Here is a 109,809-nt window from a genome sequence, read left to right as displayed (position 1 = left end):
CATGCCGTGGTTGTGGTAAGCGAGGGTGGTCTTCAGCACCGTGCAGATGCAGATGGGACTGCCGGCCGCCGCGCCCATCCAGACCACGTCGTGGTTGCCCCACTGGATGTCCACATCGTGGTGGCGCATCAGCAGGTCAAGGATGACGTCGGGGCGGGGGCCGCGGTCGAACAGGTCGCCCACGATGTGGAGCTTGTCCACGGCCAGCCGCTTGATGAGCTCACAGAGACGGACGATGAACTTATCGGCGCGGCCATTCTCGATGATGCTGCCGACGATCTGGCCGTAGTAGAGGTCTTTGTCGTGGTCCTCGAAGTGGGCGTGGAGCAGCTCATCCAGAATGTACCCGCAGCTGGACGGCAGGCAGGCCCGGACATGCTCCCGGGTGTGCTTGGAAGAGACGAGGCGGCAGATGTCGATGAGCCGCAGCAGCGTCTCACTGTACCACTGTTCCAGCGCTTCCTCGTCGGCGCAGCGCTCCTTGAGCTGGGGCAGCTTCTCGTTCGGATAATAGATCAGAGTCGCCAGCTCGGCCCGCGTCCCCTCCGGCACGGTATCCCCCAGCACAATGTCCACCTTTTCGCGGATGACGCCGGAAGCGGAGTTCAGGATATGTACGAACGCCTCGTTCTCGCCGTGCAGGTCGCTCATGAAGTGCTCGGTGCCTTTGGGCAGCTTGAGCAGTGCCTGTGTGCTGATGATCTCGCTGGCGGCCGCTGCCTGCGAGGGATAGTCCCGGGCCAGAAGGCTCAGATATTTCAGGTTGTCCCGGATCTCTTCGGTCTCTGTACGCATGGTGTCCTCCAGATCATGTAGTATTCTTGCATGACATGCAATATTCAATCTTAGTATACCACTTCCGGGGGCAAAAATGATATAATAGCCTCGGATAATTTAATATGATTCTTTCTCATAGGAGTTGGACAATATGTCTCAAAACATTTCCACAACGCCGCCTGTCTCCTGTACCCTCTGCCCCCGCCGCTGCGGCGCAGACCGTGCCGCCGGGCAGACAGGCTTCTGCGGGGCGGGCGGCACCCTGAAAGCCGCCCGCGCGGCCCTGCACTTCTGGGAAGAGCCCTGTATCAGCGGCACCCGGGGCAGCGGCACCGTGTTTTTCTCAGGCTGCACCCTCAAGTGTTGTTTCTGCCAGAATTACCCCATCAGCGCCGAGGGTCTTGGCAAAGAGATCACGATAGAGCATCTGGCCGAAATTTTCCTCGACTTACAGGAGCAGGGCGCCCACAATATCAACCTCGTCACCCCCGGCCAGTGGCGGCCCTGGATCATCGCGGCGCTGGACATCGCCCGGGCCGAGGGACTGCGTCTGCCCATTGTTTGCAACACCGGCGGCTACGAGACGGTGGAGAGCGTGGAGGCGTGGCGCGGCTCTATCGACATCTGGCTGGCCGATTTGAAGTACGTCTCCTCTTCCCTCTCCGCCGAGCTTTCCTCTGCGCCGGACTACTTCGCCCAGGCCAGGCCCGCCATCGAGGCCATGATGGCGCAGGCGGGCCATCCGGTGTTCGACAGCGAGGGCATCTTACAGAAGGGCGTCATCCTGCGGCATCTGGCCCTGCCCGGCCACATCGACGACAGTTTTGCCGTCCTCGACCGGATGGCCGCATGGAACGAGGCCGACCCCGGCTGCTTCATCCCCAGTGTCATGAGCCAGTACACCCCCTTTTTCAAGGCCGCAGAGCACGGCATCGGGCGGCGCATCACCACCTACGAGTACCGCCGGGTGGTCAATTATGCCATGGATCTGGGGCTGACCGCCGGCTATATGCAGCAGAAGAGCAGCGCCCGGGAGGAGTATACACCCAGCTTTGATTTGACGGGCATTTGACCAGCCGGTAAACCTATCAGAGGCAGGTGGAGGGGAGTTTCCCAAGCAAATGTCCAGAGAAGTGGGGCCCCGGCGCGAAGCGTTGGGGCGAAACCGTGGGTTTCGGGTCCCATTTGCGGGGAAACTACCGGACGGCCTGCCGATACGCTTTCCGTCACAATCCACAAAAATCCCACCAAATTTTCTCTCGCAGTGTTTTTCTTTTCCTTGCAAATCCTCTCCGAAAGCACTATAATGGATACAACGATGTGCGTCATGTGGGGTCTGGCTGCCCTGCTGAGCACCAAACGCCCCGTCTCAAGAATGGTATAGGAGAGGCGGCGGCTCAAATGCCCGAGAAGAGCAACAGGAGGACCGTTATGGAACATTTCAACCCCATTCTGGGCTACGAGACCACCGGACCGAAATTCATCACCTGCGGCGAGATCATGCTGCGCCTGCCCCCGCCGAACTACGAAAAACTCCGCATGGCCACCAACTTTGAGGCCAGCTACGGCGGCAGCGAGGCCAACATCGCCCTCGCGCTGGCAAACCTCGGCGTGGACAGCACCTTCTTCAGCGTCGTGCCGAACAACAGCCTCGGCAAAAGCGCCGTGCGCTGGCTGCGCTCCAACGACGTCCACTGCACCCCCATGATCCTCACCGAGCCGGATGAGACGCCCTCCAACCGTCTGGGTACATACTACCTCGAGACCGGCTACGGCATCCGCCCCTCCAAGGTCATCTATGACCGCAAGCACAGCGCCATCACCGAGTACGATTTCTCTCAGGTCGATCTGGACGAGCTGCTGGAGGGCTTCGACTGGCTGCACCTGAGCGGCATTACCCCGGCTCTGGCCCCCAACTGCCGCGGCCTCATCATCGATATGCTCAAGGAGGCCAAGAAGAAGGGTCTGACCGTCAGCTTCGACGGCAACTTCCGCTCCACCCTCTGGACCTGGGACGAGGCCCGCGACTTCTGCACCGAGTGCCTGCCCTATGTGGACGTGCTGCTGGGCATCGAGCCCTACCACCTGTGGAAGGACGAGAACGACCACTCCAAGGGCGACTGGAAGGACGGCGTGCCTCTGCAGCCCAGCTATGAAGAGCAGGACGAAATTTTCCAGCACTTCATCGAGCGCTACCCCAGCCTGAAGTGCATCGCCCGCCACGTCCGCTATGCCCACAGCGGCAGCGAGAACAGCCTGAAAGCCTTTATGTGGTATGACGGCCACACCTTCGAGAGCAAGCTGTTCACCTTCAACATCCTCGACCGCGTGGGCGGCGGCGACGCTTTCGCCAGCGGCCTCATCTACGCCATGCTCCACAACTACAAGGCCATGGACATGATAAACTTTGCGGTGGCAAGCAGCGCCATCAAGCACACCATCCACGGCGATGCCAACATCACCGACGATGTCAGCTCCATCCGCAACCTCATGAACATGAACTACGACATCAAGCGCTAAAAGCAAGCCAAAACGGCCCCGGTACGTCCAGACTGCGTACCGGGGCCGTTCTTTTTATGTTATGCCGCGCCGGCACTTCCTGCCGGATGACGATAAGTATGACTCCCGAAAGATTTTTTGAGCTTTTTCCTGTCAAATCATTGACAAATCGCTTTTTGCGTGATAAAATCACACACGATTTTGAGAGACGAAGCGTGTCGAAGTCTTTTGAAAGCAATTTAACTAGGACCGCCCATCGGGGCTAAGGCCATACGGACAGCCGGGTCCACTGCCGACCGGCGGCGCAAGCTGCCATTATTGATTGAGCGTTAGCGATCCAACTTTTTATTCGTTGGCAACAGCGTTGGATCGCATGCCGCAAAGACTGCTGTTTTTGATTGAAAGCAGCTTTTGACCTTGCGGCTGAGCTCTAAATTTTATAAGTTGGTTCCTTTACAACCATGAAATTGCGCAGAGCGTGCGCAGACTTGTGAAACGGTCAATAAGAGTAGTAAAAGTGTAATTGCTATATAGACTCTCGTCATCCCGTCCTTTTGAATCCTGATGAATCATGCTGCGATACGGCTCTGGCGTCTTTGCCCCGGAGGCTTTGTCCGCGCATTCAAACGGTTTTTTCAAAGCGCAAGCCTGCATTTCTGTGCAGGGCTTGTGCTTTTTTGTTTGCCCGCATGGTTTGCAGCAGGAGTCAGGGACGGAGGAAAAAACATGAGTGAGAACCGTACACGGTTCCGGCTGGACCAGCGCCGCGCACCGATCTACGAGGCTCTGGAGCAGTTCCGACAGATGCGGGTGGTCCCCTTCGATGTGCCGGGCCACAAGCGCGGCCGGGGCAACCCGGAGTTGACGGCCTTTCTGGGCCAGCAGTGCGTGGGCGTGGACGTCAACAGCATGAAACCGCTGGACAATCTCTGCCACCCGGTATCGGTCATCCGGGAGGCCGAGGAGCTGGCCGCCGACGCTTTCGGCGCGGCACACGCTTTTCTGATGGTGGGCGGCACCACCAGCTCGGTGCAGAGCATGGTGCTGACCGTCTGCAAGCGGGGCGACGAGATCATTCTCCCCCGCAACGTCCACCGCAGCGTGCTGAACGCACTGGTGCTCTGCGGCGCAGTGCCGGTCTATGTCAATCCCGAAGTGGACAAGCGCCTCGGCATCTCGCTGGGCATGAAGCGGGAACAGGTGGCAAAAGCCATCAAGGAGCACCCCAACGCCGTGGCCGTGCTGGTGAACAACCCCACCTACTATGGCATCTGCTCTGATCTGCGTGCCATCGTCAAGATGGCCCACGACGCCGGGATGCTCTGCCTCGCCGACGAGGCCCACGGCACCCACTTCTACTTCGGCGGCGGCAGTCTGCCCGTTTCCGCCATGGCGGCAGGCGCGGACATGGCGTCCGTCTCCATGCATAAGAGCGGCGGCAGCTTAACGCAGTCGAGCCTGCTGCTCATCGGCCCCAACGTCCACCCCGGCTATGTGCGCCAGATCATCAACCTGACCCAGACGACCTCCGGCAGCTACCTGCTCATGTCCAGCCTCGACATCTCCCGGCGGAATCTCGCGCTGCGGGGCCGGCAGGTGTTCCATCAGGTGGCTGACATGGCCGAGTATGCCCGCGAAGAGATCAACGCCGTGGGCGGCTACTACGCCTTCGGCAAGGAGCTGTGCAACGGCAACTCGGTCTTCGACTTCGACACCACAAAGCTCAGCGTCCACACGCTGGACATCGGCCTCGCCGGCATCGAGGTCTACGACATCCTGCGGGATGAGTATGACATCCAGATCGAGTTCGGCGACATCGGCAACATCCTCGCCTACCTCTCCATCGGCGACCGCCCGCAGGAGATCGAGCGTCTGGTGAGCGCACTGGCCGAGATCAAGCGCCGCTACCACACCGACGGCGCCGGCCTGCTGAGCCAGGAATACATCGACCCCGTCGTTGCCGCCAGCCCGCAGGAGGCGTTCTACGCCCCCAAAAAGAGCCTGCCCCTCCGGGAGACCGAGGGCATGGTGTGCAGCGAGTTCGTCATGTGCTACCCGCCGGGCATCCCCATCCTGGCCCCCGGCGAGCGCATCACCAAAGAGATACTGAACTATATCGAGTACGCCAAGGCCAAAGGCTGCAGCATGACCGGCCCGGAAGACCCGGACATCCTGCACCTGAATGTTCTGGCATAAGGAGAAGCAGATGGAATTTTGGTTTTCGGAATTTCACACCCCGGACGTCAAGCACAGCATCCGGGTGAACAAGCAGCTCTACTCCAAGCAGAGCGACTATCAGCGCATCGACATTTTTGAGACGCCTGAGTTTGGCCGGGTTCTGACGCTGGACGGCAACGTGATGCTCACCGAGCGGGACGAGTTCATCTACGACGAGATGATCGTCCATGTCCCCATGGCCGTCCACAAGGAGGCAAAAGACATCCTTGTCATCGGTGCCGGCGACGGCGGCGTGGTGCGGGAGCTGACCCGCTACGACCGGGTCGAGCGCATCGACCTCGTGGAGATGGACCCCCAGGTCGTGGAGGCCTGCCGCGCCTATCTGCCCGGCAACGCCTGCCGGATGGACGACCGCCGGGTCCACATCTACTTCGAGAACGCTCTGAAATACATCCGCCGCTGCGAGGAGGAATATGACCTCATCATCGTGGACTCTTCCGACCCCTTCGGCCCCTCCGAGGGCCTGTTCACCCGGGAGTTCTACGGCAGCTGCTTCAACGCCCTGAAAGAGGACGGCATCATGGTCAACCAGCAGGGCAGCCCCTTCTACACCGAGGACGCCAGCGCCATGCAGCGCAGCCACAAGCGCATCGCGTCCACCTTCCCCGTCAGCCGGGTCTATCAGGCACACATCCCGACTTTCGCCGCCGGCTACTGGCTCTTCGGCTTTGCCAGCAAGAAGTACCACCCCATCGACGACCTGGACGCCGACGCATGGAAGGCGCTCAATCTGCGCACCCGCTACTATACCACCCGGCTCCACGTCGGAGCTTTCTATCTGCCGGCATTCCTCGAGGAGATGCTGCGCGAAGTGGAGGAACCCAAATGATCTCACCCAATGTTGAAACCTTTATCGGCTGCGACAGCAGCTACCGCGCCGCCGACATCGTGCTTTACGGCGCACCGTTCGACTCCACCACCAGCTACCGCCCCGGCGCACGGTTCGGCCCGTCGGCCATCCGGCACGAGAGCTTTGGCCTCGAGACTTACAGCCCCTACCAGAACGCCGATCTGACCGACTTCGACATCTTCGACAGCGGCGACCTCGAGCTCTGCTTCGGCTCCAGCGAGGCCGCCCTTGCCGACATCGAGGCCCGGGCGGCAGAGATCCTGCACGACGGCAAGCTTCCGCTCCTGCTGGGTGGTGAGCATCTGGTGACGCTGGGTGCGGTGCGGGCCGTGGCGGAGAAATACCCCGGCCTCCACATCATCCACTTCGACGCCCACGCCGACCTGCGGGACGACTACCTCGGTGCGAAGCTGAGCCACGCCTGTGTGCTGCGCCGCTGCCACGAAATCGTGGGCGACGGCCGCATCCACCAGTTCTGCATCCGCAGCGGCGAGCGGGCCGAGTTCGAGTTTGCGGCCCAGCATACCGAGATGCACAAGTTCGACTTCACCGGCCTTGCCGAGCTCACCGAACAGCTCTGCGCCACCAAAGAGCCGGTCTACCTCACCATCGACCTCGACTGCCTCGACCCCTCCTGCTTCCCCGGCACCGGTACCCCCGAGGCCGGCGGCGTGAGCTTTTTGCAGCTGCTGGACGCCATCCGCACCGTGTCCAAAGCCAACATCGTGGGCGCCGACCTCAATGAGCTGGCCCCCATGCTGGACATCTCCGGCGTCTCCACGGCCACGGCCTGCAAGGTGCTGCGGGAGCTGCTGATTGCCCTCGACAAGGGCTGGCCCGGGTTTCAGGTCTAACAAAAAATAATTTGATATAAAGGAGAAACCATCATGAGCAAAGTTCTGATCATCGGCTGCGGCGGCGTGGCCTCCGTCGCCATCCACAAGTGCTGCCAGGTCCCCGAAGTGTTCACCGACATCTGCATCGCCAGCCGCACCAAGTCCAAGTGCGACAAGCTGGCCGCAGAGCTTGCCCCCAAGACCACCACCAACATCACCACCGCACAGGTGGATGCCGACCATGTGGACGAGGTCATCGCCCTCATCAAGAGCTATCAGCCCGACCTCGTGATGAACATTGCCCTGCCCTATCAGGACCTGACCATCATGGACGCCTGCCTCGCCTGCGGCGTCAACTACATGGACACCGCCAACTACGAGCCGGAGAACACCGACGACCCCGCGTGGCGTGCCATCTATGAAAAGCGCTGCAAGGAGGCAGGCTTCTCCGCCTACTTCGACTACAGCTGGCAGTGGGCCTACGCCAAAAAGTTTGAGGAAGCCGGCCTCACCGCCCTGCTGGGCAGCGGCTTCGACCCGGGCGTGACCCAGGCTTACTGCGCCTACGCCAAGAAGCACGAGTTCGACACCATCGACACCATCGACATCCTCGACTGCAACGGCGGCGACCACGGCTATGCTTTCGCCACCAACTTCAACCCCGAGATCAACCTCCGCGAAGTCTCCGCCCCCGGCAGCTACTGGGAGAACGGCCATTGGGTCGAGATCCCGGCCATGAGCATCAAGCGGGAGTACGATTTCGACAAGGTGGGCCAGAAGGATATGTACCTGCTCCACCACGAGGAGATCGAGTCTCTGGCAAAGAACATCCCGGAGGCAAAGCGCATCCGCTTCTTCATGACCTTCGGCCAGAGCTATCTCGACCACATGCGCTGCCTCGAGGACGTGGGGATGCTCTCCACCACCCCCATCAACTTCAACGGTCAGGAGATCGTCCCCATCCAGTTCCTGAAAGCCCTCCTGCCTGATCCCGCCAGCCTCGGCCCCCGCACCAAGGGCAAGACCAACATCGGCTGCATCTTCACCGGCAAGAAGGACGGCAAGGAAAAGGCCTACTACATTTACAATGTCTGCGACCACCAGGAGTGCTACAAGGAAGTCGGCTCTCAGGCCATCAGCTACACCACCGGTGTTCCGGCCATGTGCGGCGCACTGATGCTGCTGACCGGCAAGTGGACCACCAAGGGCGTCCACACCGTGGAAGAGTTCGACCCGGACCCCTATCTGGACGCACTGGACAAGTACGGCCTGCCCCGCTCTGAGAGCCACAGCCCGGCTCTGGTGGACTGATGCGGCTGGTCGATACGCGCCCGCCCTTCGCGGGGCTGGCGAACCTTTCGGAAAAGGCCCTTGCTTCCCTGCCCACCCCCTGCTATCTGCTGGACGAAGCCCAGCTGCGCCGCAACGGCGAGATTCTGCTGGGGGTCCAGCAGCGGACGGGCTGCAAGATTTTATTAGCGCAGAAAGCTTTCTCCAACTTCGACCTCTACCCGCTTCTCGCACCCTGCCTCGCAGGCACTGAGGCCAGCGGCCTCTACGAGAGCCGTCTGGGCAAGGAAGAGCTGCCCGAGAAGGAGAACCACGTCTTCTGCGCCGCCTACCGGGTGGACGAGTTCAACGAGCTTCTGGATTACGCCGACCACATCGTGTTCAACTCCCCGGCCCAGCTGGCAAAGTTCGGCCCTGCGGCCAAGGCGGCGGGCAAGAGCGTCGGTCTGCGCATCAATCCGGAGCGCTCCACGCAGGAGGGCCATGCCATCTATGACCCCTGCGCCCCGGGCAGCCGTCTCGGCACCACCCGCGCCCAGTGGGACGCGGCTCTGGCAAAACAGCCGGGCCTCGCCGCCCTGCTGGACGGCCTGCACTTCCACACCCTCTGTGAGCAGGACGCCGACGCGCTGGCCGTGACGCTGGACGCCGTGGAAGAGAAGTTCGGCGACCTGCTGCCGGGGCTGAAATGGCTCAATTTCGGCGGCGGACACCATATCACCCGCCCGGGCTATGACCTTGCCACGCTGGAAGCCTGCATCGCCCGGATGCAGGAGAAGTACGGCGTACAGGTCTATCTGGAGCCGGGCGAGGCGTGGGCGCTGAACGCGGGCTATCTCGTCACCACAGTGCTGGACACCCTGCAGAACGGTGACACCGGCCTCGCCGTCCTCGATATGTCGGCCGCCTGCCATACCCCGGACGTCATTGAGATGCCCTACCGCCCTCCCCTGCTGGACGCGGGCGAGCCGGGCGAAAAGCCCTGCACCGTCCGCCTCGGCGGGCCGACCTGCCTCGCGGGCGATGTCGTGGGAGACTACAGCTTCGACGCCCCGCTTGCCGAGGGCGACCGGCTCATCTTCGGCGACATGGCCATCTACACCACCTGCAAGAACAACACCTTCAACGGAATGCCCCTGCCGCCCATCTGGGCGCTGGCTGAGGACGGCACCTGCCGGGAGCTGGTCCGCTTCGGCTACAACGACTTCAAAATGCGGCTGGGTCACCGCGCATAAAACGAAAGCCATCGGCTGTCTGGGCCGATGGCTTTTTGTTTACTTGAGTTTCTTTTTGGCTTCGTACTCCCGCAGGGCGGTCAGCGCCTCGCCCGACAGCGGGTAGAGGGCCAGCATATTGAATATGGTCATCAGGCCGATGCCCACGTCGCCGAGGTCCCACACCACGGTGTAGGCCTGCATACCGCCGACGACCAGCATCACCAGCGCCAGCACCTTGTAGGCCGTCTGCCAGAACCAGCTGTCGCCGAAGAGATAGGCCACGTTGCAGCGGGCGTAGTAGAGGATGCCGATAAAAGTAGAGAAGCTGAACAGCGCCAGCGTCACTGCGATGAAGACGACGCCGAAGCTGCCCAGATGGTACTGCATCGCCGCCTGCAGAAGGTCCATGCCCTGCAGGCCGCTCGTCACGCTCCCGGGAGCCAGCAGCATCACGAAGGCCGTGCAGCTGCAGATGACGATGGTGTCGATGAGGACGCCCAGCGCCTGCACGAGGCCCATCTTCACGGGGTCGTCGCACTCGGCGGCAGCAGCAGCGCAGGGGGCCGAACCGGAACCGGCCTCGTTGGAGAAAAGGCCCCGCTTGATGCCGTTCATCACCACAGCGCCGAAGCCGCCGCCCACGGCCTGACGCAGGCCCAGCGCCTCCGAGAAAATGCGGGCGAAGACACCGGGCAGCTGGGGCAGATGGGTGAGGATGATCCAGAGGGTCATGACGAAGTAGCAGCCCGCCATGATGGGGACCATGACGTCGAGGCTCTTGACGGTGGCTTCCTTCCGCAGGACGATGACCGCCGCAAGCGCCGTCAGCACCAGCGTCGTGACCAGCGGCGGGATAGAGAACGCATTCTGGAATGCCTCGCTCACCGAGTTGCTGACCACCTGACTGATGCCGCACCAGCAGATGAGGCCCGACACGGCGAACAGGCAGGCCGCCACCGAGCGGCGGAGCTTCCTGCCCCGTTTGCGCTCCGCGAGGGTGTGGAGATAGTAGGCCGGGCCGCCCCGCCAGCCGCCGTAAAGGTGGTCTGGCTGCTTGTATTTCTGGGCCAGCGTGGACTCCACAAAGGAGGTGGAGGCACCCAGCAGAGCCGTCACCCACATCCAGAACACCGCGCCTGCACCGCCCACAGACAGCGCCGCCACGACGCCCACCAGATTGCCCATGCCCACCCGGGTGGCCGTGGACACCACCAGCGTCTGGAAGGACGAGAGGCCGCTGCCCTTGTCGTTCTTCTCGCAGACCGCCGCCAGCATATCCCGGAACAGCCGCACCGGCAGAAGCCTCGTGCGCAGGGTGAAGAACACCCCCGCCGTCAGCAGCAGGATGACCATAAACGAAAGACTGAGGGTCACATTTCCCAGATGCAGGGTGAGCAGGTCGCCCCACAACAGGCGGTAGACGCCCTCGATGAGTTGAATGAGCACAGCATTTCCTCCCAGTGCTTGGATTTGGCCGTTTTTGCACAAAAACAGGCCGGCGTCTTTTATTATAGACGATTCGGCCTGTTTTGTAAATCAGGAAAGTGAAGTTCAGGAGAAAAAAGCAACGGCTCTGACTCAGGCGGCTTGCCCTCTCAGTCTCGCTCCGCTCGCCAAGGCCGGGTTGCGGCACCCAGCGTCTGCTGCGCTGTCGCTTGCATCCTGCTGGCCGCTGCCCCAACAGCTCCTCCCTGTTTCCGCCGCTGGCGGCGGTCGTCGCCGTTGCTCCCAAAGGGAGAGCCCTTGGCAGGCCGGTTCACTTCCTACTGGACACCTGAGGCCCGATAAGGCGCAAAAGGGCGGGCCTTGCTACAGAGGGCAGGCCCGGCTTTGTACAACCTCTCCGTCACGCCTGCGGCGTGCCACCTCTCCTTGTAGGAGAGGCTTTGGCAGGCCGTAAAGCTTCACCTCTTCGCCAGAGGCTCCCCTACTAGGGGAGCTGTCGAACGGAGTGAGACTGAGAGGTTGTACTAAGACAGAGCCTTTCCACACCGTCAGGCAGCAAAAAGCTCCCCCTTTCGGAGGAGCTTGAGGTGCGGTTTATCAGGACAGGATCATTCTGTCATTCGCAAACTCACCGCCGCTGGCGATCTGGAACTTTGCCAGCAGGTCGGAGACCTGCAGGTTCTTCTTCTCCTCGCCGGAGACGTCGTAGATGATGTGACCCTCGTGCATCATAATGAGGCGGTTGCCGTACTTGATGGCGTCCTTCATGTTGTGGGTGATCATCATGGTGGTCAGGTGGTTCTCCTCGACGATCTTCGCCGAGAGGGTCAGCACCTTGAGGGCGGTCTTGGGGTCGAGGGCGGCGGTGTGCTCGTCCAGCAGCAGGAGCTTGGGCTTGTTCATGGTGGCCATCAGGAGGGTCAGCGCCTGACGCTGGCCGCCGGACAGCAGGCCCACACGGGCGGTCAGACGATTCTCGAGGCCCAGATCAAGGCTCTTGAGCAGTTCACGGTACTGCTCCCGCTCCGCCCTGGTGATGCCGATGCGGAGAGTTCGGGGCTTGCCGCGGCGGGCGGCAAGGGCGAGGTTCTCTTCGATCTGCATGGTGGCGGCAGTGCCGGTCATGGGGTCCTGAAAGACGCGGCCAATGTAGGCGGCGCGCTGATGCTCGCCCAGACGGGTGACGTCCACGCCGTCGATGATGATCTTGCCGCAGTCCACGGGCCAGACGCCGGCGACGGCGTTCAGCATAGTGGACTTGCCTGCGCCGTTGCCGCCGATGACGGTGACGAAGTCGCCCTCATTCAGGTTCAGGTTCAGGCCGTTCAGGGCCGTCTTCTCGTTGACGGTGCCTGCGTTGAAGGTCTTGGAAACATTTTGTATCTCAAGCATTGTTTGCGCCCTCCTTGTTTGCCTTTTTGGCCGCAGGCTTTGCGAAGTATCTGCCCTTCCAGTACGGCACGGCGAGGAAGACAGCCACAACGGATGCGCTCAGCAGCTTTAACAGGTTTGCGTCAAAGCCGAGGGTCAGCACCAGCTGGATGACGATGTAGTAGATGATGGCACCCAGAGAGACAGACACCATCTTGAGGGCGAAGTTGTGGAAGATGCGGCCAAACACAGCCTCACCGATGATGACAGCGGCCAGACCGATGACGATGGCGCCGCGGCCCATGCCGACATCCGCAAAGCCCTGATACTGGCTCAGCAGAGCGCCGGACAGCGCCACCAGAGCGTTGGAGACGGCCAGACCCAGCACGATGTTGAAGTTGGTGTTGATGCCCTGTGCGCGGGACATGGCGGGGTTGGAGCCGGTGGCGCGGATGGCGCAGCCCAGCTCGGTGCCGAAGAACCAGTACAGCACGGCGATGACCACAGTCGACACCAGAATGACCATGATGATGGGGTTGTGGAGCGCGAACTCCTTGACCCAGCGCAGGGAGATGAGCAGGTCATACTTGTCCACGTTGATGGACTGGTTGGCCTTGCCCATGATCTTCAGGTTGATGGAGTAGAGGGCCAGCTGAGTCAGGATGCCGGACAGGATGGCCGGGATGCCCATAAAGGTGTGGAGCAGGCCGGTGACGAAGCCGGTGGCGAGGCCCGCCAGCACGGCAGCCAGCAGGGACACCCAGACGTTCTGGCCCGAGAGCAGGCACATGACGCAGACTGCGCCGCCGGTGCCGAAGGAGCCGTCCACGGTCAGGTCCGCCACATCAAGGATGCGGTAGGTGAGGTAAACGCCGATGGCCATGATGCCCCAGATGAGGCCCTGTGCGCACGCACCCGGCAGAGCACCGGGCAGGTTCGCCAGTCTTGCAAGCATTTCCAAAATGATTCCTCCTAAATTACACTTTTTTATAGCCCCGTTTGATACGGGAAAGCGGAGAAGGGCGGGAAAACCGCTCTTCTCCGCTGTTTTTTTAGTGGTTAAACCTCTCCGTCACGGCTCCGCCGTGCCACCTCCCCTATCGAGGGGAGGCCTTGGCATTCCGTAAAGCTTTTCCTCTTCGCCAGAGGCTCCCCTCGGTAGGGGAGCTGTCTGCCGAAGGCAGACTGAGAGGTTATCCCTTATCAGCCCTCGATGGCCTCGTAGCCTTCGGGAGCGGTCAGGCCCAGGTCGTCGCAGATGGTCTTGTTGTACTTCTTGGTCACATCGGTGTACTCGATGGGCATGTCAGAGACATTGGACTCGCCCTTCAGGATCTTGACGGCCATCTCACCGGTGGTGTGGCCCAGGTCGTAGTAGCTGATGGACAGGGTGGCCACGCCGCAGCCGGAGCAGATGCCCTCCTCACCGGCGAAGACGGGCTTCTTGGCCGGGCGGCAGATGCCGTCCACGATGCCGGTGTTGGCAGCGACGGTGTTGTCGGTGGGGACATACAGAGCGTCGTTCTCGTCAGCGGCCTTCTGGCAGACGGAAGACAGGTCGTTGGAGTCGGAGAAAGCGTACTGGGTCGCGGTGACGCCCTTGGCCTCCAGATACTTCTGGACCTCGTCCACCTGATACTGGCTGTTGGCCTCAGCGGAGCAGTACAGCAGGCCGACCTTCTTGGCGTCGGGCATCCACTCCACGATCATATCAGCCTGCTGGTCCAGCGGAGCCAGGTCAGAGGTGCCGGAGATGTTGCCGCCGACGGTGCCGGAGAAGTCGGTCAGGCCCAGAGCCACGCCGTACTCGGTGACGGAGGTACCCAGAACGGGGATCTCGTTGGTGGCAGACTGTGCAGCCTGCAGAGCGGGGGTGGCGTTTGCCATGATGAGGTCAACGCCGGAGGAAACGAAGCCGTTGGCGATGGTGGCGCAGGTAGCGGAGTCACCCTGTGCGTTCTGGAAGTCGAACTTCACGTTGTCGCCGAACTCTGCAGTCAGAGCGTCCTCAAAACCCTGCGTTGCAGCGTCCAGAGCGGCGTGCTGCACCAGCTGGCAGATGCCGATGGTGTAGGTGTCGCCGGAAGCGGCAGCGGAGCCGGCTGCGGCAGAAGATGCCACAGAAGAAGCAGCCGTGGAGGATGCAGAAGAGCCGCCGCAGGCGGTCAGGGCAGCAGCAGCGCCGCAGACAGCGGCAGCAGCCAGAAACGAACGACGAGTGATTTTACGCATAATGATTACTCCCTCATTTTTCCATATACGCGGCAACAGGACGCCGCGCCGAAAAGCATTTGAATGTCCAGCAGAGAGCCTCTGCTTTACACTCGTGAAGTATATCACGATTTCCCTCCGATGGCAACGCCGTTTCGGTTCTAATTATCTATTAAAATGAATATATCTATCACTTTTTTCGATAGGTGTTTCTTCTCTGCTGATAGTCCGTCAGTTTTTGCAGCTCTGCGCCCAGCCAGACGAGGTTTTCTTCCAGCTGAGGGAGATACTCTTTCTCATAGTCAAACTTAAAATAGAGTGCCTGCCAGAGCTTCGCCTGCATCCGGCGGCGCAGGGGCGGCTCGAGGGCGGCGTCCAGCGGCTCCACCACGTCTTCCAGGTCCATGCAGGTCTGCGCCCAGCGGACGTCGGTCTTTTCCCGGGCAGGGACGTCGTAGCGGGCCAGATAGTCCTCCACTTTGGCTTCGATGACACGCCCTCCGCAGCCGGTGGGCTGCAAAAAGTAGCTCACCTCCCCTTCCCTGCTGATCTCCTGCGCCAGCGGGTAGAGGGCGCAGACCAGCGGTTCGGCGTCGTGGATGGCGCAGTGGTTCTCGGTGAGGAAAGGGCAGTTGTTCCGCTCCTCCTTCACGGGGGCCAGCCGCAGCACCGGCAGATGGCTCACCTGCCCGATGGACGCACGGCAGAAGGCCCGGGCCACGGTCTGGGGCGGCAGGCGCAGCCGACCCGCGATTCGCCAGAGGTCGAAGCCCGACAGCACGATGTCCTCCCGCCCCCGGCAGCAGCCGCCGCAGCCTGCGCAGGCAAACGAGAACGCCTCGTCCCGCGCCAGCAGCGGTGTCGTGCGGGCAAAATCCACCCGTCCGCAGAGGTCGAGCTGTGAATCCTTGAGCATGTAAGTTTCTCCTGTATACTGTAGTAGATCATGTGGCGAAGTGACAAATAAACAATATAGCTATGTTATATTTTCACACTTCGCCAACTTGGCGAAGTGGCCTCTTTTGGCGAAGTGAGGTCAGTTCGCCAGCCGCCCTCATTCCGCCACCTTGGCGAAGTGGCTTTTCAAGCGATGATACGTTCTTAATTTCCCACTTCGCCAGATAATATGCGGGTCTCAGAGAGGGGAAGGAAAACCTCTCCCTCACTCAAACCTCTTCGCCGGTATCACGATCGCCCCGAACAGCGAGGCGATATACACCACCAGCACCGCGCCACACACCTGCCAGCCGGTGGCGCGTTCAAGCAGGACGGCCCCCGCCGTGCAGGGCGGCACCAGCACCAGCGACGCCATCGACCAGACCCGGAACGCCCGCACGATATGCTTCCAGTTGCGGTTGTTGTAATAGATGCCCGGGATGTGGATGTGGAACGCACCCTGTGCAAAGTTGCAGATGCGGTTCTCGTCGTAGTAGCGGGGCAGGGTCTCGGCCATCCAGAACATGGCATAGGCCCCGTAGACGACGCCGAAAACCACATCGACGATGAGCAGAGCCAGCACTCCCTCGATGTCGGCCAGTCCCGCCGCCCAGACGGCCAGCGCTCCGGCGACGCCCAGCACACAGCAGATGACATACACCGGCAGATACTTCTTCGTCCGCGCCTGACGGCGCTCCGGCGGCTCTGCCGAAAAGGTCAGCGCCTTGCGGATGAGTTCTTCGGTCTCCTCGCGGGTGAAGCGCTGTTCCTCCTCTACCCGGCGTCCCTGCAGAAGCTCGGCCACCGTCACATTCAGCTGCTCGGCCAGCGGCACCAACAGCGAGATGTCCGGCACACTCAGTCCCCGTTCCCACTTGCTGACGGCCTTGTCGGACACGTACAGCGTCGCGGCAAGCTCCTTCTGGGTCATCCCCTTTTCTCTGCGCAGCTGTGCCAGAAAATGGCCGAATGCAGCCTTATCCAGTTCGTACATATCTTCTGCCTCCTTGCGGGCGTCTGCCGCCCCTTTCTGGCCTTATTATACCGGGCCGCACCCTCCCGCGCAACCGACGGGCGGTAGAATCATCGCCCCTTCGTTTCTTTTATGAAAAAGCGCCGCACAGTTTCCCGTGCGGCGCTTCGCCGTTCTATATCGATCGTCCGAAAGGCCGAGCAACCCGATAAAATAGCCTTTCATTCCCCGGCAGAGGGTCTGCTCGATCAGGCCCGCCCGCCGGAATAAGTCAAGTTCAGGACTCGAAGACCTTCCTGACCGCCGGGCTTGCCTCGATGATGCGGACCAGCAGAACGCCCAGCACGGTGCAGCTGATGAGCTCACCGATGCCCACGGAGATGCCGTTGGTGACGCAGGCCAGCCAGAGGGGTGCGCTGGAAGAGGGGTCCGGGAACATCACCGCGATCTCGATGCCGATGATGACGGCATTGAAGACCACCGGGGGCAGCGAGGCCGCAAGGGCCAGACCCTTGAAGCGGATGTTCCGCAGCTTGTAGGTCACGAGGCAGGCCAGCAGGGTGGCCAGAGTGCCGAAGATGACGTCCACGATGGTGGAGCCCAGCAGGTTTGCCAGGAAGCAGCCCAGCACCACGCCGAAAATGTACTCGGCACCGAACACGGGCAGCAGGCAGAGCGCCTCGGCCACACGCACCTGCACAGCGCCGTAAGAGAACGGCTGCAGTGCCATGCAGAGCACGACGTAAAGGGCTGCGACCATGCCGCAGCGGGCCAGTTTACGGACGGAAAGGTTCTGATTTTTCATCGTATAACTCCAGCGGTTTGATTTTGACCGCGCGGGGACCGCCAGCCCCCGTGGGTTTGGCCCGGCATGGTTCGAGACACGCCGGGGAGCCTAAAATCCTAAGTTGCTCTTTAAGGAGCCGTACCCGCAGGCACAGCGTGAAGAATTATACCATAGTTTGGGCCGGAATGCAACGGCGATACGAAAAAAGACTGCCGCACAGCAGCAGTCTTTCCGTGATATGCTCAGTCCCGGGCCTTGCCCACATAGACCAGCGCAAGGGTGTCGGGGCCGGTGTTGGCCGACACGACGCCGCCCAGATTGAAGGTAGTGAGCGGAGCCTTGCCGAAGGCTTTGCGGCAGGCTTTTTCCAGCTCAGCGGCCTGGGGGATGGAGGTGTGGCCGATCATATAATCGAAGTCCTCCACGCCCTCGGTGCGCTTTTTACACAGGTCAATCATGGCGGGGATGACCTTGTCGTCGCCCCGCACCTTGCTCTCCACCCTGGTCTTGCCGTCGATAAGGGTGATGATGGGGCGGATGCCCATCAGCTCGCCCATGACCGCGGCGGCGGCAGAGATGCGGCCGCTCTTCTTCATCTGCTTGAGGCTGTAGGGTCCGAGGATGATCTCCATCTTGTTCATCTGGGTCTCAAACTCGCTGATGACGTGGCGGAGCTCCGCGCCATTCTGCAGCTTGCGGGCCATCTCGCACAGATACCAGCCGAACACCATCGAGTAGGTGTGGGGGTCGAGCAGATGGATGTTCAGGTGGTGTTCCGGGCGCTCCTCCCGCAGCATCCCCTGCGCCATGACGGCGTTGTTGTAGGTGGAAGAACCGGAGCGGTTGATGGGGACATGGATGACATCGGTGTAGCCCTCGTCCACATACTGGCAGTATTTCTCACAGAACTGGATGGGGGTGATGGCAGCCGTGGAGGGGATGCCCCTGGCGGCGCGCATCTTGTCGTAGAACTCCTCGGGGGTGTACTTTTCACGCTCCACGATGTCTTCGTCGTCCAGCAGGATGTGGAAGCCCATAATGTCGATGCCGTATTTCTCGGCCAGCTCCTGCGGGATGTCGCAGGAGGAGTCGGTCAAAATCGCAATTTTGCTCATAGTGTTCCTCATTTCCATTCGTAGTCTCGCAGGTGGCCGTGGTCCAGCAGCTCCGGGAAGTCCCACTGGCGCAGTACCTCGTATACGCCCACGGCGACGCTGTTGGACAGGTTCAGGCTGCGGCAGGTGTCCCGCATGGGCATCCGGATGCAGTGCTCCTGATCGGCTGCCAGCAGCGCCTCCGGCAGACCGGCATCTTCCCGCCCGAACACGAGGTAAGCCCCGTCCGGGTAGGCGACGTCGGTGTAGCGCTGGGGCGCTTTGGTCGTAAAGTAGTAGAAAGGCCCATCGTTCTTTGAGAAGAAGTCATCCAGACTGTCGTAGTAGCTGATGTCCAGATAGTGCCAGTAATCCAGCCCGGCGTGCTTGAGCTTCTTATCGTCGATGGCAAAGCCCATCGGCCCCACCAGATGGAGGCGGCAGGCCGTGCAGGCACAGGTGCGGGCCACGTTGCCGGTGTTCTGAGGGATACGCGGCTCCACCAGAACGATGTTCAGGGTCGGTTTTTCACTCATCGCTGTTTACTCCTCCCCCATCGGACACAGACGGGGCAGCAGCGGCTCGAACCAGACGCCGAAGCGGGTGTCCTGGTCGCAGGGCGTTTTCTGGATGGCCAGCGCCACGAACTCTGCCGCGTTGTCTGCCGCTGCGCTCAGGGCATTGCCCTGGATGAGCGAGCCGATGAGCACCGCACCGTAGAGGTCGCCCGTGCCGGGGAAGCTGCGGGCAATATGCAGCTTCTTGACCACGAAGCGGTCGCGGCCTGCACCGGCGCAGGCGATGTACTTGTCCAGCTGCAGGCCGGTGACCACCACGTTGGGGGTCAGCGACGCCGCCAGCTCATCGGCCAGCGCCCGGGCGTCTTCCTCGTCCAGCTGGGCGGGCAGCTCTTTTTCCAATAGCAGGCCGGCCTCGGTGGCGTTGGGCAGGATGAGGTCGGCCCGGCGGCAGAGCTGCCGCATCCGGTCGATGAAAGCCGGGGTCACGGTAGCGTAAGCCTTGCCGTTGTCGCCCATCACAGGGTCTACCACCTTATAGGCCGAGGGCCAGAGGTCAAAGGCCTTTTCGGCCAGCGCGGCCTGCTCCTCGCCTCCGAGGTAGCCGGTATAAATGCAGTCGAAGCTCAGCCCCAGCTCCCGGTAATGTTCCAGTGCGGCCTCGCCGTAGGCGCAGCCGTCCAGACGGGCCGGTGTCCCGAAGCCGCCGGTGTGGGTGGAGAGCACCACCGTGGGCAGTGCCACCGGCTGGATGCCCATGACGCTGAGCACCGGCAGGATGACCGCCAGACTGCAGCGCCCCACACCGGAAAGGTCATGGATGCAGAGAACTTTTTTCGGTTCCGTTATCTTCAGCAAAAAAGAAACCTCCTTCGCAGAATATGCCTTTTCCCATAAACCAAGCCAGCCCATAACCGGCCCAGTTTATCAGCATATCATACAGTATACCACATTTTCCTGCACAAAAAAAGCGTATAGTGAATCCTTTGGTGGAAATACTACCCTCGCAGCCCAAAAATTTTGATTCGAAGGGAGTGCCTCCTATGAAAAACGAACACACAAGCTCCACCGCCCCGCTCCTGATCGGCATGGCCGCCGGTGCCGCACTGGGCGCCGCCGGCGTCATGGCCACCAACACGAGCCAGCGCCAGCTGCGCCGCACCGCCCGCAAGATCGCCAAAGGTGCCGAGCACGCCGTGAGCCAGCTGGACAAGATGGTGGGCGACTTCGTGGAGCACAAGATGGAGGGCTGACGCCCCCGCATCGCGCAGAAAGGCCGGGACAGAGGGTTCTCCCCTGCCCCGGCCTTTTGTTGCAGCAAAAAAGCCAGCAGATAAATCTGCTGGCTCTTGGTCCGAGTGGCGAGAAAGGAGGATTTGTCAACGCGGAAAATTCTTATTCCAACTTGGGTATACTCCTGTTGTGTCCGACATGAACAAAATCGTTCAGAAAGCTGCCGCATTGTCTTTCCCCACATGGACGTTAGCCGTATGAGATATGGATACTGCAGCATTATATAGGGTCAAATACGACAGAAGTCATTGATTTTCTTTGTTTATCTGTGATACCATTCGTTATAAGACCGATGGCGTTGCTCTCTTCGCCTATGGTGGAGACTACAGCTTTCCGAAAAACACAGCGAGGTGACCATTTTTGAAACGTCGAACTTTTCTTGTCTGCACCGCTGCACTTTTTTGCGGTGCGTTTCTGGCAGGGGGCTGCACTCAAAAAACTTCTCTGCCTGTCCTTCAGCAAATCGAATACTCCAATTTGGCAGATTCTAATACACAGGCTCTTCTTTCCAAACTTTTGCAGGATGCCGGCGTATCCGATCTGCGGATACGGACCTTCTTTGATCATGTGCAAAAGTTTAACAACGCTGTGGACCCGGCATGGCTCACCACAGGTTTTGAAAACGCCAAGCCTTTGGAGCTGAAATACGATCCTTACTCCATGCAGGACGCATGGACGGAAAAATATGACACCTTCCCCGGCTGGAACTGTCGGATCACCGCTTGTGGGCTGTTTTGTGATTTTATCACTGTCACGGGCAAGGCAGACCTTGACTCAGCCGAGGACACCCTGTTTATGGACTATGAAACACTGGATTCTGACCCGGAATCCCTTTGCGGCGATGAACGGCAAAAATTTGATGCGCTGTTCGCCCCAGTTAAAACCACCAATACGACCGATATTTCTACCCATTTGAAAACGATTCAACAGGAATGGAAGAAACGCGGTCTCTCCTTCGTAGAAGATGATAAGATCCGTCTCGTCTCCGTGGTCCTGCACGATCAGTTCTCTGAAACGGACAATTCTCTTATGATCGGTCATGTCGGCGTTATGCTTCCCACATCGGATGCGGTATATTTCGTTGAAAAGGTCGCTTTTCAGGAGCCGTATCGCTTGTTGAAGTTCAAAGATCGGACCGAGTTGAGCGATTATCTGATGCTGAAATACGACAACTCGTGGGGACAGGACACCGCCCACACCTTTATTATGGAAAATTCAGACCTGATGGACAGCTGGCGCATTCTTGACGAACAGAAAGACGCAAGCTAAAATCTCATTCATTGGGAGCCGTCCAATCTGACAGACCTTTCGCCCTCTGATGCTAAAAAGACGTTGCAACCTCTCACCCAGAGGCGGCAGCGTCCTTTTTATATCGGAATATAAGGAATCTTTCTCATTTTTCAGTAGATTCTTCCAGATTTTTTCGATACTGTGCCGGACTGACACCATACTCTTTCTTGAATACCCGGCTAAAATAGAGTGGGTTATCATACCCTACGATCTCTGCAATTTCTCCAATATTGTATTCGGTGTTCTCCAATAAGCTTTGTGCATTTACCATCCGAAGGGACAGGATGTATTGTGCAGGGCTTATTTTCATGTACTGCTTAAAATTACGGATAAACCAGTTCGTACTGATATGCAGCGATTCTGCGTAATCGTCCACACTGACCTTTGTATTATAATTCTCGTTAAAGTAGGCAACGGCGGCTTCGATTTCTTCGGGGATGCTTGTAGTTGTTTTCTCGCTTTCCTGCTGTTGCCTGCTTACTAAAAGCAGAATGATGTTGAAGAGAGAAGCAATATAGTCTTCATAGCCATATTCACATTGTTGCAGTTCCCGGATGATCTTTCGGAACAGCATTTTGTAATCCGGCAGTGTGCCGCTGTAAAAAACGTGCTTGTCCAAGGGTATTCCGTGATAGCTCAGGATGTTTTTGACATCATATCCTGTAAAGTGAATCCAGAACACCTCTGGATGATCTTCTACATAGTAGACATACTTCTGGACTTCTTTCGGCTGATAAAGCACCATGTGTCCAGAAGTCACCACTTCCTCAACACCATCGAACCAGAAGTGTGCTTTACCAGATGCCACATAGAGGATTTGATAGTCTCTGCGACCCTTTGCCCAAAAAGTAGGCAGCTTAGGGCGTTTTTTCAAGCGATAAGTGCCGCAGCTGCCTACGACCAGCGGCTTTGAGTAGTCTTTGAAATCCAAACGGGAGTTGTTCAAATATCCTGAGTTGAAATACATCCCTGCGTCCTCCTCATCTTCAGAGATTTTACAGTGATTTGGGAAACGTTCTATCAAAAAATTACAAACGCTTTGATTTTGTGCATATTTTGTTCCATCTTGTCTATATCTTTTTGTTCCATTAGATTCTATAATATTTTCAGACGAAACGCAAGAGATTTGGGCAACTTGCGTAATGGGAATCCCAGTCTGAAGTGCGCAGCAGATTGGTCGCGCCCACACAAAACAAGCAAGATGGGAGAAAGCACAATGACTGAGAAGCGTTATCTAAAGTGGTATAATAAAGTCGGCTATGGTTCAGGCGATATTGCAGGCAATGTGGTGTATGCATTCCTGTCCTCCTTCGTCATGATCTATCTGACCAACACCGTTGGCCTGAACCCCGGTATTGTCGGCACTCTGATTGCAGTTTCCAAACTGCTGGACGGTGTGACGGACATTTTCTTTGGTTCTTTGATTGACAAAACGCATTCTAAGATGGGCAAAGCCCGTCCTTGGATGCTGTACGGCTACATTGGCTGTGCCATTACGCTGGTGGCAATTTTCGCCATCCCGACCAATCTGGGACAGTTTGCACAGTACGCATGGTTCCTGATCGCATATACTCTGCTGAACGCTGTATTCTACACTGCCAACAACATTGCTTACTCTGCACTGACTGCTCTCGTCACGAAGAACAGTGCCGAACAGGTCGAGATGGGTTCTTGGCGTTTCATGTTCGCCTTTGCCACCAGCCTGCTCATCCAATCCATCACGCTGGGTGCTGTTACGGCATTGGGCGGTGGTGCTGTCGGTTGGCGCACCGTTGCAATCATCTACACCATCATCGGTCTGCTTGTCAACACCCTCTCCGTTCTCTCCGTGAAGGAACTGCCGGAAGGCGAATTGGTGGATACCACCGACAAAAAGGAAATCGAGCAGGACGAAAAGTACAATCTGGTTCAGGCTGCAAAGTTGCTTGCTGGCAACAAATATTATATGATGATTTGCGTCACCTACATTTTGCAGCAGATCTACGGTGCCATGATCAGCATGGGCACCTACTATGCAACCTACATCCTCGGCAACCAGAATCTGTTCGGTGTATTCTCTTGGGCAATCAACATTCCTCTGATCATCGCACTGGTGTTCACCCCGACCCTGGTTGCAAAGTGGAATGGAATGTATAAGCTGAATGTAATGAGCTATACTCTGGCAACGATTTCTCGTGCACTGGTTGCTGTAGCTGGTTACATGGGCAGCGGCAATGTGACCTTGATGCTGCTCTTTACTGCAATCGCAGCTCTTGGTCAGGGTCCTTGGCAGGGCGACATGAACGCCGTGATCGCAGCCTGCTCTGAATATACTTGGCTGACGAAGCATAAGCGCGTGGATGGCACGATGTACTCCTGCACTTCTCTCGGTGTGAAGCTGGGCGGCGGTCTGGGTACTGCCATCACCGGCTGGCTGCTGGCTGCAAGCCATTTCGATAGTGCGCTGGCTGTCCAGCCCGAATCCTGCATCTCGATGCTGAAGATCATGTATCTGGTGATTCCGTTTGCTCTGGATGCCATCATCACCTTCATTCTCTCTCGTATGAAGGTCGAAGAAGCAAATGAAAAGCTGCGTGCAGCAGTCTGATAAGAAGCCATTATCATTTCTCCTTCATCTGCTGTTCCCCGGAGGAATCCGGCGATTCCTCCGGGGAGGCTGGAGAAATATTATAAAATTATAAAAGGTAAATGAGGAAATACTATGGCTGCATTTGATTTTGCAAAAGTAAAAGACCCCACCTTTTTCAAGGAAAACGTGCTGAATGCTCATGCAAGTTTCCATACTTACGCTTCCCGCGAAGAATATCGGACAGGCTCCTCTTCTTTGGCGCTGAAGCTGGACGGTATCTGGAAATTCGCCTACGCAAAGAACTACACCAGTGCCATCCCCGGCTTTGAAAAGACGGATTACGATTGCAGCGGCTGGGATGACATTCATGTTCCGGCACACATCCAGATGGAGGGCTACGACATTCCCCAGTACGCGAATATTCAGTATCCGTGGGATGGCCGTGAAGAAGTACAGCCGGGCGAGATCCCGCAGCGGTTCAATCCGGTGGCAAGCTATGTGAAATACTTCGAGCTGCCGGAATCCATGCAGGGCAAGCCCGTCCACATCGAGTTCGAGGGTGTGGAAAGCGGCATGGCTCTTTGGCTGAACGGGTCTTATGTGGGTTACACCGAGGACAGCTTCTCCGCACACGCATTCGATCTGACTCCCTATCTCCAGCCGGGCGTGAACAAACTTGCCGTGCAGGTGTTCAAGTGGACTTCCTCCAGCTGGTGCGAAGATCAGGACTTCTTCCGCTTCTCCGGCATCTTCCGCAGCGTGTGGCTGTACGCCATCCCCACCGTGCATCTGGAAGATGTATCCGTCAGAACGCTGTTTGCCGGGGATGATTTCGCTCATTCCACGCTGGAAGTTGCACTGCAGGTGGAGGGTAAGGGCGCAGCCCGTCTGACCCTGCGCCGCAGTGAACTGGAAGTGTTCTCCGAAAAAATCGCACTGAACGGCGGCTCTGCTCTGTTCAGCCATGCGGTGGAGAACCCCCACCTGTGGAGTGCAGAGGACCCGGCTCTGTATGAACTGGAAATCGAGCTGCTGGACGATGCAGGCCATCTGGTAGAGGTGACCGGGCAGAAAGTCGGTTTCCGCAAGTTCGAGCTGAAGAACGATCGGATGCTGCTCAACGGCAGGCGCATCGTGTTCAAGGGTGCCAACCGTCATGAGTTCAGCTCCATTACGGGTCGTGCTGTGGGCGTACACACCCATGAGGAACTGCTTCGGGACATCATCACTATGAAGCAGAACAACATCAATGCCATCCGCACCAGCCATTACCAGAATCAGGATGCACTGTACGACCTGTGCGACGAGTATGGTCTGTATCTGATCGCAGAGAACAATCTGGAATCCCATGGCACATGGGACATCCATCAGGCGGGCATTCGCGGCATCGAGGGTGTTCTGCCCAATGATAAGCCGGAGTGGAAAGCTGTCTTGTTTGACCGCATGAATTCCACTTACCAGCGTGACAAAAATCATCCTGCTGTTCTGATCTGGTCTCTGGGCAACGAATCGTTTGGCGGTGAGACCCTGCTCCAGATGGCAGAGATGGTCCGCCGCTTTGATGACACCCGTCTGGTGCATTACGAAGGTGTGGTCAATGATCCCCGCTTCCTCGAAACCACCGATATCGAGAGCCATATGTACAGCACGGTGAAGGACATTAAAGAGTATCTGGCACAGGGCGACAAGCGGCCTTATATCGAGTGCGAATACTCTCATGCTATGGGCAACTCCAACGGTGCTTTGCACAAGTACACGGAACTTGCCGACCAGAAGGACTGCGGCTATCAGGGCGGCTTCATCTGGGATTACATCGACCAGTCCATCTGGAAAAAAGACCGCTACGGCAAGTGGTTCCAAGCCTACGGCGGCGACTTCGGTGAGCGTCCTACCGACTATAATTTCAGCGGAAACGGCATTGCCTACGGTGGTGACCGTGCTCCTTCTCCCAAGATGCAGGAGGTCAAGTTCTGCTATCAGAACATCGCCGTTTCCATCGACAACTCTGGCTTCGAAGTCTGGAATAAGAACCTGTTCACCTCTACGGATGCTTTCGACTGCGTTGCACTGCTGCATCGTGATGGAAAGTTGTATCAGCAGCAGGAACTGACCAATATTGATGTTGCTCCCGAAGAGCGTTCCAGCTTCCCGCTGCCGTTTATGGTCCCTGCGCTCCCCGGTGAATATGCGGTGACCATCAGCTTCCGTTTGAAGGCGGACACCAGCTGGGCAAAGAAGGGCCATGAAGTCGCCTTTGGACAGGGTGTGATCGCTGTGGTCCGTTCCATTCCCAGCAAGAAGGTCACGCCGTTTACCGTTACGCACGGTACACACAACATCGGTGTCCGGGGTGAGAATTTCGATGTTTTGTTCTCCGATCTGAATGGCGGCTTGACTTCCTACCGCTATGCCGGCAAGGAGATGATTCAGGAGATCCCCCGTCCCAACTTCTGGCGCGCTCCCACCGACAACGACTGCGGCAACAACATGGGCGGTGTTCGCGGTCAGTGGAAGCTGGCAAGCCTGTACGCTACCGCCAAGGGCATCGGCAAGGAGATTCCGTCTGTTCATGGCGGCACCATCCTCCAGAACCCCACCTGCGAGGTGGAAGCCGACAGCGTGGTCGTGACCTATCTCTATAACCTCCAGACTAGCCCCGCAGCAGAGTGCAGCCTGCAGTACCGTGTGTTCGGTGATGGCCGCATCCAGACCACCCTGCACTATGACCCGGTGGAAGGACTTGCAGCAATGCCGGAGTTCGGCGTACTGTTCAAGATCGACGCTGACTACGACACGGTGGAGTGGTACGGAAACGGCCCTGCGGAGACCTACTGGGATCGTCAGCATGGTGCAAAGCTGGGCATTTACCAGAACAAGGTCGCAGACAACATGGCACAGTACCTTGTGCCGCAGGAGTGCGGTGCAAAGACCGCTGTGCGCTGGGCAAAGGTAGTGGACCGCAAGGGTCGCGGGCTGCTGTTTACCGCGGATGCCGCAAAGCCCATGTTCTTCTCTGCGCTGCCCTACACTCCCCATGAAATGGAGAGTGCCAAGCATCCCTACGAGCTGCCCCCGGTCCATTACACGGTCATCCGTGCTATGGGCGAGCAGATGGGCGTTGGCGGCGATGACAGCTGGGGTGCCAATGTCCACCCGGAGTATATTCCTGATGTGACCAAGCCTGTGGAGTTCACCTTTACGTTCCGTGGCATCTGATGATTGGCCGCAAATGAGGTGTTCTCCAAACTTTCTTTAACGTATTGAAGTATACAAAAATAATAAATCGGGTGCATTGCACCCTGAATATGGACTGTTCGCACCGAGCAACGGGCCATTGCCACATGGCAATGTATGAAACGTAGCACCAAATGGCCGGGCAGCAGCGTGACTGAAAGATCTCCAATCTTTCGGTCGGCTGTTGTCCGGCTATTTTTATAGCTTTAGATGGCCTTCTCCCGAAAAGGAGCAGGTTTTATGTTTGCCCTCTTTTCATGGCTGCCCCAAGCGGCGAAATATCCGTAGTGTCTCCAAATTTTCGGCATTTCACATTTTATCGAAAATTTTGAGGTTACACATAGGCTCTCGCATTCTTCACTACGAGTTGGTCACTGGTGAAAGTGTCAATATTACTGTTTCTGCCGAGATTGCGGAGGTTATCTACGATTCCCGCCGCATGGAATACGCCAGCAACGAGCGTTCACGCTATCATACGGCTTTTTCTTTGGATTCCGAGGATTACGAGGGAACAAACCTAGTTTCCGAGAAAACCCCGGATGATTTGATGGCGGAACTGGAAAATCGGGAGCATCTGCTTGACTGCCTTGCACATTTACCATCAATCGTTCAGGCAGAGCAGATTTTTACCGTAGACAAGAGCAGGGTGCTGAAATATCTCGGACACCTCACCCCGGAAGAAATGAGCCGGGTGGATGATGCTGTCCGTGCCAGTCTCGCCCTGAACCCGATGGGGAGCATTCAGCGGCTTCCACCCATCATCCGCTCTACGGCGGCTTACGCGCCGCCTGAGGTGGTTGACGGCAAGCCGCCCATATCTATCCCTACACACCCATCAAATCGTCCTTTGAGGACGCCGGGAGCGTCGAGGACATGATGCTGTACACCGAGTTGGAAGCTGCGGTACACGCAATGATCCAGCGGCTGGAATACAGCTTCACATTTAACCCCAGCTGCTCACCATCCCGAAGCGTAAGCATCAGGTTGCTGAAACCCTTGAAGAAGCCGAAAAGACCGCATAACGACAGGCACTTGTAAGCCATCAACCATCCGCCAGCAGCAAGAGCAGGGCGGAAAGCATCCGCGCCCTTGCGCCTGATATGAAATTGGAACTTTGATTTTCTCGCCCGGCTTTGCCACGGTGGGACGGTCAAAGGAGCGTGCGTTTGAACAAAAAGAAAAAGTCCACAAACACTTCCCCTTATCCCGATGAAGTCATCGACCGTCTGGCACGGGCATTCTACCCAGCCATCCTTGCCTGCTGGAACAGCGAGGCGGGCAAAGAGAATTTGCTGCATGGCAGGCGGAGCAGGCTCATCACACCGCCAGCAAAGAAAAACAGAGCGTTCCCGACTGCTGGGTATCCGTAAAACAGTTTTCGAAAAATGACACGGCAACTGCCTGTCAGGATTGGTTACGGAGTACCCGGCTAGGCCGAGGAAGCATCAAGTCCCATGTCCGCACCGTCAAGGTGTTGGGTATGGGGCTTTTTGCATTTCAGGAACGTGTACATCTCTGGAAAGGTGTAACACACTAGACTTTGTACCAAAGTCGTGTGCCAAGGGTGCTGCGCCCCTTTGGAATCCCTGCTCACATCGCCTGTGGGCGATGTGGATTCGCCGCACAGAAAGCTCTCACAAAGGTGCACCGGGCTGTCTGCGGCGAGGAAAAGGCACTTCTGCGGAAGTGTAATAACCCACTATGACACTTTCATCCCTGCGGTCTGCAAAGTGTAGTGGGCTCTCCGAGGGGGAACGGCTGTATAGAGTGCGTTTCGGGCAAATCGCTACGTACGTGCGTACAGGGTTCTGGTACGTATGTACGCAGTAAATCGGCCAAATTCTCCTATATAGGGGTATTCTTTCATTGGAGAATATGGTATACTTGGTTTGGCCCAGTAAATCGGAATTTGTAAAGGAGATGTACAACATGAAGAAAGTTTGCTTAGTGGTTTTGCCGGCTTTAACAATAGTGTTAGAATCGCTGCCTTTGGGAGCAGTTTGCATTTTTGCAACATCTCCAACAGAAAGAGTAAAAGAAACATTCTCATACTTTAGCCTTACACCGTTTGGCTATGCAAATTTTGCCCCACTTATTACAGCCATACTTACCGTTGCCATCTTCTTGCTTTCATTGTTTTCATTGAAGAAGAACAGTGTTCTCAAAGCATTGTTTGTCCTTTCAATTATTACAGTAGTTGTTTCTCTTTTGCCGTTGATGTATGGTTTAAACTACTACACCTTTGTAGGAGCCTTTATAACGGTAACACTTGTAATAGAAAGTATTTTGGCTAAGATTCAACAAAAAATAAAGTGACAGCTTCCAGCCTTTTAAACAGAAAGCTAATTTCCTATTTAGCGGAGAACAAATAGAGCAAAAAATCGGAATCCAACAAGGGCAAAGCAAATGGAGCAGATCATCAATTATAGAGACATACCTACAGATAAAAGAACTGATATTCTAAACGCTCTTGCGCAAATAGGTTTTATTCCAGCATACGGCGGAGTGAAAACAATGCAGCGAATTATGGAAAAATCGGTTCCGGGTTCAGGACCTCAATTCTATTTTGTTTTTCGCGAAGAAAAGTTGATAGGGTACAATTTTCTCATTGGTGACACTAAAAGATATAAGGCATTCCCATGGCTCGCTATTAGTAATGCAGATGAGCAGAAAATGGTTGTTTGTGAAGAAATGATGGGAATGCAGGTTGCTTTTTTCGAGAAACTTGGAATGAAGAATATAGCAGACCATTGTGTTAGGCTTATGGAAAATTACAGAAAAGGAATTGGAAAACGAGAAGAAAGTGGTAGCAGATAAATTCCAGTTTGCCGTACTTGTTTCTAGCAGGGTTTGGGGCAGGCACGCCCCAACAAGAAGCTGTCCTAAAGGGGACAGGAAATTTTCAAGTATTGAAAATTTGTGGCCACGGGACGATTCTTGCTCTCACGAAAACCCACACTTTTTGAAAATCCGCTTTTCACAGCCAAAGGAGGATGCACCATGAAAAAAGAAATCGAAGCCTTTGTCAATGCAGCCAGTGAGCAGGAGTTGGATGCTGCATGGAACAACCTCTCGGCGGAGGAACAGCGAGTTTTCGAGCAGCTCATGGAGGAAGACTCACCCGAAGATGCACTGGCATTTTTCGCACAGCTGTATGACGATACCCCGAAAGAGCAGACCAGCGAGACCGTGAGCATCTCTGAAAACGAAATTTATTTCAAGCGGAAGCCCTTGACCGAAGAGCAGAAGAAACACGGCTCCTATGTAGATGAGAACGGCAATCTCCATGTCAAGAACCTGTCCGCCTTCTGGATTCCAGAACTGACCACCACGGAGAAAGTCGGTCACACCACCTATACCGTGACCGGCAGCTATGAGGGCAAGGAATCCCTTTTGAAGAAACTGGAGCGCATTGTTGCCAAGAACGCCCAGCAAAAATTTGAAGATGAGGGTGCAGACGAATGACAACTGCGCCCAATTCTGCTATACTTGACCCGGTAACCAATCCTGTACTGACAGTTGCTCCACAGAATAAGGAGGACACAACAATGTCTGGAGCAACGAATAAAATCACCGCACTTTACTGCCGACTGTCGCAGGAGGACGAGCGACTCGGCGAAAGCCTTTCTATCGAGAACCAGAAGGATATCCTTTTGGACTACGCTAAAAAGAACCACTTCTCGAACCCGGTGTTCTTTGTTGATGATGGCTATTCTGGCACGAACTATGACCGCCCCGGCTTTCAGAGTATGCTGGTCGAGATCGAAGCAGGGCGTGTAGGAATCGTTATCACAAAAGACCTGTCCCGACTGGGGCGCAACTCTGCCTTGACGGGTCTGTACACAAACTTCACCTTTCCCCAGTATGGCGTTCGCTACATTGCCATTAACGACAATTACGACACCATTGACCCGAACAGCGTAAACAACGATTTTGCGGGCATTAAGAACTGGTTCAACGAGTTTTACGCCCGCGATACCAGCCGCAAGATTCGGGCTGTCCAGAAGGCCAAGGGAGAGCGTGGAGTACCGCTGACGGTCAATGTCCCCTACGGCTATGTGAAAGACCCGGAGAACCCGAAGCATTGGCTTGTTGACCCGGAAGCGGCTGCGATTGTGAAGCGCATCTTCTCCATGTGCATGGAGGGACGTGGGCCGACCCAAATTGCGAACCAACTGTGGGCAGATAAAGTTCTGACTCCTACCGCCTACAAGTTGAGCCATGGCCGGAGTACAAACGCACCTGCCCCGGAAGACCCTTACCGCTGGGATAAAAGAGCAGTAAGTTTGATTCTGGAACGCCGGGAGTACACTGGCTGCACAGTCAACTTCAAGACCTATACTAACTCTATCTGGGATAAAAAGAGACATCTGAATCCTGTGGAAAATCAGGCTATCTTCCTAGATACACATGAGCGCATTATTGACGATGATGTGTTTGAAAAGGTTCAGGAGATTCGTAACCAGCGTCACCGCATGACCCGGACAGGCAAGAGCAGCATTTTCTCCGGTATGGTCTACTGCGCTGACTGCGGTTCTAAGATGCAATATGGTTCGTCCAACAACAGGGACTTCAGTCAAGACTTCTTTGATTGCTCTCTGCACAAGAAGAACGGGAGCAAGTGCAAGGGACACTTCATCCGGGTAAAGGTTCTGGAAGGACGTGTACTGAGTCATGTTCAGCGGGTGACGGACTACATTCTCCGTCATGAAGACTACTTCCGCAAGGTCATGGAGGAGCAGCTTCGGGTGGAAAGCACCGAAAAGCTGACCGTCCTAAAGAAGCAGCTTGCCCGGAATGAGAAGCGGATTGCAGACCTCAAACGGCTGTTCATGAAAATCTACGAGGATAACGCCAGCGGAAAGCTGAGCGATGAACGCTTTGACATGATGAGCCAAAGCTACGATGCCGAACAGAAGCATCTGGAAGAGGAAGCTCTCTCTATCCAACAGGAAATCGAAGTACAGGAACAGCAAATCGAAAATATTGAAAAATTCGTCCAGAAAGCACACAAGTACGTTCATATTGAAGAGCTCACCCCATATGCTCTCCGTGAACTGGTATCGGCCATCTATGTGGATGCCCCGGATAAGTCCAGCGGAAAACGGGTGCAGCACATCCATATCAAGTACGATGGGCTGGGGTACATCCCTCTGGATGAACTGGAAGCAAAAGAAAAGGCGTGACTGAAGTCACGCCAAATCTTCCCCATTGTGGGAACTTTTGCAAATGCTGTTTTATGGGAACTCTGCTACGGGGAACGCCCTGTTGTACATATCGCTATTGTCTGTGGTCTTAATCGCAAGTTTTACAAGCAGTGCAATTCTCAACAACTTGTTTGCGATATGCAATTCACGGTTGTTGCCAACGAATCAAATCGTGAATTGCGATGGCAGGGTGCGTCCTATTCAGGGGCGCACCCTTTTTTACTATGCTTCATCATTTTCTGCGCGCAGCATCCGGTATCCGACACCAACATGAGTCTGGATCAGATGCGGCGCATCCGGGTATCGTTCCAATTTTTTGCGCAGAGACGCCATATAAACGCGCAAGGATGCAATGTCATTTTCCTGCGTACTGCCCCATACTTTCTGCGTGAGGGAGGTATGCGTCAGCACTTTGCCCACATTATGCGCCAGCACACACAGCAGTTTATACTCGATGGGGGTCAAATGCAATTCATTCTCGCTCAACCAGACGCAGCCTGCCGAGAAGTCGATCTTCAAAGGACCATTGACAAAAACCGGACTATTTATGCCGTCAGAAGCCAGCAGATTCAATCGGCGCTGCGTTACACGCAGTCTTGCCAGCAACTCATCCACGGAAAACGGCTTTGTCAGATAATCGTCTGCGCCGTTGTCCAGTGCCTCGATCTTATCAGAATCCTCGCTCCGGGCACTCAGGACGATGATGGGCAGGTTCGACCATGTGCGGACGCTGCGGATGACCTCGATGCCGTCTATATCGGGCAACCCAAGATCCAGCAGCATGATGTCCGGGTTGTGGCTGGTAGTCATCATGATCGCCGTTTCCCCATTGGAAGCAGTCAGATATTTATAGCCGTGGGTCTTCAGGGTCGTTGTGATCAGACACCGTACAGGAACATCATCCTCTACGACCAGAATGGTCGGCTTATTCATGAATATTCACCTCACTTTGCGGCAATGCAAAGGAAAAGACACTGCCATTGGGAATGTTGTCACGCAGGGTCAATGTTCCGCCGTGAGCCGTCAGGATCGCTCGGCAGAGGGGCAAACCCAGTCCAAGGCTGCGGTGGCTGTCTGCGATGCGGCTCTGCCCGGTATAAAACATCTCGAACACCTGTGCTTTTGCGCGATCCGGAATGCCGGGACCGTTATCCGCTACTTCCACTACGACCTGATGGTCTTTCCGGTAAGCCGAGATTCGAATGACCGAACCCACGGGGGTGTATTTGATGGCGTTATCCACCAGATTGACAACGACCTGCATGATCAGCCGTGCATCCACATTGACCAGGAGGATCTCGTCCCCATACTGTGTTGTGATGGTGTGTTCGCAGCTTTTCCGGTTGACATGATGCAGTGCTTCTTCGATCATTTCGTCCATCAGCTGCGGCGAGATCTGCAGATTCATCCGCCCATCTTCAATGCGAGTGATGGAAAGCAGATTTTCCACCAGACCGATCAGCCATTGTGCATCATCAAAAATATCGGTGCAGATCTTGTTCCGGGTCTCTGTATCCAGCGTTTCTCCGTTGGAAAGCAGATTGCTGGCGTTGCCGGAAATGGAGGTCAGCGGGGTGCGCAGATCATGGGAGATCGTGCGCAGCAGGTTTGCCCGCAGCTCTTCATTTTTTGCCTGCACGGTTGCCTGCTCTTTTTCCAGTGCGTTTCTGCGGTTTTCGATGGCCAGCGCACCTTCGCCCAGAATGGAGAGCAGCACACTGTTTTCAAAGGCATCCAGCGGTTTTTCGGACAGATCGATCCCGATCACTCCAAACACGCCGCCTCCGGTCCGAAGTGCAAGATAAAGTCCCTTTGCGTCCGGGTAGCTATCCGTGCCTGCACCGGAACGCTTTTTGTTGGCAAACGTCCAATTTGCTGCATCACGTTCTTCCGGTGCAGAAAAGATGTTTTGCGCCGTTTCCCCGTCAACCCCAAAAAACTGTTCTGAACCAAGATTTCCGTTTTGTTCCGGGTAGACGATCAGGCTCCGGTTCAGCAGCTTCATCAACTGGGACGCTGTCTGAGAGAGGATTTCTTCCTCGCTTTTTGCTCTCTGTAAAAGCTGGTTTGTGTCAAACAGTATTTTTGTCCGGAATGCTGCCTGCGCAGACATTTTTGCATGGTCTTTCAACCGTGTTGTCAGGGTGCAGGTAATGATTGCAGAGGTCAGCATCAGGGCAAATGTGACCTGATAACCGGGGTCATACGCATGGAATGTCAGGCGCGGTTCCGTCAAGAAAAAATTGTATAGCGCAACACTGGCAATGGAGCCCAGCACACCGCAGGTGTAACCGCTGGTACACAATGCGGTGAACAGCACCCCCAGCATATAGAGCATAATAATGTTATAGCGTGCAAAGTCCAGTTGCAAGAAAAAGAAGCCGATGAGCGTAATGCAGCTCAGGATGCCTGCGGTGATCAGCAGATCACAGACAGAGGGTAGAAGCGGACGGGTGAACAGCTTTCTTCCGGAGTCATAGCCAGTCTCTGCAGAAGCATCCGGGATGATGTAAATATCCAGATTAGGCGCAGTCATCGTCAATTTTTCAGTCAGTGACGGTCCACTCCAGAAATGACGGCGATGTACGCTGGAGCGCCCCAGCACGATTTTTGTAATGCCGGAGATGCGGGCAAACTCTGCGATTTGCTGCGGAATGTCATCTCCGTAGATCGTAGAAATGTCGGCACCTGCCTGCTCTGCCATACGAATGTGCTGCTGCAAGCGCCGACGGTCTTCTTTTCCCATCTGATCCGAATCCGGAGTCCGGACATACAGAGCTGTAAAGGTCCCTCCAAACGCCTTTGCCATCGTTGCCGCCGTCCGCACGATCTTTGCATTGGAAGGAGAGGACGACAGACACGCCAGAATATGTTCAGTGGGTGGGTCGTTCCGATTCATAAAGATCACCTGCCTTGCCCACAGTATAGCACAATTTGATGGTCACGACCACCAGCCACGTCTTTTTCCTTCTTGTCGAATGATCTCCTTCCGCATGTGATCCAGCGCATCTGCTGCCCGGAAACCACTCAACATGACTCCAAGAACCATCAACAGCAAAACGACATCCATACGATCCGTCCTATCTTTTCAGAGCCGGAAACACTTCTGAATCGATGCGTATTTTCCCAAAACCAGCATACTTTCATCCCGGCACAGCTGCGTATCCGGCGTGATGTTCATATCGAGCTTTCCGTCTTTTTTCAGCGCAAGAATATTGATGTTATACTTTTTTCGGATATTGATCTCACCGATCGTGCGATCCATCCATTCCGGCGGAATGGTCACTTCCATGATGGCGTGGTCGTCCTGCAGCTCGATATAATCAAGAATGTGTTCGGAGCTGTATCGGATCGCTGCCCACTTTGCCAGCTGCTTTTCCGGGTAGACCACTTCATCTGCACCGTTGCGCAGCAAAAACTTGGCTTGTACATCCCGCTCTGCACGCGAGACCACAAGCTTTGCGCCCAGCTCCTTGAGCAGCGATGTTGTTTCCAACGAACTCTGAAAATTGCCGCCGATGGTTACGATGCACACATCAAAATTGCCAACACCAAGGGAGCGCAGAAAGTATTCGCTGGTGCTGTCACCGATCTGTGCGTTCGTCACATAGGAAAGCACGGCGTTCACACGGTCTTCGTTGCTGTCGATGGCCATGACCTGATGACCCAGTTCATTCAGTTCCTGCGCAATATGGCGGCCAAAACGGCCAAGCCCAATCAAAAGAATCGATTTCATACTTGTCTCCTTTATCCGATTGCGATTTTCTCCTGCGGCAGACGAGAGTGGGCAGGGTTGCTGCCAAATGCCGCATAGATCAACGTCAATCCGCCAACACGTCCCAAAAACATCAGTGCAATCAGCACCCCCTGCGAAAGAGCCCCCAACTGCGGCGTGATGCCCAATGTCAGACCTACCGTTGCCACAGCCGAAGCAGTTTCATACAGACAGACCGACATCGGCAGCTGCTCGGCCGCAGCAATGACAAAGGCTCCGAGGAAGAACAGCGTCAAATACATCCCTGCGATCGTAGCAGCATTCTTGACCGCGGAACCATCTATGCGCCGCCCGAAAAATTCGGCATCTTCTCTGCGGCGGAAGGTCGCCCACATATTGGCCAGCAGAACAGCAAATGTTGTGGTTTTCATGCCGCCTGCCGTAGAGCCGGGCGAACCGCCCAACAGCATCAGAACCACCATCAATGCCTGTGAAGTGCTGCCCATCGCAGCAAGATCGGCGGTGTTAAAGCCGGCAGTACGGGGGGTAACGGATTGGAACATCGACAATAAAATGCGCTGCCGGGCAGAGCCTGCCGTGAACTCGAAACAATAAAAGTACAGCGTCGGCAGTACCAGAAGAAACGCCGTTGTGACAAGGATCACCTTGCTCTGCATCCGGTAACGGTGAAGCTCAAGGCGGTATGTACAAATATCCTCCCATGTCAGAAAGCCAAAGCCGCCAAAGACGATCAGGGCTGCGATCACTGTGGTAAGCAATGGGTCACCTGCATACCGTGTCAGCGAAACAAATTTTGCACCCTCTGTTCCCAGCAGGTCAAAACCGGCATTGCAGAACGCCGAAATGGAATGAAACAGCGCGTACCAAATCCCGCGCAAACCATAATCGGCGCAGAACGTCGGCAGCAGCAGTGCAGCACCGACCAATTCAAACAGGGCGGTGATCCGCAGAATAAAGCCTGTCAGCCGCACGATGCCGCCCATCTGCGGGGCAGCCGTAGCTTCCTGCATCGTGCTGCGCTGCTTGAGGGAGATCTTTCGCCCGGAAAGCAGCGCAAAGGCAGCGCCCACTGTAATGACGCCCAATCCTCCGATCTGGATCAGAAGAAGGATCACGCTCTGCCCGAATGCCGACCAGTAGCTGCCGGTATCTTGAACCACCAGTCCGGTCACACAAAGGGCAGAAGTGGAGGTAAACAGTGCCTCATGGAACGGTGTAACGCACCGCTGCTGTGCAGCAATCGGAAGCATCAGAAGTAATGCCCCCACCAGATCAACTGCCGCAAAACCTGCAATAATGACCTGAAAAGAAGAAAAACGGTGCTGCCTGTAACGAGGATATTGAATCATAAAAGCTCCTTTACCTGTCCGTGTATATAAAGTTTAGCATGGAATAGATAAAGGAGCTGTAAAGAAAATTGTAGAAATATAAAGATTCCATTAAAATTGATCAGTCAACACTAAATAACAAATGCCGGACATCACCAGCTCAAAAAAGCGGTAATGGCCAGCATTCATTAGAAAACAAATAATCCGAACCCATCTCCTATCGGAAACAAGTTCGGATTATTTTTGTTTGGTCCACCTTGCACATCAACAAGCGAACTATTCCCTTTATGCGGCTTCCGGCTACTTTTCACTGGTTGAGCACCAATTTTCGGCCCGTTTGTGGCGCACCGCATAATCTGTAATTATTTTGTAATCTTTGCGCAAACAAAAAATGCCCCGCCAGCAATCCGTCAGGATGCCAGCGGGGCATTGCTTTACTTAGTGGAGATACCTTGCCAATTCAGATGCAACAAAGCCTGCGATCAATGCCGCAATGACCGCCCACCAGAGTTTGTTTCCAAATACTCCGGGGGCTTTTTCCAGCGCGGTCAAGCGGTCGTCCTGCTTCTTGTTCTGTGCCGTCACAACTTCAAGGCTCCGGTTTGTGGTTTCGAGTTGCTGGATGGTCAACTTGATATTGGTGTTCATGCCGTTTACTGCATCGGTCAGCTTCCCCAGCTCGTCCAGCCGGTGGGTGTTGCTCTGTGCACGGTTTTCGACCGCTGTCAGGCGATGTTCCAGTTCCTCGTCAGTCATTACGCTTGTCCTCCCCCGCCTTACCGAAACGGGCCACAGTGGTGGTTTCCACTGATTTCTTTGCCATGTAATCTTCGAGCTTCTTCTTGGTAAAGTCGAACACAAGCTGTACGATCCAATCCAGCGTCCGCTCATTGATTGCCCAGTCCAGCCAGTCCGGGGTGTAGCCGCGCAGCACCGCGATAACGTGCGCTTTCTTCTCTGCGCCTGCACCCGCGCCGAACTTTTCTTCCGCGTTGACGATCCACTTGTACACGGTCTTTGCGACCACAAGGCCGTAACCCAGACGTACCGCCGCCAGCGCCGTGACCACAAGGCCGACCACCATGAAGATGCAGGCCAGCCATTCAGGGAATGCCATCAGAAAAACTTTCAGAATGTTCTCCATACTGTTTTCCTCCTACTTTCAGCTTACCCACCGGCTCTTTGCCGCGCGGGTGTCGATATGTACCCAACCAGCAGGGCGGCCCGCCTTTACAGGATAGCGCCCGATGCCGCCACGATTCGGCAGTAGGGTCTCGGCATAGGCAGCCACAGCTTCAACACCCACGCCCTGCACCCGGATGTCCGCAGCCTTGCCGTAACAATGCTGGCTGTAGGTCGCCCCCTTCACCGCCTTGTTGTGGGCGGCGGTACGGTATGCACTCGTGATCGTCACAGACTTCCCGAAATGATCCCGGATTTTCTGCAGCAGGGTCACAAGCTCATCGTCAATAAAGATCGGGTCACTCCCATCCTTGCAGCGGAACTCCTTCACCGCAAAATTTGCGGAGAGCTTTCTGTTCCCGTCCTTCGCATACGAATAGGCTTTAATCGCCATTGCTACCATCTCCCTTCATGCCCGGATCGGCCCCGCACCCGCGCATGGCACAGTCCACCATGAGCACCCCGAACTCTGCACGCTCGGTGCTCATGTTCTCGCCCTGCGCTTCAAGCCGGGTCAATAGCTTCTCACACAGCTCAGGCCACGTCATAGTCGTCACCGGTGATGCGCTTGTAATCCTCGGCGGTGATCTCGCCCTTGTTTATGCGCTCGGCCAGAACTTTCTTGACACCGGCGCGGCGGGATGCGGGCATCTCTGCCCAAGTCTTAGTGCCTGCAATCAGGCGGTTTGCCCAGATAATGTTCATGGTGATACCTCCTTATTCCTTGTTCAGCGCTGCGTCCAGCTCACACAGCGCGGTTTCGATGTCGGTCAAGCGCTTCTCGTTGGCCGCGTCCTGTTCGCACAGGGCATCTTCCATTTCAGCCACACGGTCGGGCAACTGTTCGTGCTCCTGCTGCTTCTTGGCTGCGGCGACCTTCTCCTGCCGGGTGGGCAGATCGTCCTTTTTCCACTGAATCATGGTGACTGTCCTCCTTACTGGAAAGCGCCGGAGACGGCTTCGATGTAGCCGCCGGTGCCGGATTCGCCGCGCTCCACGCTGACGCGGAAGTTAAACGCCGCGCCGTTGGTGGCGGTCTTATCCTCAAAGACGATGTTCACGCCTTTTTTTACCTCGGTCGTGGCATCCTGCCAGACCGGGGAGCTGTCGAGTGCGTTGTTGGTCACTTCGGCTTTGAACTTCGCATCATCGGGGATGGAGCCGGTCACCTGAAGCACGGCAACGGTAATGTCGCCCTCAACGGCCAACGGTTCAGCCAGCGTCACGCTTGCGGCGTGGACGGCCTTGGTAAAGGTCGCGGACGTGCTGACGGTTTCCTTGCCGTCGCTCACCTCAACGGTGATGGTGTGGTTGCCGTTCAGGATTTTCTGGAATCCGGCAGCGCTGGCCGTCTGCTCAAAGGTCAGGGCCGTGCCGCTGGCAACGCCGGTGCGGGTCTTGGCGGTCTTGCCGTCCAGCTTTTCGGTGACGGTCAAGGTGTCACCGTCGGCATCCCTGACGGTGTATTTCCACGCAAAGGCCGTGTTCTTCTCGCCAAGAGCTGCGCCGTCCGTGCTGACGGTAGGTGCAGTGTTGACACTGACCGTGCCGTCGTCAGAGACCACGAGTGTAGAGGGAAGAATGAAAGCGGGGCGACCACCATAGGAGTCGCCGTACCAGCAGTTGCCGCCGGAGCCATCGGTGTTGACGCCCCAGACGTAGCTGTCACCGCGGGTGTCCGGAGAGCGCAGCCACCAAATGGCAGCGCTGCTGCCGTTGTAGGCGACACGCTTGCTGTTGCCGCCAGAGCTGTTGCCAAAGTACGCCAGCCGAACACCATCCTTGGGGAAATAGCCGTTGTCGCTGGTCGTCCAGCCAACCTCATAACCAGACAGCAGGAATACTTTCGTGCTCAGGCCATTGGAGCCGGTGGCAAGGCTGCCGCCGGAACCAGTGCCGTTCTGGTACGGGATTTTCACCTGCTTAATAGCTGCCCGGATGTTGCTGTCGATGAGGTTGTGGAACGTTCCGTTCAGGTATGTGTGGATGCTGGAATCCTTGTAGGAGTTATTGTTGCCGAACGTGGACGTGGTGTAGATGTCCTTCATCAGCAGCCACGTTCCATTGCAACTCGAATCATAGGTGCTGGTGTTCGGGTTGCCCTGCTGCACAACAATAAAATCTTTGGACGCGCCGTTGACTTTGATTTTGACAATGCTGCCAACGGCTTTCGTGCCCAGTTTTACGTTTGCCATTGTTACCTCCTTGTTTTCGTTCAGGCCCACGGCATGATCTCCGCGGGCCGCGTGTTCTGCGATACAGAGAGGGACAGGGCTTTGTGCTGCTTCTTGTAGATGCAGCGACATTGCCTCGCCCGCCGTCTGTCACGCGCGAGTTTGTTCGAGTTGATTTTTCGATGGATAGGGATTTTACAGTCAAGCAATTTTTCGAGCCGGTCAGCGTACTTGCGGCGTAAAGAGTAAGTATCACCATGGGCGGCATGGGCATCCCACGCATCAAAGCTCCGCAGGATTTCCTGCTTGGTCACTTCGCCTGCGGGGTATGCCGTCTCCCAATATCTGATCTTGTTCTTCATCCGCTTGGAGCTATCCCGGCGCAGCTTTTGGATGACCGCGCCGGTGTCGGTCAGGTAGCTATGGAATCCCAGAAAATCAATACCGTTCCGCAGCGGGAAGATGGCGGTTTTCTGGTTCAGCTCAAGGCCGTAACTGTCCATGAGCGCCCGAACATCCCGGAGAATGCACTGCAATTTCTTCTTGTCCGAACAGATGATATAGAAATCATCCATGTATCGGCCATAGTATTTGATGCGGTACTTTTCTTTGATGATGTGGTCGAACTCATCCAAAAACATCAACGCAAAGAGCTGGCTCGTCTGGTAGCCCAGCGGCAAGCCGTCCTCCATCACGTCGATGTAGATGCAAAGCAGCTCATAGACACGCGGGTCAACGCCGCGCTTGTCCAGCACGGCCTTGAGCTTGCGTTTTAACTTCCGGTGGTCGATGCTGGCAAAGAAATGCCGCACATCGCCTTTCAGCACCCAGCCGTCCGCGCCGTGGCCCTCACGGCGGTAATAGTCCACCATGTGTGTTTTCAGGCGCATCAGGCCGTCGTCTGTGCCTTTTCCGGTCTGGCTGGCGTGGCTGTCCCGGATAAAGCTCTTTGTCAGGGCATCATACAGGATGTTATCGACCAGAGCGTGCAGCACCACCTTGTCCACAAATGCGGGGGCGTGTACCATGCGGCGCTTCGGCTCGTAGACGGCAAAGACCTCAAACTTACTTGGCACATAGCGTATCTGCTGCCGAATGCTCCCGTCTGGCTGCCGTACATTGCAGACAGCCAGCTTACGGGAGAGCTTTTCCGTGCAGGCCAGCGCCTGCGCCTCGTACTCGATTGTTTTGCTTTTACTGCGCTTTCCCTTCCGGGCTTCAAGGTAGGCTTTGTAAAGTACCTCAAAGCTGCACAGTTCTTCGTATGTCAAAATGACCCTCCGCTGGTTCGCGTTACGGTAGTGGGCTGCATCCGGCAGGGATGGCCCACCTCAGCGGGATGTATTTATCACTTGCCTGCATCGGCAAGCGACAGGATGCAGTTTCCTTTGATGGGCGCACTGCTTTCAGCTTATGCCTACTCGTCACACGGTTCCATCAGAGCGGGGCGAACACCATAGGAGTTGTTGTACCAGTTGTTGTTGTTGGAGCCATCGGTGTTGACGTTCCAGACGTTGTTGTTATTGTTGGTGTTCGGAGAGCGCAGCCACCAAATGGCAGCGTCAGACAAACAAACCGCACCCTTTATGCAAAGCGGTTGCCCGCTGTGCGTTTACGGTTCCGGGTAAAGGACGGCTTTCAGGGCGGCAGCCTGTTCGGTCAGCCGTTTCCGTTCCGCTTCTGCCCGGAGTTTTTCGGCACGTCCGCGTTCCGACGTGAGCCACTTCATCGCCGGGTATTTTACGTCCGTGACCTTCTTTGTCCAGATACCGGCTTTCTTCGCACTGATGATACCTTCCTCCGTGCAGATGGTCAGGTATTCCAGCAGCAGAGAGCAGCCGTCCACAACTGCGCCGATCTTCTCAACGCGCTTGTCGTAGTCGGTCTGGAAATTGACGTTGTTCGCCGCGTGTGCATCCAGCAGGATTTGCCGGGCAGTCAGCCGGATGCCCTCACCGTACAGACGGAAAGTGCTTTTGGAAAAGCCCTCCCTGTCCCGTGTGTCGAGTGCATGGACGGCAGTGCCGCACACCTTCTGGATGTCGCGCACATCTTCGAGCGCCGCGACTTTCTGGATGATCTTCCGGGCATCGCTCCGGCTGATGTCGTCGGTGACAATGCGGGTTGCCCTCTGGGTGTACCGCAGCAGCTCCCGCGCATTCGCGCCGACCTTGAACGTTTCAGCCATCGTCAGAACTCCACCCTTGCCTGCTCGGCATTCCACGCGCCGGTCACGGTCAGGCCGTCCAGACTGCCGAACGTGGCAGAAAACGGGTTTTTCGTGACGTTCGTGCCGAACTTCAGCTCAATGGCCTTGATGCTGGCGTTCATAGCTGCCACACTGGCACGGATGTCGCTGTGGGCGTTCTCCGCACCGTTGTGAGCGTCCACGGCTGCGCTGATGCGCTGGTCGGTCTCGGCCTTTTTGTAGCCGTCCACTTCCCACCGCTGGCTCTCGGTCAGGTGGCCGTCTGCATCCAGCGTGGCAATGCCGCCCGGAATGCCGATCTGGTCAGTGCGGACAACATCTTCATCCGGCGCCTTGCCGGGGCCTGCGTTAAAAGAACCGTATGCCATTTAGGTTCCCCCTTCCTGTGCATCCGTGTATTTCACGGTGCTTGTAATGTGATACTGTGCAGAAATTTTCTCGGTCGGAGCTTTGGCGGCCCTCAGCCGCAGCTTTCCTTCGAGGCTTTCGGTCGCAATAAAGCCCACCGCACCCGCCACATCGTAAAATTCCGGCAGTACCGTAACATCCACAATGTCGGTAGCCAACAGGCCCGCAATGGGGATGTCACAATAAAAATAGCCGGGGGAGGAATCATCCTCGCCCCAGCCATCGACCGGAATCGTAAAAGACACCGCAGCCGTGACATCCTGCTTTTCGTGCAGGATGTCATCGGTTTCCTCGAATCCGTTTGCCGTTGCTTCGGAAAGGTCTCCGAGTGCGGTGTTGCACTGCTTGATGTGGCTGCAAAGCGCGGCAAGCCCTGTGCCCAAAAGCGTTTTGATCTTCGCTTTTGCCATAGAGCTTACCTCCTCATGTCTTAGTCAGCCAGCAGAGCGGCGATCTCCTCTGCGGAGAAGTCCTCCACATCCTCGTCGTGCAGAACATTCTCCGGCTCGGTGTACACGACGACTTCCTTGCCGTCGATGTTCACATTGCCGTTGGTGGAGCTGGCTGCGGTCTTGGTGGCACCCTCAGAGACACCGGCCAGCTTTTCGCCCTCGGCATCGGTCATCAGGCGCTTGCCAGCCTCGGCGGCCACAAAGTCGGCAGGCTTCTTGCCGCTGTCGGTCAGGTTGCCCTCGCCGTCCAGCGCAGCGAGGTTGCCGGTGGTAGCACCAGTGACCTTATCGGCCTTGCCGGAAATGTCCACTTCCTCAGGGGTGGGAACATACAGACCGTCGTCCTTCAGGGTCAGAGCGTTGCCCGCAGCAGCGGAAACATTGACCTTGACATCCACCTCATAGCCAGCGATGGTAACGGTGGTGGAAGCATCCTTGCCGACGGCCTTAGCCTTGTAGGTATCCACCAGCGCAGCCATGCTCAGGAAAGAGTAGGTGCAGGAGTCAGGATTCTCGCCCTTGACGGCCAGCACCATGACGGGCTTGCCGTCCAGCTTGGGGTCGGTAGCGCCGGGGTAGGTCGCAGCATCGAACTTGAACTTGGCCACGAAGGTGGTCTTGGTCTGGTCGAGGAACAGCTCAGAGGGGAAGTCAACGGAGAAAGCAGCAGTGCCGCTCTTGTCGGTAGAGGTGTAGAAGTTCACGGTGTTGCCGTCAACGCCAAGAGACTTGATAGCAGCGTTGGCTGCGGTCTGCACAGGGGTAAAGGCGTCCTTCTTAACGAAGGTCTTCTTGATCTCGGCGGTCAGGTTGCGGATGGTGGTCTTGGTAGAAATCTGCTTAGACATAGTAGTGTCCTCCTAAAATTATTTCAGCATATCAACGATTTCCTGCTGCGTTTCTTCCTCGTTCAGCAGGTCTTCACTCGTCATAACGGTTTCTTTGCGGACAGTCAGCGCGTTTGCGCTGTCGAAGTCAAGGCCTTCGCCGATGCGGACGGCAATAGCGCCGCTTGCGTCGCGCTTCAAGCCCTGACCGATGCTTACGCTACCGGTTTCACCCGAACCACCTCCTTTCCCGAACAGGGTTACGGTCGCCTGAATATCTGCTTCCGGGATGCGCTGAGCGAAAAATCTGATGAAACCATCATGCGTTTCGCACCCGTTCAGGACGCCCGCTTTGGTCGTAGTATAGAAGCTGCCAGGAGATACAACGCCAACGGGTACAAGCTCGCTGGTGCTGTCCGACAGTTCTGCGTCATAAATGCACTGGTAGTAATCCATACCGCCAGCGTTTTCGTAATCATCCTCGCTGCGGGCGGGCTTCCACCCGTCAGCTGCAAGGGTGAGTTTGTAGGAGCCATAGTAGCCGCCGCCTGTGCCGCCGTCCACCTGTTCCTTGATAAGAGCCTTTACCTGTTCTTCGTTCAGGATTTCCCCGGATTCAGACAGGTTCTTCACGGTTGCGCTGACCGCTGCCGTGATGGTAGTCGCATGGGCACTGGCGTCGGCGTTGTGCTTCTCGACTTCTGCCTTGACCATTTTTGCGAGAGCCTGCATCTGCGGGTCAACGGTAATGCTGATATTGGCCTTGTTCGACACAGCAAGCAGCGCCGACAGCTCAATCTCAAAATCGCCGTTCACTTTCGTGGACGGGACCTCCACTCCGCGTGCATCCTGCATAATAAACAGGAGTGTTTCGGCATCGTCGTTCAGCCTGCCGTAAACGCCCACCTGATGCATGATGTACGTTTCATCCGCACCGGTGATCTGGATTTTTACCCGCCGAGCCGTCTCACCGCCGCTTTCAACGGTTTCGATGTCCAGCAATTTCAGGTCATGTGTTTCGCCGCTTACCCCGGTTTCCCCCGAAAGGTCTGCGTCAGCCGTACCGGTGCCGCTCACAGCGCGGGTGATTACCAGCGCACCACCGGAGAGAGATTCCGACAGCAGGGCGGCACCGGCGGCGGTGTAGCTAGATTTTTCCCAACTCACGTTGTCTGTCCTCCAATAACAATGTTTATCGCCGTGTGCGACCGTTCAACGGTGCCCGCCGTAAAGGCTCGTGCTTTCACTGCCTTTGCTTCAACGGCACCGGGCAGCGCCACGGCAACCTGCATTTTCGATCTTCCGACCGCACCAGCAACATACGCCTTTGCGCCGATTTCCCGCGGCTTGATCCTACCGGGGATCTTTACGGTGCAGGATGTCGCCATGCCGCAGGGTGCGGCGGCGATATAAGCGGGCGACCGTTCATGCGGTTCGACGATGTAGATGATGTGCTCAAGGTGAGCAGTGCAGCGTTTTGTGTAGCCCAGCAGCTTTTCCATTTCTGCTGCGGTGTGATATGTTTCCTGATCGTCGGTGATGTCAACATACAGTTTCCAGAATCCCGGTGTCCCCCCATACGAGAACCATTCCTCAATTCTGGCTTTTTTGTAAATTGTCTCCACCTGTTCACGAACAGCCTTTACCGTTCCTGCATAACGCTGGATTTCAATTGCGGTTCTTACGAGCTTACGCTTCGTCTCAATATCGGCGGCAGAATCGTACCATTCGATTTTGAGATAGATTGCCATTTGATCCAGCATTCCCTCGCTACAGTTATCCACATCCGAGAACGTCATGCCCGTTGCCAGATATTCCAGCATCCGGCCTTGAAGTTCCCCGTATACTGCAGACAGCACCTTTGCCCACGGCTGTTCAGCAACGACCCGCGGCAGTCCATCTGCAATTCTCGCGTCCTGCAGCTTAATCATCCTCGACACCTCCGTAGATGATCGTCGGGGTTCCGCTCAGTTTTGGGATTTGCACTGTTGCTTTTTCCAAATCCGAACCGCCTTCGACTACCATGTAAACCGGTTGTCTAAGCTCTACTCGTTTTACGCCAGCGACACGCAAGCGATAAATCAATTCCATCGGGCTAATGTCTCTCCCGATGGAGCGCTGCCACTGCTGAAATTCCTCAACAGCTTTTGTAACGTTTTCCTGAACAATACTTGCGCCCTTCGCGTTGCCCGCTCCGATATAATAGGTAAAGTCAATTCCGTACTCCACTTCTTCCGGGGCCTTACAGATCACCTGATCTGTCATGGGGCGTCGAGCTTCGTTCATCAGATATGCTTGCATTTCGCTCATATCCTTTTCACTCGGCATCCTTCCGCCCGTCAGCATGAAAAAGATATACACTGTGCAAGGCTGGCTCCGTGGACTGACTGCAATTGCATTTTCCACATCAGAGCGGAAGCTCATTGCCCAATACTCGTAGGCGTCTCGCGGCCCTGCGCAACTATACGTTGTCGGTGACAGCCAAATCCGCCGGGTCAAGCTATCGTCGCTTTCCGCGTCTGCGCCGCCGCTGGATGTATCCACATTCTCCACTGCCGCAACATAAGGAATGGCGTCTACCAGCGTATCGACAACGCCGATTGGAACGTCGTTTCCGCTGGCTCCTACCACCTCGGCTTGCGCCAACACATCAACATAGGTCTCGCCAATGGCAATCTGTGCATAGGCCGCTGTGGCAAAATAAATACCCGCGGCAGTTCTGACGCGGGTTCCCTGTGGAATCATTACAACTGTTTTTTGTTCAGCCGAAAGATTAAATCGGATTGTCACCGTTGCATAGGTTGCTTCATTCCGCTTCACGCCGAACGGAAGCCCCATATTATCCAGCGCTGCACCCGTTGCTGTTTTCAGCAAGGCGCAGCGGGTTCTTTTTTCTGCAACCTGCAGCACCATGTAATACAGCTCAGAAATACTTTTCAGCGTAAGAGTGATTGGGTCAGCACTGTGCAACGGCGGGGTTGTTCCGTTTACCGCTTTGTAATTTCGGGTGTAAATTTCTGTCACCAGATTATTTACATCCTCAAGCGTCATATTATCTGTGACGCTATACTCCGGGATTTCGGCAAATTCAGCGATATTAGACAATGTTTATCACCACCTTCGGTCGAATGTTCCCCTGCTGGCTTCGGCTGGTTTCATAGCTTACTTCCAGCACTTGTGCCCTCGGTTCGTACTTCTTTGTCTTTCGGATGATCTCTGCCGTGAGCTTCGCTTCGGCAGCTTCGGCTGGCAGGCTCAAGCAGTCCATGTTCAGGCCAAACTCCCGGTCAAGTGCCTGTTCACCTTCTCGGCTCCCATAAAGCGTCTTGAGACAGTTATATACATCCCGTTCTTCTGTGCTTTCGGACGGATTGATCTCTACATCAATATCGCCCAGTATCAGCTTTTCCAGCTCACCGCTCATGTGTACTCCTTTAGCGTCAAGGTCAGCTTTCCGCTTGTCAGTCCCCAGAACCGATGTACCGCGCCCCATTCATCCGCTACTTTTTCAAGCATAAACGGATTTTGAGAAACCGGCCTGTTGTTGATGATGAAGTAGTCTACTGCTCCGGCTTCGCACAAATCCATTAGGGCGTCAAAGACCTTTCGCGGATTTACTCCCAGCCTTGAACTAAGCGTAATGTTGAACTGATACTCTCGCAGGCCGGGACTTACATATTCGCTTTTATCTTTTCCGCCGATCACGCTGTGCGTCGCCCAGTTGCTCGACGTACTTCCACTGATGTTGTCCGGCGTAAGAACTCGCCAACTTGATACTGTAAACACCAGTCCAGCAAAGCTACCGATGCTGCCCCATGCCATAAAGAACACCCCCTCACTTTACCGGGACGCCGGTATTCCCCGAAACAGTATACGGGCCAGCTTTTGCCGACCCGTCATGTTCGTGCTTGTGATTCACAAGGCTTACGCCATTGATTTTGCAGTCGCCAGAGCCGCCCGAAATATTCACCGTTGCTCCTGTGATTTTCACCGTCGTTCCGGTAATTTCAATCGTTCCGCTCTGGCAAACCTTGACGGTCGAAGCCCCGACCTTGAAGGTCACGTCCCCACCAACAGTGAAGTCCAGATTTTTACCGATGGTCTCTTTTGCATTCCCGTCGATTTTTTCTTCATAGTCTCCGCTATCTCCATCGTATTGTTCAAAGGCTTTGCCCTTCTTATCGTTGTAGTCATACCGGTAACGTTGTTTCTTTCCACCGACCGGCTTGTTATCCTCATTCCAGAACGTTCCGATGCACGTTCCCATTTCCTGACTATCGGAATTGTGGAGAACGCAAACCATAGCACCGACAACCGGCATCCGGTACAGCGCATTTGAAACCACACAGATTTCATCGGTCACAGAACCGTCCCGATCTTCATATGCAACTTCAATTGTGCCATCCTCGTAATTCACTTTGGACACTGTGCCAATGCGAATGACGCTGCTCATCGTGTCACCCTCCCACTCTGCTTGCTGAGACCTTCGTCACAAAACCGCCGGATTTATTCATGGTGTGCCCTACACTGTCCATGTAATATTTTCCGTCGATTTTCCCATATCCTTCCACGTCAATACACTGCGTCGCGCAATATGTCAGGTTTCCCATAGTCGTAAAGGAAATGGTTGTAGCCGAATGGTTTTTGTTGTCGATAGCCGCCTGCAGCTGCCGTTTTGCGTCCGCTTCACTTGATGCATACTGGTTTAGCTTCAACATCCGGTCTGCCGTTCCGATTGTCACCTTGATATTCACTTTTTTCTTTTGGTTGGAATAAGTGAACTCGCCTCCGGTGTATGTTCCTGCCAGCGTTGTGTTCCAGCTCAACGAGCCGGGCACAATGTCAATCGGTTTTACCGTTGCTACCGAATCCTTTTTCTTGTACTTTTCACGGTCAAAAATCCAGATTTTGTTCCGGTATGTTTTGAGGATCAGCCCGTATGTGCTGCAAATTTTCTGCAAGAAAGAGCTGTCATTATCGTCCTGTTCTTTCAGAGCGACGCTTACATCCTCTGCATCCATCTTGCATTCCAAGCCGTACCGCCCAGCAATGGTTTCTGCAATGCGTTTGATGCTCGTGTTCTTCCAAACCTGCTCTCTGTTTTTTTCATGAAAGCTCGTCCCGTTTGGCCGGGCGACCGCTCCAATCGTCAAAACATCCGGGCAGGCCGAAAAGCTCAGATCATCAACTACCAGCGTTCCACAATCCAAAACGGTTCTATCCCCCTGCACGATCCAGTTTGTCGTGCAGAGGGTCGGGTGCAGCACAGCTTCCTTGTCTGGCATCCACGAATCGATCCACTTGTGATCCATCGCGTTTACCTTAATAGAAAGGCTGTCACTCGAATCCGAACCGCTATCGGTGTATGTGAAGTTTTCCACATCTTTGCGGATGTCGCCTGAAATGTCCTTTCCGTCATATTCAAGCGTCAGGAACGCTTGACGTGGCGTAATCATCCCTCACACCTCACCTTTTCCAAGGCGGCAGACTTTCGTCTGTTTTTGCCTTAACTTCCACTTCCGGCGTGGCAAGCACCACCCCGGAATCAAACTTGTACACCTCGATATACTCCCGGTTGGCAGTCATCAGCACATCGGCTTTCAACTCGTCACCGTAGACAGTTTTTGCAATACCATCCCAAGTGTCACCGCTCTTTGTCGTGTAAGACATCAGGCCACCTCCTTATGCATACCGGGTTCGATTGTTTTCTCGGTTGTATTTGTCCATAAAGGCTTTGAACTTTTCGTACTCGTCCTCCATAATCGAAGCAATCTGCTGGCGGTCTGCATCACCAGTGATTGTGATGTTCGGAGCAAATACAAACTGCGGAGAGCTTCCGCCGTTGCCGCCGGGTACAGGTGTATTCTGATATGCGCTCACCGGGATTTCGGACAGCGTGCGCCCGGTATCCCTCGGCGGCAGCACATAAAGCGGCGTTCCTGTGTCTGTAAGGACACCGTCCTGCCAGCTTGAAAGCACCGTGCCGCCGTTGTAGTTTTTGGCTGCTTCGGTCAGTGCAGTGGTTACAGGGCTGTCACTTCCGAGGTACTTGTTCAGCAGAAGCGGAGCAACATCAGCTGCAAGGCTGGTCGCCGCCAGTGCAAGCGAAGCGTCACCAGACATTGAGTTGTTGGCGACCGTCCATAGCATCGACAAAGCGTCGCCGGTGGTTCGGATGCCATTGGAACGCAGTGCGTACTTACCGTATGCTTTGGAGAAATCAATCAGGTTGTCCAGTTTTTCCTTGCTTCCGTCGGTGAAACCGCCGTTTGCAAAATACCGTACACCCGCCGCACGAGTTGCATCCTCGCCAGACACTCCCAGCATCCGGCCTGCACGCACCCAGTTTTCGACGTTGCTATCGTGAACACTAGGCTTGAAGCTGATAACCGCCTCTGTTCCAGCTTCGCCTGCAATGCTGACACCGTGAGTAAAACCGCCGTTCGCAAAGGCAGGCATTGCAACTTCTTTCAGGTTGAAGCCGAATTGTTTTCCACCGAGGGCGGGCACCCAATCAGGCACCGTAAAAGACAATTTGTTCAACGTGCCGATGATTGCATTCGCAACCGTAATCGTCACCGATACAATGCCCTTTATCAACCCGACGATGCCCTGAATAACCGGTTCAATCACCGGCAGTAGTCCGTGGATCACATCGACGACGAGCTTGATTGCGTTTATCAGGGTTGTGCCAACCAGACTGATAATCATGCTTATCAGCGGCGACACTGCGGGGAACAATTCGTTTACAGCGAAGCTCATAATATCAGCCAGCAGCGGCTTAATATGATTCACTCCGAGGTCTACGATCTGTCCAATCAGCCCTTTCACCGATTCGATAATCGGTATCACTGCCCCGAAGGTGGTTCCCAAGTCGTCGATACCGAAAATACTCTTTCCGCTCAAACTCTGCTGGATGTTTTGCAGGTTTTCCAAAGAGAATGCATTGCTCACCGAATCTCGGACGTTGCCTGCAATATCGTGGATTTTACTCGTAAATCCATCAAACATTGCCAGTCCCTTTTCGCCGAACACGTTCCCGACGATCTGGCGGATGTCCTCAAAGTGATCTCCCAGCAGACTGACCACTGCGATGATTCCACCGATTCCGGTAATCACCGGGCCGAAGGTGCCGAGCAATCCCATAAATGCACCGCCCAATTTACCGGCTATCGGGCCTACCGCCGTGTTGGCTAGGCTCAGTCCAGAACCAAGGAACTTGAACGTGTCCCCTGTTCCTTTCGCAATTCCCCCGCCAACGTTTAAGGCAAATTGTCCAGCTTTAGTAGATGCTGCGCGGCCTGCCAGATTTTTTACGCCGCCAATTGCCGTTCCTGCAATGTTTTTTGCTCCGCCCAGCAATCCTTGTCCAAAGCCCATAGCCTTTTGGCCCATGTTCCCTACAAAGCCGCCAAGTCGTGTACCGGCAACTTTTTGGCCGATCCACTTTCCAACGCCGACCGTGTTCTGAATAAAGTCTGTCCCCGCCAGATTTTTTGCAGACCTTGCAACTCTGGCTCCGTATTGCCCTATCGAACTGCCTTTCAACAATCCGATTATTCCGCCGGAAGCCTGTGCCTGCTGAATGCTGCCAAACAGCGCACTCGTTGCCTTTGCCATCCCAGCAGGTGTCTTTGCTCCAAACAGCTTTTTGCTGTTTTGCATTCCAAGGACGCTACCAAGGATGGTGTTCTGCACTCTCTGCCCGAAGCTAGGATTGCTGCCCGCCGGAACAGCGCTGTTTGCCAGCTGTGTTCCAAGTTTTGCAGCCTGCCACAGATTGCCAGCTTTTCCTGCGCCAGACACGCCCTTCTGTACAAGCCCCACAGGGCTTGCCGCCCCGCTTGCAAACTTCGTCGCGCTGGATACCACCTGCAGGATTTGCGGTGCAAACCGCATTCCTGCCCATGCCGTGCCGATACCCGCGATGGTCGTAGCTACCTTATCGCCATTATTCAGCAGATACTCAATTACCTGCCTTACACGTTCTGCAATATCCGGCAGAGCGGCGCGGAGGTCATTCAGCTTTTCGATGCCAAACCCGGCTACATCTTTCAGCACCGGAAGGAAATTATTTCCAACCTCAATGCGGACGGCCCGCCATGCGCTCCCAAGCATCGTCAATACAGATTCAGAGGTTTCGCATTTCAGCATAAACTCTTTATACATACTGCCGTTATACTTAGAAGCATCGCCTACGTCGTCCAGCGTTTTCACAAACAAGTCAAGATTGCCGGTTAGTTTTGCGCCACTCTCAATGGCCCACTGACCGAGCAGAGTTTTCAGATAACCCACTTGCTTGTCTTTCGGCTGAGTACCGATAGCGGTAAACAAACTTTTCAATGCTGCCGGGGCGTCTTTTTGCATATCCTTTGCAAACTGTTCCGCAGTAAATCCCAGCTGTTCAAAAGCCGCAGACTGTGCATCTGTAGCTTTTGAACCCATAGAAAGGTTCGTATACATCCGGCGGATGGATGTTGCCACTTTACCAGAATCAACGCCCATTGCCAGCAGTGCTGTAGAAAGCGCTGCCGTGCTCTGAACATCCATGCCAGCGATTTGACCCAGAGAGCCGGTGTCGTTTACGGTCTGGGCAATTTCAGCGGCGGTCGTTGCGTAGTGGGCACCCAGATAGTTAATCTGGTCTGCCAGCTCCATGACCTGATCGTGGTTCATGTTGAATGCAACTTCCCACTTTGCTGCCCAGTCGCCTGCCTGATCCGCAGAAATATCCATGGCCGTGCCCATTTCGGCAACGTCCTTTAGAAACCCGCCGCTTATTAGGTCATCCATGCTCTTTCCGGACTGACCAGCCGCAGCTGCCAGACGTGTCAGCTCTTTGGCGGTGTACGGAATTTGTGTGCTCAAGTCAAGAATGTCTTTCGACATTTCCGCATAAGCGTCCGTTTTGACCTTTCCGTTCGCGTCCGTCAGACCGCCAACGTACTTCGTCACATCAAGCATTTCGCTTTCAAATGCAACTGCTTCTTTTGTTGCATCTACCAGCCCCGCTGTAATGCCGCTGGCTATGCCCACCGTTACTTTTGCGATATTCGCTGCCAGTTTCGATGCGCCGTTCGCCATACTGCCGAGCTGAGTATTCGCAGACTTTACAGCCTGCGTCAGCGAGTTATCAACGTGACCGCCGATCAAAATAGAAAGCTCTAGGGTTTGATTTTTTGCCACTCCTCCGCCACCTCCTCGTTGATTTCCACCAGCTCACGCACGGGCAGATTCAGGTAGAAATCTGCACTCGTGTGTGTAGCCGTGGCGAGGGCTATCGCCGCCTTTCTGATGGTTTTGTATCCGCCCTTTAGGCGAAAAAATCCTTGTGGTTCACCCCTGCGCGAAGCTGTACAGCCTCCGCCAGCGGCAGGCCGAGGAAGAATGCCACATCCTTACCGGTGGCCATAGATGCGATCAGGCAGCAGTAATAGTAGTTCAGGGTCTTTTCCGCTGCGCGAATATCTTCTTCCTCCATGCGGTTTTCCGCCTGACGGACGTTCATGCCGGTAAGGTTCGCCACGCCTGACAGGTCAACTTCGGTGTATTTTTCGCCCTTGTAGGTGTAGGGCTTGCCGAACTTCATGATGTGGCTGTGCTCGTCCTCGTCGCCATCTTCCTCTGCGGCGTCGCTACGGAGCGACGCCTGAACAGTCTGGCGAACCTTCTTGCTTGCGCCGATGGGAAGCAGCTGGAAAAACTCGATGGGGAGCTTCGTTGCGGCAGCGGCCAGAGCGTCGGTGTATGCAGTCGCAGTTTCAGGGGTAATCATCACGGCCATTTCGCCCTCGTTGTACAGTTTCTTGATGATGAGCACCGCATCCTTGATGGTCAGATCATCCAGACCGGACAGGTCGATCTCGGTATACTCCTTATCATCAAACTTGTACGGGCGGGCCAACTCGATCAGCTTCGGGTTCTTCTTAACCTCAGCGGTCTTGTCCTGTTCTGCGACGGAAGAAACATTCTTTTCCATGGTGGTTTTCCTTTCTGTTCAGATATAAAAATTGACCGCCCCGGTCTTTTGGGGCGGTCGCTTCATTTCTTTGGCGTTAGATCAGCGCGGTAACGTCTGCCAGCATATCCTCGCCCTGAACGCGGTATACGCCGTTCAGCTTGTCGATGGCAATGATTTCCTCGCCGTCGTTCTCGATCATGATGTAGGTCAGTTCCAGCTTAACCTTGGCTTCCATGCCCTCGCCCGCCTTGATCTTGCCGGGAGTAAACTCCTTGACGCGGCCAACCTCAACGATGCGCAGGCCCTTATAGGCATAGCCGAGGCTCTTATCCACCGCCTGCTGTGCAACGCGGAAGGTAAGGTTCACCTGACGCTTCGGAGAAAGGACGTTGACAAAGCTCGAATATACGAGGTTGAAGGAAACTTCCTGCTCGATGGATTCAAACTGGCCGATGTTCGGTGCGGAAATCTTACCGAGGATACCAGCGCCGGAAACGTCGATAGTCTCCGAGGTGATCTGCGGCAGAGTGATTTCCGGTGCAGTGCCAATTGCTTTCACGCCGTCAATGTAAACGTTGAAGCTGTTGACGATTTCCGGGGTCAGATTCGTGTCCAGTGCCATTGTTTATTCCTCCTTTCTGGGTTAGCCCGCCAGCGCGGTAGAAATCGCGTTGGGATCAAACTCCACAATTTCCTCGATGTCCTCCGCCGGATTAAACGGAGACATATACTTGTGGAACTTCACCGTGCCATTCAGCAGATCGGTCGTGGGGTTTTCGGATTCGATGTACTGCAGCTCATAGCGGGCGCAAATGCCACGGCTGACAAAGCTGTTGCCGCGCACGTTCTCGCTGTCAACCAGAGCCTCGATCAGGCGCTTGTTCAGCGGGTCGCTGACCTTCTGGAAATAGGTCTGGATGAAGGTGTTATCATCCCAGCAGAAGAACCTGCGGACGCTGAACCAGCGATCCTTCGGGTCAGTGTTGCCGGGATAACAGGCAGTGTTGTTGCCCCACAGACGGAAGCCGTTCATGTTCAGCCACGTTGCAACGCCGAAGGAGTTGACCACATTGGCCTGCTCCTGATCCAGCAGAACTTCCGTTCCATCTTTCAGGCAGGCAGCAGAAATAGAGATAGGCTTGTTATCCGGGCTTACGTTGGGAATATCGCCGTTGTTCGCATCGGTCGCCACGGTCGCCGCAGCAGCCATTGCCGAACCCGCATAGATCACGTCGCCAACCTTTGCGTACAGCCACACAGCGTAGCAATTCGCACTGGTCACAGCCTGCTTTTCCTTCTGACGCTTCACGTCGTCATACTTGGTTGCACCGGCAGTAGAGCTGTCGATGTCCACGATGCACACGCAGTTGAAAACACCGTTGATGTGGCTTGTCTTTGCCTGCAGGCCAGCCGACACCAGTGCATTCTCCGACCAGCCCGGAGCAAGCAGAATGCCGGGGGTCATGTTCAGCTTCGGGAAAATCTGGCGAATGACTTCCATGCCGCTCTCAACACCATCTGCAGTAACCGCACCAACGATGTCTGCCGGGGTAACAGCAGTCGGGTCGATCTGGACACCGCTCACAGTCAGGCTCGTTGCGCTGTCGCCAGCACCGCCGGGGATCACCACGATGTTCACATAACCGTTATCGTCAAATGCTGCGGTGTAGTCCGTACCAGCCGCCAGCGGAGTTTCCTCTGCCTTAACGGTCAGCTTGTCCAGCAGGATGTCCTTTTCCTCCACCACTGCAACGCCGTCATTGACCTGCACAGTTTTTTCCGGCAGATTTTTCTTGTGCTTGTTGGGATCAAGCACGTTAATCAGGATCATCGGCGACACGCCGACGACCTTGAAACTTGCGCCCATGCTCTGGCAGACGGTGTACTTCTCATAATCATCGTCGTAACCCACTGCGGCAGTTGCGCCTGCCAGCGTATTTGCCAGCATGGGGGTATTCGTGCAGTGATACGGATCACTTGCGCGGTTGATCGGCGCAGTGCCGATAACGACCTGCAGGCCAGCAGTTGCCGTCACGGGTGCCACGATACTGGTTCCCTGCTCGGCAACATAAACGCCATGCTTGTATGCCATGTTCTCTCCCTCCTTAGTTCAGTGCCGCTTTCACTGCGGCAAAAAGAATACCCGCGCTGCTCTTGGGGTTCTCAAGAGCCACGCGAGTATCTTTGAATTTATCAAGAGGCACCAGCAGGCCCCTTGCCATCGGTACGGCATCAAGGAAACGGTTCACCGCATCCGGCACCGCCTTACTGTCATGGTACACCGTGTACTGCTTCACCGTGTTTTTTACCGTCGGGCCGCAGTAAACCATCGGCCCATCCTTCTTGACCGGAGTTTCGGTCGCAGCCGCCTTTTCGGTCTGAGTATTTTTTGCATTGCTCATATAAGTTCCTCGATTTCCGGGTTGTTTTCGCTGCTCATGCTCGGACAAGTAACATCCATCTGCACCGTAGCGAAGTAATACGGGCTTGTATCGTCCTGTTGAATTGCGCAGTCAATGGGAAGCAACACGTTGAAATAATCGCCAAAGATGTTGTAGACGCGGAAATGCTGTCCAATATCCTGCATGATGTTGTACAAATCCAGAACGGCGGGAGCTTTTTTATCCCGCACACCTTCCTCTTTGTTGCGAATAGGTGTCTGATATGTGCAAATAATCAGGCTCATGTCCACCATTTCAGGTTCTTCCATCTTATCAATGCTCCAACCTGCTGCCTTGACCAGAATAAACGGAGCCGCTGCAGCCACCGTATCCACATCCTCGTCATTGCCGAAGTCGGTCGGAAATTCAAAATCGAAAATGTTGAGCGGCTTATTTTTGCCTTGACCACTGAATGTCTTTCCTGCAAAGAGCTTGTCCAGTTCTTCATGCAGCTTTTTCACAGCGTCAACCGGTGTGTAATTACTCGCTCTCACTTTGTTTTCCTCCCGGCCTGCGTCAGAATTTTGGATACTTCATGCTGCAGCCGTTCCTGCAAGATAATCTCGCTGTCCGGCTCGACTTCCTCTCTCCATACGGTGCTATGCATCGCACTGGCAGACGGGCTGGACATGGTGTAGAGTTTTTCTACGACGCCATTCTTACTGCGCCATCTGGTCGATTTCGGATTTGCCGCCGGACGACCGATCAACCTCTGTACCATGCCGACGTGCCCACTGTCAAACTTCACAAGAAAGCCCTTGCTTGCCTGTCCCAGCGCCGTATGTCCGCCGGTCAATGCTTCCATCGGCGATTTTTTCAAAACACGCGATGTGTGGAACTCCGGCGACAGCACCCAGTCCCTTCCCATATGCGGAACAGACGGGTTCGACTGGAAGTCGCCCAGATCATTTCTCCGGCTGGAAATAAAAATCTCCGCCGTCGGGTTCTGCGTTGTCGCCCTGTTGCGAACTTTCAGCGCATTCAAGTGACGACGGCCAGCAGAATTGACAGCATACCGAAGCCGCACTTGCCGGATCATCATGTTTTTGGCTCTCGTCGCAGTCTGGTTGACAGCGTTTTTCATGGCCCGCGGGGCCTTATCCCGCATATCTCCCAGTGCACGTTCCACTTCACCGATGTTCGGCACCTGCACGTCATAGATTGCCTTTGCCATTACTGCCGCACCCTCTCCAACGTGACCAGATACAGTCCATGCTCATTTTGACAGCTTTTTATCGTGTAGCTGATTCGGTCGTACTCCATCGGCTTTCCAATCTTTGGAGCAGGGCCATAGTCAGCCGCCCGGATAAAGAACTGCTTTTGCGAGATGTACAAGCCTTGGTCAAAGTTTTGCTTGGCACCGGCTTCCCAGTGTGACTTGCGCTCTTTCAGTCCGGTTTCATACGGCACCACATCAAACGTTTCTCCGTCGATGGTATGCTGTTCTACAAACTCCTGAAAAAACACATCGTCAATATCAGCCATTGCCATTTCCAAAAAGTCGGTCATGGTAATACCTGCTTACTCTGCTGCAGTCTTGCGGCCTTTTCTGCCGGGCTTTTCCTCGGCTTCGGATGCTTCTTCCTGCGTTTCCACATCGTTGCAGTCGGCGTCAGCCTGCTCCACAATGGCCTTAGTTTCCGCATCCAGTTCCGCTTCAGCGGCAACGCCCAATTTCACAAGGCGTTCCGCCTCTGCATCATCAACGCAAACGACCTCGCCCGCCAGAATCAGCTTCGTGGGTGCACCAGCTTTCGCCCGGAAGCCATAGCCGCCGGAAATGATCTGAACGACCTTCATATTCCTGCTCCTTTCTCTTAGCCCACAACGTCAGCTGCATAGATGTAGGGGCAGTAGGTCTTGGGTGCGGCCAGAGGACGGCAGCCCAGACGGAGCTTGCGGGTATCCTTGTCCTGATCCACAACCAGCTTTGCAACACGCTTTGCGGCATAGGTCGTGTAGTCGGTCTTGCCGTAGTCCATCTGAGTAATGGAGCCGTACATCATATGGCCGCAGTCCGGCGCAGTCACCATAGCTGCCGTAGCCGGGAAGTATCTGGCGCTCTTGCCGGTCTCGTCCTCATAGGTTTCGTCCACGCTGAACACGTTCAGCATGAAACCGCCGAAGTTTAGCGTACCCATAAACACAACGCCGTCGTACTGGGTGAGCTGCTGGCGAATCTCGCCTACGATGATGCCGCTGTTCTTATCGAGCAGCTGGCGGGTTCTTTCGTCAGTCAGGATGTAGTCGGCCACATCAGTGCCGAGAATCAGGTCTTTTGCAGGCAGACCACGAGCAGACAGCATACGGCACATGGCCTTAACGTCGCCCCAGAAGTCACCACCGTTCTCGTTCCACTTCTTGGAAGCGGTATAGGTATGATCGCTGGTGCCGTCGTAGAACTTCACAACCAGAGAATCGCCCTTGGTTGCACCGTCGATGTACTCCTGCATAACGCAGCCGTTGCCGATCATGGTTTCCGCCGCCATCCATTCCTCGCGGCGGGCAATGCGGTTTTCCATGTCGTTCATGTCGTCTGCCAGCAGGCGGGCGGCACGCTGTGCTTCATCCATGCCCGGATACAGAGCCTCACCGAAGCCACGCTTAGTCAGCTCGTCGAGGGTCAGCAGACGAGACGGGGCGATATAGGCGGGCTTATAGGAATGCACCTCATAGCTCCGGCGACCAATGGGAATGTCGCCCGCTTTCTGATCCACGAATGCCGCCAGCTTACGGTCGCCGCTACGGTACTCGGTCAGAACTTCGTTCGCCTTGAAGATGTCACCTGCCCCGGTGGGGAAATAGCGATCCTTGAAAAAGCTGACCTTCGGGACAATTTCCTCGGAAATTGCCTGAAGGATAACATTATCAAAGAAGTTAATCAGAATTGCCATTGAAACGTCCTCCTGTTACATTTCGACCACAGGCAGCAGAACGATGTCCCGCATCCGCAGTGCGTCTTTGTCTGCCTCGGTCATGGTGTAGCTGTCCTTGACGGTCAGCTTGTCCGGGTTGAAACAGCCTGCCAGATAGACTGCAACGGTTTCATCCATGCTGGCCTTCATAGTCACATCCTCAATCAGGATGCAGTCAGCGGTCAGAGTATCGCCGCCGGACGCCTCGGTTCCCAGAATGTGCAGCTTTCCATCCTTTGCGCTCTTGGCAAACACCGTGCCACGCACAAAGGTGGTTTCTGCTTCCGGGCCAGCAATCACGCCGGGGCCGACGCGCTTTTTCGGGTTCACGCCTGCGATCAGGCCGTCGTACTCAACCTCGCCCAGCTTTTCACTCAGCATTTTTTCAGCCATCGTTTAGCCCTCCTTCTTCGGGTGGAACAGGTTCTTGACCATCGCACGCTTTTCGGCGTCGGTCTGGTTCTTGTTCTTCGTGCCAGTGCCAGAGACACCGTCCGGGGCAGCACCGCCAACGCTGTTTGCGCCGCTGGTATCTGCATCATCTTCGGTATCATCCAGCAGTTTGTGGCCCTTCTTCTTTGCATCCAGCGCCGCACGGTAAGCAAGCTGCTCCGCAGAACAAGCCTTGTCACCATACTTTGCCTCGGCCACCAGATCGGACGGGACTGCATCCGCGATCTCGTCAATGGCAGCCAAACGATCACGCTCCTGCTTCTGTGCCTCCGCATGGGCTTCGTCCACAATCTCTTTCACCAGATCAGGACAGCCGTTGCGCAGTTCATCTGCGTTCTTGAACTCCATGTCGTTACCTCCATCGTTCTTGTCCGGCTTTCCTGCCGGGTCAGTGTTATTTACAAAACCCTCAGTCGTGGCAGGGGCCACCACGGCGCGGTTTCGTACAAATTCAGGGGCATCATCAAATGTGCCCGGAACGGCAATGCTGTTGACAAACAGCGCACCATTCCTGTTTTCGATTTTTGCAGTCTGGTTGCTTTCCGTGATTTCGTCGATGAAGCCATTTTCTTTTGCTTCTGCCGCCGTCCACCACGATGTAGCGTCCATCCACGCCGCCACTTCTTCGACGGTGTGTCCTGTCTTTTTCGCATACTGGTTCAAGACATTGGTGCGCATCACGGTCAGTGCATCCATGAGCTGCTTCAATCCCTCCATGTCCACAAACCCGTTCGGGTTTACCTTGATGGGGTGGATCATGTAGGTTGCATCCTCTGCCGCCTTGACCACTTTGCAATGGCTGGCGACGATGGTCGCCGCGCTGGCACAGATACCTTCGATTTGCGCTGTCACCGTGCCAAGCCTGTTTTCCAACATTGCGCCAATGGCTTGTGCGGCCCAGACATCCCCGCCGCCGCTGCAAATACGGACAGTCAGGTCATCCATAGCCGGAATCGTCGCAAGGTCTGCGGCGAACGCCTGCGGGGTCACTTCATCACCCCACCAGCTCGTACGGCTAATATCACCGTAAAGCAGAAGTTCCGCCGTGCCGCCGGTCTCGGCTGCATTGCGGAACTCCCAAAACTTCTTGTTACTCGGACTTGCCGGGGTCGCCGCCGCTCCGTTGAGGAACAGCGGTTTGCTGTTGCACTTGTGCTCCCGCAATTTCGTCCACCTCCCGTTTCAGTGCGGCTTCGGCTTTCCGCTGCCGCATATTTGCCTCATAGCTTCCGCCCGTCATCTGAGCGGTTTCCTGTGCCGCCGTGGAGAATCCGCTGTTCACCCGCATCTGGGCTGCTTCGGCTTCATCCTTGGGGTTCAGGTTTGTTCTTGCCGGGCCATTCCAGTTGCAGTTCATGTAGGCCGCTGCAACCGCCGGGTTTGTCAGGAAGCCCGGCGCTTTGATCCGTCCCTTGCACACGGCTTCCCGGAACCATACCTCATAGACCGGCTGGCAGAAAGAATCCGCGAACCAGTCTCGGTGCATTCCCGTGGTTCTCCAAAATTCATTCAAAGCGCCGCGGGCTGCAGAATAGCTGGTGCTGAACTGCTTGTACAGCACCTCAGACGGAATTTCCAACGCCGCCGCCATCTGCTTTACAATGGCGTTCATGAACGCTTCAAACCCGGTCGTTGGGTGCTTCGGGTCTGCAAACTGCACTTCCTCGCCGGGGTTCAGGTCGATAAATGCGCCCGGTGCCAGCTCCACGCTTGTCTTATCAGGCGTATCTACCTGCACATCCGGGGGAAGCATTTCGCCAAACGGCACCTCGTCAGATTGATCCGACTTCTTGATAAACACTGTGAACATCGCGGAGATCACCGCGGCTGTCAGCTCTGCGTCCGTAAAACGCCCAAGCTGTTTCAGGCTTTCCAGCACCGGTGCCAGCAGTGGTACGCCGCGCAGCTGACCGGCACGTTCGCGCTGCATCAGACAGAGAACATTCTGCCGCCCGGTCTTTTTGCCGTAGGCTTCCACTCTTGTCCAGTGCGAGGCCGTCAATCCCGTCACGCTGGTAGACGCCAGCGGGTGCCGGTCGCAAACCCAGTACGCAATGACCATGCCGTCTGCATCGGTTTCAACACCTTGCACGATCTTTTCAACATGATGCTCGTTAATGTCCGTCGGCGAAAGGATGTCCATAAACGCAGGAGAACAAATGCGGTCGGCTTCGATGATCCGCACACGCAGGTCATACGGTACACCGGGCGTCTTTTTGTTCTGCAGGACTGCCCATGAATCACCATTCAGCAGAAATCCCGTAAATGCCAACTGCTGCAACATATAGAAATTGTCGATGCGGTCTGCATCACAGGTCGGCTTATTGGCCCACAGAGCAAATTCTCTTGCGATTTGTTCATTGATTTTCTGGGCTTCCTCGTCTGAAATACCCAAAAATGCGTTGTCGATCTGCGGTGTCGGTGTCAGACCGCCGCACACTACATTGGTGCGCATGGTTTTGATGGCACCGGTTGCCAGCGGGACGCCCATATAAGCGTCCCTGCTCCGCTCTCTCAGGACGCGAAGATTATCTTCGATGTCCTCTTTCGGGCTTCCACCGTGCCACATCCAGCCCCGCATAGATTTCTTGTGCAGACTTGCGCCATAGTTGGAATATCCCGAATTGATTGCCCGTATTGCCGTCTGTGCGGCAACACGTTTTACTGCCCGCTCCGGGGCAATCGCCGTGAGCAGGGTATCGAAGAATCCCATCTTCTACTCTCCTTACAGGTCACGCGGCACAAAATGCCCCATCCGGTTCCGTCCCTTTCTCTGCTGAGAAAGTTCCGTCACCTTGTTCGACCAATAATCAATCCGCTTTCCAATCTGCGTCAGGTCTGCGTAGGTCAATGACCTGTTGCCGATCTGGTAGCTTTGCCCGTGTGTCACCTTTTCCTCGGCGGCAATCCAAAGGTCAAGCTGTTTCTGTGCCGTTTCCAGCGTAATTCCTGCCATTTAGATACCTCCCGAAAGCTGACGACGGCCCCGTGATTTCTTGACCGGCTGGGCAGGCGTTCCGTCTGCATCCGGTTTTTTCAGCACAGGGCGAGAAATAGCAAGAGCCGCGGTTGCGTAATTGCGCAAATCCAGCGGCTCGTTTCGTTTATGCTCTTTATCTTTGATTTCCCAGTATTCTTTCAAATGACCCTTGACGAACCGCACCACTTTCTTCTCAGCTGTTAGGCCCTTGAAGTATTCTTCGGTGTAGCCTGCTTCCTCATTTGACGGGAAGTGGCAGTAGTTCGGGCCGGGCGTCTTGACTTCCAAACGCTGATAGATGGTCGTTTTGCCCGCATCAACGCCCAGAATGAACAGGTCTGCCCGAACACGATTGTTCTTGGACGGGTTGCGGATAAACGGCACTCCTGCGCCGCCCATGCCCTTAATGGCAAAGATGCGCCGGTTGAGCCGTTCCTTTGCAAACCGGTAAACTTCATCGGTGTGGTGTCCACCGGAATCAATGCAGGTCGCCAACAGCGGGTATGCCGTTCCGTCTGCCTTGTGCCATGTCCGAAGTAGAAAGTTGTCCAGATCGTCCCATACCTGATCCGAAAGCATATCGCCGAAGATTTTCTGGTAGCGAACGCCCCAGCTCTCTGTGCCCTCGCCCCAGCCGACCACTTCAACTTCAAAGCGATCATCCTGCACGTCAACACCAGCAGTGAGGTACAGAACATCATCCGGCACCTCTGCGGCGTAGATTTCGCGGCGGTTGAACAGCTCGATGTCCTCCAACTGAATGCCGCGTTCCTCCCACGTCTCGCCCAACTCTGTGTTCACCCAGACCTTCATTTGTTCCGGGTTGCCATGATCGAGGGCAATTTTCGCTTCGATGAACTTCGTCACGATCTCTTTCCAGCCAACAAAGGTTGAAGCCAGCGTGTTCAGGTGGAAGCCTCTGGATTCTGCACCGGGATTGGCGGCAACATACTTACCGTATTTCCCCTGCTCTTTCCAGCGGTATTCATTTGATACACAGCCGCATTCCCTGCAGACATATCCAATTCCCTTGTCGAGGTCGTCTTTGTCGAACTTGACATTCTCCCAAAGGAACGGCTGGTATGCCCCACATTCCGGGCAAGGCACGTTCCATTCTTCTTGTGTAGAAAGTAGGTAGGCGTCCTCAATGCGGCTGTCTCCCTTGATGGTGGGCGTGCTGACCATGACGGTCTTGTAATCCCAAAAGGTCGTCTGGCGTTTCTTTGCCAGATCAAGAGGGTCGCCCTCTGTTCCTGCGCTCTTGGGGTAGCGGTCGATCTCGTCCGCCAGCAGCACTTTGATGGGGCGGCTGGCAAGGCTCGACGGGCTGTTTGCGCCAACAATGGTGATGTGCCCGCCGGGGAAGTTCTTCTTCATGACGGTATTTCCAGCGTACCGGCTTTTGGTATCCACCAGACCGGTAAGCCGGGGCGAGTCCCGGATCATGGGAGCGATACGGTCTTTTGAGAGCGTCTGCCCCATGTCAAGGGTAGGCTGCATACACATCACCGGGCAGGGTGCATAGTCCATGTAGTAGCCCAGCGGGTTCAGAATGAAAGCATCCGTCTTTCCGATCTGTGCCGCCGACATGACGACGACAGAACGGACGTGAGGATCACCGATGGCATCCATGATAGCCCGCTGATACGGGGCTTTCTCGGTGTGCCACCGCCCCGGTTCTGCGCTGGATTCTGCGGACAACACCCGGTATCTGTCCGCCCACTGGCTGACTGTCAGGGGCGGCGGCGGGCGTAGTTTGCTTAGAACCTCGGCGAACAGTTCCACGGTCTGCGGTTCAAGTTTCACGATCCGTTTTTTCTTCACGTTTCGGTTCACCTCTTACGCAGGCTGGGAACATACACAGGATCAGCCTTTGGTGGATGCGTTTGCCCCACGGGCAGTGCTTGCAAGCGCCGCCGGGCTTATCCGGTTTCTTCTCCGTCTTGTTCATCTTCTTCATCATCCTTTGGCGGCTGCAACGCCACCTGATAATTAGAAAATTCCTCCATGATCTCATAGAGGGAACTTTGCAATAAGTCCATGATCTTGCCCTCATCACCGTCCAGCTTGGCAATGTTTGCAGCCAACTTGTTGGGCAGGGCAAGGAGCCTTGAGCGCAGGTTCATAACAACGGTGGTCATGCCAACCGTGATGTCAGATTTCCGGTACAGTTCCCCATTGCGAACTTTATTCTCGGTTTCGGCGGCGATCCGTTTTTCCTTGGTCAGCTTCGCCCGTTCCTCGTTGAGGTCAGCTTTGCCGCCCTCGTCGCCCCGCAGGTAGTTGATGTACCGTCGGACGCTGGAACGCAGGTCGTAAAGGCCGGGGGCCTTTTCTTCCAGCACGCCCTCGTCTCGGAGCTGCCGCACCCGGCGTTCGGACAGGTCGAGATACTGTGCAACGATCTTAGTCGTGTACAGTTTCATCCTCTGTCCCTCCCTCCGGGTCTACATCCACCTCACCGGTCGCCCGCACCTTTGCAATGTCAAGGCGTTCCAGTTCCAGAGCGTACCGTTTTTCAAATTCTTCCTGCTGACGGATTTGTGTGGTCAGGGAAATAATTCTGCCGGAGACCTTGTTCAGGGCCTCCCGCAGCTGGGTCACTCGAACAAAGGCACTGTCCTTGTTATCCATGACCATCTTCTGCACAGCTCCGTCCGCCTGCTTCCCGTCTTTGTCCTTTCCCGGTTTTCGCATATCGGTGATGGATGCAGTGAACAGCTTTTCCGGGTCGCAGCTTTCATACTCTGCGATCCGTTCCATGATGTGCCGCTGCTGAATCCGAAGCAGCTTCAACTCATAAATGTTGTTCTCGTTTGCACCGGTCGGCATTTGATCCAGCCAGTCCCGTTCCTCTTGGCTCAAACGTTCAAGGTGAACCGTGCTATATGCACCGTCCTTCTCTGCGTTGGTGTTTCCGTTCGGCGCACCGCCGCCGGGATTGCCCTTGGCATTCCTCTTGCCCCGGCTGTTTTTGTTTCCGGGCTGTCCCCCGCGCTTGCGCTCCACCGCATCGTCCCATTGGTCAATGCGTTTCCAGTTGCGGACGGTTCCGTATGTCACGCCCAGCTTTTCGGCAAGGTCTTTGAGATTTACTTTCTCGCCCGACCGCCGCCGCTTGATGTACTCAGCCTTGGCGGTGTCGCGCTTGTCGTTCCGCTTCGGCATCCGGCATCACTCCTGCACCCCGTTTCCAAAATACACGCAAAAGAAAAAGCCCCACGACGGAATGTCATGGAGCTTCGCACCTATCACTGTACCGATTATAGCAGGAAAAAGGCATCACGATACATCATTTTGAAAATTTTCTTCAAAAAATCCCCCTAAATTTTTTCAGACCCCCTTCTGGGGAAGGGCAAAAATCCGTTTATACCTAGAAAATTTTCGGGCTTTCGGACCCGTAAAGGATTGAAACGCCCCTCCCAGTACCTACGGGCGCGGGGGCGGGCGGGCCGTGGTCATCGGCCCGGCGCCGGGCGGTGTGCGCGGGGTCATTGCAAGAGGCGGCGCGGCGGGCCGGGCGGCGCCAGCGCGGCGGCGATCCGGCAGGCGGGCGGGGTCATCGGGCCAGCGATCCGCCCCAAAGCAGGCCGGGCGCGGCGTCATCGGGCAGGCGCGGCAAGGCGGCGGGCGGTGCTGGCTGCTTTATGGCTGGCAGTGTGCAGGCGGTGCAGTATGGCGCGGCGGTCTGCTGTATGCTGGCATAGGGCAGGCGGGCGGCGCTGGCATGGTATGCAGCAGGCCGGGCGGCGGGGTGCTGGCCGCTGCAGGTGGTGCGCGGCGGGCGCTGGCTGCTGCAGGCGGTGCAGTGTGAGCGGCCCGGCAAAGCGGGCAAAAAGAAAAAGGCCGGGGCGGCGGCGCGTTGTGCGTCGGTCGTCCCGGCCTTTTCTGCTGCTGTTGTCGCCCCGGTGCAGGGCTGTTTTTGCTGTTTGCCGAAGGGGTCAGATTCTTCACTTAACGGCATATCGCTGCAGTGGTAAGGGTTAACTAGGCTATATGCCGCCCCAGTAACCCCCTATAGTCCCCCTTCTTCCCCGCTTTTCACGGTTTCACGGAATCGCCGCCCGCGGAATCAGCCCCCGGCAAGTCGTCCAGCGTCAACGGCTGGCCCTCTTTTGCCATACGTTCCCGCACGGCCTGTAAAATATATCCCTGTATGCTTTGCCCGGACGCTTTTGCCGCGGCTTTTATTGCATTTGCTTCCGGTGTCAACGGTTTCAGGTTTATTTGCGTGCATTTTGCGTTGTATTTGTCGTTATTCAGTCTTTTTCTTGCTGATACAGCCATAATATTACCCCTGTTTATTTTTATATATAAAATATAGCATTTTCGCCCAACCCTGTACAGTGTCAATTTGCACAAAGCACGGTATAGGGTTTTGTGCAAAACGCAGAAAGCACGGTATAGGGCTTGACAATCAACCCTGTACCGTGCTAGAGTAGTGCCGCAGCGGGCGACACGGTACAGGGTTGCAAGCTGAATAAGCCGAAAGGAGAAAAGCCGCATGAATAAGCACTTTTTCGAGCTGCCGAAAGCCGTCAAGCGTGCCGTTTGGGCCGCGCTCATGGCTGAATGGGCAAGGAAAAAAGCCGCCAACCGCACCACCGGTTGACAGCTCGCAAGATGGGATTTGAACAGCTCATCTTGCAATGATTTTACCAGTTTCCGCCGGTAAAGTCAAGCGGACACTTTGCAAGGGCTGCACCGCTCAACAAAGCAACCCATGCCCACCACCCCGCCGGGGTGAATCAAAACCAGAAGGAGCCGACACCATGACAGCATTTGACAAGAAAGTAAACCAGATCGCCGCCCGCCACCGGTGGAACATCGAGAAGCAAGCCCGCGCCGCTGTCCCTTGCTACATCATCGCCGCCCCAACTTATGAGGATGCCGGAAAGATCGTTGCCGTTCTGAACCGCTGCAAGGGCTTGCACCATGAAACATTGACCCCGATTCACTATGAATCGTGGGCGGTCAAGGTGTATGACGCTGGACAGTTGGACGCATGGCGGGAACGAGAGCGGCAAAAATCCGCCCTTGTTGATGCTTTCTATATGGCATTGAAAGCCAACGGCGGCGACCAGAACGCCGCGAAAGCCGCCCAGCGTGAAAAGGCGGTGCAGTGGAACGCCGTCGAAGTGTTCAATGAAATTTACGCATGACCCCCGGATACCTTGACGGGCCGCACCACGAAAAGCGACCCGATCCCACGCCCCGACAATAGCCGGGGAAAAGCACGAAAAGCCACACCACGAAACGAAAAGGAGAAACAACCATGAAACGAATTTTGACCGCCGCCGCACTTGCCGCCGCGCTGCTGTCCAGCGCACCCCGCGCCGCTGCTGTCTGCCCCTACACCGTCGGCCCGCTGGGTCGGTACATCGCCCCGGCCATTGTGCAGGGCATGACCGCCACCGACGACGGGAACGCCGTTGAAGTCTGGTGCACCGACGCGCTGGACGGTGACGACTGGTTTTTTACCGTGGACAACGAAACCAAATTGAAGATTTACAGCCGTGTAAATCTGGTGATCGACGCCAACGGCACCCCGGACGACTTCACCGACGACCGCGTTATTGATGCCCTGTTTTGCAACGACTGCACCGAAGATTGACCCCCGCCGGACACCTTGACGGGCCGCACCGTAAAGCGACCCGATCCCACCACCCCGGAAACATCCGGGAGAAAGACGAACACGAACCACGAGCCGAAAGGAACGACCATGAAGAAACTGAACGTTTACAGCGTGTATCTGGACGACGGGAAAGACGTTTTCCGCGTCACCGTCCCCGCCGCCAGCAAGAAAGACGCCGCCGAATATGTGCGGGGCAACGGCGACGTTGTAGCCATCAAGCCCGCCGATTTGCAGGGCATCGACCTTGACGCACTGGCCGACACACTCAAGCGTGCCCAGTGGGGCCAGATGGAAATTGACATCATCACCCGCGCACTTGCCGCTTGCGGTCTGGATCGCTGAACGAAAGGAGAACGAACCATGTTGACCAAATTAACCCCCATCGAGACCGCCAGCGAAATCATTTACCAGCGGCACATCATCCAGAAGTTGCGCCGGGAAATGAAATACACCCGCCGCCCCGATCTTGTACAAAACGGGATCGACCATGCCCGGCTTGCTCTGAAATGTGCATACCGCGGCTATATGTACACGATTTGACCCCCGCCGGACACCTTGACGGGCCGCACCGTAAAGCGACCCGATCCCATCCACCCGGCCCCGCCGGGAAGAACCACAACAAAAATTGAAAGGAAGTATTTACCATGACGAACAATCAGATCATCCGCAACGAAGCCGCCCGGCTTGACCCTGCCACCCTGCACGCCATCGCCACCGCGCACCACACCCCGGACGAGATCGCCGCCATTGCCGCCGCTTGCAAAACCACCGACGAGAACGGCAACGAGCAGCCCGCCACCGTGGCCGATGTCGAAATCATGCTTGCAGCCGACGAGCTGCACACGTTCGACCACTGGAAGAAAGAGGGTAAGAGCGTCAAAAAGGGTGAAAAGCATCTTGTTTGCTGCTACCTCTGGAAGTACACCACGAAGCCCAGCAAAGAGCAGCGAGAAAAAGCAGCGGCAGAGGGCAAGGAAGCGTCTCCCGATCCGCATTACTACCCCACGAAATCGCACCTGTTCAGTTGCTTACAGGTTGAAAGTAGCAAGCCCGCCCCGGCTGGCCGGTTTGGATCGACCGCCGCAATCATCGAGTATAACAAGAAGCTGGCAGCCGAACGGAAAGCAGCGAAAGCCGCCGCCGAAAAGGCAAAGGCCGAAGCCGCCGCCCCGATCATCACCGAAGAACACCACGAGTTGCCGGAACTGGTGCACGCCGATCCGCTTCCCACGAAAAAGGCCACGAAGCGCACCGCCAAAAAGGCCCCGGCAAAGAAAGCCGAAACGAAACCCGCCGGGCCAGACATGGAAGAGTTGAAAAACGCTTTCGTCAAGAACTATTCCCGCCTGTACCAGACCGACGACGACCACGAAAGCGGCGAGTTTTACGACGCCGTGGACAAGTTCGACGAAATGAGCGCCAACAATGCCCAGTTTACCGCCACCGTCCAGAAGTTCAATAAATACATGGGCGACCTTATCAGCAGTGACCGCGAAGCCGCCGCGTTTGTGATGGCCCTTGACGATCTGGAAAAGGCAAAGACACCCGAAATGGTTCCCACCGTGCAGCAGCTTTGCTTTGCATAACACGAAACGGAGACCCCAGCAGGGCCGCACCGCTCAAAGCGGCCCCGCCCCACTTCCCACCGGCACCCCGCCGGGGGATCGTCACGAAACACGAAAAACGAAAACAGGAGGCTTGAATTTATGTCTTGCATGATGCTTTCCCCCGCCCACATCGCCACCGTTGCGCACGGTCTGGCGTACCTGCTCAATCAATCCGAAATGTGCCAGCTTTCCGCCGCCGACGAATTGCGCGACGCGCTGGGCGCTTGCAGATACCCGCACGATTTTCTGTATGACGACCGCCGAATCTACCCCGTTCTGTACCGGCACAACGAAGCCGCGTATGAAGGGCGCTATAAGGCAAAGCCGGACGAAACCGACGAAGTGCCAGCCATGCCGGACAATGTGCCGCACCTGCTGCACCGTCTGGACTACAACGAGCATTATTTTCTCGATGCTGATTTCTTCAAATTCCTGAAGCTGCTTGACTGCTACATTTACCAGTGCGAAGAACAGGCCACGGCAGACACGAATTTACAGAAAGCGCTTGTAAAGACTTCAAACCACTTGTACGCATTCGCCGCCCAGCAGAATGCAGCATACAACGCCGCGCCGTGGTGCATCTGATCCGCGCCGGATACCTTGACGGGCCGCACCGTAAAGCGACCCGATCCCAGCCGAAAGGCACAACACGAAACGCGAAAAGGAGCAAACGAATTATGACAACATACTATCCCATCAACGAAAATCTGGCCCGTGCTTCCCACAATATGCGCAGCATGAGCACCTATCCGGACGGCTATGCAACCAGAGAATACCGTGCCAGCGTGGACAAAGCCGCCGCTCTGGTCGAAGAAAAGAAGCAGAAAGTCAGCCCATACTATCACGAAAAGCTGGACGCGCTGCTTGACAGCTACGCCCGCCGCCTTGCACAGTGGACGGACGACCACAACCGGAACGGTGCAAGCTGCCCCTCTGTGCTGGTGTGCGGTGCTGGTAACTTCCCGGTGCGAAAGAAGCAGAAGCAGAACGCCCGCGAGGATACGCTTTGGCACGAATATGAAGAAATCGAAGCCATCTTGACGAAAATCAAGGCGGTTGGCACCGGCCCCGTTGATCTGGCCGACCCCCACGCCCGCAAACTGCTCACGGATCAGCTGAACAAAGAGCAAGACCTGCTCGAATACTGCAAGGGTGCCAATGCCTATTACCGGAAGCACAAAACCTTGCGCGGCTATTCCAACATGAGCGACGCGGCAGCCGATGCCCTCACCAGCCCGGACGCCTTTTCAATGAGCCTGTACCGCAAGCCCTACGGCGATTTTGAGTTGACCAGTATCCGCGGCAAGATCAAGCGGATTCAGACCCGCCTTGACGAACTCGACAAAGCGCAAGCCTCCGCTGCATCCGGCCCCGTTGAAGATCAGCACGACGGCTACACCTACCGTGAGAACAACGAAATCATGCGCGTGCAATTCATCTTTCCCGGAAAGCCGGACGACGAAACCCGCACCATGCTCAAAGAGAACGGTTTCCGGTGGGCACCCAGTCAGGGCGCTTGGCAGCGCCAGCTTGCCGCAAACGCCAAATATGCAGCGCACCGTGTCATTGAGTTTCTGGACGGCAACGAAAACGAATAATAAAAGCGGACACCCCAGCAGGGCCGCACCGATTCAAAGCGGCCCCGCCCCATCTTCCCGGCATAAATGTCGGGAACATCACGAAAACGAAAAGGAGCTATGAACCATGACAGCCAAACAGCAAAGCACCGAATCCGGCGGCGGTCTGCGCACCGTCACCCTCACCGCTGACCAGTGGAACACCCTGTATTTCTACCTTCTCACTTCCACGAAGTACCGCAACGGTGAAATTGAAGCGTGGGAAAGGCTGGCCCTTGAAACGAACGAGGACGGTTCCCCAAAGTTCATCCACGCCGCCGACAATGCGCGTTATCTCCGGGATCAGGAAAAGACGCTGCACGAAATCGCACAAAGCATCTGCTGACAACCCGACCCGCCGGGGAAAATAGGAGAATTGACTTCATTTTGTAGTCGGTTGAATGCCGATCCACTGCCCCGCAGGGGTAAATCACGAAAGGACGAAACGAATGTACTACTTCATTTACTGCAAAGGCCCCAACGAAAAGCGCTTCACGCTTTGCAATCCATGGAAAGGCACACGCGGCATGGGCAAAGTATATGCGCCGCGCTTCCTCAAGGATCAAGCCGACTATGCCGTTGCATGGATGGCCGAGCACAACCCCGGCTTTATCTTCCAGCGCCGCCCGGCACGCTGAACATCACCACCACGAAAAGGAGCAACGAACCATGACAACCAACGAACGCTTTCTCTCAGTCCTGCACAGGATCACTTCCTGCCGCCACTTAGCCACCGTCAACATAACGATCTGGAACAGACGCATTGAAGTCCGGCACACCGTTTTCGATGAAATGTACATCCTGCGCAGCTTTCCCCTGCCCAACACCCACAACGAATATTGCGCCTGCATGGCGGCTGCCTGCCGGTGTCTGTCCGACAAGCTGCTTTCGTGGGCAAGCGAGTACGACCACGGCAACGATGTTCTGAACAAGCAGTACGACACCGTTAACAAAGCCTTTCGCAAGCGCTTAGAGGAACAAGAATGACCCGTGCCCCGGTTCCATGCCGGGGCATCTTGTGATATACTTTCACTAACGAAATTGGACTTTTCAAGCGCGAAAAGTTCAATTCCAGCAACGAATTTGCAAAAAGGGGGGCATTTTTACGAACGAAGTCGAATTTTTTGCACCTTGGCGTCTGGTTGCCAGTTTTGCCGACGGCACACGCGCCACGTTCGACGGACTGACCGAGGAACAGGCCCACACCGCAATGGAAGCCGCCCAGACCGAGCACGGCGACATTGGCTATTGGAACCGTGTCACGGATGTAAACTATGAGGACGGCCAGTATTGCGGCACCCTGCAGGAACCGCCCACGGTTCATGTTGTGGATTTTTCCGGGTATGACGGGCCGCTGGACGAAAACGGCTTTCCTGTTGGCCTGCCGAACGAAATCGCCGAGTACATGAAGCAGCACGGCGAACCGCCCACCGTTCCGAAAATCATCATCAAGAAAAACGAACCATAAACGCACGAAATCCCTCGACGGAATTACCCGCCGGGGGATTTCTGTTTTTGACGATTCGCAAGTTTGTTTTTCTGAGCTGTTCGGAGGTTTCGCGGAAGCCCTTCATTCTGCACGCGCATAAATTCGCTTCATTCTCTACCCTATAGTGTCTTTCCGGCACGAATTAAGATCGCTGAAGTTCGATTCTAAGGGCCTGTTTTTGCAGGTTTTCTATCAAAAATCAGGCATAAGCCATTTTACAGCCCCTTTTAATCGCGCGCGTCATACGCACGTGAGAGCAGTTCTTCGACCATCGGGACTTCATCCAGCATGGAACCCAGAACGACCAGCGCGAACTTTTCCCACCGCTGGGCTGTGATCTCTGTTTTTCTCAGTTCGCGGGCTATGGTTTTCCAGCCTTTTTGTAACGACGGATCACTGTAGACATACCGCCCGCACAGGATCGTTTTGTAACGACTGTTCAGCCGGTCTAATTGTCCCCGGATCGTGGTCTGATCTGCACGGAGAACATCCTTCCGAACACGAAGTTCATTTTCCCGGCGCTGGCACTCCACATCATCAGCCAGCTTCACAGCCAGCGACGCGGTACTATCTCCCGGCGTGCTGCCGTGCGGCATACCGTCCATAGCAATGCCCTTGATGGGATTGTAGCGGTCTCGCAGTTCTGCCAGCTCAATGTTGACATCATCAAGCTGTGCTTCAATCCCGCCAAAGTAGCGCAAAATCATTTTCGTTTCTTCTGCCTGCATTTTGCCCTCCTACGCTCCGTACCGTCAAAATTCTGTCGAGAAGATAGGCCCTGCACCGGGCACACGCGCAACCTCCGTACTGCCGCCGGTCATCTGGGCGACACACCGGCCCAGTTTGGTATACGCCACATACTCCCCGTCTTTTGTCCATTCGAGGAACTGTTCATAGTTTTTTCTGGCTTCTTCCACGGTGCTGTTGATCTGGGCACGATCATAGCCCATAGAATCCAGCGCTTCGATGAAGAACCGGATCACGAGATCACCAGCGGCACGCCGTTCGGCCAGCGCGTCTTTTTCACGCTGTTTGCGCGGGTATTGTCCCGCCGGGAGGACAAACGGCTTATCCAGCATCGGTGCTGTGCGCTCTCTCAGCTTCTCGCGGGCTTTCGGCTGCCCATATGCGCTCATTTCAACCGTGTATACCTCTGCCCGGTGGTTCATTTCCGTGCAAAGCCGCTCCTGCTTGTCCCGGTTGAAATCTAGCGTGTCATTGGCGGCGATCATGGTGCAGTAGCTCACCACCTCGCCAACGGCCTGCCGGTTCAGCGTCAGGTTCTTTCTGGTGTTTACCTTTTCGGCGCACCGGGCAAAGGCATTCTGTGCCATATGCATAGACACTGCCCTTGGGATTCCTCTGCTCATGATGTTTCATCCTTTCCTTTCGGTCTGTTGGGCGCACTTCTTCCATGCTTTGATTTCTGCTGCAGTATCAGGGGTAATGTGTTCCACAAAGCGCCAGCCCTGCGGCTCCGCCACAAGGTCGATGAACATACGGCGGCGGTGGATGTAATCGCGCTGCTGCCGCCGGGTGAATTTGCTTTTCACCTCTACAACCTCAACTGTGCCATCTGCATAAGTCAGCACAAAATCTGGGGTATAGTGCATCGCCGGTAGTTTCACATTGCCGTATTCTTTTTCGGGCAGCATGGTAAACCTGCGGTGCGATTCCACCTTCACGATCTCCCCGCGCTGGACTTTTGGCAGAATCATTCCCATGTAGTAGTCGTACTCGCCCCTGCTGTCAAACTCCCGTCCTGTTTTCTTGGCGGCTGCAGCCACGGCTTCCAGCGTCGGTGCTTTTGCTCTGCATCTGGCCGCAATCTGTGCTTCCGCCTGTGCCCGATACTTTGGTGGCAGGTCAGAAAGTTCCATCCTCATACTCAAGGCCGGTTCCTCCTGTTCTGCTGCATCCCAGTCTCTTTGCGATATAGGCGCACGATCAGGTGCCGGGTGTTGTTGCCGGTGATTATGGGTTCGCAGTAGTGCAGGGTGTATCCTGGGTACATCTTCTCCCAGAATGCACGATCTTCCAGACGGTTCTCGCAAACATCTTTCAACTTTGTGCGGCTCATTTTCCCATCGTTCGGGCGGGGCATTTTCGGCGGTTTCAGCCCGCGGCTCTGCCGCCAATGGCGCTTGCACCTCACATTCTTCATGATGTACTTTGCAAGGCTCGTGATGTAGCCATGATCGAAGTGTAGAGGTTCGCAACGGGCCATGCCGCGCCCGCTCCACGCTTCCTCTACAATTTCACGGGTCAGACCGTAAACGCGCTGCATAATGACATGGTGATGGTGCTTTCCCACCCACACCCCGTCAACATACGTCGAGTATTCATGCACGACGATCCACTTCGGGTGCCGAATGCCTTTTTTATCGCACATCCGGTATAGCTTTTTCATGGCGGCGGAAAAATCCTTATCCACACGCTTTGTGTCCGCCGGGTCGGGCCGGTGTTCATCGTCATAGGTGTATGTAACAGAATAATCGCTCTTGTGGAAGTTGCGCTGAACCAACAGCTCTAAATACCGTCCACTTTTTCGCAAATTGTACGCTTCCTTCGCAATGGAGCTTGCCAGCTCTTTTTTCTTGCGGGTGCTGGCCTTGTGCTGCCGTTCCGTGATCTCGAAAAAATCCACCTGCATGGTGTCAGCCGTGGCATAGTCTTTGCCGCAGATAAATTTTTGCTCTCGTACTCTGAATCCCGCGGTCATACTCTCCACGTCCTCCTTTCCGTACACGTCATGGAATTTTCTGAATCTTGAACCACAAACACGAGAAGGGAACGATGCAGAGGAACAACACCGGGCCGCGTTCCCTACGATCCTGCTTCCGGCAAGCCATCAGAACGCTGCCCTCGTTTTCCCTCTGCACTCCCTTTCCCCGCCGGGGGAAAGCTCCTGTTTTTCTCTGATTTCTCAGAATGTCCCTTAGTTTAGCTCCGATATACAAGCCCCTTGCCGCCTCGTCAGGGCGGCAATTTAACGACGGACGCTCTTTATATATAAGGTAAAGGGCTTGTCTTGCTTATTTCAGCAGGGCGAATTTGAACCAATCCGGCAGGTCGGATGCTGCAATAAAATACTTTACCACCAGCACCACGGCAAGAATAATCACCGGTGCCAGCAGGTACAGCCAGCCGATAGCGTAAGCGCCGAACTCACTTTTCTTCTTTTTCATCACTATCTTCCCTTCCTTCCCACACAGGGCAGCTATCTTCCGGGTCTGTGAAATCCGCCCGATGCTCAGAATTTCCATTGAAGCACACCCATGAAAAGTTATCATGCCATGCGCAGGTGAAACACTCTTTTTCCATCACTCACGTTCCTCCCAGTTCCAGCAGGAAGCTTCCCGGCCTGTCACGGGCTGAGAATGATGTTTGTTGAAACACGTCCCGTCCCGCAAATGCCACCTGCAAAATTCACAGCTTTTGTGTAAAGTGACTTTTGCGCCGCACTCTGGGCAGTGCTTAAACGTGTACTCGCAAAGTTCTTTCTCCCCGTCGTCCGGGTCGATTTTGATTTGCTTCCAGTCCTCAACGTGAATGCCGCACTTGTGGCAAATAAATTCGTCGCAGTCTACGTAGTCCCGGTTCTCGTTGTATGTCAGCGGTTGCAGGCTCTCCGGGGCAATGGTCGGTTCGGCATTCAAACTGCCCTCGATCATCTGCACTACACTGGTTTTGATTTTCCCGTGTGTCAGCTCCCCTTTCAGTGCATACTCTATGTTCTTGAGTACCTGCATGAAATGGTTTGCATCAACCAGACGTTTTTCTTCCATTTTCTTTTCCCGCTTTCTTTCTGGGCGTTCGCTTCTTCTTGGGCAAATCCGGTATTGTTACCACAACATCCCTTTGTTTCTCCATTTCCGCCGGGATTGCCTCAACCAGACTTTTGAATTTTTGCAAGGTTTGAACCTCCGTCGCCGCGAAAATGAACTGCGCCAGTTCTTCCGGTGTTCCCTGCTGGACGGAATGACCGTCCGGGTATGTTGTGATCGTCATTTTTCTTCTCCTTTCAGTTTCAGTTCCACTTTCGGCATGGGCTGATCCGAACGGTTCATCGGTTCATAGAAATCGACCCACTGTCCACCCTCCGGGAAGTCGTGCCACGCAAGCGCGTACCGGATCGTCAGCCAAACGGTTTCTGCTCTGTATGCTTCTTTCATGGTCGTGTCGATAGATGCAGGCGGAACATTCTGTCTCCAAAGTGCGTCCATGCCCTGCCGCATCTGGTTACGAAGCCGCATACACTTGAGAAAATCCGCTTCGTGGTCTTTATGAAACTGCTTTCGTTCTTCGGTCGTGTGGCACCGCTTTTCCATCTTGTCCACATAATCCCAGCAGCAAACCTCATTGGTGAAGTCCTCAAACTGGCCCATGCGGAACCGGAGGTATTCTTCGCACGCCTGCTTCACGGCCTGTGCCGTTTCTCGGCTCATGGTGATGGTCACATTCTCGACCTCTGCCGGGGCCTTATTTTTTGTTACCATTCTGTCACCTCAACAAATCCTGACAGCCGGGGCACCGTAGCCATCCCGTACCAGAACCCCCTCTTTTTCCGTAAAAAACATTGTCGTCTTGAACGGAAAGTTTGCTCTGTCGATGCCAGCTTCGGCGGCAGCATCGGCCAGCATTTTGCACGGGCCGTAATCACTCCCGATGGAAAAGCCGAAAGCTTGAATGCTTTTCGCGTATTCCTCAATGCTTTTTGCCAATGCCGCCTTGAATGTGTTCAGCTGATCCAGCGTAACGCTCTGTCGCATCGTATCCGCAAGGAAGCACACTGCAACAGAGGTAAAGCTATCGTCTCCGTTGCTATGCGGCTGGTGATCCATCAGCTTTCCAGCCCACCAGCTGACAGCCTTTTCAATATCATCCTTTGCCAAAATCATACCGTTTCCCCGCCTTTCTTTTTCAGAGGTTCAGGCCCCGTTCCATAGTCCGGCACCCAGCCGCCCGGCCAGTCGTGCCGCTGGCTGCGTTCGTATTTCTTGACCATTGCGGCCAGCTGAATAGCTTCCACCGCTGCGTGGATTGCCACATCATAAATGAGATTCAGGTGCTCCCGCTTCATGGGTTCGTTTCTCTTGACATCTCGCCACAGCCGGATTGTCAAGCCAAAGTGGAGCTTCCGCACCTCGTCTATCAGTTCGTCCAGTTCTTCCCGGATCACCGCATACCCTTCATGCGGACTTGCGAACATCCGAAAGCGGCGGTTTGCTGCCGCCAGCTCCTTCTTTGCCAGAGCACGGACATCTTTTGTGATAACGTCCATGGTTATTCCTCCGCCCGGCTCTTGATTTCAGCCAGCAGATCATCCAATGGAACATCGGCGAGGCAAAACCCGGCTTCTCCTTCATCCTCGGTAGAGACCCAGAGTGTAGAGGGAAAGTACAAAGCGGGGCGAACACCATAGGAGTGGTCGTACCAGCTGTAGCCGCTGGAGCCATCGGCGCCGACGCGCCAGACGCTGCTGTACCTGCGGGTGAGCGGAGAGCAATTCGGCGTACCGTAAGGCGTCGCCAACCACCACGGCGTATCTACCTTCGGGATCAGCCGCCAATACTTTCCATACTGACGCAGGGTCAACAGGCCGATTCTGTATTCAACGGTTCCGTATTCGGTCTGTCCGGTTGTGTCCTGCAGGTCGATCTTGAACGGAATAAAAGTATCCAGCGGCGTACCCTTCTCGGTAAACTCTGCCAGACAGTTACCCAGATACTTCATAACATCGCTCCGGCGCAGATCGTTGGGACACTCCGGGTCGTCGCCGTCACGGAACGGCATTTTCGTCCAAATGTCCTTTGCCAGCACCAGACAACCGTGTTCGTCTGCATCCAGCTTCACAAACTCTTTGCCCAGCGCCTTGAAGATGCCGCCATTTTTCACATTGCCCAAAGTTGTGCTTTTCAAAATCTTGCTCATGGTCGTTTCTCCTTCTTATTACTCCTGCTGCTCGGAATCCTTTTCGGCGTTCAAATCATCGAATGTCTGTTCCGGTTCTTCCTGTTCACCGATGTGAGTTTCTGCCAGCATTGCAACCAGTTCTTGCAGCTTTGCTTCTGCGTAGTCCGGCACCGTATATGCCATAACGGCGGCTCGTACCCTCATGCCGTTCTTCACGACATAATAAACCGTTCCGTCGGTTTGTTTTCTCTGGTAATAGCGGATAAAACCGTTATTCTTAATTTCATCCTCCAGCGGCGCAAGGTGCGACTGACAGATAATGCCGACCATGTGGCGATCCTCGGTCACAAGCGGGATAAGGATTTCTCCACTGCAGTAAATACCGATGCCCAGTTTCTTCACTTCGACTTCATCCTTAATTGTGTCGTCAAGATTGAAACCCTGAAAATCAATTTTGTATGCACAGTCGAAGTCGTTGTAAACCACCTTTTCGATCATGGTATCCTCGCTGATTCCCAGCATAGCGCCCATCTGGTTGCGGTTCAGCGGACGCGGGAAACCGGTAGCGCAGTAAATCGCCGACGCAGTTCCAATGTAGAAATCATCACTCTCGTCGTTATGGAAAACATTGCAGACAAGCTGCCGCTTGACCATCTTTGTCAGCCCTGAAAGTTTCATCTTTTGACCACCTCCACGTCCGGTTTTTCCGTTTCACTAAACCTCGGATAAAAGGTCATTGCGCACATCCGTGCCTCACGGAGTGCTGCATCTGAGCTTTTTGCGTCCAGCTTGTACGGTAGCTGCATCTTGTTTTTCGTGTAGCTGTCAATGCCGAACAGCATGATACTGAACTTTGCCATTTTCTGCTCCTTTCTGCTCATTTTCTTTCGGTGGGCACTTCCGGGCTTGAACCTGGCGGGGCCTATTCCCTATGCTCATATAAAAAGGAGCCGCCGCTCTGGGCGGCTCCAAAAGATCAGTTGATGCCGTTGATAATGGGGATGCTGTTACCATCGCCAACATAGGCAGGCAGTTCACCGTTCCAGCGGGATTCCACGTCGGTGATCTTGTAGTATTCCAGCAGGTTGCTGTTCAGACTGTCGTTCAAGGCGCGGTTTGCTTCCGCCTTTTTCTCTGCAACGTACAACTCTGCGTCCGCTGCAACCTTAGACTTTTCCGCTTCCGCATTGGCTGCGATCAGGTCAGCGTCCGCCGTGGCCTGTGCTTCGACACGGCGCTTGTCGGCGTCAGTCTCGGCTTTTTCCTTTTCCTGCTGGGCCTTGACCTTTGCTTCCACCGCATCGGTAAAGGTATCAGTGAAGTCAAAATTGGTCACGCTGATATACTGCAGGTCGATGTTGTACTGTGCCAGCACTTCCCGCAGTTTCGTGTCCATCTGGGAAGCGACTGCATCCCGGTTGGAAATCAGGCTGCTTGCATCGTAATGGGCAACCACGGCTTTCACCGTTTCAAGGACACGGGGAGTAATCAGGGTGTCCTCATACTTTTTGCCGACCTCTTTGTAGATGGTCATTGCATTTGCCTGATTGATCCGGTAGCCAACCGCCACACTGGTGGAGACTTCCTGAATGTCAGAACTGAACGCTGACAAATCCATGCTCATTTCCTGAACACGGTTATCCATCTTCACGATGGACTGCCACGGGGCCTTGAGCACCACACCTGCGTCCTTCGTGCCATCCTCGACTTTGCCAAAGGTCGTGACGATGCCGGTATAGCCGGTAGGGACATAGGACACACAGGAAATGCCGATAAAAATGACAGCCACCACCGCCGGGATGATTGCAGTTCTTTTTGCATCATCCGAGAAAATCAGGATAGCCAGCGCGATCAGTACAAACAGTGCGCCGATAATAAAAAGAATCATGTTTCCTCAACTTTCGCTCATGCGTTTATGTACGGGCGAAAGCTGGATTAAATCGGATCGTGGTAAATAGGGACGCCACTTTGATAATCGCATTACAGGAAGCTCACCTGCCCCTCTGGATTCTTATTTTTCGTTTCGCGCGGCTTGTAGTCCTTTTCTTCGTTCAGGACATCAACCGGATTAAATTCAAACTGCTTGCAGCGGTTCGGGCTGACAATTTTCTTTTTATCCCGGATTTCTTTTCTTGCTTCACAGTAAATTAGATCGTCGTCCTGCAGGGACGCCAGTGAACAATATCTGCAATACTGGGTCATTTCACAGCTCCAATGCGTCGATAATCTCCGCTACCATATCATTTAGAAAAGCAGCAAGCCTACGCAGAAGTGACCTTTTGGGCTGGTTGTCGTTCGGCTTGCGGCTGTCGTTCTCAATTTCAATTCCGACAACATAGTTATTGTCTCCGACAACCGTTTGCTGGATTTGAATTGCATTATTTCCTGCCTTTTGAGACTGCTTCACATCCATACTTCGTCCCTCTCGTATTGATCTTTCAGGGCAAAGTAAGTATCGAAAATGAGCTTGTGCCCCGTCCCGGACGTTTCATGCTCGACCACTTCCCTGACGGGTAAAGTCACCCTTTCGCCAAATCGTCCCTTGAAAATTCTCATTTCAAGCGATCCATCCCGGATGTTTCGCATATATTCAAACCCATACCCATCCTTCTGGGCCTCTGCTGCAACTTCTTCCAGCGCTCTTTTTATCTTCACCGCTCACCCTCCAAGCGTCGGATCAGGGCATTCCCATTTGTAGTCCTTAAATTTGATTCTCCGGTTCGTGACAAGTCTGCCCTCCACGATCTCAATTTCCCTGTTGAACTCCAAACCCATTTCATATCCATACACGCGGAAATCCACATTGTACTTTTTGGACATTTCAATGTAGGGCGTTTCATCAACGTTCCATGCTGCTTTCATGCTTACAACAAGGATCGGCTTTTCATCTTCTCTGTAAGAATCCCCGTAGACCCCCTTTTCAACAAAGTTTCTTTTCGTTCCTTCGATATAAGCGTCCTCGATCGTATCCAAACGCATCTCGCGGGCTTTCGGATCATGTTCAAATACGACAGCGTCATCTACAAGTTCATCTTCGTATGAGCCATCTCTAAACCACTTTGTGAAGTAGCAGTGCAGGCATTCTTCCACCCACCGCTTAATATCTTCCGGCTTTCCGCGGATTTTAAGTTTTCCTTTTACCCAGTTCGCCATAGTTTATTCCTCCTTCAAAACCCATACTCTATGATTTCCACAGCCGTTCCACTTCTCGGCATTCTCGTGAGTGTCCACAGCTACATCAAGGTGTTTTCCCTGAATGGCGGCTCCTTTGTCCTGCACAATGCGGATTCCTACGCCCTCAATGTACAGAACCGTTCCATACGGAAAGATGGACGTGTCCGCTGCCACAGTGACGCCTGCCTGTATAGGCTGGCCGCTGGCCGTAATTCCGTGTCCTTCTCCGCAGATATGTTCGTACTGTTCTGTGCAATATGCCGTGCAGAAAAATGTACCTGCCTCTGTCAGCTCGATTTTCCTGTCCGCTGTTTCATCAAGGCGAATTTGCAGAGAATCAATAACTTCTTCGTCCTCTACAGCCCGGTCAAGCCAGTTCTGGGCACGGCTTGCGTAAATATCCCGCTGGGTCTCAAGGTCTGCAATACGGCCTTTTAGTACGCCGACCTTTGCGCTGTTGACGATCTCAGCCGCGAAGAACAGCACCAGAATTGCTTTCATTTTCCGTGTCATTTCCAAACCACCTTTTTGTTACTGCAATTGGAAATTCTTCAATTTCAGACGCCCACACTGCTGTACCTGCTCCATATGCCGTCTCCCACACAAGCGGGAAACCGCCAATTCCATCAAACAGGCTTCCCAGTGTTGGCTTATCTTTCAGGTATGGCCGCATCTTCTGGACAATCCAGAACCACTGCGGAAGGGCAATGCTGTTTCCCAGTGCCTTATAGCGCGGCGTATCTGCCGGTTTATGCTTTTTCCCTTTGGTGTCCGTCCATTCCCCGATGTCTGTCCATCCGTCCGGGTATCCCTGCAGGCGCTCACATTCCGTCGGGGTCAATCTTCGGACGATCCAGCGCACGACACGTTCCGCCACAAGGCATTCCCCACCGTTTCCGATATTTCCCGTTTTCGCTTTCAGTGTTGCACTGCTGTCGCTTTCCTTGTATGTAGAGAAAGTCTGCTCGCTATAGGTTTTTCTTTCAGCAACCTGCGGCCCCGCTGTCGTCCCGGTATTCTTGCAACTCAAGGCTGCCGCCTTGCTTCCGGTAACAGCTCCGTTGTACAGATCGACCGCAATAGCCGTATAGTCTGTGACGCGGCTCTCATGATCCCCGGTAATGGTCGGAACTGTCTTACCGTTGCCATTTCCACGACCGTCAAAGACGATTGGCTGGAAAAGGGTCTGGTCTTGAAGCGTCGAGAGCGTTCCCGTCTTTTCTGTCTGCACCAGTGCGCCTTTCCCGCCTCCTGCACATCCCGAACGGATTTTCAGGGTGTAGGCTGCCTCCCCTGCCACCACTCGATCATGTCCAGCAGGGCAGTTTTGAGTAAATCCGGTAACGCTTTGCCACGTCGGGATGCTCTTGTCAGGATTCCCTGACAGGCCCGTGCGCTCAAAAAGTATCTCTGCGGCACATTGACCTCTAAAATCTGCGACAACTGCGATACGCTTTCTACGCTGGGGCACTCCCCAACGTTCAGCGTTGAGCAACCGCCATGCCAGAGACCAGCCGTTTCCGATGATTGCTCCGGCCTTGCACCATCGCCCCCCCCCCGCAGGTCGAGGAATTGAAACGTCTGGTTGTGCCGCGTGGGCAAGTTTTTCCAGCACGGTTCTGAAATCTTCTCCGCCGTTTGAGCTGAAAGCTCCGGGAACATTTTCCCAGATAGCGAAAGCTGGATACATTCCATTTGTGGCAACCCTCATTTCTACAATAACTCTTATGGCTTCTGTGAACAGACCGGAATTTTTCCCCTCAAGGCCAGCTCTCAAGCCTGCCATGGACAAATCCTGACAAGGCGAACCAAACGTGATGCAGTCCACGGGTTCAATCTGGTCTCCATGGATTTTAGTAATGTCGCCCAAATGAATCATTCTTCTGCCTCTTTAGATTTAATTGCCATCCACCACAGTGCGGCATGAAGCGCGAAGCCCGGACAAGCCTGAACCGTTACCTGACTTGCCACAACCTTAATCGCTTCTTCGATTTCTTCTTGTTTCGGCATTGTCGCGTGAAGGAATCTCGCCTGTGCAATTTTCTCCAAAATCCTTATTGCATCGACGTAAAGCACTCTTTTTACCTCCTATTGATTTTTTCATAGTTCTTGCACGGGTGGCCGGAATCGAACCGGCTTGCCTACCGATGGGGGATCAGGACGGCGGACAACTTCCTTGCTGCACCCGCATATCAGAACCCACCGCGCAAGAGAGCAGCGCGGCGGGCCGGTCTTGGTCAAGCAGACCTTCCACCTTTGGCTTGGGTGGATCGGACAAGGCATTTCTTCGCTCATGCGGCGTGCACGCCCAAATCGGTTTCCGCACCGTCATGCGGGCGTAGCTTGGCAGAAAGGCAGCGTGGTCTTGCACCAGCTTACACGGGAGAAACGCCGCCATACGGCACCCTCTGCCCCTGTCGGTGCGTCAAATTATGGACAAACGCACCGGCTTCCATGAATACCTGCTGCAAAGCGGCGCGGACGGGGTGTGGCCCCGCTGGCGGTTTCCCCCTGCGTCGTTTCAAGGTTCAGCCCCGCGCCATATAAAAGCCGCCGCGCTGACGCGGTGCGTGGCGGCTCATTCATACCTTAGATGTTTTTGTATCAGCAGCACCCTTGGTTTTTTCGTAACGTTCACAGTTCGTATCATAGCCACTGCACGGTGCACACCGTTTGTGGGTGATCTCGAACGTGTGCCTGCACTGTTCATTTTTGTGCAGGTCTTTTTCGGTGGGACTTCTGTTATGTACCTTCATTTACAGCCTCAGAAAGGAACTTCATCGTAGTGTGTAGCGATCATATCCGCGAAGTGCAGACACAGGGCTTCCGGGTAGCGGTCATAAACAGCACTGAGCGTATCCCAGTCCTGCGACCCGCTGTATGCTCCCATGTGCCAGCGAATCGCCACGATCTCCCGCGCCGTCAGCTTGATGTACTGCTGTGCCATGATGACGCTTCCTTCTCCATGGCCTACCAGACCGGCGTCAAAGTATTCGTACTCACCTTTGCCTTTATCGCGGTACTTGCCCACCTTGCAATAGTCGTGCAGAAGCGCTGCCGCAAGAACTTCATTCCGGTGACATTTCTTGAAAGCGTGATTCGTTCTGCACAGTTCCATTGCCGCCTCTGCCACACAAACCGAGTGCTCACACAGACCGCCGGGATGGTTGGAATGGTGCTTAATGCTTGCAGGCTTTTCAAAGAACCCCAAAGCCACCATCTGCTGCCAAAGGTTTTCCGCTCCCGGACGATCAGCAAGGCCGCTCTCCGCCCAGAGAACCTCAAACTTTTCTTTCGGCTTCATGTCCTCATACAGTTTTTCGTTATCCATGGTTCGGCTCCTTCTGTTTCAAAAATTCTGCCCGACCCTCCGGGTATCTTGTCGGTCTGTCGAAAATCTCCGGGTGCTTTTCGAGCATATCCAAAAGCATTTCCCGCATGGACGCCGCCACAAAGGGCGTAAATTCACTGCTCACACTCCCCCGCCTTTCTGCCTGTATTTCTGGCAGCGGGTTTTGTTTTCGTTCCTCCCGCCATTGGAACCGCCCTGTGTCAGTCCTCCGGTTCAAAGAGCATTGCCACAAAGGCTTTCAGCTTGTTCACTGCAGCTTCTTTTTCGGCTTCCGTCTTGGCCGTCTTTTCAGCCCAGCAGTCCTTGACCATTTCATTGATGATCTCAAACATACTGTCTTTCAGACCTGCCAGATTTTCCTCGTCATCGGCTACCGCCATGAGGACACGGGCCACAATAAGCTCTGCCGCCGTCATCATGCCAACCGAACCGCCGTGAATGCTGACTTCCAGACCATCAGCCGTTCCCACGGCTGTAATTTCCACATTACAGTTCATGCTCTATCCTTCAAAGTCAACCGTTCTGCAGTTTGTTTGCCAGCGCCACAATGAAGTCCTTGAAGCCCGGCTCTGTCTCTGCAAACTGCCGTGCCATGCGGAACCCTACCGTCTCGCCAACAGGAGGCTTTTCCTTCTTCTCTGCCGGAGCCGCCTTTCCCTGCGCTTCCAAATCGTTCTGCACTGCATCAGGAATTTTGTCCTGAATCTTCTTGATAACGTACGGACGAAGCGGTTCGGGAACTTCTGCTACAACGCTGCCCACGATCTGGATCGTCAAATCCAGCAGATCAAGCCCGTTTCCCTTGAACTCGACCGACGCACCGCTGCCCTTGACCTCTCCGTGAATAAATGCGTATGCCATACTCTTTGTCCTTTCTGCTTGCAGGTAAATTTTCGGATATGTGGGTGCGCCCCGGAGTTGACACCGGGCGGCGGGGCTTGACGCTCCCCGGCGGTGCTGGCCGCACCATATAAAGGCGGTGTCGGACATACCGCCTGCCCATGTGGGCCGCTCTGGCGTGTTCTTTCAGCCCTTGCCAGATAAGGCTTCATCTCGCCGACGCCGCCGTTCTTCGCACTGACGGCGGATGATCTCTTTTCCCTTGCGAATACGCTCGGTTTCTTCAAATCTCCACCTGCCGTAGGACAGCCCCGCGGCGTCGGCCTGCCGGACATCCAGCATCAGCTTGTCCGGCTTCATCTTTTCGGCCATTTGCTCATACCCTCGTGCTCCTTGTTGTGCTTGTACTCCCCGCCGTGCTATAATTTGAACATATAAAATGGGGAGGGGGTGAATTTATGAAATACTACTTTGTCGATCTTCGCGCACTACCCATATCTGAACGTATAGCAGCTTGTAAGAAAATGGAACAGTACGCATGGGAAGTCTTTGAAAAGGTTGGAACATCCGGCCTTGAATCCGCAGAGGTTTGCTGGACATCGCCAGAGGACTTTGAATCTTCTCCTTGTTTTCCTCAAGGATGCAAATGCACGCTTCTGGGAAACTGATCTTACGTCTTTGTGGCGGCGTGTGTAATAAGCAACGCCGCCGGAAAGTCCGGGTCGTAGTTGAACTCGATCCGGGCTTTTGCTTTATGGTCAACAAACCTCATGAATGCCCCGATGTCCCCCAACTTCTGAAACGCTTCTTCCTTGCGCCATACACCGATCCCGACGCCGTTGCAACGAACTTCTTCCGGCTTGTAGCCGTAATGTTTCAGAACTTCGTCCGGGTCGATTTCATCAAACGTCTTTTTGTTCAGCGCTTCTACAATGTGTTCAGGTTTCAGCGTCATGTGCTCCGCCCTCCTGCCTTTCGGATTCCTGTGCGGCGCTTTCCCTCTGCACAATCTCAGCAATCGGAATATTCAGAACCACCGACAGACCGCCCGCAAGGGACAAGTCCATCCGCTTCTGACGCTCTCCGGTTTCGACCATCTGATAATACTGCCGCGAGATTCCAATGCGGTTTGCAACATCCTGTTGCGTAAGACCGGCCTTTTCGCGGGCTTCAATAAGGTATTCTCTCACCTGTTCTCTCCCTCCCTTGCAACGTGTCGTTGCTATCATAATAGCTTTGCTCCTTTCAAATGTCAACAATACGTTGCATTTTCAGCGTATTGCACAGTTTCTTTGCAACATTTTGTTTCCTCTGTTGAAAAAGCAACAATCAGTTGCTATAATAAAGTAAAAGGGGGATGCTCAATGGAAAATCTGACTATCATCCGTAAAGAATCTCACGCTACCCAGCAGGAAGTCGCTGACTATCTCGGTATTTCTCGTCAAGCATACGGCAACTATGAATCCGGCAAGCGTGAACCGGACTATGAAACGCTCTTAAAGCTCGGTGAATACTTCAATTGCAGCATCGACTATCTTCTTGGAAGCAGCCGTGGTGTTCGTTATCCCCTTCTCTCGGAGTTTGAGCGTAACCTATTGGAGCAATATCGAAGCGCGACACCTGCCATTCAGAGCGCAGTTTGCAAACTTCTTGATCTCAATGGTGAGGCTTGATAGAATCCATGAGGTTCCCCTGTCAATACAGGGGAACCTCCGCGTGCTACACTCTGTTGCTTACATATCCAGTGTAGCACGCGGAGCCGCCATCTTTTCCAAAGTCAATTCGCCTTTTTACTCCACAATTTTACGTTGATTATCTTTTATTCTTCATTTTCGTAAAATTTGCAAAAAGAAAAAGCCCGCCGGGCCGAAGCCTGACGGGCTATAGATGAAACTGTATTTATATAATTCAGCAGCGATTTATGATTTTTCGTCTCACACGTTGCGCTTTCGTCTAATCTGCGGGTTAAATGAGACGATTACTCGAAAGGACGCTCAAGGTATGGCAAAAAGAAAACTCAACAAGGGCGGCGAGGTTCGGCTGGTCGCCTATTACAGATACAGCGGCGGCAGCGGGCAGACTGAGCAATCCATTGAGGGCCAGCGCCGGGACTGCGAGGCCTACGCCCGCCTGCACAATATGACCATCCAGAAAGAATATGTGGATCGTCACATCAGCGGCAAGACCGATGATCGTGCGGCATTCCAACAAATGATTGCTGACAGCGACAAGGGTGCATTCGATATGGTGATCTGCTGGAAAACAGACCGCTTCGCCCGGAACCGCTATGATTCTGCCGTGTACAAGAAGCGTCTGCGTGACAACGGTGTTGAGATCGTCTATGCTGCTGAATCCAACATTTCCGGTGCGGAAGGTATCATCATTGAGGGCGTGATGGAAGCGCTGGCCGAATACTACTCCGCTGAGCTGGCTGAGAAGATGCGCCGTGGCATGAGGGAAAGTGCTCTCAAAGGGCAGGCCATCAGCCGTTGCCGCGCCCTTGGCCTGAAAACGGACGAGCACAAACGGTTCGTCATTGATGAAAAGACCGCACCCACTGTGCGCTTTATCTTTGAGCATTACGCCGCCGGGGAATCCGCCATGTCTATTGTTGAACAGCTCAACGCCAAAGGACTGCGCACCAGTCAGGGCAACCCCTTCAACAAGAGCAGCATTCCCCGGATCATCCAGAACGAAGCCTATCGCGGCGTGTACATCAGCAAATCGTATGACGTGCGCATTGAAGGAGCCATTCCGGCCATTATCGACGATGAACTTTGGGAGAGGGCACAAACCATGTTGAAACTGAACCGTCAGCTCAAGGCAAAGAATGAACCAAAAGCGGACTACATCCTGTCCGGCAAGCTCTACTGCTCCTGTGGTTCCCTCATGCGCGGTATGAGCGGCCACAGTGCCACCGGCGAAGTCTACCGCTACTACACCTGCCCCAATAAGGACTGCCACCTGCGGAACATCCCGAAGGACGATCTGGAAGGAAAGGTCATGCAGTCCATCGTGGATCACCTCTTGCAGCCGGAATCTATGGAAGCACTGGCCGAAGCCATGGTCGAGGTGCAAAAGGCCGACGTTGAAAAGCCCAACGCCGAACGTGTAGCCATCGAACAGAGCCTTTCCGATGTCCGCCGCCGCAGTAAAAACATTTTGGACGCCATTGAAAACGGCACCGCTAATGCGCAGCTGTGCGCCCGTCTGGATGATCTGACCGAACAGGAGCAGACCTTGAGCTTCCAGCTTTCTTCTCTGGAAAAGGAGAAGCCTGTTGTGTTCACAAAAGAGCAGTACCTTTTCCTGCTGGAACAGTTCTTGATGGAGCCGTCCGAGCGCACACCGGAGTATGGTCGCCGTCTTGTTAACACTTTCGTAACAAGTATGGTAGTTAGCGGCCGTGAACTGGTTATCAATTTTAATGTTTCGGACGAAACCGTTAACAAAAACAAAAAAACATCCCAGACAAACTTACAAAAAGAAAGTTCGTCTGGGATGCGTCTGGTCCGAGTGGCGAGAATCGAACTCACGGCCTCTTGAACCCCATTGTGCTTCTCTCAAAAACGCAATGGACACTCCGATACCACTTGTACGCAGTATCATCAAATTTCAAAATTATTTTATCATTCTGTTTCGTTAGATGTCAAGATGTTTCGTTTCTTTTGTGGTCAAATTGTGGTCAACCGACCCTGACAAATGACCATTCTCCCCTACTAAGTTACATGGCGCAATTCCGATTTTCAAAAATCGAGATTGCGCTTTTTTGTTTGCACGAATTATTCATAAGGAGGATTTGTCAACCATGTCAATGAAACATCGTCATTTTTTCATCCTTGACAGAACTGTATGACGCTCGACTACTTCTATGGACAGGCCGGAAAACTTTTTTCGTTCTATCGCATCCCCAAAGCACTGTTTCAGGAGCAGCGGTTTCAAAATCTGTCAACCGATGCCAAAACACTCTACGGCATCCTGCTTGACCGCATGAGCCTTTCTGTTAAAAATGAATGGTTTGACAAAAAAGGTCGAGTGTTCATCATCTTCACGATTGAGGATGTCAAGAGGACTTTGCGTTGCGCAGACAACAAAGCGACCCGACTGCTTCGGGAACTTGAAAAATTTGGTTTGATTGAACGAAAACGTCGAGGGCAAGGAAAGCCATGTTTGGTGTATGTGAAAAACTTTTCGTCAGAATCTTCAAAGGAGAGTGTCAAGAATCGTGATAATGACGATTCTTGTGGCTCTAAAACCGCTTGTCAAGACCCGGTAAAATCACGAGGTATTAAGAAGAAAGAGACTAAAACAGAGATGAATAATACGAATCTTATCCTTTCCGACGAATCGGAGAAGATGAAGAATCGCGAACTGCTCGAAGAATATTTTTCATGCTCTTTGGAGGTAGACCTTCTGCTCCGGCTTTACCCGGATGATGAAGATACCCTCTACCAAATCGTGAATTTGCTGGTGGATACCTGTGCCACCAACCGCAAGCTGCTGCGCATTGCCGGGGATGATAAGCCCGCCGAGGTGGTATGCAGTCGATTTATGAAGCTGAACGCTGACCATATCCGTTTTGTGCTGAAGTGCCTTGCAGAGAACATCAGTCCCATCAGGAACATGAAACAATACCTGCTCGCTTCTCTGTATAACGCACCCACCACCATGCAGCTTTCCTACCAGAACCAGACCAACCACGACTTAGCGAATCGGAGGTGATGAAAATTTCAAAGAAAGCAACCACGATAGCCATCGTCAACCAGAAAGGCGGCACCGGCAAGACCACCACCTGTGAAAATCTGGGCATCGGGCTGGCGATGGAGGGCAAAAAAGTTCTGTTGGTGGATGCCGACCCACAAGGCAGCCTGACCATCAGCATGGGCTGGCAACAGCCCGATGAACTGCCCACCACCCTTTCCACCCTGTTGGCAAAAGCGATGAACGACCAGCCTATCCAGCTCGGTGAGGGCATTTTGCACCATGCAGAGGGCGTTGACCTGATCCCTGCCAACATCGAACTGGCAGGACTGGAAGTGTCCCTTGTCAACTGCATGAACCGGGAAAAAATGCTGAAACAGTTGCTGGACGGTGCAAAGCACGAATACGATTTCATTCTGTTGGACTGCACCCCTTCCCTTGGGATGCTGACCGTGAATGCACTGGCAGCAGCGGACACTACCCTGATTCCTGTGCAGGCGCAGTATCTGTCGGCAAAGGGTCTGGAACAGCTTTTGCAGACGGTGCAGAAGGTCCGGCGGCAGATCAACCCGAAACTGAAAATTGAGGGCATCCTGCTCACCATGACGGACAGCCGCACCAACTACGGACAGCAAATCGACAATTTGATTCGGGGTGCCTACGGCAGCAAAATCAAGGTGTTTGACCAGACTATTCCCCGGTCTGTCCGTGCTGCGGAGATCAGTGCTGTGGGCAAGAGCATTTTCCAGCATGACCCCAAAGGCAAGGTGGCCGAAGCCTACCGCTCTCTGACGAAGGAGGTGATGGCGAATGCCGAAAAACAGCTTAAACGTGTCGCTGAAAGGGGCAGATGACATCTTCTCCACCGAGGAATCCCGGCAGGAACAGCAGAGAGAGCAGGTGCAGCAGATTCCCATCGACGAACTGTTCCCATTCAAAAACCACCCCTTTAAGGTTTTGGACGATGAGTCCATGCAGCGCACGGTGGAAAGCGTAGAGCAGTACGGTGTGCTGTCTCCGCTGATTGCCCGCCCCAGACCAGAGGGCGGCTATGAGATCATCTCCGGGCACCGACGTCAGCACGCCGCCCAGCTTGCCGGGCTGGAAACCCTGCCTGTCATCGTCCGCAATATGGATGATGATGCCGCTGTTCTGCTTATGGTGGATAGCAATCTCCAACGTGAAAACATCCTTCCCAGTGAACGGGCTTTCGCCTACAAAATGAAGCTGGAAGCTCTAAAAAATCAAGGTGCTAGGTCAGATTTAACTTCGTGCCAACTTGGCACGAAGTTCCGCGCGGATTCAGAACTTGCCGAAAGTGCTGGTGAAAGCGCACGAAACGTTCAGCGTTTTATTCGGCTCACCAATCTTGTTCCTGAACTGCTGGACATGGTAGACGAAAAGAAAATTGCCTTCAATCCCGCTGTGGAATTGTCCTATCTGGACGAAAGTCAACAGCGGGATTTTTTAGAAGCCATGAACGACACCCAGAATGCGCCGTCTTTATCCCAAGCGCAGCGGCTTAAAAAGCTGGCGCAGGAAGGGCACTTCTCGTATGACGTTGCCTTTGCGGTTATGGGAGAAGAGAAAAAGGACGAGCTGGACAAGGTGGTCATCAAAAACGACACCCTGCGGAAGTATTTCCCACGCAGCTACACCCCGAAGCAGATGGAGGACACCATCATCAAGCTGCTGGAACAGTGGCAGCGCAAACAGCAGCGGCAGAATGAACGCTGACTTATACCGTAACGAAAGACCCGATGGGGTCTTTTTCTTTTGCAAACAAAAGGAGAAAAGACTATGAAAAACAACGCTACCCGTGCCATCCGCTCCGAGGAGATCACCATTGATGTGCGTATCTGCGCTGCGCTGGCGGCAAACCGGGGCGGTGTGGTCTACCTCGCAGCTATTGCCCCGGATATGGAGCTGACCATCATCACGCTGGACGAGGCTCCCGACATCCTGCCCTGCTTTGAGGAGGACGATGCCTGTCTGAACCTCCCCAACACCTCGCTGCTGCTCTGCTATAACCCGGCGCAGGTGCTGAAGATGGGCGGCAAGCACTACCTGACCGGTCCGGTGATTCTGGCTCGCACCAATATGGATGGCGAAGTCATCTCGCTGACCATTGATGAGGTCTACCTGTTCCAGAAGTATCTGGCAAGCCACAGCATCACCCTGATGGCAGACGACCAGAAACTGCCCTGCATCTGTATCGACTGAGGTGTGCCATGCTGAACTTTTTTACGGTTTCGCATTTTTTGAAGCAGGTGCTTTTTTCGGCTTCTTCGTGGCGGCTCTGCTGAACGCTGCCCGTGCCGGGCAGGAGGATTAAAAGCACCCTGCTGCACAGGAGGTGATGGCAGTGCAGGAAGAAATCGAACAGAAATCATTCAACCTGATGATCTCCACCACGAAATTGTCTGCCCGGACTGTCCTGCGGGCGATAAAAGCAGCGCTTCGGCTGTACCAGTCCAAGGCATCCCAAGGCAAACAAAGTGTCCGCACCCTTCTGCGGCAAAACCGTGGCGTATCCAGCGTGGAAATCGGCAAGACCGGCATCCGTGGGTTGGAACGCTATGCCAAAAAGTACGGCATCGACTATGCTATCCGCAAGGACACCTCCGAAGTTCCGCCCCGGTATCTGGTCTTTTTCAAAGCCCCGGATGCAGAAGCATTTCAATCGGCGTTCAAGGAGTATTCGGCATCTTTGCTGAACAAAGGCAATCGGCCCTCGGTGCTGGCACGATTGCAGGAGCTGGTGCAGGCGGCGGCAGAACTCCCCGGCAAAGTCCGGCACAAGGAACAGGAGCGTGGACTGTGACCACGAAAAAGCTGACAAAGCTGCTGGCGCTCTATCTGCCGTATCTTCTGTTGGGGCTGGTGGTAACCAACTTTGGTGAGGCATGGCGGTTTACCGAGGGCAAGGAACTGGGCGATAAGATCATGTCCATGATGGGCACTATCCCGGTGGCATTTGCGAACCCTCTGCCCAGCCTGCATCCGCTTGATTTGCTGGTAGGTCTGTGCTGCGGCGCAGGGCTACGGCTGGCGGTCTATTTGCGTGGAAAAAACGCCAAGAAGTACCGCCACGGCATGGAGTACGGCTCTGCCCGGTGGGGCACCGCCAAGGATATTGAGCCGTTCATGGCACCCAAGTTTGCAGACAACATCATCCTGACCAAAACGGAACGGCTGATGATGTCCAACCGCCCACCGGACCCCAAAAACGCCCGGAACAAAAATGTGCTGGTGGTGGGAGGCTCCGGCAGCGGCAAGACGAGATTTTGGCTTAAACCCAACCTTTTACAATGTCATAGTTCCTATGTGGTCACTGACCCGAAAGGTAGTATCGTGGTCGAGTGCGGGAACGCACTTCTGAAGAACGGTTACAAGCTAAAAATCCTGAACACCATTAACTTCAAAAAGTCCATGCACTATAACCCCTTCGCCTATGTCCACAGCGAAAAGGACATTCTGAAACTTGTTACGACCCTGATGACCAACACCAAGGGTGAAGGGTCCGGCGGGGACCCATTCTGGGAAAAATCGGAGCGTCTTTTGCTCACCGCCCTGATCGCCTATCTGCACTATGAAGCCCCGGTGGAGGAACAAAACTTTGCTACTCTGCTGGAAATGCTGAACACCATGCAGGTGCTGGAGGACGACGAGGAATACCAGAACCCGGTGGATCTGCTGTTTGAAGAACTGGCAAAAAAGAAGCCCAACTCCTTTGCCGGGCGGCAGTACAAACTTTACAAGCTGGCCGCAGGAAAGACCGCAAAATCCATCCTCATTTCCTGTGGTGCCAGATTAGCCCCTTTCGACATCCAAGAGTTGCGGGACCTTACCATGTACGATGAGCTGCAACTGGACACGCTGGGCGATAAGAAGACGGCGTTGTTCCTCATCATGTCGGACACGGACAGCACTTTCAACTTTCTGATTTCGATGGTTTACACCCAGCTTTTTAACCTCTTGTGCGACAAAGCGGATGATGTGTACGGCGGCAAACTGCCCATCCATGTGCGGTGCCTTATCGACGAGTGCGCCAATATCGGGCAGATTCCCAATCTGGAAAAGCTGGTGGCGACCATCCGCAGCCGTGAGATCTCTGCCTGCCTTGTTTTGCAGGCGAGAAGCCAGTTGAAAGCCATTTACAAGGATAACGCGGACACCATTGTGGGCAACATGGACAGCCAGATTTTCCTCGGCGGCAGCGAGCCTACCACCCTGAAAGACCTGTCTGAGATGCTGGGAAAAGAAACGATTGATGCGTTCAACACCTCGGACACCCGTGGAAACAGCCCCAGCTACGGCACTACCTTCCAAAAGATGGGGCACGAATTATTGAGCCGGGACGAGCTGGCGGTGCTGGACGGCGGCAAGTGCATTTTGCAGTTGCGTGGTGTCAGACCGTTTCTTTCTGACAAGTACGATCTGACCCAGCACCCTAACTACAAGCTGACCTCGGACTACGACCCCAAAAACATCTTCGATATTGAAAAGTATCTGAACCGAAAAACAAAAATCCACCCCGGTGATGAGTTCATCGTGGTGGACGCTGATTCGCTCCCGTCTGCCTGACCCGGTAGGCGGTTTTATTTTTATCCCGGCTAGAAAGGTGCACCAGAAAATCAGCCTTGCTGCGGTTATGCAGCGTAAAACTACAAGATTTCGGGTGTGTACAAATGACCGGAAACGCTTTATAATAAAGGAGAAAAGACTATGGAATTCTTCAACTCTGCTATCGAAGTTCTTCAGACTCTGGTCGTGGCTCTGGGTGCCGGTCTCGGCGTGTGGGGTGCCATCAACCTGCTGGAAGGTTATGGTAACGACAACCCCGGCAGTAAGAGTCAGGGCATGAAGCAGCTCATGGCTGGCGGCGGTGTCGCTCTGGTGGGCATCACCCTGATTCCCCTGCTGAGCGGTCTGTTCGGTTAAGAACAGTGGGCGGCGATTGCCGCCCGGTACATATTATAATAAGGAAAGCCATAGTAACGATCTCTCATACAGAAGGTGAAGCAGATGAGCGAGATTTTATTGTATCATGGCAGTAAAGAAGAAGTTGTCTATCCCGAAATCCGCATCACACGGTATACAAAGGACTTTTCTTGGGGATTCTACTGCACGAACAACTATCAGCAAGCCTACCGCTGGGCAGACCGCCGTTCTGCCGATGGCCTTGTGAACGTCTATCGCTATGTAGAAAATCCCGACCTGAAGATCCTGCGTTTCCCTGAAATGTCGGACGAATGGCTGGATTTTATTGCAAAATGTCGTGCAGGCGAAACCCATCCCTACGATATTGTGGAGGGACCCATGGCAGACGACACCATTTGGGATTACGTCAACGGATTTACGTCCGGGCAGATCAGCCGTGAAGCATTTTGGGCATTGGCGAAATTCAAGCATCCAACACACCAAATCAGCTTTCATACCGTGAACGCTTTGCACTGCCTGGCCTTTGAGAGGAGTGAACCCATCCATGACCGAAAAGCAGAAAAATGATGTTCTCTATGTTTGTAGCCTGATCGAGACCATTGCCCGCAAGACCAAAAATCATCGGCAGGATGTGATCCGTCACTTCACAAAAGCCGACATCGAACGGCAGCTCCGGCTGGCAGAAGTAAACCACTGCCTGTCCTTTGAGCAGGTTTCGGATGAACTGATCGAGGATCTCAACATCCCGGATGGGGATTTTGATACCGCCGCAGAGTGCCGCTATACGGTCCCTGCTGCAACCTCCATCGGAATGCTGTATCAGGGGCTAGTGCTGTCCACCATGAAGGATGAGGATGCTGCACAGGCAATTCTGGATGTTTTTTCGTCGTTTATCACGGATGAGATCTCCGATTTCAATTCCAACGTGTACTACACCAATCCTGATTATCTCCGCTGCTCCTATCTGGAGGGCAAAATGCTTGCTTGATTCCCACTTTCTTACCGCTAGGAGCATAGTGAATGAACGATTACAAGCCTTACAAACAGCTCAAGCAGAAACAGAAGGCTAAAGTTGTAGAGCGGATATATAAAGAGCTTCATCAGTTCTTTTCTGATAATCAACGGTTTCCTGATACCCCAGATGAACATGAATTGCTTGCTCGCCAAATTTTTTCGCACATTCCATACCGTGTTTCCTTCGATGAGTTCTATGCCGTATATAATAAAAAGCATTCCGCTATTGAACAGCGCCTTGCAGAGAAAGGATTGCCGGAACATCTGCTTCATCGTGAGGAACGCAGGCAGGAAAAACCGAATCATCCCGCTGTAAAAACGACACAGCCCCACAGAAAGAAGAAAAAGAAGCAGGTGTTTGAGCCGCTCTTAGAACAGAATGATGATTTCTTCTTTATTGCTGGTTATACTTCTGGCGGTGCCCCTTATGGTGTCACATGGGAAGAAATGGGACTGGAGCCTTGGGAAGAACTTATATAAATATTGTTGCCATTGCCGATTGCCAAAAGCAGTCGGCATTTTTGTTTTCATCGGCTTCTGAGGCGATTATTCCATACGGTGGCTTGAGCAGCAAAGGATAGCCCTCTGCGGTTTGCAGGTTTATTGAATGTCCGTACTCCAAGCCGCGTTTTTATCCACCCATCAATGAAAGGCGGTGCTATTATGCAGTTTTTGACCCACATTATTTTTCTCCTGAACCTCCTCAAGACCCTTATCAACCATTTCAGCTAAGGCGGTGACTGAATGGAAACCGTTCTCAAAGCCATTGCCGACTGGATCAAAGGCATCCTGACGGCAGGCATTATGTCAAACCTTTCCGGCCTGTTCGACGATGTGAACACGCAGGTCGGCAATATCGCCCAGCAGGTGGGCACCAAGCCCTCCAGCTTTGAGCCGAGAGTGTTCGCTATGATCGAAGCCCTCTCCCGGAATGTAGTGCTGCCCATTGCAGGCATCATCCTGACCTTCATCGCCTGTTATGAGTTGATTGAGATGATCACCCAGCACAACAACATGGCACAGTTTGAGCCTGCCCTCATCATGCGCTGGATCTTCAAAACGGCGGTGTCGGTGTGGTTTATCTCCAACACCTTCGATATTGTGATGGCAGTGTTCGACATCACCCAGAAGGTGGTGTCCGATTCCAGCGGCATCATTGCCGGAAACACCCGTGTCAACGACATTGGTCTGTCGATGTTGGAAGCCAGCCTGATGCAGATGGACGTAGGACCCCTGTTCGGGCTGTTCCTGCAAAGTTTCTTCATCGGCATCACCATGCGAATCTTGAGCATCATTATTTTTGTCATCGTGTACGGAAGAATGATTGAGATATATTGCATGGTGAGCCTTGCCCCCATCCCGATGGCGACCTTCGGCAACCACGAGCAAAGCCACATGGGACAGAACTACCTGAAATGCCTGTTCGCATTGGGCTTTCAGGGCTTTCTCATCCTCATCTGCGTGGCGATTTATGCGGTGCTGATCCAGAGCGTGGCAATTTCCGGGGATGCCATCAATTCCATCTGGAGCATCGTAGGCTATACCGTTCTGCTCTGTTTCAGTCTGTTCAAGACCAGTTCCGTGACAAAATCTGTCCTCGGAGCGCACTAAAGGAGGTGTTTGATTGGCTGCGTATATCTCTGTGCCCCGTGATTTGACCAAGGTCAAATCCAAAGTAGCGTTCAACCTGACCAAACGGCAGCTTGTCTGCTTTGGCACAGCGGCTCTCATTGGAGTGCCGCTGTTTTTTGTTCTCCGAGATTCCGGCGGCAACACTACCGCCACCCTCGGCATGATGGCGGTGATGCTGCCGGCGTTCTTCCTTGGGATGTACGAGAAAAACGGCCAGCCCATGGAAAAGCTGCTGTCGTACTATGTGCAGTCCCGGTTTGTCCGCCCGAAAATTCGCCCCTACAAGACCAACAACTACTATGCGATTTTGATGAAGGGAGGCGTGACCCATGATTCCGTTTTGGAAAAAGACCGATAATCACAGCAAGCCGCAGTCTGCGCAGAAGCGCAGGCAGAACGCAAAGCCTGCTGTGCCCCGGACCGCCCAGCAGTCCATCCCCATGCAGCGGATGTTTGAGGATGGTACCTGCCGGGTGAAGCCCAACTATTATACCCGTACCATCCAGTATCAGGACATCAATTACCAGCTCGCCCAGCAGGAGGATAAGACGGCGATTTTCGAGGAATGGTGCAGTTTTCTGAACTTCTTCGATTCCAGCATCAAGTTTGAACTGTCCTTCGTGAACATGGCAACCGACAGCACCGAGTTTGAAAAAAGCATCCGCATTCCGTTCCAGAAGGACGGTTTCGACGATGTTCGTGCCGAGTATTCCCAGATGCTGCGCCAGCAGCTTGCCAAGGGCAATAATGGTCTGACCAAGACCAAATTCATCACCTTTGGTGTGGAGGGCGAGAGCATGGCACAGGTCAAGCCCCGGCTTGACCACATCCAAAACGATTTGCTCAACAACTTTCACCGACTGGGGGTGCAGGCAAAGCCCCTGAACGGTGTCCAGCGGCTGAAACTCATGCACGATATGTTCAACATGGACGGTGCATCCAAATTTCACTTTGACTGGAAAGACCTTGTGAAAAGCGGCCTTTCGGTGAAGGATGCCATTGCACCCACCGCCTTTGCGTTCAAGAGCAGCCGCACCTTCCAGATGGGCGGTATTTTTTGCGCCGCCAGCTTTCTGAGCATCACGGCATCCGACATCAGCGACCAGCTGTTGAAGGATTTTCTGGACATGGATTCATCCCAGATTGTTACCATGCACATCCAGTCCGTTGACCAGAACAAGGCCATCAAGACAGTCAAGCGCACCATCACGGAACTGGATCGCAGCAAGATCGAGGAGCAGAAGAAAGCCATCCGTGCCGGATATGATATCGACATCATTCCGTCGGATTTGGCGACCTACGGCAGAGATGCAAAGGCTCTTTTGAAAGAGTTGCAGAGCCAGAACGAGCGGATGTTCCTCGTCACTTTTTTGGTGCTGAACACCGGCAGGACTGAACAGGAACTGGAAAACAATGTTTTTCAGGCATCCAGTATTGCCCAAAAGCACAACTGCAACCTGTGCCGCCTTGACTTTCAGCAGGAGCAGGGGCTGATGAGCAGCCTGCCGCTGGCAGACTGTCAGATCGAGATCCAGCGCGGTCTGACCACCAGCAGCACCGCCATCTTCATTCCGTTTACCACACAGGAACTGTACCAGTCCGGCAAAGAAAGCCTGTATTACGGGCTGAACGCCCTGTCCAACAACTTAATCATGGTGGACAGAAAGAAGCTGAAAAACCCCAACGGTCTGATTCTCGGCACTCCCGGCTCTGGCAAGTCCTTCAGTGCAAAGCGTGAGATCACCAACGCATTTCTGGTGACGGACGATGATATTATCATCTGCGACCCGGAAGCAGAGTACGCTCCGTTGGTGGAGCGTCTGCATGGGCAGGTTATTCACATCGGTCCCGCCAGCACCCAGTATATCAACCCCATGGACATCAACAGCAATTACAGCGAGGAGGACAATCCGCTGGCTCTGAAAGCGGACTTTATTCTTTCGCTGTGTGAGCTGGTGGTGGGCGGCAAAGAGGGCTTACAACCGGTAGAAAAGACGGTTATTGACCGCTGTGTTCATGTGGTCTACCGCAAGTATTTCGAGAATCCCACCCCGGAAAATATGCCCCTGCTTGAAGATTTGTACAATGCCCTGCTGACGCAGGACGAACCGGAAGCCCGCCATGTGGCGGCGGCATTGGAGATTTACGTCAAGGGCAGTCTGAACATTTTTAACCACCACACCAACGTGGACATCCGCAACCGCATCGTCTGCTTCGACATCAAGCAGCTGGGCAAGCAGCTGAAAAAGCTGGGAATGCTCATCGTGCAGGATGCCGTGTGGGGGCGTGTCACCGCCAACCGCAGTGCCGGAAAATCCACCCGGTACTATGCAGACGAGTTCCACCTTTTGCTGAAAGAGGAACAGACTGCGGCATACAGCGTTGAAATTTGGAAGCGTTTTCGTAAGTGGGGCGGCATCCCGACAGCCCTAACGCAGAACGTCAAAGATTTGCTGGCAAGTCCCGAAGTATCGAACATTTTCGAGAACTCGGACTTCGTGTATATGCTCAATCAGGCAAATGGCGACAGGCAGATTCTCGCAAAGCAGCTCAACATCTCGCCCCACCAGCTTTCCTATGTGACCCACTCCGGCGAGGGCGAAGGGCTGCTGTTTTTCGGCAACGTGATTCTGCCCTTCGTTGACCACTTCCCGAAAGACCTTGAACTCTACCGCATCCTCACGACCAAACTCAACGAGATCTCGGAGGGCGCACAGAAATGAGTGAGCCGAAACTGAACATCAAAGAAGAGTTGTCCGCAAAAAAGACCCGTTCTCCCCCGAAGAAAACCAAGGTGGAGCAGTCGGTGCCCAGAAAGAAGAAACTGAAAACCGATGCAGAAAAGACCGCCGAAAAAAACCAACACCTGCGGTTCGGCAAGGCGGAACTGACCCCGGACGAACTGAGCCGGTTGAGTAAGGCGCAGAAGCGGGAGATGTACGCTGCCCATGCCGCCCGGTCTGCGGTGCACCACGAAGTTGACCAGTACGAAGATGAAAATGTCGGTGTGCAGGCGTTGAGCGAGGGCGAAAAAGCGGCAGGAAATGTCCGTGATATTTCCAAAAGCCGTTATGCCCGGAAGCTCAAGAAGAAAGCCAAGATGCAGGGCAAGAAAGGCACCAAAACCGCAAAATCTTCTGCACGAGAGCCGACTGCGCCACAAGATGCAGGCGCATCCTGCACCGGCGAGGGCGGCTCCAACTGGCTTTCACGCTGGAAACAGCGGCAAGAAATCCACAAAAGCTATTACGCCGCCGTCCGTTCAGGCACAGCGGCGCAGACCGCAGGTGGCAAGGCGGCATCCAATGGCACATCTGCTGCCCGGTCGGGCGTGGAACAGGCGGTGCAAAAAGGCAAAACCGCTGTCAGCACCGCTGTAAAGGGGCTGATGAATGCCGCCAAGGGCAACGCACACGTTCTGGTGATCGTGGGCGTTTTTCTTTTGCTCATTCTCATGGTCATGTCCGGCTTCTCGTCCTGCGGTATCCTTTTTTCCGGCGGCACACAGGTGTCCGGGCAGACCATGTACTCCGCCGAGGACAGGGACATCCGGGGTGCAGAGCAGGATTATAAAAAGTTGGAAAAAGAACTGGACAAGAAAATCAAGCGCACCCCCACCGACCATCCCGGCTACAACGAGTACCAGTACCACCTCGACCCCATCGAGCATGACCCATGGCAGTTGACCTCTTTTCTCACGACTCTGTATGACGATTATACCCGTTCGGAGGTGCAGGGCAAGTTGAAGGAGACCTTCAAAAAGCAGTACAAGCTGACCACATGGGTAGAGGTGCAGATACGGTACAAGACCGTTTGGGTCATCAGTCCGGCAGGAATCCCGGTTCCCACGCAGGTGCCCTACGAGTACAAAATCTTCCACACCAAATTGGTGAACAAAGGGCTGGAAGTAGTTATCCGGGAGGAACTGGACAACGACCAGTGGAAACGGTACGAGATCTTTCAGGACACCTTGGGTGGCAAACCTTACCTCTTTAATGGAGGGTTGCCGCCCGGTGGCTCCGATGGCTCTGGTACACCGGGCATCGACTATACTGTGCCTGCCGAAGCCCTGACGGACGAGGAATTTGCCGCCATCTACAAGGAAGCCCAAAAGTATGTGGGGACGCCCTATGTGTGGGGTGGCTCTACCCCGGAAACCGGCTTTGATTGCAGCGGTTATGTCTGCTGGGTCTACAACCAGAACGGCTACAATGTGGGGCGCACCACCGCCAACGGTCTGTGGAACAAGAGCCAGCACATTTCCGAAGCCGAAGCAAAGCCCGGAGATCTGGTCTTTTTCAAAGGAACCTACGACACCCCCGGCATGAGCCATACCGGAATCTATCTGGGCAACGGCATGATGGTCAGTGCCGGCGACCCCATCAAGTACGCAAACATTCATTCGTCCTACTGGGAGAAACATCTCGCCGGGTTCGGACGGCTTTCAAAATGATTGGAGGAGTTACTATGAGCGAAAAATCGGATAAGCTGCGGGCGATGCTGGAAAAAGAGAAGGAACGCCGCATCAAGCTGAACAACCGCATCGAGATTCTGGAGCGGCGCATTCAGGAAGAGGATTCTGCCGAGGTCAACGAGATGGTGCGGACTGCAAAGGTCACGCCGGAACAGCTTGCCGCCCTGCTGCGGCAGTCCGCAACCGCCACCCCGAACCCGGCTGCGCTGTCTGCCGTGGGTGCAACTTTCGAGAAGGAGGTCGATGCAGATGAAGATTAAGAAACTGGGCGCGCTGCTGGTATCGGCGGCACTGTGCGCTGGCATGGCGGCTCCCGCCTTTGCCTTTGAGGGCGAAGCTGCCCCGGTGGAGCAGCCGGTTCTGCCGGAAGTCGTGGAGAAAGATGTTGTCACCGTCACGGACGAAACCTCTGGTGCCTTGACCCCGGAGGGCAATCTGACGCTGGTGGACGATTACTACACCAACTACTCCGATGGCAGCGGACAGCAGTTTATTACGCTGGTCAGCAAGTCGGGCAATACGTTCTACTTGGTCATCGACCGCAACGCCAAAGGACAGCAGACCGTCCACTTTATGAACCTTGTGGACGAAGCCGACCTGCTGGCACTGATGGAGGAAGAAGATGCGGACGCTTATACCGCTGAAAAAGAAGCGGCGACGCAGGCAGAGCAGGACAGGCTGAAAGCCGAGGAGGAAGCCAAGAAAGCTGCGGAGGAAGCAGCATCCGGCACAGAACAGCCCAAGGAAAACAAGATCACAAAGATCGCATCCGGCTTTCTGGGTGTGGTCGTGCTGATTGCGCTGGCGGCAGGCGGCGGCTTCTACGTTTTTGCGAAGCAGAAGCAGAAAAAGCAGGCAGAAAAAGAAGCCCTCGACCCCGATGCAGGTTATACCGAGGACAAGGGCGATTTTGAGATTCCCACCGAGGACGAGCCGGAGGACACCGGCGAGGAGGATACCGAACCCATCTGATTTTAAGGCGGCATTTGCCGCCTTACATATCTAAATCTGAAAAGAACAGGAGTTGATGCTTATTGTCTTATCAGCTTGTGGTCAGCGAGAAACCCTCAGTCGGGGCAGCTTACGCAAAGGTTCTCGGTGCGACCAATCGACAGGATGGTTATTGGGAGGGCAACGGCTATCTGGTGAGCTGGTGTATTGGTCATTTAGTGGAGCTGGCACCGCCCAATGTCTACGATGCCAAGTACGTCAAGTGGAGTATCGCAGATTTGCCCATTCTGCCGGAAAGGTGGCAGTATCTTGTGTCTGCGTCCACCAAAAAGCAATTCGGCATCCTGCAAAAACTGATGCACCGCCCGGATGTGGAGAGCGTGATCTGCGCTACGGACGCAGGGCGCGAGGGAGAACTGATCTTCCGTTTGGTGTACCAGCAAGCAGGCTGCAAAAAGCCCTTTTTCCGTCTGTGGCTGTCCAGCATGGAGGAAAACGCCATCCGGGAGGGCTTTGCCCACCTCAAACCGTCAACTGAATACGATGCCTTGTATGAGGCGGCTTTATGCCGGGAACGTGCCGACTGGATGGTCGGCATCAATGCATCCCGGCTTTTTTCGTGCCTGTACGGTCAGCCGCTTGCGGTGGGGCGTGTTATGACCCCGGTGCTTGCCATGACGGTGGTGCGAGAAGCCGCCATCGCCGCCTTTACCCCGGAAAAATTCTACACGGTGGATTTGGAACTGACCAGCGGCTGCACGGCATCCAGCCGCCGCATTCCTGAAAAATCCGTTGCTGAAAACCTGTTGAAAGCCTGCCGAAAGGAGATGGTAGCAACGATCCAGCGCATCACCCGCAAGGAAAAGTCCGAGAATCCACCACCACTGTATGATCTGACCACCCTTCAGAGGGACGCTAACCGCTTGCTGGGGTACAGCGCACAGCAGACTTTGGACTATGTACAGAGCCTATATGAGAAGAAACTTACCACTTATCCCAGAACTGATAGCTGCTATATCACCGACGATGACGAGGAGATGCTGGAGGAACTGACTGAGGAGTTGGAGGGTTTTCTCGACATTACCTCGGCAGATGTGGACGAGGCTGTGCCTCGGACACGGCGCACCGTCAACCGGGAAAAAGTCACCGACCACCACGCCATTCTGCCCACTCGCAGTATGCTGCAAGCAGATCTGGACGCACTGCCCAAGGGCGAGCAGAACGTCCTGAAGCTCATCATCGCCCGGACGCTGATGGCGGTAAGCAAGCCCTTCCGTTATCTGGAGACCCTGCTGATCACCGAATGCGCCGGGGAGGAATTTACCGCCAAGGGCAAGGAGGTTTTGGAGGAAGGCTGGAAAGCGGTGGAGCGCAAGGTGCTGGCGGACATCCTGAACCGGAAGCAGGAACTCACTGCCCTGCCCAATGCAGCGGAAAACGAGTGCGGCATTCTCAACGCCGAACTGAAGGAGGGTCAAACGTCCCCGCCAAAGCATTTCACCGAGGACCTTCTACTTCATGCAATGGAAACCGCTGGTGCAGACAGTATGCCGGAGGGTGTGGAACGTCAGGGCATCGGCACCCCGGCAACCAGAGCCGCCACCATTGAAAAACTGGTACAGAAGGGCTTTCTGGAACGGAAAGGCACCAAGAAAACCAAGGTGCTTCTGCCCACCGACAAGGGCAAAGCCCTCATCACCGTGATGCCCGAAGAAATCCAGTCTGCGGATATGACGGCTGACTGGGAAGCGAAATTGCTGCAAATCGAGCGCAGCGAAATGGAACCGGAAACTTTTATGACTGAAATCAAAGAGATGATCTCCTCGCTGGTAACGACCACCGAGGCTGCGAAGGGAGCGAATGCGCTTATGAAAAACAAAATCATTGGTGTCTGTCCGAACTGTGGGAAGCCTGTCGTGGAGCGTGAAAAGGGCTGGTTCTGTGAGAATAGGGAGTGCCGTTTCGTGCTGTGGAAGGACAATGCGTTCTTTAAGCGTCTGGGCAAGCGTTTGGATGGCCGAATGGCGGACAAGCTGCTGCGGGATGGGCGTGTCCGCCTGAAGGATTGCAAGAGTGCTAAGGGCAAGACCTACAACGCCACCGTGCTGCTGGGCACCGAACCCGATGGCCGCAGCAAGTTTTCTCTGGAATTTGAAGGTGGCTGCTGATGGAGCAGAAAAAAGAAGCGGTTTACCTTATCAACGATGAACGCTATCTCCACCTCCGGGAAAACGGTGCAGGAGTCGGCTTTGCCACCTACAACAAGGTAACTGGTGAGCCGCTGGAAAGCGGGCAGATCTCGGAAAAGAACCTGCCGCCCGATGGCAGGAACGCCATTTCTGCCGCCCGGAACTGGTATCTGTTTGAACTTTCGGACGATGACCGCAAGGTCATCCAACAGGAAAGCGTACAGATCCTCGAAAACATCCCGCAGGCGGGCATCGGCAGACGGCGCATCTGGGAGCCGGAAACGCTGCCGAAGGATATTCGTCTCATCAACAGCCACTATGATGACCTCTATCGCATTCCAGATGGCGGCGTGATTCAGGTGGATTACCCGGATGGGCGCAGTTTTACGGCACGGGTGGAACATCTGGATGATTATCACTTTGACATGGGCGGTCTGGGCAATGTGTTCCACATCTGCCAGTTTGCCGAGGTCATGGAGCGGAACCATGCTGACTTCTACCCCGAAATTCAGACACAGGACGAGCCGGCCGCATGGGAACTGGGTGGCAAAGGTTATCTTGCCATCCAGTCCTGTGAGGATGGATGGGACTACACCATTTACCACAGCGATTTTTCCGTGATGGACGGCGGGCAATTGGATGCCCCGGAACTGACCATTCAGGAAGCCCGTGAGCAGATTCTGGAAGCACACCACATGGAAAAGGGGCGGCGGCTGTTGCAGGACTACGATGCCGTCATGGATAAAGTTGCGGAAGCCGAGGAACTGAGTGCAGACCATCGCCCTTCCACACTGGAAAAGCTGGCAGAACTGGCAAGTGATACGTCTGCGCCAAAATCCTCTGCACGTTCTGCACCGGAACTGTGAGGTGGACGATGCAGCAAAAATGGGATCAGAATTTTGACGGTGAACCCATGACGGACATCCCGCAGAAGTTTCTGAACGCAGGGTGCGATGTTTATATGGTGATGCAGCTGCGGCATGACGAAAAAAACCTCGATGAAAGATTTGCTTCCATGCGGGAACTGCATCGTCGGGGCAAAACGCCAGACCCGGAGCATTATGAGGTCACCTACTATGCTGATTTGCCCGCCATGTGGCAGGATGTGCCGGACAACGAGGTTCTGGAAGAACTGTTTCAGATGTTCAACCTCTCCCGTCCGCAGGATTTTGAGGGGCACAGCCTGTCCGTCAGCGATGTGATTGCACTCAAACGCAATGGCGAGATATCTGTGCATTATGTGGACAGCATCGGCTTCAAGGAACTGCCGGGGTTTCTGGACAAGCAGCCGGAACGCCCTTCGGTGCTGATGAATCTAAAGGAAAAGTGCGATGCCCCGGAGTGCAATCCCACGGTATGCCGGAAAGTGAGGGCTGAACATGAACTTTAACCATGAGGAGCTGATGCTGATGATGCTCTACAACACCGGCACCCGGATGGGGCTTGTCCACGAACTGCGGCTCATGCAGTGCTACCTGATGCCCGATGAAACTGCCCTGCGGGAACTGTCGGAGGGGGTTATCGAAAAGCTGAAGCTGCTGACCGATGCGGAGTTTGCCGAACTGGAATTTCCCCCGGACTGATTTTTGCCGCCTGCGGGCGGCGTACATAAAGTATTTTGTTCTTCCAAAAGATATGCTATAATCAAATCAGACAAAATTCCTCTCTTCAAGCGATTTCTCCGCAATTTTCCCGTGGCTCTGCTCGTATCAAGATTAAGGGACTGAATTTTATTGTCAGAACGGAGGAACCATTATGGCAATCTTTGAAAAGACCATCCGAAACAAAAACTTTGACAAGTTGCTTCGGAAGCTGGAAAATGAAATTCCAGACAGCAGTTGATCTGCAGATTTGGAGGCAGGCAGTGATTTCAAAGAGGGCGATGCTCGGTGCAGTGTCCGGGTGTTTGAACGGTACAGCATGATGGGCGGCAACCGCCTGAGTCTGACTCTGACCATGTTCCAGAATGCGGACAGTCCGGTTCGGCTGTCTGCCATCACCGCAGGAGGCAGTCAAGCGGTGTTCTTCAAGGTGAACACCCTCGGAGAAGAATCTTTTCTGAACGATGTAAAAGACCTGCTGGAAGAAATTTTGGAGGAGTAAAATGTTTTTTGGATGGTTTGACGCTATATTCAGCTTCATTTTCCCAATCCTGTTCCTGCTTTTTATTGGAATGTTTTTCTTTGCTCTAATTTCAAATCTCCGCACATGGAACAAAAACAACCACTCGCCGCGGCTTACCGTTCCGGCAACAGTGGTAGCAAAGCGCACCGATGTTTCGCATTCCAGCAGTGCCAATGCCGGAGATATGTCCGGTGCGCACGGATACGACACTAGCACATTTACATCGTACTATGTGACTTTTCAGGTGGAGAGCGGCGACCGGATGGAATTTGAAGTGGACGGAAGCGATTATGGTCTGCTCGTGCAGGGCGACATCGGAAAGCTGAGTTTTCAGGGCACCCGCTATCTTGGGTTTGAGCGGAACTAAGCGTTCTCCTACATTATATAGTAAGGAGTACTGTATGAATGATCTGTTTATCCAAGGGCTGACCATCGACTGGAACAGAGTT

At 54.6% G+C, this 109,809-nt stretch carries 134 protein-coding genes, 2 pseudogenes and 1 riboswitch (1 of these 137 only partly in view); of the genes and pseudogenes, 53 read left to right on the top strand and 83 right to left on the bottom strand.

Features of this window, described 5'->3' with window-relative positions:
* Positions 1-795: the 5' portion of a fructose-1,6-bisphosphatase gene (locus tag F3G95_RS06385; RefSeq protein ID WP_149794276.1), read on the bottom strand. 1,212 nt of this gene lie to the left of the window's left edge; only the first 795 of its 2,007 coding nucleotides appear in the window; its start codon is at positions 793-795; its stop codon lies off the left edge, out of view.
* Positions 796-928: 133 nt separating this feature from the next.
* Here F3G95_RS06385 and F3G95_RS06380 point away from each other — a divergent pair, with 133 nt between their 5' ends.
* The 7 genes from F3G95_RS06380 to F3G95_RS06350 all read left to right on the top strand — a co-directional run bounded on the left by F3G95_RS06380 (position 929) and on the right by F3G95_RS06350 (position 9,725).
* Positions 929-1,849 (top strand): radical SAM protein, encoded by a 921-nt coding sequence (locus F3G95_RS06380; protein WP_149794275.1) that lies wholly within the window; start codon positions 929-931, stop codon positions 1,847-1,849.
* Between the two features lie 359 nt (positions 1,850-2,208).
* Positions 2,209-3,297, top strand: coding sequence for a sugar kinase (locus F3G95_RS06375; RefSeq protein WP_149794274.1), 1,089 nt, complete (start codon positions 2,209-2,211; stop codon positions 3,295-3,297).
* Between the two features lie 705 nt (positions 3,298-4,002).
* On the top strand, positions 4,003-5,472 hold the full coding sequence (locus F3G95_RS06370; protein ID WP_015564883.1) for an aminotransferase class V-fold PLP-dependent enzyme: 1,470 nt from the start codon (positions 4,003-4,005) through the stop codon (positions 5,470-5,472).
* 10 nt (positions 5,473-5,482) lie between these two features.
* Complete coding sequence (gene speE, locus F3G95_RS06365; RefSeq protein WP_149794273.1) at positions 5,483-6,343, top strand: polyamine aminopropyltransferase; 861 nt, start codon at positions 5,483-5,485, stop codon at positions 6,341-6,343.
* Positions 6,340-7,218: an agmatinase gene (speB, locus tag F3G95_RS06360; protein ID WP_149794272.1), complete on the top strand. Its 879-nt coding sequence runs from the start codon at positions 6,340-6,342 to the stop codon at positions 7,216-7,218. The genes speE and speB overlap by 4 nt, the downstream gene beginning before the upstream one ends.
* Positions 7,219-7,251: 33 nt before the next feature.
* Positions 7,252-8,511 (top strand): saccharopine dehydrogenase family protein, encoded by a 1,260-nt coding sequence (locus F3G95_RS06355; protein WP_149794271.1) that lies wholly within the window; start codon positions 7,252-7,254, stop codon positions 8,509-8,511.
* The gene (locus tag F3G95_RS06350) at positions 8,511-9,725 is read left to right on the top strand and encodes a carboxynorspermidine decarboxylase (protein ID WP_149794270.1); all 1,215 of its coding nucleotides are present in this window, start codon (positions 8,511-8,513) and stop codon (positions 9,723-9,725) included. Before F3G95_RS06355 ends, F3G95_RS06350 begins: the two co-directional genes overlap by 1 nt.
* Before the next feature lie 39 nt (positions 9,726-9,764).
* Here F3G95_RS06350 and F3G95_RS06345 read toward each other — a convergent pair whose 3' ends face one another.
* The 10 genes from F3G95_RS06345 to F3G95_RS06300 all read right to left on the bottom strand — a co-directional run bounded on the left by F3G95_RS06345 (position 9,765) and on the right by F3G95_RS06300 (position 19,901).
* Positions 9,765-11,153, bottom strand: a complete 1,389-nt coding sequence (locus tag F3G95_RS06345; RefSeq protein WP_149794269.1) for an alanine/glycine:cation symporter family protein — start codon at positions 11,151-11,153, stop codon at positions 9,765-9,767.
* Positions 11,154-11,750: 597 nt separating this feature from the next.
* A complete protein-coding gene (locus tag F3G95_RS06340; RefSeq protein ID WP_149794268.1) occupies positions 11,751-12,545 on the bottom strand; it encodes an ABC transporter ATP-binding protein in 795 nt (264 codons plus the stop codon).
* Positions 12,538-13,479 (bottom strand): ABC transporter permease, encoded by a 942-nt coding sequence (locus F3G95_RS06335; RefSeq protein ID WP_188117524.1) that lies wholly within the window; start codon positions 13,477-13,479, stop codon positions 12,538-12,540. The genes F3G95_RS06340 and F3G95_RS06335 overlap by 8 nt, the downstream gene beginning before the upstream one ends.
* A gap of 248 nt (positions 13,480-13,727) precedes the next feature.
* Positions 13,728-14,756 carry an ABC transporter substrate-binding protein gene (locus F3G95_RS06330; RefSeq protein ID WP_149794266.1) on the bottom strand — a complete coding sequence of 343 codons (1,029 nt, stop codon included), beginning with the start codon at positions 14,754-14,756 and terminating at the stop codon, positions 13,728-13,730.
* Positions 14,757-14,925: 169 nt separating this feature from the next.
* Positions 14,926-15,651 carry a YkgJ family cysteine cluster protein gene (locus tag F3G95_RS06325; protein WP_149794265.1) on the bottom strand — a complete coding sequence of 242 codons (726 nt, stop codon included), beginning with the start codon at positions 15,649-15,651 and terminating at the stop codon, positions 14,926-14,928.
* A gap of 246 nt (positions 15,652-15,897) precedes the next feature.
* Positions 15,898-16,665, bottom strand: a complete 768-nt coding sequence (locus F3G95_RS06320; RefSeq protein WP_149794264.1) for a helix-turn-helix transcriptional regulator — start codon at positions 16,663-16,665, stop codon at positions 15,898-15,900.
* Between the two features lie 256 nt (positions 16,666-16,921).
* A complete protein-coding gene (locus tag F3G95_RS06315; RefSeq protein ID WP_015564872.1) occupies positions 16,922-17,449 on the bottom strand; it encodes a QueT transporter family protein in 528 nt (175 codons plus the stop codon).
* A 7-nt stretch (positions 17,450-17,456) separates the two neighbouring features.
* A riboswitch (PreQ1-III riboswitch) is annotated at positions 17,457-17,558 on the bottom strand.
* A 115-nt stretch (positions 17,559-17,673) separates the two neighbouring features.
* On the bottom strand, positions 17,674-18,564 hold the full coding sequence (locus tag F3G95_RS06310; RefSeq protein WP_149794263.1) for a DegV family protein: 891 nt from the start codon (positions 18,562-18,564) through the stop codon (positions 17,674-17,676).
* Positions 18,555-19,061, bottom strand: a complete 507-nt coding sequence (locus F3G95_RS06305) for a tRNA (cytidine(34)-2'-O)-methyltransferase (RefSeq protein ID WP_149794262.1) — start codon at positions 19,059-19,061, stop codon at positions 18,555-18,557. Before F3G95_RS06305 ends, F3G95_RS06310 begins: the two co-directional genes overlap by 10 nt.
* Positions 19,062-19,067: 6 nt before the next feature.
* Entirely contained in the window at positions 19,068-19,901 is an 834-nt protein-coding gene (locus F3G95_RS06300) for a pyridoxamine kinase (protein ID WP_243130298.1), read from the bottom strand.
* Positions 19,902-20,086: 185 nt separating this feature from the next.
* Here F3G95_RS06300 and F3G95_RS06295 point away from each other — a divergent pair, with 185 nt between their 5' ends.
* Together F3G95_RS06295 and F3G95_RS06290 are read left to right on the top strand one after the other, a co-directional pair.
* Positions 20,087-20,296 carry a hypothetical protein gene (locus F3G95_RS06295; RefSeq protein ID WP_149794260.1) on the top strand — a complete coding sequence of 70 codons (210 nt, stop codon included), beginning with the start codon at positions 20,087-20,089 and terminating at the stop codon, positions 20,294-20,296.
* 400 nt (positions 20,297-20,696) lie between these two features.
* A complete protein-coding gene (locus tag F3G95_RS06290; protein ID WP_243130295.1) occupies positions 20,697-21,605 on the top strand; it encodes a DUF4300 family protein in 909 nt (302 codons plus the stop codon).
* Between the two features lie 124 nt (positions 21,606-21,729).
* On the opposite strand, the gene F3G95_RS06285 is transcribed toward F3G95_RS06290, so the two are convergent.
* Positions 21,730-22,593, bottom strand: coding sequence for an AraC family transcriptional regulator (locus tag F3G95_RS06285; RefSeq protein WP_149794259.1), 864 nt, complete (start codon positions 22,591-22,593; stop codon positions 21,730-21,732).
* 249 nt (positions 22,594-22,842) lie between these two features.
* Between F3G95_RS06285 and F3G95_RS06280 the strand changes: the two genes are divergently transcribed.
* The 8 genes from F3G95_RS06280 (at position 22,843) to F3G95_RS06245 (ending at position 32,615) form a co-directional block, all read left to right on the top strand.
* Entirely contained in the window at positions 22,843-24,213 is a 1,371-nt protein-coding gene (locus tag F3G95_RS06280) for a glycoside-pentoside-hexuronide (GPH):cation symporter (protein WP_149794258.1), read from the top strand.
* A gap of 114 nt (positions 24,214-24,327) precedes the next feature.
* On the top strand, positions 24,328-27,411 hold the full coding sequence (locus F3G95_RS06275; RefSeq protein WP_149794257.1) for a glycoside hydrolase family 2 TIM barrel-domain containing protein: 3,084 nt from the start codon (positions 24,328-24,330) through the stop codon (positions 27,409-27,411).
* A gap of 262 nt (positions 27,412-27,673) precedes the next feature.
* Positions 27,674-28,306: a type II toxin-antitoxin system PemK/MazF family toxin gene (locus F3G95_RS13950; protein ID WP_243130293.1), complete on the top strand. Its 633-nt coding sequence runs from the start codon at positions 27,674-27,676 to the stop codon at positions 28,304-28,306.
* A gap of 289 nt (positions 28,307-28,595) precedes the next feature.
* Complete coding sequence (locus tag F3G95_RS06265; protein WP_243130291.1) at positions 28,596-28,799, top strand: hypothetical protein; 204 nt, start codon at positions 28,596-28,598, stop codon at positions 28,797-28,799.
* Positions 28,800-29,358: 559 nt separating this feature from the next.
* Positions 29,359-29,745, top strand: coding sequence for a hypothetical protein (locus F3G95_RS06260; protein WP_242702813.1), 387 nt, complete (start codon positions 29,359-29,361; stop codon positions 29,743-29,745).
* Between the two features lie 90 nt (positions 29,746-29,835).
* Positions 29,836-30,246, top strand: a complete 411-nt coding sequence (locus F3G95_RS06255; protein WP_149794255.1) for a hypothetical protein — start codon at positions 29,836-29,838, stop codon at positions 30,244-30,246.
* Positions 30,247-30,429: 183 nt separating this feature from the next.
* Positions 30,430-30,894 carry a hypothetical protein gene (locus F3G95_RS06250; RefSeq protein ID WP_149794254.1) on the top strand — a complete coding sequence of 155 codons (465 nt, stop codon included), beginning with the start codon at positions 30,430-30,432 and terminating at the stop codon, positions 30,892-30,894.
* Positions 30,895-30,977: 83 nt separating this feature from the next.
* On the top strand, positions 30,978-32,615 hold the full coding sequence (locus F3G95_RS06245; RefSeq protein WP_015538117.1) for a recombinase family protein: 1,638 nt from the start codon (positions 30,978-30,980) through the stop codon (positions 32,613-32,615).
* Between the two features lie 243 nt (positions 32,616-32,858).
* On the opposite strand, the gene F3G95_RS06240 is transcribed toward F3G95_RS06245, so the two are convergent.
* The 43 genes from F3G95_RS06240 to F3G95_RS06035 all read right to left on the bottom strand — a co-directional run bounded on the left by F3G95_RS06240 (position 32,859) and on the right by F3G95_RS06035 (position 67,989).
* Positions 32,859-33,569, bottom strand: coding sequence for a response regulator transcription factor (locus tag F3G95_RS06240; RefSeq protein WP_015565001.1), 711 nt, complete (start codon positions 33,567-33,569; stop codon positions 32,859-32,861).
* Positions 33,562-35,535 (bottom strand): DUF4118 domain-containing protein, encoded by a 1,974-nt coding sequence (locus F3G95_RS06235; RefSeq protein WP_149794252.1) that lies wholly within the window; start codon positions 35,533-35,535, stop codon positions 33,562-33,564. The genes F3G95_RS06240 and F3G95_RS06235 overlap by 8 nt, the downstream gene beginning before the upstream one ends.
* 189 nt (positions 35,536-35,724) lie before the next feature.
* On the bottom strand, positions 35,725-36,372 hold the full coding sequence (locus tag F3G95_RS06230; protein WP_015565003.1) for a TrkA family potassium uptake protein: 648 nt from the start codon (positions 36,370-36,372) through the stop codon (positions 35,725-35,727).
* A gap of 11 nt (positions 36,373-36,383) precedes the next feature.
* Positions 36,384-37,721 carry a potassium transporter TrkG gene (locus tag F3G95_RS06225; protein WP_149794251.1) on the bottom strand — a complete coding sequence of 446 codons (1,338 nt, stop codon included), beginning with the start codon at positions 37,719-37,721 and terminating at the stop codon, positions 36,384-36,386.
* A 417-nt stretch (positions 37,722-38,138) separates the two neighbouring features.
* Complete coding sequence (locus F3G95_RS06220; RefSeq protein ID WP_149794250.1) at positions 38,139-38,456, bottom strand: hypothetical protein; 318 nt, start codon at positions 38,454-38,456, stop codon at positions 38,139-38,141.
* Positions 38,449-38,844: a hypothetical protein gene (locus tag F3G95_RS06215; RefSeq protein ID WP_112148822.1), complete on the bottom strand. Its 396-nt coding sequence runs from the start codon at positions 38,842-38,844 to the stop codon at positions 38,449-38,451. Before F3G95_RS06215 ends, F3G95_RS06220 begins: the two co-directional genes overlap by 8 nt.
* An 18-nt stretch (positions 38,845-38,862) precedes the next feature.
* Positions 38,863-39,276, bottom strand: a complete 414-nt coding sequence (locus F3G95_RS06210) for a D-Ala-D-Ala carboxypeptidase family metallohydrolase (RefSeq protein WP_112148821.1) — start codon at positions 39,274-39,276, stop codon at positions 38,863-38,865.
* Positions 39,266-39,430, bottom strand: a complete 165-nt coding sequence (locus F3G95_RS13775; protein ID WP_165852605.1) for a hypothetical protein — start codon at positions 39,428-39,430, stop codon at positions 39,266-39,268. The genes F3G95_RS06210 and F3G95_RS13775 overlap by 11 nt, the downstream gene beginning before the upstream one ends.
* The gene (locus tag F3G95_RS06205) at positions 39,417-39,587 is read right to left on the bottom strand and encodes an XkdX family protein (RefSeq protein ID WP_149794249.1); all 171 of its coding nucleotides are present in this window, start codon (positions 39,585-39,587) and stop codon (positions 39,417-39,419) included. Before F3G95_RS06205 ends, F3G95_RS13775 begins: the two co-directional genes overlap by 14 nt.
* A gap of 12 nt (positions 39,588-39,599) precedes the next feature.
* The gene (locus F3G95_RS06200; RefSeq protein WP_149794248.1) at positions 39,600-39,803 is read right to left on the bottom strand and encodes a hypothetical protein; all 204 of its coding nucleotides are present in this window, start codon (positions 39,801-39,803) and stop codon (positions 39,600-39,602) included.
* A 14-nt stretch (positions 39,804-39,817) separates the two neighbouring features.
* Complete coding sequence (locus F3G95_RS06195) at positions 39,818-41,077, bottom strand: DUF6273 domain-containing protein (RefSeq protein WP_149794247.1); 1,260 nt, start codon at positions 41,075-41,077, stop codon at positions 39,818-39,820.
* A gap of 20 nt (positions 41,078-41,097) precedes the next feature.
* Positions 41,098-42,327: a reverse transcriptase/maturase family protein gene (locus F3G95_RS06190; protein WP_005940879.1), complete on the bottom strand. Its 1,230-nt coding sequence runs from the start codon at positions 42,325-42,327 to the stop codon at positions 41,098-41,100.
* Between the two features lie 146 nt (positions 42,328-42,473).
* Positions 42,474-42,626 carry a DUF6273 domain-containing protein gene (locus F3G95_RS13770; RefSeq protein ID WP_005940875.1) on the bottom strand — a complete coding sequence of 51 codons (153 nt, stop codon included), beginning with the start codon at positions 42,624-42,626 and terminating at the stop codon, positions 42,474-42,476.
* A gap of 42 nt (positions 42,627-42,668) precedes the next feature.
* Positions 42,669-43,244 carry a hypothetical protein gene (locus tag F3G95_RS06185; RefSeq protein ID WP_005940872.1) on the bottom strand — a complete coding sequence of 192 codons (576 nt, stop codon included), beginning with the start codon at positions 43,242-43,244 and terminating at the stop codon, positions 42,669-42,671.
* 2 nt (positions 43,245-43,246) lie between these two features.
* Positions 43,247-43,633, bottom strand: a complete 387-nt coding sequence (locus F3G95_RS06180) for a hypothetical protein (protein ID WP_015564793.1) — start codon at positions 43,631-43,633, stop codon at positions 43,247-43,249.
* A complete protein-coding gene (locus tag F3G95_RS06175) occupies positions 43,634-44,083 on the bottom strand; it encodes a hypothetical protein (RefSeq protein WP_097777981.1) in 450 nt (149 codons plus the stop codon).
* 20 nt (positions 44,084-44,103) lie between these two features.
* The gene (locus F3G95_RS06170; protein WP_149794246.1) at positions 44,104-44,973 is read right to left on the bottom strand and encodes a hypothetical protein; all 870 of its coding nucleotides are present in this window, start codon (positions 44,971-44,973) and stop codon (positions 44,104-44,106) included.
* A gap of 18 nt (positions 44,974-44,991) precedes the next feature.
* Entirely contained in the window at positions 44,992-46,119 is a 1,128-nt protein-coding gene (locus F3G95_RS06165; protein WP_149794245.1) for a hypothetical protein, read from the bottom strand.
* Positions 46,116-46,883 (bottom strand): phage tail protein I, encoded by a 768-nt coding sequence (locus F3G95_RS06160; protein ID WP_149794244.1) that lies wholly within the window; start codon positions 46,881-46,883, stop codon positions 46,116-46,118. The genes F3G95_RS06165 and F3G95_RS06160 overlap by 4 nt, the downstream gene beginning before the upstream one ends.
* Complete coding sequence (locus tag F3G95_RS06155; protein ID WP_097782174.1) at positions 46,876-48,057, bottom strand: baseplate J/gp47 family protein; 1,182 nt, start codon at positions 48,055-48,057, stop codon at positions 46,876-46,878. Before F3G95_RS06155 ends, F3G95_RS06160 begins: the two co-directional genes overlap by 8 nt.
* Positions 48,050-48,376 (bottom strand): lysozyme, encoded by a 327-nt coding sequence (locus tag F3G95_RS06150; RefSeq protein WP_015564789.1) that lies wholly within the window; start codon positions 48,374-48,376, stop codon positions 48,050-48,052. Before F3G95_RS06150 ends, F3G95_RS06155 begins: the two co-directional genes overlap by 8 nt.
* Positions 48,373-48,774 carry a phage tail protein gene (locus F3G95_RS06145; RefSeq protein WP_015564788.1) on the bottom strand — a complete coding sequence of 134 codons (402 nt, stop codon included), beginning with the start codon at positions 48,772-48,774 and terminating at the stop codon, positions 48,373-48,375. Before F3G95_RS06145 ends, F3G95_RS06150 begins: the two co-directional genes overlap by 4 nt.
* Positions 48,775-48,787: 13 nt before the next feature.
* The gene (locus F3G95_RS06140) at positions 48,788-49,405 is read right to left on the bottom strand and encodes a hypothetical protein (protein WP_005940848.1); all 618 of its coding nucleotides are present in this window, start codon (positions 49,403-49,405) and stop codon (positions 48,788-48,790) included.
* A 4-nt stretch (positions 49,406-49,409) separates the two neighbouring features.
* Positions 49,410-50,408: a preprotein translocase subunit TatB gene (locus tag F3G95_RS06135; RefSeq protein WP_149794243.1), complete on the bottom strand. Its 999-nt coding sequence runs from the start codon at positions 50,406-50,408 to the stop codon at positions 49,410-49,412.
* A gap of 10 nt (positions 50,409-50,418) precedes the next feature.
* The gene (locus F3G95_RS06130; protein ID WP_005940842.1) at positions 50,419-50,622 is read right to left on the bottom strand and encodes a hypothetical protein; all 204 of its coding nucleotides are present in this window, start codon (positions 50,620-50,622) and stop codon (positions 50,419-50,421) included.
* Positions 50,623-50,634: 12 nt separating this feature from the next.
* Positions 50,635-54,138, bottom strand: coding sequence for a phage tail tape measure protein (locus F3G95_RS06125; protein ID WP_149794242.1), 3,504 nt, complete (start codon positions 54,136-54,138; stop codon positions 50,635-50,637).
* A gap of 127 nt (positions 54,139-54,265) precedes the next feature.
* On the bottom strand, positions 54,266-54,931 hold the full coding sequence (locus F3G95_RS06120; protein ID WP_149794241.1) for a phage tail assembly protein: 666 nt from the start codon (positions 54,929-54,931) through the stop codon (positions 54,266-54,268).
* Between the two features lie 76 nt (positions 54,932-55,007).
* Positions 55,008-55,535: a phage major tail tube protein gene (locus F3G95_RS06115; RefSeq protein WP_005940833.1), complete on the bottom strand. Its 528-nt coding sequence runs from the start codon at positions 55,533-55,535 to the stop codon at positions 55,008-55,010.
* A gap of 21 nt (positions 55,536-55,556) precedes the next feature.
* Entirely contained in the window at positions 55,557-57,005 is a 1,449-nt protein-coding gene (locus F3G95_RS06110) for a hypothetical protein (protein WP_015564786.1), read from the bottom strand.
* A 13-nt stretch (positions 57,006-57,018) separates the two neighbouring features.
* On the bottom strand, positions 57,019-57,315 hold the full coding sequence (locus tag F3G95_RS06105; RefSeq protein WP_005940827.1) for a hypothetical protein: 297 nt from the start codon (positions 57,313-57,315) through the stop codon (positions 57,019-57,021).
* On the bottom strand, positions 57,312-57,848 hold the full coding sequence (locus tag F3G95_RS06100; RefSeq protein WP_005940824.1) for a hypothetical protein: 537 nt from the start codon (positions 57,846-57,848) through the stop codon (positions 57,312-57,314). The genes F3G95_RS06105 and F3G95_RS06100 overlap by 4 nt, the downstream gene beginning before the upstream one ends.
* Positions 57,845-58,528 carry a hypothetical protein gene (locus F3G95_RS06095; RefSeq protein ID WP_149794240.1) on the bottom strand — a complete coding sequence of 228 codons (684 nt, stop codon included), beginning with the start codon at positions 58,526-58,528 and terminating at the stop codon, positions 57,845-57,847. Before F3G95_RS06095 ends, F3G95_RS06100 begins: the two co-directional genes overlap by 4 nt.
* The gene (locus F3G95_RS06090; RefSeq protein WP_005940818.1) at positions 58,528-58,863 is read right to left on the bottom strand and encodes a hypothetical protein; all 336 of its coding nucleotides are present in this window, start codon (positions 58,861-58,863) and stop codon (positions 58,528-58,530) included. The genes F3G95_RS06095 and F3G95_RS06090 overlap by 1 nt, the downstream gene beginning before the upstream one ends.
* A 12-nt stretch (positions 58,864-58,875) precedes the next feature.
* Complete coding sequence (locus F3G95_RS06085; RefSeq protein WP_149794239.1) at positions 58,876-59,154, bottom strand: hypothetical protein; 279 nt, start codon at positions 59,152-59,154, stop codon at positions 58,876-58,878.
* 17 nt (positions 59,155-59,171) lie between these two features.
* On the bottom strand, positions 59,172-60,248 hold the full coding sequence (locus F3G95_RS06080) for a major capsid protein (protein WP_005940811.1): 1,077 nt from the start codon (positions 60,246-60,248) through the stop codon (positions 59,172-59,174).
* A gap of 15 nt (positions 60,249-60,263) precedes the next feature.
* On the bottom strand, positions 60,264-60,662 hold the full coding sequence (locus F3G95_RS06075) for a head decoration protein (RefSeq protein WP_005940807.1): 399 nt from the start codon (positions 60,660-60,662) through the stop codon (positions 60,264-60,266).
* A gap of 3 nt (positions 60,663-60,665) precedes the next feature.
* Positions 60,666-61,886, bottom strand: a complete 1,221-nt coding sequence (locus F3G95_RS06070) for a head maturation protease, ClpP-related (protein WP_005940804.1) — start codon at positions 61,884-61,886, stop codon at positions 60,666-60,668.
* Positions 61,813-63,435, bottom strand: coding sequence for a phage portal protein (locus tag F3G95_RS06065; RefSeq protein ID WP_149794238.1), 1,623 nt, complete (start codon positions 63,433-63,435; stop codon positions 61,813-61,815). The genes F3G95_RS06070 and F3G95_RS06065 overlap by 74 nt, the downstream gene beginning before the upstream one ends.
* A 12-nt stretch (positions 63,436-63,447) precedes the next feature.
* Complete coding sequence (locus F3G95_RS06060) at positions 63,448-63,678, bottom strand: DUF6148 family protein (RefSeq protein WP_005940797.1); 231 nt, start codon at positions 63,676-63,678, stop codon at positions 63,448-63,450.
* Positions 63,679-65,508: a phage terminase large subunit family protein gene (locus F3G95_RS06055; protein WP_243130290.1), complete on the bottom strand. Its 1,830-nt coding sequence runs from the start codon at positions 65,506-65,508 to the stop codon at positions 63,679-63,681.
* A 116-nt stretch (positions 65,509-65,624) separates the two neighbouring features.
* Positions 65,625-66,128 (bottom strand): hypothetical protein, encoded by a 504-nt coding sequence (locus F3G95_RS06050; protein ID WP_005940790.1) that lies wholly within the window; start codon positions 66,126-66,128, stop codon positions 65,625-65,627.
* Positions 66,109-66,870 (bottom strand): phage terminase small subunit, encoded by a 762-nt coding sequence (gene terS / locus F3G95_RS06045; RefSeq protein WP_149794236.1) that lies wholly within the window; start codon positions 66,868-66,870, stop codon positions 66,109-66,111. The genes F3G95_RS06050 and terS overlap by 20 nt, the downstream gene beginning before the upstream one ends.
* Positions 66,871-67,743: 873 nt before the next feature.
* Positions 67,744-67,989, bottom strand: coding sequence for a hypothetical protein (locus tag F3G95_RS06035; RefSeq protein WP_149794234.1), 246 nt, complete (start codon positions 67,987-67,989; stop codon positions 67,744-67,746).
* A 485-nt stretch (positions 67,990-68,474) separates the two neighbouring features.
* Between F3G95_RS06035 and F3G95_RS06030 the strand changes: the two genes are divergently transcribed.
* The 11 genes from F3G95_RS06030 to F3G95_RS05980 all read left to right on the top strand — a co-directional run bounded on the left by F3G95_RS06030 (position 68,475) and on the right by F3G95_RS05980 (position 74,028).
* Positions 68,475-68,864 carry a hypothetical protein gene (locus F3G95_RS06030; RefSeq protein ID WP_149794233.1) on the top strand — a complete coding sequence of 130 codons (390 nt, stop codon included), beginning with the start codon at positions 68,475-68,477 and terminating at the stop codon, positions 68,862-68,864.
* 113 nt (positions 68,865-68,977) lie between these two features.
* On the top strand, positions 68,978-69,316 hold the full coding sequence (locus F3G95_RS06025) for a hypothetical protein (RefSeq protein ID WP_149794232.1): 339 nt from the start codon (positions 68,978-68,980) through the stop codon (positions 69,314-69,316).
* Positions 69,317-69,424: 108 nt separating this feature from the next.
* Entirely contained in the window at positions 69,425-69,679 is a 255-nt protein-coding gene (locus tag F3G95_RS06020; RefSeq protein ID WP_149794231.1) for a hypothetical protein, read from the top strand.
* An 18-nt stretch (positions 69,680-69,697) separates the two neighbouring features.
* On the top strand, positions 69,698-69,877 hold the full coding sequence (locus F3G95_RS06015; RefSeq protein ID WP_149794230.1) for a hypothetical protein: 180 nt from the start codon (positions 69,698-69,700) through the stop codon (positions 69,875-69,877).
* A 104-nt stretch (positions 69,878-69,981) separates the two neighbouring features.
* Positions 69,982-70,923 carry a hypothetical protein gene (locus F3G95_RS06010; RefSeq protein ID WP_149794229.1) on the top strand — a complete coding sequence of 314 codons (942 nt, stop codon included), beginning with the start codon at positions 69,982-69,984 and terminating at the stop codon, positions 70,921-70,923.
* Positions 70,924-71,043: 120 nt separating this feature from the next.
* A complete protein-coding gene (locus F3G95_RS06005; protein WP_242959948.1) occupies positions 71,044-71,529 on the top strand; it encodes a hypothetical protein in 486 nt (161 codons plus the stop codon).
* Positions 71,530-71,621: 92 nt separating this feature from the next.
* The gene (locus F3G95_RS06000) at positions 71,622-72,542 is read left to right on the top strand and encodes a hypothetical protein (protein WP_149794228.1); all 921 of its coding nucleotides are present in this window, start codon (positions 71,622-71,624) and stop codon (positions 72,540-72,542) included.
* Between the two features lie 106 nt (positions 72,543-72,648).
* The gene (locus F3G95_RS05995; RefSeq protein ID WP_097782185.1) at positions 72,649-72,906 is read left to right on the top strand and encodes a hypothetical protein; all 258 of its coding nucleotides are present in this window, start codon (positions 72,649-72,651) and stop codon (positions 72,904-72,906) included.
* A gap of 103 nt (positions 72,907-73,009) precedes the next feature.
* The gene (locus F3G95_RS05990) at positions 73,010-73,198 is read left to right on the top strand and encodes a hypothetical protein (RefSeq protein ID WP_149794227.1); all 189 of its coding nucleotides are present in this window, start codon (positions 73,010-73,012) and stop codon (positions 73,196-73,198) included.
* Between the two features lie 31 nt (positions 73,199-73,229).
* Positions 73,230-73,547, top strand: a complete 318-nt coding sequence (locus F3G95_RS05985) for a hypothetical protein (RefSeq protein ID WP_149794226.1) — start codon at positions 73,230-73,232, stop codon at positions 73,545-73,547.
* Between the two features lie 223 nt (positions 73,548-73,770).
* Positions 73,771-74,028 (top strand): hypothetical protein, encoded by a 258-nt coding sequence (locus tag F3G95_RS05980; protein ID WP_005946074.1) that lies wholly within the window; start codon positions 73,771-73,773, stop codon positions 74,026-74,028.
* Between the two features lie 248 nt (positions 74,029-74,276).
* On the opposite strand, the gene F3G95_RS05975 is transcribed toward F3G95_RS05980, so the two are convergent.
* From F3G95_RS05975 to F3G95_RS05855, 26 genes and pseudogenes are all read right to left on the bottom strand, one after another.
* Positions 74,277-74,777 (bottom strand): hypothetical protein, encoded by a 501-nt coding sequence (locus F3G95_RS05975; RefSeq protein ID WP_015564773.1) that lies wholly within the window; start codon positions 74,775-74,777, stop codon positions 74,277-74,279.
* Between the two features lie 24 nt (positions 74,778-74,801).
* A complete protein-coding gene (locus F3G95_RS05970) occupies positions 74,802-75,419 on the bottom strand; it encodes a hypothetical protein (protein ID WP_243130288.1) in 618 nt (205 codons plus the stop codon).
* 6 nt (positions 75,420-75,425) lie between these two features.
* The gene (locus tag F3G95_RS05965) at positions 75,426-75,935 is read right to left on the bottom strand and encodes a DUF1064 domain-containing protein (RefSeq protein WP_149794225.1); all 510 of its coding nucleotides are present in this window, start codon (positions 75,933-75,935) and stop codon (positions 75,426-75,428) included.
* A gap of 2 nt (positions 75,936-75,937) precedes the next feature.
* On the bottom strand, positions 75,938-76,771 hold the full coding sequence (locus F3G95_RS05960; protein WP_149794224.1) for a hypothetical protein: 834 nt from the start codon (positions 76,769-76,771) through the stop codon (positions 75,938-75,940).
* A 313-nt stretch (positions 76,772-77,084) separates the two neighbouring features.
* On the bottom strand, positions 77,085-77,237 hold the full coding sequence (locus F3G95_RS13765; protein WP_015564771.1) for a hypothetical protein: 153 nt from the start codon (positions 77,235-77,237) through the stop codon (positions 77,085-77,087).
* Complete coding sequence (locus F3G95_RS13760; protein WP_154252614.1) at positions 77,218-77,376, bottom strand: hypothetical protein; 159 nt, start codon at positions 77,374-77,376, stop codon at positions 77,218-77,220. The genes F3G95_RS13765 and F3G95_RS13760 overlap by 20 nt, the downstream gene beginning before the upstream one ends.
* Positions 77,373-77,837: a hypothetical protein gene (locus F3G95_RS05955; RefSeq protein ID WP_149794223.1), complete on the bottom strand. Its 465-nt coding sequence runs from the start codon at positions 77,835-77,837 to the stop codon at positions 77,373-77,375. Before F3G95_RS05955 ends, F3G95_RS13760 begins: the two co-directional genes overlap by 4 nt.
* Positions 77,815-78,060 (bottom strand): hypothetical protein, encoded by a 246-nt coding sequence (locus F3G95_RS05950; protein ID WP_005946056.1) that lies wholly within the window; start codon positions 78,058-78,060, stop codon positions 77,815-77,817. Before F3G95_RS05950 ends, F3G95_RS05955 begins: the two co-directional genes overlap by 23 nt.
* Positions 78,057-78,548 carry a hypothetical protein gene (locus F3G95_RS05945; protein ID WP_149794222.1) on the bottom strand — a complete coding sequence of 164 codons (492 nt, stop codon included), beginning with the start codon at positions 78,546-78,548 and terminating at the stop codon, positions 78,057-78,059. The genes F3G95_RS05950 and F3G95_RS05945 overlap by 4 nt, the downstream gene beginning before the upstream one ends.
* A gap of 9 nt (positions 78,549-78,557) precedes the next feature.
* Entirely contained in the window at positions 78,558-78,950 is a 393-nt protein-coding gene (locus F3G95_RS05940; protein ID WP_015564767.1) for a hypothetical protein, read from the bottom strand.
* On the bottom strand, positions 78,947-79,333 hold the full coding sequence (locus F3G95_RS05935; RefSeq protein ID WP_015564766.1) for a hypothetical protein: 387 nt from the start codon (positions 79,331-79,333) through the stop codon (positions 78,947-78,949). Before F3G95_RS05935 ends, F3G95_RS05940 begins: the two co-directional genes overlap by 4 nt.
* A 2-nt stretch (positions 79,334-79,335) precedes the next feature.
* Entirely contained in the window at positions 79,336-79,983 is a 648-nt protein-coding gene (locus tag F3G95_RS05930; RefSeq protein WP_149794220.1) for a hypothetical protein, read from the bottom strand.
* Between the two features lie 18 nt (positions 79,984-80,001).
* Positions 80,002-80,643 (bottom strand): hypothetical protein, encoded by a 642-nt coding sequence (locus tag F3G95_RS05925; protein WP_005946045.1) that lies wholly within the window; start codon positions 80,641-80,643, stop codon positions 80,002-80,004.
* Positions 80,640-80,825, bottom strand: coding sequence for a hypothetical protein (locus F3G95_RS05920; protein ID WP_015564764.1), 186 nt, complete (start codon positions 80,823-80,825; stop codon positions 80,640-80,642). The genes F3G95_RS05925 and F3G95_RS05920 overlap by 4 nt, the downstream gene beginning before the upstream one ends.
* 116 nt (positions 80,826-80,941) lie before the next feature.
* The gene (locus tag F3G95_RS05915) at positions 80,942-81,853 is read right to left on the bottom strand and encodes a prohibitin family protein (protein WP_097782196.1); all 912 of its coding nucleotides are present in this window, start codon (positions 81,851-81,853) and stop codon (positions 80,942-80,944) included.
* 92 nt (positions 81,854-81,945) lie between these two features.
* Positions 81,946-82,167, bottom strand: a complete 222-nt coding sequence (locus F3G95_RS05910; protein ID WP_015564762.1) for a hypothetical protein — start codon at positions 82,165-82,167, stop codon at positions 81,946-81,948.
* A 1-nt stretch (position 82,168) separates the two neighbouring features.
* On the bottom strand, positions 82,169-82,378 hold the full coding sequence (locus F3G95_RS05905) for a hypothetical protein (RefSeq protein WP_015564761.1): 210 nt from the start codon (positions 82,376-82,378) through the stop codon (positions 82,169-82,171).
* Complete coding sequence (locus F3G95_RS05900; RefSeq protein WP_097782197.1) at positions 82,369-82,620, bottom strand: hypothetical protein; 252 nt, start codon at positions 82,618-82,620, stop codon at positions 82,369-82,371. The genes F3G95_RS05905 and F3G95_RS05900 overlap by 10 nt, the downstream gene beginning before the upstream one ends.
* Before the next feature lie 3 nt (positions 82,621-82,623).
* Positions 82,624-83,118: a hypothetical protein gene (locus F3G95_RS05895; RefSeq protein ID WP_015564760.1), complete on the bottom strand. Its 495-nt coding sequence runs from the start codon at positions 83,116-83,118 to the stop codon at positions 82,624-82,626.
* Between the two features lie 3 nt (positions 83,119-83,121).
* Positions 83,122-83,640, bottom strand: a complete 519-nt coding sequence (locus F3G95_RS05890) for a 3D domain-containing protein (RefSeq protein ID WP_015564759.1) — start codon at positions 83,638-83,640, stop codon at positions 83,122-83,124.
* A gap of 232 nt (positions 83,641-83,872) precedes the next feature.
* A pseudogene (locus tag F3G95_RS13945) lies at positions 83,873-85,018 on the bottom strand (DNA cytosine methyltransferase); the annotation flags it as partial.
* Positions 85,015-85,215 carry a hypothetical protein gene (locus tag F3G95_RS05875; protein WP_149794218.1) on the bottom strand — a complete coding sequence of 67 codons (201 nt, stop codon included), beginning with the start codon at positions 85,213-85,215 and terminating at the stop codon, positions 85,015-85,017. The gene F3G95_RS05875 and the pseudogene F3G95_RS13945, both read right to left, overlap by 4 nt.
* A 688-nt stretch (positions 85,216-85,903) precedes the next feature.
* Positions 85,904-86,470, bottom strand: coding sequence for an HD domain-containing protein (locus F3G95_RS05870; protein ID WP_149794217.1), 567 nt, complete (start codon positions 86,468-86,470; stop codon positions 85,904-85,906).
* 221 nt (positions 86,471-86,691) lie between these two features.
* Positions 86,692-86,988, bottom strand: a complete 297-nt coding sequence (locus F3G95_RS05865; RefSeq protein WP_149794216.1) for a hypothetical protein — start codon at positions 86,986-86,988, stop codon at positions 86,692-86,694.
* Positions 86,989-87,004: 16 nt separating this feature from the next.
* The gene (locus F3G95_RS05860) at positions 87,005-87,352 is read right to left on the bottom strand and encodes a hypothetical protein (RefSeq protein ID WP_149794215.1); all 348 of its coding nucleotides are present in this window, start codon (positions 87,350-87,352) and stop codon (positions 87,005-87,007) included.
* A 165-nt stretch (positions 87,353-87,517) separates the two neighbouring features.
* Positions 87,518-87,703: a hypothetical protein gene (locus F3G95_RS05855; RefSeq protein WP_005946016.1), complete on the bottom strand. Its 186-nt coding sequence runs from the start codon at positions 87,701-87,703 to the stop codon at positions 87,518-87,520.
* 86 nt (positions 87,704-87,789) lie between these two features.
* Between F3G95_RS05855 and F3G95_RS05850 the strand changes: the two genes are divergently transcribed.
* Complete coding sequence (locus F3G95_RS05850; RefSeq protein WP_145945645.1) at positions 87,790-87,999, top strand: hypothetical protein; 210 nt, start codon at positions 87,790-87,792, stop codon at positions 87,997-87,999.
* 2 nt (positions 88,000-88,001) lie between these two features.
* Here the strand turns inward: F3G95_RS05850 and F3G95_RS05845 are convergent, their stop codons facing one another.
* Both F3G95_RS05845 and F3G95_RS05840 read right to left on the bottom strand, forming a co-directional pair.
* A complete protein-coding gene (locus tag F3G95_RS05845) occupies positions 88,002-88,286 on the bottom strand; it encodes a hypothetical protein (protein WP_015564754.1) in 285 nt (94 codons plus the stop codon).
* Positions 88,270-88,560, bottom strand: coding sequence for a helix-turn-helix transcriptional regulator (locus tag F3G95_RS05840; protein WP_005946010.1), 291 nt, complete (start codon positions 88,558-88,560; stop codon positions 88,270-88,272). Before F3G95_RS05840 ends, F3G95_RS05845 begins: the two co-directional genes overlap by 17 nt.
* A gap of 135 nt (positions 88,561-88,695) precedes the next feature.
* Between F3G95_RS05840 and F3G95_RS05835 the strand changes: the two genes are divergently transcribed.
* From F3G95_RS05835 to F3G95_RS05720, 24 genes and pseudogenes are all read left to right on the top strand, one after another.
* A complete protein-coding gene (locus F3G95_RS05835; protein WP_015564753.1) occupies positions 88,696-89,004 on the top strand; it encodes a helix-turn-helix transcriptional regulator in 309 nt (102 codons plus the stop codon).
* Between the two features lie 328 nt (positions 89,005-89,332).
* Positions 89,333-90,877 (top strand): recombinase family protein, encoded by a 1,545-nt coding sequence (locus tag F3G95_RS05830; protein ID WP_188117520.1) that lies wholly within the window; start codon positions 89,333-89,335, stop codon positions 90,875-90,877.
* Between the two features lie 306 nt (positions 90,878-91,183).
* Complete coding sequence (locus tag F3G95_RS05825; protein WP_149794213.1) at positions 91,184-92,053, top strand: DUF6017 domain-containing protein; 870 nt, start codon at positions 91,184-91,186, stop codon at positions 92,051-92,053.
* Complete coding sequence (locus F3G95_RS05820) at positions 92,053-92,886, top strand: ParA family protein (RefSeq protein WP_149794212.1); 834 nt, start codon at positions 92,053-92,055, stop codon at positions 92,884-92,886. The genes F3G95_RS05825 and F3G95_RS05820 overlap by 1 nt, the downstream gene beginning before the upstream one ends.
* Positions 92,843-93,769, top strand: coding sequence for a ParB/RepB/Spo0J family partition protein (locus tag F3G95_RS05815; protein WP_149794211.1), 927 nt, complete (start codon positions 92,843-92,845; stop codon positions 93,767-93,769). The genes F3G95_RS05820 and F3G95_RS05815 overlap by 44 nt, the downstream gene beginning before the upstream one ends.
* A gap of 63 nt (positions 93,770-93,832) precedes the next feature.
* Positions 93,833-94,255, top strand: coding sequence for a hypothetical protein (locus F3G95_RS05810; RefSeq protein ID WP_149794210.1), 423 nt, complete (start codon positions 93,833-93,835; stop codon positions 94,253-94,255).
* A gap of 136 nt (positions 94,256-94,391) precedes the next feature.
* Entirely contained in the window at positions 94,392-94,856 is a 465-nt protein-coding gene (locus F3G95_RS05805; protein ID WP_149794209.1) for a PcfB family protein, read from the top strand.
* On the top strand, positions 94,853-96,619 hold the full coding sequence (locus F3G95_RS05800; RefSeq protein ID WP_149794208.1) for a VirD4-like conjugal transfer protein, CD1115 family: 1,767 nt from the start codon (positions 94,853-94,855) through the stop codon (positions 96,617-96,619). The genes F3G95_RS05805 and F3G95_RS05800 overlap by 4 nt, the downstream gene beginning before the upstream one ends.
* Before the next feature lie 141 nt (positions 96,620-96,760).
* The gene (locus tag F3G95_RS05795; protein WP_055186938.1) at positions 96,761-96,976 is read left to right on the top strand and encodes a Maff2 family mobile element protein; all 216 of its coding nucleotides are present in this window, start codon (positions 96,761-96,763) and stop codon (positions 96,974-96,976) included.
* A gap of 84 nt (positions 96,977-97,060) precedes the next feature.
* Positions 97,061-97,543 (top strand): DUF3990 domain-containing protein, encoded by a 483-nt coding sequence (locus F3G95_RS05790; RefSeq protein WP_097839633.1) that lies wholly within the window; start codon positions 97,061-97,063, stop codon positions 97,541-97,543.
* Entirely contained in the window at positions 97,521-97,964 is a 444-nt protein-coding gene (locus F3G95_RS05785) for a hypothetical protein (protein WP_149794207.1), read from the top strand. The genes F3G95_RS05790 and F3G95_RS05785 overlap by 23 nt, the downstream gene beginning before the upstream one ends.
* A 32-nt stretch (positions 97,965-97,996) precedes the next feature.
* Entirely contained in the window at positions 97,997-98,470 is a 474-nt protein-coding gene (locus F3G95_RS05780) for a hypothetical protein (protein ID WP_149794206.1), read from the top strand.
* A 264-nt stretch (positions 98,471-98,734) separates the two neighbouring features.
* Positions 98,735-99,601, top strand: coding sequence for a VirB6/TrbL-like conjugal transfer protein, CD1112 family (locus tag F3G95_RS05775; RefSeq protein ID WP_097777511.1), 867 nt, complete (start codon positions 98,735-98,737; stop codon positions 99,599-99,601).
* Between the two features lie 13 nt (positions 99,602-99,614).
* Positions 99,615-99,980: a PrgI family protein gene (locus tag F3G95_RS05770; RefSeq protein ID WP_149794205.1), complete on the top strand. Its 366-nt coding sequence runs from the start codon at positions 99,615-99,617 to the stop codon at positions 99,978-99,980.
* A complete protein-coding gene (locus tag F3G95_RS05765) occupies positions 99,952-102,345 on the top strand; it encodes a VirB4-like conjugal transfer ATPase, CD1110 family (protein WP_149794204.1) in 2,394 nt (797 codons plus the stop codon). The genes F3G95_RS05770 and F3G95_RS05765 overlap by 29 nt, the downstream gene beginning before the upstream one ends.
* Entirely contained in the window at positions 102,342-104,075 is a 1,734-nt protein-coding gene (locus F3G95_RS05760; RefSeq protein WP_149794203.1) for a C40 family peptidase, read from the top strand. Before F3G95_RS05765 ends, F3G95_RS05760 begins: the two co-directional genes overlap by 4 nt.
* Positions 104,076-104,089: 14 nt before the next feature.
* Positions 104,090-104,356: a DUF4315 family protein gene (locus F3G95_RS05755; RefSeq protein WP_055191823.1), complete on the top strand. Its 267-nt coding sequence runs from the start codon at positions 104,090-104,092 to the stop codon at positions 104,354-104,356.
* On the top strand, positions 104,340-105,068 hold the full coding sequence (locus tag F3G95_RS05750; RefSeq protein ID WP_149794202.1) for a DUF4366 domain-containing protein: 729 nt from the start codon (positions 104,340-104,342) through the stop codon (positions 105,066-105,068). The genes F3G95_RS05755 and F3G95_RS05750 overlap by 17 nt, the downstream gene beginning before the upstream one ends.
* 62 nt (positions 105,069-105,130) lie before the next feature.
* Positions 105,131-107,215 (top strand): type IA DNA topoisomerase, encoded by a 2,085-nt coding sequence (locus F3G95_RS05745; RefSeq protein WP_149794201.1) that lies wholly within the window; start codon positions 105,131-105,133, stop codon positions 107,213-107,215.
* Positions 107,215-108,102 carry an LPD16 domain-containing protein gene (locus tag F3G95_RS05740; RefSeq protein WP_149794200.1) on the top strand — a complete coding sequence of 296 codons (888 nt, stop codon included), beginning with the start codon at positions 107,215-107,217 and terminating at the stop codon, positions 108,100-108,102. Before F3G95_RS05745 ends, F3G95_RS05740 begins: the two co-directional genes overlap by 1 nt.
* Positions 108,103-108,110: 8 nt before the next feature.
* Positions 108,111-108,626: a YodL domain-containing protein gene (locus tag F3G95_RS05735; protein WP_149794199.1), complete on the top strand. Its 516-nt coding sequence runs from the start codon at positions 108,111-108,113 to the stop codon at positions 108,624-108,626.
* A complete protein-coding gene (locus F3G95_RS05730) occupies positions 108,616-108,819 on the top strand; it encodes a transposon-transfer assisting family protein (RefSeq protein WP_015536785.1) in 204 nt (67 codons plus the stop codon). Before F3G95_RS05735 ends, F3G95_RS05730 begins: the two co-directional genes overlap by 11 nt.
* Before the next feature lie 172 nt (positions 108,820-108,991).
* A pseudogene (locus tag F3G95_RS05725) lies at positions 108,992-109,339 on the top strand (DUF6054 family protein).
* A 1-nt stretch (position 109,340) separates the two neighbouring features.
* Positions 109,341-109,727 carry a DUF2500 domain-containing protein gene (locus tag F3G95_RS05720; RefSeq protein ID WP_005921746.1) on the top strand — a complete coding sequence of 129 codons (387 nt, stop codon included), beginning with the start codon at positions 109,341-109,343 and terminating at the stop codon, positions 109,725-109,727.
* Positions 109,728-109,809 lie beyond the last annotated feature (82 nt).

The organism is Faecalibacterium sp. Marseille-P9312, from assembly GCF_902497445.1.
Lineage (GTDB): Bacteria > Bacillota > Clostridia > Oscillospirales > Ruminococcaceae > Faecalibacterium > Faecalibacterium longum.
The sequence above is the reverse complement of the archived record's forward strand: the minus strand, read 5'-3'. Positions and strand labels throughout refer to the sequence as shown.

Excerpts from the sequence above, each read along its gene's own strand:
- F3G95_RS13765 (WP_015564771.1), bottom strand. The coding sequence starts at position 77,237 with ATGAAAAAGAAGAAAAGTGAGTTCGGCGCTTACGCTATCGGCTGGCTG.
- F3G95_RS06330 (WP_149794266.1), bottom strand. The coding sequence starts at position 14,756 with ATGCGTAAAATCACTCGTCGTTCGTTTCTGGCTGCTGCCGCTGTCTGC.
- F3G95_RS05990 (WP_149794227.1), top strand. The coding sequence starts at position 73,010 with ATGTACTACTTCATTTACTGCAAAGGCCCCAACGAAAAGCGCTTCACG.
- F3G95_RS06240 (WP_015565001.1), bottom strand. The coding sequence starts at position 33,569 with ATGAATAAGCCGACCATTCTGGTCGTAGAGGATGATGTTCCTGTACGG.
- F3G95_RS05735 (WP_149794199.1), top strand. The coding sequence starts at position 108,111 with ATGCAGCAAAAATGGGATCAGAATTTTGACGGTGAACCCATGACGGAC.
- F3G95_RS06335 (WP_188117524.1), bottom strand. The coding sequence starts at position 13,479 with ATGCTTGCAAGACTGGCGAACCTGCCCGGTGCTCTGCCGGGTGCGTGC.
- F3G95_RS06305 (WP_149794262.1), bottom strand. The coding sequence starts at position 19,061 with ATGAGTGAAAAACCGACCCTGAACATCGTTCTGGTGGAGCCGCGTATC.
- F3G95_RS06130 (WP_005940842.1), bottom strand. The coding sequence starts at position 50,622 with ATGTCTTACACGACAAAGAGCGGTGACACTTGGGATGGTATTGCAAAA.
- F3G95_RS06120 (WP_149794241.1), bottom strand. The coding sequence starts at position 54,931 with ATGGAAAAGAATGTTTCTTCCGTCGCAGAACAGGACAAGACCGCTGAG.
- F3G95_RS06370 (WP_015564883.1), top strand. The coding sequence starts at position 4,003 with ATGAGTGAGAACCGTACACGGTTCCGGCTGGACCAGCGCCGCGCACCG.
- F3G95_RS05980 (WP_005946074.1), top strand. The coding sequence starts at position 73,771 with ATGGAAGCCGCCCAGACCGAGCACGGCGACATTGGCTATTGGAACCGT.
- F3G95_RS06075 (WP_005940807.1), bottom strand. The coding sequence starts at position 60,662 with ATGGCTGAAAAAATGCTGAGTGAAAAGCTGGGCGAGGTTGAGTACGAC.
- F3G95_RS06235 (WP_149794252.1), bottom strand. The coding sequence starts at position 35,535 with ATGAATCGGAACGACCCACCCACTGAACATATTCTGGCGTGTCTGTCG.
- F3G95_RS05975 (WP_015564773.1), bottom strand. The coding sequence starts at position 74,777 with ATGCAGGCAGAAGAAACGAAAATGATTTTGCGCTACTTTGGCGGGATT.
- F3G95_RS06295 (WP_149794260.1), top strand. The coding sequence starts at position 20,087 with ATGAAAAACGAACACACAAGCTCCACCGCCCCGCTCCTGATCGGCATG.
- F3G95_RS06095 (WP_149794240.1), bottom strand. The coding sequence starts at position 58,528 with ATGGCAAAGGCAATCTATGACGTGCAGGTGCCGAACATCGGTGAAGTG.
- F3G95_RS06035 (WP_149794234.1), bottom strand. The coding sequence starts at position 67,989 with ATGGCTGTATCAGCAAGAAAAAGACTGAATAACGACAAATACAACGCA.
- F3G95_RS06150 (WP_015564789.1), bottom strand. The coding sequence starts at position 48,376 with ATGAGCGGTGAGCTGGAAAAGCTGATACTGGGCGATATTGATGTAGAG.
- F3G95_RS06350 (WP_149794270.1), top strand. The coding sequence starts at position 8,511 with ATGCGGCTGGTCGATACGCGCCCGCCCTTCGCGGGGCTGGCGAACCTT.
- F3G95_RS05930 (WP_149794220.1), bottom strand. The coding sequence starts at position 79,983 with ATGAGCAAGATTTTGAAAAGCACAACTTTGGGCAATGTGAAAAATGGC.
- F3G95_RS06230 (WP_015565003.1), bottom strand. The coding sequence starts at position 36,372 with ATGAAATCGATTCTTTTGATTGGGCTTGGCCGTTTTGGCCGCCATATT.
- F3G95_RS06010 (WP_149794229.1), top strand. The coding sequence starts at position 69,982 with ATGACGAACAATCAGATCATCCGCAACGAAGCCGCCCGGCTTGACCCT.
- F3G95_RS06310 (WP_149794263.1), bottom strand. The coding sequence starts at position 18,564 with ATGGAAATGAGGAACACTATGAGCAAAATTGCGATTTTGACCGACTCC.
- F3G95_RS06025 (WP_149794232.1), top strand. The coding sequence starts at position 68,978 with ATGAAACGAATTTTGACCGCCGCCGCACTTGCCGCCGCGCTGCTGTCC.
- F3G95_RS06105 (WP_005940827.1), bottom strand. The coding sequence starts at position 57,315 with ATGAGCAATGCAAAAAATACTCAGACCGAAAAGGCGGCTGCGACCGAA.
- F3G95_RS06080 (WP_005940811.1), bottom strand. The coding sequence starts at position 60,248 with ATGGCAATTCTGATTAACTTCTTTGATAATGTTATCCTTCAGGCAATT.
- F3G95_RS06015 (WP_149794230.1), top strand. The coding sequence starts at position 69,698 with ATGTTGACCAAATTAACCCCCATCGAGACCGCCAGCGAAATCATTTAC.
- F3G95_RS05785 (WP_149794207.1), top strand. The coding sequence starts at position 97,521 with ATGACCGAAAAGCAGAAAAATGATGTTCTCTATGTTTGTAGCCTGATC.
- F3G95_RS13775 (WP_165852605.1), bottom strand. The coding sequence starts at position 39,430 with ATGACGTGGCCTGAGCTGTGTGAGAAGCTATTGACCCGGCTTGAAGCG.
- F3G95_RS05910 (WP_015564762.1), bottom strand. The coding sequence starts at position 82,167 with ATGACCCAGTATTGCAGATATTGTTCACTGGCGTCCCTGCAGGACGAC.
- F3G95_RS05925 (WP_005946045.1), bottom strand. The coding sequence starts at position 80,643 with ATGAAACTTTCAGGGCTGACAAAGATGGTCAAGCGGCAGCTTGTCTGC.
- F3G95_RS06255 (WP_149794255.1), top strand. The coding sequence starts at position 29,836 with ATGGAGCAGATCATCAATTATAGAGACATACCTACAGATAAAAGAACT.
- F3G95_RS06140 (WP_005940848.1), bottom strand. The coding sequence starts at position 49,405 with ATGAGCAGCGTCATTCGCATTGGCACAGTGTCCAAAGTGAATTACGAG.
- F3G95_RS05950 (WP_005946056.1), bottom strand. The coding sequence starts at position 78,060 with ATGACGATCACAACATACCCGGACGGTCATTCCGTCCAGCAGGGAACA.
- F3G95_RS05890 (WP_015564759.1), bottom strand. The coding sequence starts at position 83,640 with ATGAAAGCAATTCTGGTGCTGTTCTTCGCGGCTGAGATCGTCAACAGC.
- F3G95_RS05840 (WP_005946010.1), bottom strand. The coding sequence starts at position 88,560 with ATGATAGCAACGACACGTTGCAAGGGAGGGAGAGAACAGGTGAGAGAA.
- F3G95_RS05940 (WP_015564767.1), bottom strand. The coding sequence starts at position 78,950 with ATGATTTTGGCAAAGGATGATATTGAAAAGGCTGTCAGCTGGTGGGCT.
- F3G95_RS06005 (WP_242959948.1), top strand. The coding sequence starts at position 71,044 with ATGTCTTGCATGATGCTTTCCCCCGCCCACATCGCCACCGTTGCGCAC.
- F3G95_RS06180 (WP_015564793.1), bottom strand. The coding sequence starts at position 43,633 with ATGGCATACGGTTCTTTTAACGCAGGCCCCGGCAAGGCGCCGGATGAA.
- F3G95_RS06340 (WP_149794268.1), bottom strand. The coding sequence starts at position 12,545 with ATGCTTGAGATACAAAATGTTTCCAAGACCTTCAACGCAGGCACCGTC.
- F3G95_RS05775 (WP_097777511.1), top strand. The coding sequence starts at position 98,735 with ATGGAAACCGTTCTCAAAGCCATTGCCGACTGGATCAAAGGCATCCTG.
- F3G95_RS06250 (WP_149794254.1), top strand. The coding sequence starts at position 30,430 with ATGAAAAAAGAAATCGAAGCCTTTGTCAATGCAGCCAGTGAGCAGGAG.
- F3G95_RS05830 (WP_188117520.1), top strand. The coding sequence starts at position 89,333 with ATGGCAAAAAGAAAACTCAACAAGGGCGGCGAGGTTCGGCTGGTCGCC.
- F3G95_RS05960 (WP_149794224.1), bottom strand. The coding sequence starts at position 76,771 with ATGACCGCGGGATTCAGAGTACGAGAGCAAAAATTTATCTGCGGCAAA.
- F3G95_RS06175 (WP_097777981.1), bottom strand. The coding sequence starts at position 44,083 with ATGGCAAAAGCGAAGATCAAAACGCTTTTGGGCACAGGGCTTGCCGCG.
- F3G95_RS05985 (WP_149794226.1), top strand. The coding sequence starts at position 73,230 with ATGACAACCAACGAACGCTTTCTCTCAGTCCTGCACAGGATCACTTCC.
- F3G95_RS05895 (WP_015564760.1), bottom strand. The coding sequence starts at position 83,118 with ATGGCGAACTGGGTAAAAGGAAAACTTAAAATCCGCGGAAAGCCGGAA.
- F3G95_RS05740 (WP_149794200.1), top strand. The coding sequence starts at position 107,215 with ATGGAGCAGAAAAAAGAAGCGGTTTACCTTATCAACGATGAACGCTAT.
- F3G95_RS06065 (WP_149794238.1), bottom strand. The coding sequence starts at position 63,435 with ATGGGATTCTTCGATACCCTGCTCACGGCGATTGCCCCGGAGCGGGCA.
- F3G95_RS05905 (WP_015564761.1), bottom strand. The coding sequence starts at position 82,378 with ATGGATGTGAAGCAGTCTCAAAAGGCAGGAAATAATGCAATTCAAATC.
- F3G95_RS06315 (WP_015564872.1), bottom strand. The coding sequence starts at position 17,449 with ATGAAAAATCAGAACCTTTCCGTCCGTAAACTGGCCCGCTGCGGCATG.
- F3G95_RS05855 (WP_005946016.1), bottom strand. The coding sequence starts at position 87,703 with ATGGCCGAAAAGATGAAGCCGGACAAGCTGATGCTGGATGTCCGGCAG.
- F3G95_RS06160 (WP_149794244.1), bottom strand. The coding sequence starts at position 46,883 with ATGATTAAGCTGCAGGACGCGAGAATTGCAGATGGACTGCCGCGGGTC.
- F3G95_RS06085 (WP_149794239.1), bottom strand. The coding sequence starts at position 59,154 with ATGAAGGTCGTTCAGATCATTTCCGGCGGCTATGGCTTCCGGGCGAAA.
- F3G95_RS05920 (WP_015564764.1), bottom strand. The coding sequence starts at position 80,825 with ATGGCAAAGTTCAGTATCATGCTGTTCGGCATTGACAGCTACACGAAA.
- F3G95_RS05820 (WP_149794212.1), top strand. The coding sequence starts at position 92,053 with ATGAAAATTTCAAAGAAAGCAACCACGATAGCCATCGTCAACCAGAAA.
- speB (WP_149794272.1), top strand. The coding sequence starts at position 6,340 with ATGATCTCACCCAATGTTGAAACCTTTATCGGCTGCGACAGCAGCTAC.
- F3G95_RS06200 (WP_149794248.1), bottom strand. The coding sequence starts at position 39,803 with ATGATTCAGTGGAAAAAGGACGATCTGCCCACCCGGCAGGAGAAGGTC.
- F3G95_RS05755 (WP_055191823.1), top strand. The coding sequence starts at position 104,090 with ATGAGCGAAAAATCGGATAAGCTGCGGGCGATGCTGGAAAAAGAGAAG.
- F3G95_RS05945 (WP_149794222.1), bottom strand. The coding sequence starts at position 78,548 with ATGGTAACAAAAAATAAGGCCCCGGCAGAGGTCGAGAATGTGACCATC.
- F3G95_RS05760 (WP_149794203.1), top strand. The coding sequence starts at position 102,342 with ATGAGTGAGCCGAAACTGAACATCAAAGAAGAGTTGTCCGCAAAAAAG.
- F3G95_RS06245 (WP_015538117.1), top strand. The coding sequence starts at position 30,978 with ATGTCTGGAGCAACGAATAAAATCACCGCACTTTACTGCCGACTGTCG.
- F3G95_RS06375 (WP_149794274.1), top strand. The coding sequence starts at position 2,209 with ATGGAACATTTCAACCCCATTCTGGGCTACGAGACCACCGGACCGAAA.
- F3G95_RS06000 (WP_149794228.1), top strand. The coding sequence starts at position 71,622 with ATGACAACATACTATCCCATCAACGAAAATCTGGCCCGTGCTTCCCAC.
- F3G95_RS06145 (WP_015564788.1), bottom strand. The coding sequence starts at position 48,774 with ATGGCATGGGGCAGCATCGGTAGCTTTGCTGGACTGGTGTTTACAGTA.
- F3G95_RS06210 (WP_112148821.1), bottom strand. The coding sequence starts at position 39,276 with ATGGCGATTAAAGCCTATTCGTATGCGAAGGACGGGAACAGAAAGCTC.
- F3G95_RS06275 (WP_149794257.1), top strand. The coding sequence starts at position 24,328 with ATGGCTGCATTTGATTTTGCAAAAGTAAAAGACCCCACCTTTTTCAAG.
- F3G95_RS05995 (WP_097782185.1), top strand. The coding sequence starts at position 72,649 with ATGACAGCCAAACAGCAAAGCACCGAATCCGGCGGCGGTCTGCGCACC.
- F3G95_RS05970 (WP_243130288.1), bottom strand. The coding sequence starts at position 75,419 with ATGAGCAGAGGAATCCCAAGGGCAGTGTCTATGCATATGGCACAGAAT.
- F3G95_RS06020 (WP_149794231.1), top strand. The coding sequence starts at position 69,425 with ATGAAGAAACTGAACGTTTACAGCGTGTATCTGGACGACGGGAAAGAC.
- F3G95_RS06225 (WP_149794251.1), bottom strand. The coding sequence starts at position 37,721 with ATGATTCAATATCCTCGTTACAGGCAGCACCGTTTTTCTTCTTTTCAG.
- F3G95_RS05795 (WP_055186938.1), top strand. The coding sequence starts at position 96,761 with ATGGAATTCTTCAACTCTGCTATCGAAGTTCTTCAGACTCTGGTCGTG.
- F3G95_RS06090 (WP_005940818.1), bottom strand. The coding sequence starts at position 58,863 with ATGACCGACTTTTTGGAAATGGCAATGGCTGATATTGACGATGTGTTT.
- F3G95_RS05860 (WP_149794215.1), bottom strand. The coding sequence starts at position 87,352 with ATGGCATACGCATTTATTCACGGAGAGGTCAAGGGCAGCGGTGCGTCG.
- F3G95_RS05865 (WP_149794216.1), bottom strand. The coding sequence starts at position 86,988 with ATGAACTGTAATGTGGAAATTACAGCCGTGGGAACGGCTGATGGTCTG.
- F3G95_RS05805 (WP_149794209.1), top strand. The coding sequence starts at position 94,392 with ATGGCAGTGCAGGAAGAAATCGAACAGAAATCATTCAACCTGATGATC.
- F3G95_RS06380 (WP_149794275.1), top strand. The coding sequence starts at position 929 with ATGTCTCAAAACATTTCCACAACGCCGCCTGTCTCCTGTACCCTCTGC.
- F3G95_RS05780 (WP_149794206.1), top strand. The coding sequence starts at position 97,997 with ATGAACGATTACAAGCCTTACAAACAGCTCAAGCAGAAACAGAAGGCT.
- F3G95_RS05870 (WP_149794217.1), bottom strand. The coding sequence starts at position 86,470 with ATGGATAACGAAAAACTGTATGAGGACATGAAGCCGAAAGAAAAGTTT.
- F3G95_RS05845 (WP_015564754.1), bottom strand. The coding sequence starts at position 88,286 with ATGACGCTGAAACCTGAACACATTGTAGAAGCGCTGAACAAAAAGACG.
- F3G95_RS05965 (WP_149794225.1), bottom strand. The coding sequence starts at position 75,935 with ATGAGGATGGAACTTTCTGACCTGCCACCAAAGTATCGGGCACAGGCG.
- F3G95_RS06030 (WP_149794233.1), top strand. The coding sequence starts at position 68,475 with ATGACAGCATTTGACAAGAAAGTAAACCAGATCGCCGCCCGCCACCGG.
- F3G95_RS05850 (WP_145945645.1), top strand. The coding sequence starts at position 87,790 with ATGAAATACTACTTTGTCGATCTTCGCGCACTACCCATATCTGAACGT.
- F3G95_RS06115 (WP_005940833.1), bottom strand. The coding sequence starts at position 55,535 with ATGGCACTGGACACGAATCTGACCCCGGAAATCGTCAACAGCTTCAAC.
- F3G95_RS06320 (WP_149794264.1), bottom strand. The coding sequence starts at position 16,665 with ATGTACGAACTGGATAAGGCTGCATTCGGCCATTTTCTGGCACAGCTG.
- F3G95_RS06285 (WP_149794259.1), bottom strand. The coding sequence starts at position 22,593 with ATGTATTTCAACTCAGGATATTTGAACAACTCCCGTTTGGATTTCAAA.
- F3G95_RS06260 (WP_242702813.1), top strand. The coding sequence starts at position 29,359 with ATGAAGAAAGTTTGCTTAGTGGTTTTGCCGGCTTTAACAATAGTGTTA.
- F3G95_RS06215 (WP_112148822.1), bottom strand. The coding sequence starts at position 38,844 with ATGGAGAACATTCTGAAAGTTTTTCTGATGGCATTCCCTGAATGGCTG.
- F3G95_RS06170 (WP_149794246.1), bottom strand. The coding sequence starts at position 44,973 with ATGTCTAAGCAGATTTCTACCAAGACCACCATCCGCAACCTGACCGCC.
- F3G95_RS05825 (WP_149794213.1), top strand. The coding sequence starts at position 91,184 with ATGACGCTCGACTACTTCTATGGACAGGCCGGAAAACTTTTTTCGTTC.
- speE (WP_149794273.1), top strand. The coding sequence starts at position 5,483 with ATGGAATTTTGGTTTTCGGAATTTCACACCCCGGACGTCAAGCACAGC.
- F3G95_RS06205 (WP_149794249.1), bottom strand. The coding sequence starts at position 39,587 with ATGAACATTATCTGGGCAAACCGCCTGATTGCAGGCACTAAGACTTGG.
- F3G95_RS05750 (WP_149794202.1), top strand. The coding sequence starts at position 104,340 with ATGCAGATGAAGATTAAGAAACTGGGCGCGCTGCTGGTATCGGCGGCA.
- F3G95_RS06355 (WP_149794271.1), top strand. The coding sequence starts at position 7,252 with ATGAGCAAAGTTCTGATCATCGGCTGCGGCGGCGTGGCCTCCGTCGCC.
- F3G95_RS05790 (WP_097839633.1), top strand. The coding sequence starts at position 97,061 with ATGAGCGAGATTTTATTGTATCATGGCAGTAAAGAAGAAGTTGTCTAT.
- F3G95_RS06195 (WP_149794247.1), bottom strand. The coding sequence starts at position 41,077 with ATGGCAAACGTAAAACTGGGCACGAAAGCCGTTGGCAGCATTGTCAAA.
- terS (WP_149794236.1), bottom strand. The coding sequence starts at position 66,870 with ATGCCGAAGCGGAACGACAAGCGCGACACCGCCAAGGCTGAGTACATC.
- F3G95_RS06220 (WP_149794250.1), bottom strand. The coding sequence starts at position 38,456 with ATGACTGACGAGGAACTGGAACATCGCCTGACAGCGGTCGAAAACCGT.
- F3G95_RS06060 (WP_005940797.1), bottom strand. The coding sequence starts at position 63,678 with ATGGCAGGAATTACGCTGGAAACGGCACAGAAACAGCTTGACCTTTGG.
- F3G95_RS06050 (WP_005940790.1), bottom strand. The coding sequence starts at position 66,128 with ATGAAACTGTACACGACTAAGATCGTTGCACAGTATCTCGACCTGTCC.
- F3G95_RS06325 (WP_149794265.1), bottom strand. The coding sequence starts at position 15,651 with ATGCTCAAGGATTCACAGCTCGACCTCTGCGGACGGGTGGATTTTGCC.
- F3G95_RS05730 (WP_015536785.1), top strand. The coding sequence starts at position 108,616 with ATGAACTTTAACCATGAGGAGCTGATGCTGATGATGCTCTACAACACC.
- F3G95_RS06185 (WP_005940872.1), bottom strand. The coding sequence starts at position 43,244 with ATGGCTGAAACGTTCAAGGTCGGCGCGAATGCGCGGGAGCTGCTGCGG.
- F3G95_RS05720 (WP_005921746.1), top strand. The coding sequence starts at position 109,341 with ATGTTTTTTGGATGGTTTGACGCTATATTCAGCTTCATTTTCCCAATC.
- F3G95_RS06110 (WP_015564786.1), bottom strand. The coding sequence starts at position 57,005 with ATGGCATACAAGCATGGCGTTTATGTTGCCGAGCAGGGAACCAGTATC.
- F3G95_RS06280 (WP_149794258.1), top strand. The coding sequence starts at position 22,843 with ATGACTGAGAAGCGTTATCTAAAGTGGTATAATAAAGTCGGCTATGGT.
- F3G95_RS05815 (WP_149794211.1), top strand. The coding sequence starts at position 92,843 with ATGCCGAAAAACAGCTTAAACGTGTCGCTGAAAGGGGCAGATGACATC.
- F3G95_RS05810 (WP_149794210.1), top strand. The coding sequence starts at position 93,833 with ATGAAAAACAACGCTACCCGTGCCATCCGCTCCGAGGAGATCACCATT.
- F3G95_RS05765 (WP_149794204.1), top strand. The coding sequence starts at position 99,952 with ATGATTCCGTTTTGGAAAAAGACCGATAATCACAGCAAGCCGCAGTCT.
- F3G95_RS05915 (WP_097782196.1), bottom strand. The coding sequence starts at position 81,853 with ATGATTCTTTTTATTATCGGCGCACTGTTTGTACTGATCGCGCTGGCT.
- F3G95_RS05935 (WP_015564766.1), bottom strand. The coding sequence starts at position 79,333 with ATGGACGTTATCACAAAAGATGTCCGTGCTCTGGCAAAGAAGGAGCTG.
- F3G95_RS05835 (WP_015564753.1), top strand. The coding sequence starts at position 88,696 with ATGGAAAATCTGACTATCATCCGTAAAGAATCTCACGCTACCCAGCAG.
- F3G95_RS06135 (WP_149794243.1), bottom strand. The coding sequence starts at position 50,408 with ATGATTACGCCACGTCAAGCGTTCCTGACGCTTGAATATGACGGAAAG.
- F3G95_RS05955 (WP_149794223.1), bottom strand. The coding sequence starts at position 77,837 with ATGGAAGAAAAACGTCTGGTTGATGCAAACCATTTCATGCAGGTACTC.